The following is a 113,627-nucleotide window of genomic DNA, read 5'->3' on the forward strand; positions in this document are numbered from 1 at the left end:
GTTAATGCGTACGGGTGGCCAAGTTGATGCGTATCTACATCGTTTTTACGGCATTTTTGAAATCTCTATCCATTAAGTAATATTCATAAAGTGTAATATAGGGATCAAAAAAGAATTTATCTTCTTTAATCATAGCTTTGAGTACTTGAATGCTTTTTTTGATGTCGTTTTGGATGGGTGATTCTAAAAAATCAAAATAGATCTCACTGACTTCAAATCTATCTCTGTCAATAAACTCATAAGGCTCATTTTTCTTTTCATATCTTGCCATTCCATAGAGCCTATTTTCAACGTCAAATGCTTTTTGAGATATAGCAGATGCCTTTACTTTAAAATACTCTCCTACACTTTTTGCAGTTATGCCGCCTCTACCATTTAGGTTGTTATGTTTAAGATAGATATAGACTATAGCAGCAGCTAAAAGATGTGGTTTTTGAGCTTCTTCAATCATTTTAGGATTATTCTTGTTTAGCTTTTCTAGCATTTGCAGTGGTTCAGGGCTTACTTTTAAAAATTCAAAGCTATATTTGCGGAGTTGGTGCTCTATGATTTGATAATTATCGTGAAACAAGTGCTAACCTTTATAGAGTATTTTTAAAATTATATACTCTTTGGGACAATTTTATAAATTATCAAATATCATCTTTGTGCTGTGATGCCTCTCATCAGGTATAAGATGACTGTATCTCATGGTCATTTCAAGTTTTTTATGTCCAAGTTGCTCTTTTATATGCATAATGCTTACACCTGCAATTGCCATCCATGAAGCATGGGTGTGTCTTAGGCTATGTATAGTTATTCTGTATTTGCCAGCCTTGTCATTGTTTGGAAGCATCTCATCTACTATCTCTTGCCATTGACGAGGCATTTGAATGAGTTGCTTGCCATTGGATGCAGGGATAACAAGGTTATTTATTTTCTCATTAAAAAGCTCAACTAACACATTCAGTGCCAAATCTGAAATATATATTTTTCTATCATTACCATTTTTATTTGATTTGAAATATATAAGTCTGTTGTTAAAATCTATATCATCCCAAGTAAGTGAAGCAACCTCACTAAATCTGGCACCAGTATACAAAAGAAGAACTGTTAAGCGGTAAGTTAGCGGTGTTTTTTAGACTTTAATCTCTCTAAAAGCTCTTTTGCTTGATCTTTAGTTAAAAATCCTATCTGTTTATTATCAAATTTTGGCATTTTGACTTTGCCTTTAGAGATGGGGTTTGTATAGTTTAGTATCAGTTCATTATTTATGGCATAGTTGATGATTTGTCTTGCAAGCCCCAGTATCAGTTGTACTGTTCTTGGTTTATATCCATCTGTTAGTTTTTTCTGTTTTAGCTTTTCAAACATCTCTGATTTTAATTGTCTCAAATCATAGTTTTTAAACTCACTTAAATGAAATTCAAAACTATTTGCATCTTGTTTCCAAGTCTTTTTGTTATGTTCAGCCCATTGTATATATTTTTTGAACACCTCATAAAAAGTAACTTTAGACTGTTTACTTACAAACTCACCATGTCTGATTTTATTTAAAATATCTATCCGTTTGGCTTTGCAAAACTCTAGTCGTATTCCTTCACTAAATTTACCAACAGTCATCTGCTTGTCGGTATAGTTTTCTCTATATCGAATGAGAAATATTTTATCAACAACTTTGTTGTTTTCATTGACTATCTCTTTGTAAAAGACACCTTCATATTTGGTTGATATTTTTTTATTTAATGTTTTTAGAGTTGCCATCACTTTTTCCATTTAGAATGAAATCTATAAGTGATAGTAAAATAAAAATGCTGTTGCTTCCCTTATGCTGGGAAATAGAGGAGATTTGATAAAAGATGAAGAAGTTTGATAATCTCAAAAAATAGCTAAATGTGCTATAATTATAAAAAAGAGGGGGAGTGTGTGATGCAAACTAAATTTCAACCAATGTTACTTTTAACTGTAAACAACTCCATAGATAATAAAAAGAAGCATTTTACTATAGATAAATTGTGTCGACTTTTTAATAAAGAACAAAATTTTACTAATGTAGAAAAATATGCACTCGACACTATAAAAACGGAAGCATTACCTGAAGAATTATCTTGGTTTAGTAAAGATTATCATATTCCTCTTTCGAAAATAAAACATGTTTTATCAATAAGTTTATATAATTAGACTATATGAAGACAAAACAAAAGCTTGAAAAAACAGCAATCAAATATTTAAAAGAAAATAGAAAAGATTTCTTTAACCATTATATTTCCGATAAATTTCCCATAGATGAAAAAATTGCATATTTTACAGCTGGTCCCAGTGGTGCTGGTAAAACAGAATTTATTCAAAAATTTATTGAATTTGAGAGTAATCTTTTACATCTGGATATAGATATAATACGGGATTTTTTTAAACCAGTTGGATATGATGGCAAAAATAGTGATATATTTCAAAAGCCTGCAAGCTGGGGTGTACAGTTTTTATTTGATGAAGCTGTAAAGTATAGAGGACTATCTTTGGTTGTTGATTCAAATTTTTCCCATTTACAAACAGCTAAAGAAAATATGTTAAAATTATTAAAACAAGATTACAAAATAGAAATATTTTATATCTATAATGACTTAGAAAAATGCTTTTTATATACAAAAAAACGAGAATCAGTAACAAATCGGCTTGTTCCTGAAGATGTTTTTTTAAATAGTGTTGTAAAGTCAAGAAGTGTAACAGCTGAAATAAAAAAGTTATTTGGGGAAAATATAGCTTTACATGTAATTGATAAAAGAGATAATAGCTATTACAAAGATGTTAGTTATACTCAATTTAACGACATAATTCCAGAATATAAGGCTCAAATATGACGAAACAAATGAACCCGATGTTAAGAGAAGAAAATAGACAAAAACTTATAGAAGAAGCTATGCAGGCTATATCAGACAAGCAAGCTCAAGTGATAAAACAAGCTGATAAAATCATTGGAAATGTTGCAATGTTTGAAGCTAATGTTCACAAAAAATTTATGTCAAGTTTTGCAAAGCAATAATATTATTTAGAGTGTATTAAGTCCTTGATAAGTCCGTACGAGATTATTTATTTTGAAATATTTTGATAAAATCTGAGGAAGATGAAACTTGATTCAATCCCTTAAAGTAGGCTATTATATGGGGTGTGATAAGATTTAAGAAAATATGACAATTCGGTTTTAACCGACTGTTAATCACTTGGTCACTGGTTCGAATCCAGTATCCGGAGCCACAACTTTAACAAACCCCTAAAATATGAACTTTTAAGAACTTTATAATTTATTCTGGCAACCTATTGGCAACCATAGCTACTCATATAAATCAACTCCATTATGATAATGAAATAACATCTCATCATCTAATTGCTTCTCTCGAAGATACTCTTGATACTCCTCTTCAACATCACTAAGCTCTTCATTCCCGCTAGAGTTGAAAAATTTTCTTTTTACCATCTGCTCAATATATCTATCCATCTGCTGATACTCTTCTTCAAATACTGCATATGAGATATGTCTTACAAGCGGTTCTTGTTTGTAACGATGGGTAACGATTTTCATTTGCCCTCCCTCTGGAATAAACTCATCATAGCTTGCAACTATCTCAAACCCATACTTTAATAGCTCTTTATTATAGAGTGTCTCAATAGTTTCTATATAATCTCTATTTTTGAGTTTTATGAAACCTTTGGCAATAAGCTTATCGATAGATGATGGAAGTACCTCTAAAGCTCTCATCCCATAATCAAATGCTTTTAGTTTTGACAGATTACAAACTTCTTCAGGTACTTGGTGCAAAGAATTACATGCTAAAACCTCTAAGTTTTGCAAGTTTATTATCTCTGGTGGGAGTGTTCTTACTTCTGTAAAGTGCATCATTATACTTTTTAAACTTTTTATCTCTAGCAATGCTCTAGGAAAATCAAACAATGGCACATGGCAGAACTCAAGCTCTTCTAAATTTGGGAACTGTTTGATAAAGTGCAATATGAAGAGGTTTTCATTATGATGTATCACTAATTTTTTTAAATTGTACAGAGGCTTTGGCAATGCAGGTAAACGAATGTGAAAACCACACTCAACTATAATCAATTCCTCTAAAGTTGGTAAATATAAATCAGAGTCCAGTATATACGGTAACCGCAAGCGTATAAGTCGTAAGATTTTTAATTTTTTAAACCTTGGAATTGCAACTGGTAACTCTTCTAAACCAAATACAGAATCTAAAATTAGAGTTTCAAGGTTTTGTAGATGTTCTATCTCTTGCGGTATAAACCCATCGCTCTTTCCAGATTTTTTAAAACTAATTTCTAAAAACTCAAGTGAAAGCAGTTCTTCTTTACTCTTGCCTATCAGCTCATCTATTTTATACTCGTCTGCCCATGTTAACAGCTTTTCTACCCATATCTCTTCTACCTGCATTATTTACAAATTGCCTCTTTGATTACATCATAGCTCTCAAGCGCAGCATCTCTACCCACTTCCGGATTCATCCCTGCACCTTTTCCACCAGTGATTTTCTCTCCAATTTGTACTTTGTGAGGTACTTTAGAATTATCAAGAGCTTGTTTGTCTGTATTGATGGCTACTAATTTTACTTTGTCAGCTATATCACTTAGAGCGAGGTTGTCAACCATATTGCCTCCACCTCCGCCAACACCGACAACGACTATTTTTATGCTTGTCGTGTTATCTACTTCTGTAACTGTGAAATTTTCTTTTTGCATCGCTCTATCCTCACTCTTTTCATAATGGTATCATCTTTATTATTTATAGACAATTAATAACAAAGATGTCCCATCTCCAAGGGCAATGGCAGTGCCGATGCTACAAAGTAGCGAGGTTCTGGGTGGGTGGGTTCAGAGAGTAACGATTGAAACCATCTCACACAGAAATGCCATAGCCCGATTATCTACGTATCTGCTTCCATGTGAAAAAATAAAAAAAAAAGAGTAGCACTCACGCTACTCTTCCAACTACCCCATGCTCAAACTCTACATAATCATAGCTCAAATCTCTACCGATAGCACCATAATCTATATAGTTCTCTAAATATGTGGGAACATCACCAAATAAACCCTCTTGCACCATATCGTACGCCAGCAGCTCATAAATATCGGTAAAACTCGTATCGTTGCTATAATCATAAATATCGACATCATAGTTATCTATGCCTTGCGTGAGCACTTCTCGTTCGTTGTAGCCCTCATGTGAGAGTAGTTTTAGTTTCAGTAACTCATCCTCACGCAGTGTATCAATAATTTCTGCCAACTCATTTAGCTTGTAAATATCATCATACTCATCTATAGCTATATCTGCCTCGTAATCTGTAATGAACAGCTCTTCGTGGTTATCTGTACCACTTACTACTTCGCCCTCATTAAGCACCTCTGAGAGAGCCTGTGTGAGTTCAAATTTACTCACTGGTAGTTCTAGCCATCTGCCGACTAAATGCCCTTCATTGTACGCTTGTAGGTCTGTTATATAAACTCGCATTTTTAATCCTTTTATCAAATGTTTTTGTAAAATATTTGTCGCTCTAAAGCGAAACTAGCGACTGCGTAAGCAAGTCAAGACTTCCATGTTTCTTTTGGCTCAAAAGCCTTTTAAACTCTGACTGCTTGCACTGCTACTCTTATAAATAAACTGGATAGCTATTCATTTTAATTTCATGGTAGTGGTGTATGCTCTAAGAATTTAAAAGGATGTTGTGTCAAAAGAATCAACTAATAAATATAAATCTCACACAAGTGAGTACCCTTATAGGTAAAAGCCAAGTGGCGTTTGAACGATAGAACATAGATATAAGAGCTGTTCCGTAGGATGGTTAACATCAACACGACATTCTTTTAAACGCAGTAATTAACTTATGACTGCTTGCAGGCATCAGTTATAAAAGAATGTGTGTTATGTCTAAAGCTAACTTAATTCATCCGCTGTGAATGTAAGGAGGTAAGGATAGCTTCATACTCGTTTGGAGATATACTTAGCTCTCTCATTCACGGCTGTAGGTGCATTCAGTTTGCGTCCAAAGCTATACCGCTTTATAAAGACCAAGTGTCGTTTGAACGGCAGGCTTCATAGGCGTATAATAATAGTGAAGTGAGGAACGAACGGAGCTTACATGTAAAGAAGAAAAAAGAGACTAAACGCAGTAATCTAAACACGCAGAACTAAAGAGAAAAAAACAATAAAAAAGATATAAGCCGTACCGTGTAGGCTTCTAACGAAAGCAGACCTTGGCTGCTGTAGTAACGAAGTGAGACCTTGGCTCACGGAGTGGTGTATTGTGTAACGTGTAAGAGTGTGTAGTGGGAACAAGTGAGCTACCTCTCGGTAACATATAAGGGATTCACTATGTTCCCAAATTAGTAGTTCATTTATGTAAGTTCATCATAGTTTTTTTAATAGGCGGGGGATGCTTACATGTGAGCGTGTGGGTTATTTACTATGTGCTTCCTCACGCAGAATATTTTTAGCATTAAAGTAATTTTTAGTTTGAAGTTAGTTTGAAGTGTATATTAAATTTAAAAGTAGAGTGATTTGAAGTATTGGCACTACATGTATTCTTGAGTTGTGGTATCTTCTGTATCTGCAAACAAGTCACAAAGTTTGCATTCGAGTATATAGGCTATTTTATACAGATGTTCAATATTGAAGTGTTGTTTTTTAAGGTATATCTCTGCCTGTGAAACTAAACCTACAGATTTGTGCCCAAGTGCTTGAGCCAGTTGAAGCTGTGTATATCCTTTTAGTTTTCGTTGTTTTTTAACATTGTTGCCAATTTGTTTATAGAAGTTATCTATTGTTTCAGATGGTAACTCTTCAGCATTTCTCAACTAGCTATACCTATTTTTCAGATTAGTTGAATAATAGGATGTTATTATTTTTCTATCAACTAGTGTTTACTAGTTTTAATATATAAGAGGATTTAAATATGAAAGCGAAATATATAATTGCACTGACAATTACCATTCTTTTTATATTTGCAGGTTGTGGAGGAGGTAGTGGAAGTGGTGGAAGTTCATCTTCAGCGGCTACTACACAAACAGGTACATTTATAGACGCTCCAGTAAAAGGGCTGAGATATGAAACAGCTACATTTTCAGGATTCACGGATTATCAAGGTAGCTTTCAATACAAAAGTGGCGAAAAAGTAAAATTTTTTCTTGCCAACTTAGAGCTTGGAACTGTTACAGGTGCCAAATGGATAACACCTTTAACACTAAATGGAGAAAGCGATTTAAATAATATAAGCAACAAAGCAATTGGTTTAGCAAGAATATTACAAACTATAGATAATAATTCATCTAATGGTGCCTTATTGATTGTGCCAGATTCATTAAAAGATTTAAATATTACAGGGTTAAATTTAGACTCTGATGCAGATTTAAATACAATTTTAGCAAAAGCACAAATAAAAACAGGAATTAACTATATGTTGAAAAATGCAATGGATGCTCAACTAGAAATGAAAAAACAAATTCAAGCGACTACTACCTATCCATTGATAAATACATTAGAAAATTCAGGTATGGGAGTTACTTATTATCTATTGAGATTAACAGAAGAGAGTAATGTATTGATGCATATATATGGTAGAAATTCATATGAAGTAGGTTTAACATTAGGAAGTGGTAATGGTATTAGTATCTATGATTTAGATTTAAATCAAGTAACTGAACATAATGGTAAACTTTATGCTGGAACGTATATTATTAAAGTTCTTCATGATGATGTAGTAAATAGTGTTTTTTTAATCAACTATCCTGCTCTTATAGACCAAACTGCTCACACAAAGCTGCAAAATGGAATTTTTAATTTTAATGGTGAAAAATTTTATAGTTTACATATGCAAGCAAGTGGTCAAGTAGATTTTACATATGATTCAGGATTGGCAGGGAATAGTTATCCAGCATATATTTATGATACGAATCTTAGTTTAATAAGTCATATTAATGGTACAATCTCTCTTGATGCTGGAGACTATGTTGTATTTTTCGACCATGGAGCAATAGATAAATCTTCTAACCCATTAACAGTTTCTTTTTTACCATAAGAGGATAAAATGATGCGAATGGTAAAATATGTTTTCTTTTTAATAGTCGTATTGTTCATTAGTGGATGTACAACACACCAAGGTAATGCTCAAATACCTTTAACTCCAATTTCATACATCTCAGATGAAGATAACAATATGTCAACGATAATGTATTATCGTGCGGTAGACTTTTCGGGAGCATTGAGGTTTGGCAATTATACATGTTTCATTGATTTTGATTTTCATCATGATGATAAATATGAAGTCCAAGATATTATCATGTATGCTGATAGGAATCAATATACAGTTAAAAAAGTAACACCCGGTGTACATAAATTTTCTTTGGTAAATTTATTTAATGGTGAGCTTTCTTCTATTACAGCTAATATTGAATCAAACAAAACTTATTTTTTGGCTGTTACTTATAATCCTTTCAATCCTATTCCAACATTACAATTTAGAACAAAAAAAGACTTTGAGGATAATGCGAAAGACGATAAGCAGGTCATTGTTGATGGAAAATGTTTTCCTAAACTTGATGGTTGCCATTTTAAAGAGGTAACAAGTAAATAATTCCTCCTCTTTTAAATATTAATATTCTTGGCTACCAAGAAAGATATAGCATTAAAGCAAAAAAAATAAAAATTTTATATTGTTTAAACCTGAAGATAGTTGAGGCTAGACCCAATATCTTACTCTTGCACATTGAAAAACTACAAGCATTATATTGGGTTGGCTTATGTTTTTCTTTGCGTGAGAGGCTTCTTAAAGGTTGTATTTACAATGTCTTGACGACAGTCTAAGCTACAGTTTACAAACTGAGTACGAGCCTTAACAGGCTCTACTATTTCGATAATGAAATATTGCTTTAGCTTGGTACTCAGTCGGATGAACCTATCAATGCTTTGCATTCGTCACTTCGTTCCTCACCCTAACGGGTTGATAGAACCAATCCTCCCTCGACCAGCTACGCATATTTCATATCTCAGTAGAGATGTGAGGAGTAGTAGTTGTAAGTGTTTTTAGTGCATCTATTAACTATATATGGATACACTTGAGCTGGATGCACTTCTAAGCCCCTATTTTACGAGGTTTAAGTGTATCCTAAGAGGAAGTGTAAATTTTAGGTCTGGATACACTTGGCAATCTTTTTTTTACCTACAAGATCTACTTCAATTAACTCGTTTTTGTGCCGAGCAAATGTATTTCGGGCTTCCGATGATAGTTTATTTGTCAGCTCTCTTACAGTAAGTTCCCCATTATCATTTAAAATTTTATCTATAGCTTTTTTGACTTGCTTAATGGAATAAAGCCTGAAATCTGATAGATGCTCATTGGAGACTCTTGTTTTCTGTAGTTTTAAATTTCGATATGATTCTGATGAATTATCTAAAAAATAGACAATATCACTTTTAGAGATGATAGTTTCAGCATTACCTTTAATCTTAGTTTCTTTACCTCCAAGCTTTTTGTTGTATTGTGTTGCGTGAGCAATAACTATGACGGTATAACCTGCTTTTGTAAACTCTCTAATAAACTCCATAGTTTTTTGAGCACCTGCATTTGTATCTAAATCTTCTCCATCTGCAAAGTCTTTTAAGCTATCAAAGACAACTATTTTACCATCGCCATCTACATCCAACAAAGCATCAAGAGCTATCTGCATATTTGTATTGAGGTGGATAAAATTACTAAGATAATTTAGCAGTTCATCATTGATATTATAGTCGGCATCAAGCCAAATAACATCCTCTTGAGTCATTCCAGCATCTACTAATATCTGAGCTATAGAATAACTTTTACCACTCTTTGATAACCCATAGATAAGATGTAGGCAGTTATTGTAAAAAGGTGTGCCTTTAATGTTTTCAACCTTTTTAGGTTTGCTATAGCATTTAGTACGCAAATCTGACAATATATCGGATAATGTCTCTTCCTCTTCATGAGTAGCCGGTTCTTTAACCGGCATAGCACTCATGAGGCTTCCTTTATCATAGTTATTGACAAATCTTTATAGTTTGCAGTTATCTGTGCTACATGTAGAGCTTTATCATTTAAAACTTCATGTAATTTTTGACAGAAAATGCTAAAATTATCACAATTTTCTGCTAAAATACCGGTAGAAATGTTCTGGTTAGTTCTTTCTGCTGATGATACTGAGCTATTGGTCGTAGCTCGTATCTCATCTACGGTTTTTGTTTGTTTCTTTCTAACGGTCCTCACTTTTGTTCCTTTATCTTTTGTAAAATACTCTATACCGTCGATAGTTTTTACACCGTAACCAAGCTTTTGAGCTTGTCTTTTTAGAGCCCAGTGAGTTCTGCCTGGTAAAAGCTTTAAAACATCATTTACTTTCGCATCGTGCTTTACATTATCTTTTATTATCTGCTTTTCAGCATTAGTGTATCTTACTGCCATTATGCCACCTCCACTGTTTGAGCTAAAAATTTAGCTACTTCGTCTATTGGAAATAGAACTCTAGAGTTCTTACTGTTTCCAACTTTGATATAGTTTGGAAGACCATAGCCTTCAGCCATCAGTTTAGAGACTGTTGAGAGTCCCATGCCTAGTTCCTGTGCCAGCTCTTGTTTTGAGAGGGCAACTTTGCCATACTTCTCGTAAAGAGAATTATAAATTTGATGTGTCATCAAAAATCCTTTTTATTGTCAGATAACTTTAGAACTGCTTAGTTCTATCTGATCAACGATGGCATATTACCTTAGATTTTTTTTTAACATGGTGGTAGTAAGTAGATAGTTACTTACTACCAGCAGTATTTAAATATTCCAGAATAAAGTAGGTTTGTTTTGTAGTTTTGATGCTAATGGTTCATAATCAGAGGTTAATACTGCATCTTGAGGACATAGATTAATATCTATTAGTTCGAAGTAATTATCTATATAAGCTTCACCAATTAACTTCCATTGTTTATAGTTATCAGTGTTCATATTGAGTTGTTTATCCGTTTTTTTACCATCTATAATAGCTAAGATTTTTTGAACCTTTTTCCATGTATTGATTTCTATATAATTATACTTAAAATGATATAGTCTGGCAGGATAAGATGTGTGTGAAGTATATAAGACATTATGTTCTGGTTGAGCTGTAAATCCATAAGGATGTAGCTTTAGTGTTAAGTATTTTTCTTGTTCTGAATATCCTAAAGTATCATAAAAATCCACTTGTTTACTTAAAGTTGATGCATTTTTTTTAATTTGTTTAACATCTTCATTTCTAATAGCAAATTCATAGGCTAATCTTCCAAGCCAATATTTTTGAACTACCGCAGGTTGTTCATTGATTTTAGCAGTTTGTTTTAACCTTTTTGCATCACTAAAATCAATATCTTCAATCTGTCTATTTGTTTGTAAAATAATATCTGCTTCTGTTTGAGCATCAAGTAATATACTTTTTAAATCATTCATCCCACAACTCCATAACCTCTTCCATCCCTGCATCGGGAGCTAAGTGAGCATATCTAGCAGTAGTTTCTAATTCACTGTGATTTAAAAGCTTCTGCACCGTCTGTAATGAAGTACCCTTCATAACTAAGTTACTTGCAAATGTATGTCTGAGCGTATGTACAACTACTCTGTTAACTCTATCATCACTCTCAAGCCCCTCATTGAAAAGTTTGTTCAGCACCCTTTGCAAGCGTTTTTGTAGTGATAGTTTGGATAGAGTAAAGATGTTGTCATTAGGTCTCAGTTCTTTTAATAGAGGTTCTAAAACTTGTAACACATCTTTATTCAGATAGCCTGTATATCGTTCATTACCGTCCTTTTCATCTACAAGGGTAACTTTGTTACCGGAGAAGTCTTTAGCTTTGAGTTGCATGATTGCACCCAGTCTAGCACCAGTAGAGAGTGCTAACTCTACAAATAGTTTTAACTCATGGTGTAAGTCTGCTACGGCTTCTTTGAGCTCTGCAACTTCGTCTGTAGTTAAAAATCTGTCTCTTTTGACTTTACGGGCTTTTTTTTGTTTTTTAGTTATGTGGTCTCTGTCGTAGGTTCTGAGGTCTGTTACTGCATCATGGACTTTTAAAGTGTTTTGTGGTTGTGCATTGTAGTAACGAATAGCTGAACCAATCATCCCTATCATCATATCTATACTGCGTGCTGAAAGTGGCTTTTGCATGTTTTCAAGTCTTTCTCTAAAAGCTAACAATTTCTTTAGCGTAACCTCTTCACTAAAATCTTGCTTCATGTGTTTTTCCCATCGTCCTTGATAATCTTTGCGAATAGCATCACTTAAAGCTTTGTTATTTACATAATTATTCCACACATCTGCAAATCTAAATTTCTTTTTCTTTTTACTAGCTATTGGGTCTTCTCCATGACGAACCATATTGATAGCTTCAGCACGCTTTATGTTGGCATAGTTTTCTGTAATACCCTCACTCTTCTTTCCAACCGTTACTCTTTGTGTTTTATTGTTAGCATCTTTGTATGTGTAGCTGTAGCTAATATCTCCATTGGCAAGATGATTTTTGTATACACCGACATACTTCTTCGATTTTTCTCTACCCATCTCTGGCAACCTTTATGTAAAATGGCAACTTTTTGGCAACCATTTATTAGATTTATGTAGATAATTATAGTGAAATAGAGATAAGAGAAAGCTTTTAAATATCGTTAAATAGCCGTAAAATAGGTGATAGAAGATTTGTGAATTGGTTTTTAAAATTTTATAGTTTCAGCTCCAGTATCCGGAGCCACTTTTTTATGTTATAATTCCTCCACTTTATCCGAGGAATAGAACTTGACAGAAACTTCACAAGAAACAAAATTAACACTTTTTTATATCTCCATAGCTTTTACTTTTTCAGTTCTGATGCGTCTTATTTGGGTTTATCATTTTGCGGATTATGAACCTTTTTATTTTAATGGGCAGTTTATGATAAATACTAATGATGGTTATATTTGGGCTGAAGGTGCTAGAGATCTGCTCTTGGGAACGACTACAAATCCAAATGCAAAAGAGTACTTTGACAAATTCCATCAGCTTTATGACCTCTCTCCTGTAACTTCTGCAGCATCACAGCTGACAGCTTTATTCGCAAAAATCTTACCATTTTCTTTTGAATCAGTCATCTTTTATATGCCGGTATTTTTAAGCTCTTTAGTGGTTATTCCAATCATTTTAATTGCACGAGTGATGAAAAACTTGGAGATGGGGCTTATCGCTGCACTGCTCGCATCTATCGCTTGGAGTTACTATAACCGTACGATGGCAGGGTATTATGATACCGATATGCTCAACATTGTACTTCCAATGTTCTTACTTTGGTCTATTATCTGGGCAGTAGAGACAAACAGAAATATCTACTTAATTATAACAGCGATAGATATTCTGATCTATCGCTGGTGGTATCCGCAATCTTACTCTTTGGAGTTCTCATTTTTTGGCCTTATATTAGCATATGCGTTGATTTTTGATCGTAAAAATCTTTTTAATTATAAACTGCTTGCAATTATGATGCTTGCTATGATGAATGGCGATGGCTTCTTACGTCTTGGTCTTGTAGTTGTAGTATATATTCTTTTTAGAGATAAAAAATATGACAAATATGTTTTTTATATTTTAGGTCTTGCCGTTGCTGCATTCTTAGTCTCCGGTGGGCTCTCTCCTATCTGGGCACAGTTAAAGGGCTATGTATTTAGAGACAGTGTCAGTGCTACTGATAAAGGACTTGGACTCCACTTTTTTACTGTTATGCAAACCGTACGTGAGGCAGGGCATATCCCATTTGAGACATTTGCAAATCGCATAAGTGGGCATACTGTTACATTTTTAATCTCACTGGCAGGGTATCTCTACCTACTCTATAAACACCGCATTATGCTCTTTTCTCTTCCACTGGTCGGGCTTGGCTTTTTAGCTTATGTTGGCGGGCTTCGTTTTACTATCTATGCTGTGCCTGTTTTGGCTTTTGGTATTGCATATCTCATCATAGAAATAGCGCGTATAATGCCTACTGCAAAGTTAAAATATCTCAGTATGATAGCATTTACGCTTGCCATTATATTCCCAAACTACAAACATATAGAAGCTTATAACGTACCAACTGTTTTTAATGCCAATGAGGTCCAAGTACTTCAAGATTTAGGCAAAAAAGCAGACAGAGAAGATTATGTCATCTCTTGGTGGGACTATGGTTATCCGATTCGTTACTATGCAGATGTAAAGACTTTGAGTGACGGAGGAAAGCACAGTGGGTCTGTGAATTTTCCGGTAAGTTTTATGCTCACGCATACACAAGAAGAAGCCGCAAAGATGGCACGCCTTGATGTTGAGTATACGGAAAAGACATATGCTTTTAGAGATACACATAAAGAAGAGATATCTGATAAAAACTTGACAATTTTCTCAAATATTGAGCAGATGACAAAAGATTATGGTTTTAAAAATACAAATGATTTTCTTGCAACACTCAAGTCTGATATAAAACTACCGAAAAAGACAAGAGACATCTACTTTTATCTACCGTTTCGTATGACGAGTATCTATCCTACGGTTACACTTTTTTCAAATATTGACTTGATGAATGGGCGACAAGGAAGACAGCCATTCTTTTATGTTGCTAGAAGTTTTAAAGATCTAGGATCAAAGATTCAGCTTGGAGCCAATATATTTTTAGATAAAAGAACACTGAATCTGACAATTGGCAATAAAACAATGCCAATTCGCAGATTTGTAAAAACACAATATACAAAAGATATGAAACTCCAAAAAAATGTGCAGCTTGTAAATTTTAGCTCGGACATTAGTGTGATATATATGGTTAATTATAATACTATGCTTCTTGTTGATGAAAAAACATATAACTCTATGTATATACAACTGATGGTACTTGAAGATTATGATCCAAAACTTTTTGAACCGGTTATTTTAACGCCGAGTGCAAAAGTCTATAAATTAAAAATATGAAAACCTAAAGGGCAGGGTTAAAACCCTGCTTCCAAAAGAGTTGCCAACTGTCTTTGGAATCCGGGATTTATCCCGGGAAAAAAACTGATACAAAGGATACCAATGAAACCGATCAAAAAATGTCTTTTCCCTGCAGCAGGTTATGGAACACGATTTTTACCGGCTACCAAAGCCATTCCAAAAGAGATGTTGCCTGTTCTTACAAAACCACTTTTACAGTATGGTGTTGAAGAGGCCATTGAAGCAGGGCTGAGTACGATGGCCATAGTTACCGGTCGTGGAAAACGGGCAATCGAAGATCATTTTGATATCTCTTACGAGCTTGAGCATCAGATAAAAGGAACTACAAAAGAAGAGTACCTCACGCAGATTCGTAATGTTATCAATGCTTGTACATTCTCTTACACGAGACAGATTGAGATGAAAGGTTTGGGGCATGCTATTTTAACAGGTGAGACTTTGATAGGGCAGGAGCCTTTTGCCGTTATACTAGCAGATGATTTGTGTGACAATGACTCAGATGGGGTTTTAACACAGATGGTAAAACTATATGAAGAGCATAAGTGCTCCATTGTTGCCGTTGAAGAGGTTCCACAGGCAGACACAAATAAATACGGTGTCATAGCAGGAGATTTTATTGCGGATGATTTAGTCCGTGTAAAAGATATGGTGGAAAAGCCGGATCCAAAAGATGCCCCTTCAAATCTGGCGATTATAGGTCGATATATCTTAACACCAGATATCTTTGATATCTTGCGTGAGACAAAACCTGGAAAAGGCGGAGAGATTCAGATAACGGATGCACTTCTAGAACAGGCAAAAGAGGGAAGAGTTTTGGCTTACAAGTTTCAAGGAAAACGTTTTGACTGTGGAAGTGTAGATGGTTTTGTGGAGGCAACAAACTATTTTTATGCAAAGAGTAATAAATAATGCAATATAAGCACAACTTCAATCCAACTATCTCTGATGAAATTGTTTTTGCAGAGATTCTCAAAGAAAAAGAGCTGATTGGGTATTATGAACTTCCATTTATTGATACAAATCCTTTTAAAGAGTATGCCCATAGTGTAAAACAGAGTAATATCGTCGTAATTGGAATCGGTGGAAGTACACTCGGTACATATGCGATTTACAAGTTTTTAAAACACTCACGCAACTTAGAAAAAAAACTCTTCTTTTTAGAAACAACAGACCCCATAGATATCAAATCAAAGATAGAAGCAATAGATTTAGAAGATACTCTCTTTATTGTCATCTCTAAATCAGGTACAACCATAGAGACAGTCTCAATCTTCAAGTACATTAATTCTCTTGTAAAATGCGATAAAAACAACACTATAGTCGTCACAGAGAGTGATTCGAAACTACAAGCCTTTGCAAATGCCAATGAGATGGTGAGTTTTGAGATACCCAAAAATGTAGGTGGGCGTTTCTCTGTATTTTCAGCTGTTGGACTGCTGCCTCTTGCTATTGTAGGTATAGATATAGATGAGCTCTTATGTGGTGCTAAAAAAATACATGATGATTTTTTTGCAAAACGAGAGTTTTATACACGCATCTTGAAAAAGGCACGTTTTTTAGTAGAGTATAAGTACAGCTTTAACATTAACGTTGTCTTTTCATACTCTTCAAGACTCGAGGGATTTAATAAATGGTATATTCAGCTCTGGGGAGAGAGTTTAGGTAAAGTGGATATTAATGATACAAGGCAGGGACTTACCCCTATTGGTATCATAGGTCCAATTGATCAGCACTCTTTTTTACAACTTATAGTAGAAGGAAGACGTGACAAGACCGTTACAGTCATTAAAGTAGAGAACTTTGATAATGATTTGAAGATTCCAGACATTCAGCTTGAAGGCTTGGAAGACTTGGATTATCTCAATGGTATAGCTTTTTCTGATCTGATTAACAAACAGGCTGATGCAACTATTGAGTCTATCAATAACCTCAATGATATTCCCTGTGATGTCATTACAATAGATGGAGTATGTGAGAGTGCTATAGCTGCTTTAATGTATGAATATGAACTTCTCACATCCCTCTGTGCAAAGTTTATGTATATAGATGCATATAATCAGCCAGGTGTTGAAGCTGGAAAAATTATTTTAAACAAAAAACTTCAATAATCCGGCAAATTGTAACGCCATTTTTATAGTCTAATCGACTATAACATGCCCTACAAATTTACTCATATTATCTAAAATCTCTCCACCTTTTCGAAATCCGAGTCCACAGGCTTCATAGGCAAAGAAAACACCTGCTTGGTATTTTGCCCTTTGTTTATCGTTTGGAAACTCTACATATTGTTGGTAAACTTTGTTGTAATTATCATAAGGACCATCTGTCTGAGTGAGTATCTTTCCATCGGCATCTATGATTTTTGTATTTGCCCCTTCTCTACCAAAAAGGGATTTTTCAACCTGTTTTATTCCTTGAAAAGGTTCAAAAGATGTTTTTAGCAGGTATGGAGAGTCTGGAAAGAGTTTTGACAAGATCGCCAGCATTCCTTTTGATTGAAAAAGGAGGGTATAGGCTGGGTTTAAAATAATGGCTTTTTGATTCTCCATGATATGTGTCAGTGTTGTAGCAAGCTCTGGTTCATCCGTAGCGATATCCTCCCAAGGATAGAGCTTGAACCAGTACTCATAAGGGTTTTTCTCTTTATCATAGATGCCCTCATCATCAAAACCGACATTCTGTAAAAATTCAAATCCTGTAACAAATCCGGCATCACTTGCCATCTGCTGCAGCAGTTTGACTGTAGCTTCTTCTTCATCATTACCTGCAACAGAAGAAAAAAGTATCTTCCATCCACCATAGAGTTCATTAAACTTTTCTGTATCATCAAAAAGTGTAATGAGCCGTTTGAAATTATCAGAAATAGCTTCATAGACATTGTTAAATTGTTTTGCCTCATCCATCTCATTATGTTTTAATATTGCCCACTGTAGAAGTGCTGTTTCAAAGAGTGCTGTTGGTGTATCAGCATTGAATTCTATGAGTTTAATAGGCTCTCCATTAATGCCACCTGCAAAATCAAAACGTCCGTAAATATGCCAGTGAACATCATTTTCCCATGATTTTTTTATTATATCTATCAGATTAAAGGGAATGCCAAGTTCAAAAAAGAGATTGTTCTCTATGACATACTCAGCAGCTTCAACATACATGTCATATATCGTATTTGCAGCTTCGTAGTAGGCTTCTGCCTCATCTTGTGCGATGACTACAAGTTCATCACTTACATATTTACTGCCATCACTGTCTGTATGCCATGTAAAACCTATCTCATCAAGCGTTGTATCATCAATGGGTTTGACTTTAAGTGTTTGTATCATATATTAACCACCAAAAAAACCACCACTGCTTTTTTTATAAGAGGAGCTTTTTGAACTTCCAAAAAAACTTTTTTTAGAAGATGCACGAGCTGTTTTTTTCTTATATGCTGAAGCTGTGTAGGCACTTCGGGTGTTTCGAGAGAAGGCTTTGTTGTTCATAAGTGAGTTTGCTATCATATTTCCAAGCAGACTCCCCGCTGCAACGGCGAGGATGGTTCCTGCTAGTCCCATTCCTGCACTGCTGCTGTTTTCTTGAATGGTCTCACTTGTACCGTTTTGTACTTTTTCATACTCTTGTGCAGCGAGTGCTTTCATCTCTTCTTCATTCATAAAACGCTCACGAATATTGCCAAATTTATCACGTTCACGGATAATTGCACGAGTTGGACCTTCTGTAGGCATCTCTTCTACCACTTTATATTTTCCGTTTGGAAGTTGCTCAATGACCAAAAACTTGTTTTGTGCCTCTTGCTGTCTCTGCTCACATCCCGTGAGTGTACTCATCATCATGATACCGGCAGTGCCAAGAACGACACCGCTTGCAATCGAAGATATATGTTTCATTACTAATAACTACCTTGAAGTTTATTTTTTGGAAGAATTATAACTTTTTTTAGTTCATAATCGTAAAATGTAATCTCTTTTCTTCCATTATAAAGTATATCTCCATGATAGCTAAATCTATCTGTTTGTAAAACAGTGTTTTTTTGCATCAATAACAACTCGCCCACAGCAGCTCCAACAGGAGGAATTAGCGTAGATGCAGAAAGCAAGAAAAGTGTTCCAATAACGATTATGGCAAGTTTGTTACTGAGATACATAACAATGTAACCGGTAATGAGAGTAAAGAACAGGTAGATAATAAGGGATTGATGGTCTGCAAATAAAATATTGTAATAGACTTGAATATTATGTGCATCAATATAGTTCTCTTTTATTCCCAAAAAGAGAAAAAAATCACAAAAAAAGGTAAAAAACATTCCACTGAGTATCATCTGTATAACTTTGCTCATCGTAACCTCTTTATTTTCGTATTGTTTATTTTATAGAGTCTTGAAGCTCTTCCTTCAAAGAGTCCCTGTTTATCTTCTACTATTATATCAGCTTTTTGCTCACAAAAACTTCTCTCATAGTTTCTACCGCTCTCATTTGCTGATGTCGAATAACTCCACTCTAGTTTTCTTAACACTTCAGAGTCTAAAGAGTATGGCGCAATCCGAAAGGCTTGATTTTTTACTATAAAGGTGGTTTTTTTTGCTCGTCTGAGCATCTTTTTTCTACTTTTTGGTATGCGAATATTTGTTTTTTGCAATGTTTTAAAATTTTGAAATACTTTGATAAAGGGTTTGTTTGATTGACGTGATTTTATCTCACGCAGCTTGGCTGCATCTTGAGATAAAAAACCGACAGTTGTGTCGGTTTGCGCGAGGATGATACTCTTTTTTATACGAGAAAGTCTTGAAGTGCTGTTGCTTTGGACCATTTGTCATCTTTCATCTCATCAAGTGCCAAGATGAGTGCACGTGCAGCACTGAGTGTAGTAAAGTATGGGATGCTGCGTTTGAGTACCTCTTGACGAATGACAACCGCATCTTTTTTACTTGTATTGTTATCTGAAGTATTGATTGCCATTGCAATCTCATCATTTTTCATACTGTCTTCAATATTTGGACGACCCTCTGAAATTTTAAGCACTCTTTCACACTCTATACCTGCAGCTACGATTGCCTCTTGTGTTCCTTTTGTCGCAACGAGTTTGAATCCATGTTTAACAAGTCCTGCTGCGATCTCAGCAGCGTGCTGTTTATCAGAATCTACAAAAGAGAGGAAACATGTGCCACCCGTTGGAATCTTGTTACCGGCACTCAGTTGTGATTTTGCAAAAGATACACCGAAGTTTTTACTGATTCCCATAACTTCACCAGTTGATTTCATCTCAGGGCTGAGAACCAAGTCTGCACCATAGAGTTTATGGAAAGGAAATACTGCCTCTTTTACTGAAACATGCCCTTTAAGACGAGGACGAAGCAGACCGTTTGTCTCTTCAACGATATCATACTTGTCATAGTATGCAAGAGAGTCACGAAGATTCTCTCCCATCATAACACGTGTTGCCACTTTTGCCAAAGGCATACCTGTTGCTTTGCTTACAAACGGTACAGTACGGCTTGCACGAGGATTTACTTCTATAAGATAAATTTCACCCTCATAGATAGCATACTGAACATTCATAAGTCCTCGAACACCAAGACCAAGTGCGATCGTTTTAGTTTGGAGTTCTACTTTTTCTATCATCTCTTGGCTTAGATTTACCGGAGGCAGTGAACACGCAGAGTCACCTGAGTGAATTCCAGCCTCTTCGATATGCTGCATAACACTTCCGATGTAGACATCTTCTCCATCAGAGATACAATCCACATCAAGCTCAATGGCCTGGTCAAGGAACTTGTCAATTAGTACCGGTGCTTCATTACTTACAGAGATTGCAAGGTCCATATACTCTTTAAGCTCTGCCTCTGAGTAAACGATACGCATGCCACGTCCACCAAGAACAAATGAAGGACGAACAAGTACAGGATATCCGAGTTTTTCAGCGATTACGTACGACTCCTCTTTTGTACGAGCCAGACCATTTGCAGGTTGTTTGAGTCTATGACGGTTTACAAAGTCAGAGAACTGCTCTCTGTCTTCTGCAAGATCAATGACCGCTGATGGAGTTCCAGATATCTTTGCACCGATTTTTGTCAGACCATCTGCGAGTTTGAGTGGTGTTTGTCCACCAAAATGAACGATGATACCGTCTGGATTTTCCGCTTCGATTACCTCACGCACATGTTCAAAATCAATCGGCTCAAAATAAAGTACATCAGAAGTATCGTAGTCCGTTGAGACTGTTTCAGGGTTACAGTTGTACATAATAGTCTCTATACCCATCTCTTTAAGTGCAAATGCAGCATGAACACAACAGTAATCAAACTCGATTCCCTGACCGATTCTATTTGGTCCACCACCAAGGATGAGTACTTTTTTCTTGTCACTTTGACGTGGTGCAGTTTTAGGAAGTTTTGTAATGTTTGTTGTGGAATAAAGATACGGTGTAAGCGCTTCAAACTCTGCCGCACATGTATCTACTTCATTGTACTCTAGGCTGATTCCAAGTTTTTTTCTTGCTTCATAGACAAGCTCTTCACTGACACTCTCCCCCGAGTTTTTCTTGATAAGTTGTGCAATGCGTTTATCAGAGAATCCATCAACTTTTACTTCTCTCATCAAATCAGCATCAAAGAGGATTTTATCTGTGATTGTCTTCTCTTTTTCCATTAACTCTTGAAGCTGGTATAAAAACCATGGATCGATCTGGCATGTATCAAACATCTCTTTGATGCTCATACTACGTCTAAAACCTTCTGCAACATATAAAATTCTGTCTGCATTAGGGCGACGGATCTCATGACGAACAAACTCATCATCCGCATCGATTTCATCAAATCCACATAGACCTGTCTCTAAAGAACAGAGTGCTTTTTGAACAGACTCTTTAAAAGTACGACCGATTGCCATAACTTCACCGACTGACTTCATAGAAGTAGAGAGTGTGCTTACTGCTTCTGGGAATTTTTCAAATGTAAAACGCGGTACTTTTGTAACAATATAGTCAATGACAGGTTCAAATGCCGCAGGAGTACCTGTGATGTCGTTCGTAATCTCATCAAGTGTAAATCCAACTGCTAAAAGAGTTGCTACTTTTGCGATAGGGTATCCAGTTGCTTTAGATGCCAGTGCAGATGAACGAGATACACGAGGATTCATCTCGATAACAATCATACGTCCGGTTTTTGGATCTATCGAGAACTGAACGTTAGAGCCACCAGTATCGACACCAATCTCACGCAGGATTGCAAAAGATGCATCACGCATTCTTTGGTACTCTTTGTCTGTTAGTGTAAGAGCAGGTGCTACTGTGATACTATCACCTGTGTGAACACCCATAGGGTCAAAGTTTTCAATAGAACAGACGATGATACAGTTGTCCGCTTTATCACGGATAACTTCCATCTCATACTCTTTCCAACCAAGCATAGACTCCATTATCTCTATCTCATTGATAGGAGATGCACTGATACCTTCTGCTGCGAGTTTTTCAAACTCCTCCATATTGTAGGCTACTCCACTACCACCACCGGCAAGTGTAAAAGAAGCACGAGAAATTACCGGAAAACCAATCTCTTTTGCTACTTCTATAGCCTCTTCAACGCTGTATGCATTTTTACTCTTTGGCAGGTCCATACCGATTTTAATCATCGCTTCATTAAAAAGGTGTCTATCTTCCCCTTTTTTGATAGCTTGTGGGTCTGCACCTAGAAACTCTACACCCTCAAGCATTCCTTTTTCATACATGCTCATTGCAACATTAAGTGCAGTTTGTCCACCCATTGTAGGCAAGATGGCATCTACATTTTCATCTTTGATGATTTTTTCAATGATATCTTCTTTGATTGGTTCAATGTAGGTTCTGTCTGCAAATTCAGGGTCTGTCATAATCGTAGCAGGATTTGAGTTGATAAGAACAACACGGTATCCAAGCTCTTTTAGTGTCTTTACTGCTTGTGTTCCTGAGTAGTCAAATTCACATGCCTGACCGATTACAATCGGACCAGAACCTATAAGTAAAATAGTTTTAATGTCGGTGCGTTTTGGCATTTGTTACCTCTTAAATAATCTCTATAAAATTTAGAGATTATAGCTAAGAAGCACTTAATATTTGATGAGGATTAATACTCAAATGTGTAAATCAGAGAAAAAAGTCCTGAATAAATGTAGTTTTTATTGGTAAGTGGAGAGTTTTTTGCACTTTTTGGAATTATGTCATAACGAAGATTGATAAGTGCAGAAAGTTCTTTTGTAAAAGGGTATTTAATGTACGTCTGTGCTCCATATTCTAAACCATTACCAGGTGAGTAAGCAGGTCGGTCTGTTCTTACTTCTGTTGTTTTAACACCATAATAATAATCTATAAATTTTCTTGATTGATAGAGCAAAATAATACTTGGATAAAAAGTGAATTTTCCAGCTTCATATTTGTTGCCAATTTCCATTCTTGTGACCCATGAATTATAGGTCTTGAGCATATCAGCTAAGAGCATAATCTCAATATAGGTCGATTTTTGATAACTTGCAGAAAATGCCAAACCACCTTCCAAGGTTGACTTTCTCTCATCCATACCTTCTAAATAAGTAGAGTCGGATGCTTTATATCCAAGTGTACGAGGCTGGGCAGTAAGTGAAAACCCCCATGCATAATCTTCTTCTCTCTCACCTAGAAAATAGAGCCCAAAACGACTCCATCGTGCATAAACGATGCCATTGTCAAAGAAGATGACAGGTGATGGAAGAATCAAGTCATCTGCACCTTTATATGGTTCAGACTGGATGTAAGGACCAAATCCAAGAGTAAGTTTTTGCTTCTCATCTGCAAAAAGATGTGTGCTAAAAAAGAGTAAGAGAACTAAGAGAAATTTCATCGAACACTCCTGATAATATGAAAATAACTTGGCTCATTTGAGTTGTAATACTGTTCAATAATGGCATTTTGATAGCCTTGCGATTTTGAAATGGAGATAACACGTCCAACTTTAAGACCCTTAAAAAAGATATTGTCAAGTCCGGAAGTTGTCACTTCATCACCTACTTTTATATCAAACCATGCAGGTATAAAGTTTACGACAAGATTTTTATCATTGTTCCCGTGAGCAATGCCGGGTGCTTTGACATCACCGATGTAGACGGCATAGGTACTTTTTATATCTGAGTTGAGTAGTGCAAGAGCTTTTGCATCTTTTGGGATAACAATGCCGGCTACCATTTCTTTATAAATAAGGCCATAAATTTTTGAAGCATTGTAGTCGGGAATTTCAAGCCAAACTCGGTTGAGATTTCCAAACTTTTCATAAGAGATGGCACGTACAAGTTCCGTTCTTGGATCTGTAGCTAATGAAGAGTTGTTCTCTTTATACATATCATCGATTTCGGAAGCAAGTTGTTGCATAACAAGATGATTGTTCTCATATTTTTGGAGTTTTTCTTTTAAGTCTGTAATTTTTTGTACTTGGAAAAAGTGCTTGTTAATTGTGTTCTCAATACTCCGAGTAGTGTTGTGATATGAGATTTTAATACTGTTTAAAAAGGAGAGCAGGGGAGATTGTATTGTATTTGTATAGTAAAGAGCACCCATAAAGAGTGCTAGTAAGATAAGTAAGTATGTAAATAACTTCTTATTCATTCTCAAAAAGTTCTTGTAAGAGGTCTATCTCTTCAAGTGCACGACCAGTTCCGCGTGCAACAGCAAGCAGTGGCTCATCAGCTACAAAAACAGGAATTTTTACAATATCTGAGAGATATTTGTCAAGCTGGCGAATAAGTGCTCCACCACCTGTTAAGATAATACCGTGATTGACAATATCTCCTGCCAAGTCAGGTGGCATCTGCTCTAGCACATCACGAAGTGCTTCTGCGATCTCTTTGAGAGGCTCACGCATAGCATCTTTGGCATCATCTGAAGTCAGTTCTACTGAACTTAAAAGTCCTTCGACCTGATCACGTCCGTTGATAACCATAGAGAGTTCCTGGTCAAGACTCACAGCTGTACCGATGTTGATTTTAATCTCTTCTGCAACACGTTCACCGATAAGAAGATTGTATTTTTTTCTTACGTAGTTCACAATCCCTTGATCAATCTTATCACCCGCTGTACGGATTGACTTTGAAAGTACAAGTCCACCAAGAGAAACTACACCGATTTCTGTTGTACCGCCACCGATATCAACAACAAGATTTCCCTGTGGTTCGCGGATGTCTACACCAGCACCGATTGCTGCTGCCATTGGCTCTTCGATAAGAAATACCTCACGTGCACCGGCACTAAGAGCTGACTCCCGAACAGCTTTACGCTCAACTTGCGTGAGACCGTAAGGAACACAGATAATGATACGAGGAGAGATTAAAGAGCTTCTTCCATGTGCTTTTTCTATGAACTTTCGAATCATCTTCTCTGTCATATCAAAGTCAGCAATGACACCGTCACGCATAGGACGAATAGCTTTGATATTTCCTGGAGTTTTACCTACCATCTCTTTTGCTTCATGTCCGACAGCCAAAACTCTTGTCTGCCCGTATTTTTCTGTTTTTACTGCAACTACAGATGGTTCGTTGATTATAATACCGCGACCTTTGGCAATTACAATCGTATTTGCAGTACCAAGGTCAATTGACAAGTCGTTTGAAAAAAGTCCTACTATTTTGTTAAATATCATCTATCTCGCCTTATGCTGTTTTTTGTGTTGATTTTTTAATATATACCGGCTTTTCACCATCTTCGATAACCTCTTTCGTAATAAGAAGCTCATATCCTGCATACTCTGGAAGTTCATACATGATCTCTATCATACTCTCTTCCATAATTGCACGAAGACCACGTGCTCCGGTTTTACGTTTGATTGCTTTTTGTGCAATGGCACGAAGTGCATCTTCTTCAAAGTTGAGCTCTACATCATCGATTGCAAAAAGTTTTTTGTACTGTTTTACAAGAGAGTTTTTAGGCTCTGTGAGGATGCGCACCATATCATCTTCTGTGATTTCATTGAGAGATGCGATGATTGGGAGACGACCGACAAGTTCAGGAATAAGTCCATAATGTACTAAATCATCAGGCTCTACCATATCAAAAGTAGGTTTTGCTTCATCTTTTGTCTTCTTCTCATGCCCAAAACCAAGAACATTTTCACCCTGTTTACGCTTGAGAATCTCTTCTAAACCATCAAATGCTCCGCCACAGATAAAGAGGATATTTGTTGTGTCAATTGCAGTGAACTCCTGGTTTGGATGCTTTCTTCCACCTTTTGGCGGGATATTTACAGATGAGCCTTCAATAATTTTAAGCAGTGCCTGTTGCACTCCCTCACCACTTACATCACGAGTGATAGAACGGTTTTCGCTCATACGTGAGACTTTGTCTATCTCATCGAGAAAGATGATCCCTTTTTGTGCACGCTCTACATCACCGTCTGCTGCCTGGATGAGTTTTGTCAAGATATTTTCAACATCTTCACCAACGTATCCGGCTTCTGTCAGACTTGTCGCATCAGCAATGGCAATAGGAACATTCAGCACTCGTGCAATCGTCTGTGCCATCAATGTTTTACCAGATCCTGTCGGACCAATGAGAAGAACATTTGATTTTGCAATCTCTGTATCATCGTCAACTGCATTATGCATTTTAAAGATTCTTTTGTAATGGTTATAAACAGCTACACTGATAAGTTTTCTAGCTCTCTCTTGACCAATGACATAATCTCCTAAAAATTTGTCAAGTTCTTTAGGCGTCATCAGTTTTTCTACATGTTCCGTGAGTTTAGCATTATTTTGGCTTGCTAGCTCTTTTTCATCACCAAACATGATTTTATAAGCAGAGAAAACACAATTTTTACAGATGTAAACACCATTTCCAGCGATGAGTGGATTCTCTTCACTCTCGCTTGCATCACAAAAACTACAATGTCTGTGTATCATTTTTCTAACCCTTTTCTCTCAAATGGAATTCCGCGTTTTGTTTTAATAACGAAATTACATAAATCAATCACATAGTGATTTTTCGTATTTTCCAGTAGCTCACTTGCTGTATCTTTGAGCGGTTTTCCAGACTCAAAAAGCTCACGGTAAGCAGATTTGAGCGCGTTGATGTCTTCTCTTTCAATATTACGGCGAAGTCCCGTGAGGTTCAGTCCACGAAGCGTTGCACGGTTACCTTCAGCCATACAAAATGGAGGAATGTCTTGCGCGAGTGCTGAAGCACCGCCAACCATCGCATAATCTCCAATGTGCACAAACTGATGTACCGGTGTCATTCCACCGATAACAACATAGTCACCAAGTTCTACATGACCGGCTAAGGTTGCGGCATTCGCCAAAATACAGTGGTTACCAATAATAACATCATGTCCCAAGTGCACATAACCCATAAAAAGATTATGATTTCCGATGATAGTTTTTCCACCACCGCCTTTTGTTCCGGGATTAAAGAGTGTAAACTCCCGGATAGTATTGTCATCACCGATAATAAGTTCTACATCTTCACCGTTGTATTTCAAATCTTGAGGGATGGAACCAATGACTGCGTGAGAGAAGATACGGTTGTTCTTTCCAATCGTTGTCTTTCCATAGATACATGTGTTTTGCGCAATCGTTGTACCATCACCAATCGTCGCATCTTTAGAGATAAAACAAAAGGGAGCTATTTCAACATTTTCTCCAATGACTGCACCATCTTCAATAATGGCTAATTCAGATATCTTACGACTCGGCATTTAGTGCCTCCCTGCATTGAACTTTAGTTCTGATACTCAAAACTTTGCCTATTTGTCCACTATCATAGCTTTAAGTTCAGCTTCACTTGTTAATTTTCCATCAACATAAGCTTCCCCTTTAAGCAGCCAGATAGCACCTTTGTTCTTAATAACAGAAATCTTGTACTCAAGTTTGTCACCTGGTTTTACAGGAGAACGAAACTTAGCCTTGTCAATGCTCATAAAATAAACAACTTTGTTTTGAATCTCTTCTTCTGTAACATCGTCCATGCTTTTAAAAGCAAGGATTCCACCGGCTTGTGCCATACCTTCAAGTATCATAACACCCGGGTAGATTGGGTGACCTGGGAAGTGCCCTTCAAAAACAGGCTCAGAGATTGAGACGTTTTTATAAGCGATGATAGACTCTTTTGGGTTGAGTTCTGTAACGCGGTCTACGAGTAAGAAAGGGTAACGGTGCGGAAGAATTTTTTGTATGTCCATAACATCCATAAGCATATTGAAAAACCTTATAATAATAATTTTGGATATTTTAGCAAAATTTTTATTATAAAACGATTAGCTTTTCTCTAGTGTCTTCGTAGGTTTTTGTATCGAGTGTAAGTGTGAGCTTGGTATTAGGAATTTTTGAAACAACGATAATTGGGCTTAGATCATAAGCAAATCCGGAGATTTTTTCTCTTAAGTCTAACTCTTCATCTATACTTGGAGGATTATAGATAAGCTCTTTTATATCTTTGTAAGAAGTTGAAAAAAAGTCATTACAAAACGCAAGTGTGATAAATTTTACCTCTTGGCGGTTCATATAATGCACATTGTCTATGGCAAATTCTATACGCCCTTGCGCACGTTTCCTTGGCAGTGTCGAGTAGGAGAGAGCATAGGCATCAATGAGCTCTTTTTTCCCAGAAATCAGCTTACAAAAAAACTGTCGGTAGTTTAAGAACTTTTGTCTGATGATTTTGTACTCTTTTTTCTCATCTTCAAGTTTGTTGCGTGAGCTGTAAAGTGCGAGTCTCTCTTCAATGGAAGCGGGCATAATCTGTCCTGAAATTGGTGAGAACATCTCATCCATCAGTTTGTCCTGCTGTTCACGCTGCATGGTAAGCCCATAGATACAGCCACAATAATCTTGGCGATAAAGTTGTTCTTCTTTTGTCACTCTGCTTTGGTCTTGTGTCCCGCCACCGCTTCGATAGTCTACGGCAATAAACTCAACACCATGTTTTGCATGAAAATCATCACCGACACGTTTGAGCTGCTCTTGGGACTTTAAAGGAGAAACCAAAAGTGTTGTAGTGATTTTATCTTCACCAAGTTCAAGGGCTTTTTGTGCGCTTGTTAAAAAACGCTTGTCAAAACAGACTTCACAGCGTGCACCTTTTTCAGGCTCTTGTTCAAGACCTCGTACAGCATTGAGCCATGACTCATAATCATATTCGCCTTCAATCAGTTCAATACCAAGTTTTTTACAACTTCTCTCAACATCCAAAAGTCGGAGTTTATACTCGGAATAGGGATGGATGTTGGGGTCATAAAAAAAGCCCGTGAGCTTTTCATCAGGAAAATCCTCTTTGAGCTTCTCTAGAAAAAAATGTGAATCAACACTGCAACAGATATGGACTAAAATAAGATGTCCTTACGCTTTTGTTTCGTGAATCTCGATAGTTTTGATGTCATCTTGTCCCTCAATTGAATCAAGTACCGCAAAACTCTCTGTATCATCTTCTTCGATTCCGCCAAAAACAGTGTGAACACCGTCAAGGTGAGGACATGGAACAAAACAGATAAAGAACTGGCTTCCACCAGTGTTAGGACCTGCGTGAGCCATTGAAAGTGTACCTTTTACGTGTCTGTGTGTGTTTTTATCCGTCTCACATGCGATCGCCCAATCCGGACCACCAGTACCAGTTCCATGCGGACAACCACCTTGAGCCATAAAGCCCGGGATTACGCGATGAAAGTTAAGGTTGTCATAAAAACCGCTTTGTGCCAGGTGAGCAAAGTTTGCTACCGTGTTTGGTGTTTCTTCTGGATAGAGCTTGATCCAGATATCACCCTTGTTTGTTACGATTTTTGCATATTGGAGTTTTGCCAACTCATCTTCGCTTAAATTATACTCTTTTAATTGTGTGCTTCTTCCAAACATTTTTTGAAACCTTTTATTTTTTAAATTTGTGAAATTATAGTTAAATTTTTTAAATCTTAGTATAATCACCCTATGAAAACGCACTCACTCTTTGGAAATATGACGATAAAAAAAGCCAATATCTTAACGATTATTGTTATATTTATTTTTAGTCTGATTTTTGTCTCTTTGCTTGTCAATGAGATGTATAAAGATTATGAATTGGCACTACACCAGAGTGTCATGATGCAGGTTGATGGAAAAGTAAATACCGAGCTTATAAAAGAAAATAAACAAAAGCTCAAAACTCTTCTCATAAAAACAGTTCTTGCCATCGTAACACTCTCTTTTATCATCTTTGCCATAGCTCTTGGGTTTTACAAAATTTTAAATATGATTTTACAGAGTGATATAGAGAAGTTTTTAGAGTTCTTTGAAAAAGCTGCTCATGAAGAGAAACTGATAGACCCCAAAGAGATATTTTTTCAAGATTTTAAATATATGGTTACGTATGCAAATGAGATGGTAAGAACGATAGCCGAGCAAAAGCATTCCCTGCGTGAGCTTAATCTACACCTAGAAGATAGAGTAAAAGAAAAAACTCGTTCTTTAGAAATCATTAACGAGAATTTAGGAAAAGAAAAACAGTTTTCAGAAGAGATTTTAAAAGCACAAAAAGAGTTTTTACGTTACACAGTTCATGAAACAAACACGCCTCTAAGTGTAATCTTGACAAATATTGAGCTCCATACGATGAAGCATGGTAGAGATAAACATCTCTCAAAGATAGAAGCTGCTGTAAAGAATATATTTAGTATTTATGATGATTTGAGCTATCTTGTTAAAAAAGATCAGCTTGAGTATCCAAAAAGCGTAATAAATTTAGAAAAATACATACAGAGTCGAATAGAGTTCTTTAGTGAGGTTGCAGAACAATCTTTGCTACATTTTGATTATACAACAAAGGTTTTGGATGCGCATATCTATTTTAATGAAACCAAACTACAAAGAGTAGTGGACAATACGCTTACAAATGCGATTAAATATACATTGCCAAAAGAGACGATTTTTGTAACACTTAAACGTGTCGGTTCAAATGTGGAGTTTGCGGTCGGTAGTAAATCAAAAGCCATTGAAAATCAAGAGAAGATATTTGAACCTTTTTATAGAGAGGGAAATGTTATCAAAGAGCGAGATGGTTTTGGACTTGGGCTCAAGTTGGTGCAAAAAATATGTGAAGAAGAAGATATAGATATACTTTTAGACTCCAATGAAGAGAGAACAACATTTGCATACAGATTTAAAATGATGGGTGAATAATGAAGATACTTTTACTAGAAGATGAGGTTATGCTCAATGAATCGATCAGAGAATATCTAGAATCTGATGGTCATATTGTAGATGCATTTTTTGACGGTATGCAGGCTTTTGATGTGATACAAAAAAATGCCTATGATTTGCTTGTCTTAGATATCAATGTACCTGGGATTGATGGGCTGAGTGTATTAGAGAAGATTCACACGCTTAAAATTCATATACCGACAATTTATATCAGTGCATTAGTAGATATTGAAGATATCTCACGTGCCTATGATTTAGGCTGTAATGATTACCTGAAAAAACCTTTTCATCTAAAAGAGCTCTCTTTAAAGATAGATAGAATAAAACTTGCAGATGACACACCACAACTGCATTTGCGTCTTTCAAAAAATTATTCATATGACCAAGAGCACAACAGACTACTTTTTAAGCAAGAGCCACAGACTTTGACAAAACGTCAATCACAAATCATAGATATTTTGGCTCGAAATAGAGGCATGGTTGTCAACTTTGAACAATTCAGTGAATATGTTTGGGATGATTATCTTGTTGATAATGCCACAATTCGTGCAGAGGTCAACCGGCTCAAAAAAATCCTTCATGAAGATATCATAGTTAATGTACGTGGTATGGGATATATGATAGAGAAATACTCGTAAAGTTGTTGCAACTCTGCACAACTGCTGTATAAAAGATATGATTTATCATCGAAAATAGTCAATTGCTATATTCATGCTATATTTATATCTTATTATTGCTCCATCACTATAAGGAGTTTATAAATGAGAAAGATAGCATTTAGTGTAGTGTCATTAATGGCAGTGACAGCTTTAAGTGCAGGTACCGATGGTGTAAACACCAAGTTGCAACATGGGAAAGATGCAGCAAAAGTATCTGCAAGTTCAGAGTCTGTAGATGATTTGAGTTCAATGTTTAGTGAAGGTACAGTTAGTGGACAAATCCGTATGTTCTATGTTGATAGAAAATATCAAGGTAGTTTGGGAGTTAATACTCATAGAGCTACAACAGCGCTTGGGGGACATTTGAAATTTGAAACTGCTAAATTCAATGGTTTTAATATGGCAGCTGCTTTTTATACAACACAAGATACAGGATTAAATCCATATGATGTACAAGATCCATCACTGTTAGGTACAGGACTTGAATCATATTCTATTTTAGGAGAAGGTTATATAGGGTACAGTTTTGCGGATTTAGGTTATAAAACAGATGCAAAACTTGGGTACCAACGTTATGATGTACCTATGATGGGTTCTGATGATGCACGTATGCTTCCAAATACATTTAGAGCATATAAACTTGTAAGTCATGATATAACAAATACAACATTACAAATTGCACATGTTGATAGAATTGCTTATGGTACATTTAGAAACGTATATAGTTTTACAGGAACAAATGCAGCAAAAGCTATGTTGGCTACAACATCAGGTTATCCAGCAAATGGAGAAATAGAAGCTGGAAAATACTATAATTTAGGAATGGCTACAGTTGGTAAAAAAACCGATGGGGTAACAAATGTTCTTGTTAAATATACTACAAAACATTTTCATGTAAAGGTATCTAATGATTATGCATGGGATATGTATAATACACTTTATGCAGATGCTGGAACTTCATGGGATTGTTTATTAAATAGTGATATTCATCCATTTTTACAGGCACAAATAATTAAACAAAATAGTGTTGGTGCTAAATATATGAAAAATTTAGCAGAGAGTGATAATGGGGAGATAGATTCTCTATATTGGGCTGCTAAGTTTGGAGCAAAATATGCAGGATTTGCTGCTTATATAGCCTATTCACAAACAAGTGAGAATAGTGATACAGATATAGTAAATAATCAATATAAAAATGCAATCATTTCTCAATTTGGTGGTATGCCAGCATATACACAAGGTATGGTGACACGTCATCAATTTTTAGCGGGAACAAAAGCAACAAAAGTTGCTGCAGTTTACTCATTTAAAAATCTTGGTGTAAATCTTTCAGCAGCAGCATATTATACATCATTTGATATGGATAAAAATAGTGGTTATGGTATAGCTAGAACAGCGACTGAACCAGGTTTTGATATCAAGTACTATCCTAAAGCACTAAAAAACAAACTGCAGCTTCGTTTTCGTGGAAACTTTCCTAGAAAGTTTTATGAAAGTACAAGCGGAGATTTAGGCTGGAATGAGTACAGATTTATCGCAAATTATAACTTCTAAAAGGAGAAGAAAATGGAAAAAGATATTGTTGAAAAAATTAAGGCCAATCCTGATTATCAGGAGTTGGTTTCTAAAAGAACAAGTTTTTCTATAAAACTTACAATTGCAATGCTGGTAGTTTATTTTGCATTCATATTAACTATCGCATTTAACCCGTCTGCATTGGCTGTTCCACTCTCTGAGGGTTCGGTTACTACTATTGGTATTCCAATTGGTATGGCTGTTATAGCATTTGCTTTTATTTTAACAGGCATCTATACAAAAAGAGCAAACGGTGAGTTTGACGACTTGGCAAACAAAATTAAAGAATCGATAAAGGATAATTAGATGTTTAACAGAGTATTTTTATTTTTAATACTGGGTTCTATTGCTGTTTTTGCATCTGGAACGATCGAAGGTGAGATACAAAAACAAGCGCTTAACATTCCTGCAATTGTAATGTTCATTATCTTTGTAGGGGCGACTTTAGGTATTACATACTGGGCAGCAAAACGTACAAAGAGTGCTAAGGACTTCTACACAGCAGGTGGAGGAATTACAGGTTTTCAAAATGGTATGGCAATCGCGGGTGACTATATGTCTGCGGCGTCATTCTTGGGTATTTCCGGACTTGTATATTTAAAAGGATATGATGGGCTTATCTACTCTATTGGTTTCTTGGTTGGTTGGCCAATTATTCTTTTCATTATCGCTGAGCCTTTAAGAAATTTAGGAAAATATACGTTTGCTGATGTTGCTTCATATCGACTGCGTCAAACGCCTATTCGTACTTTAGCGGCATCTGGTTCTATTGCTACTGTAATTTTATATCTTATCGCACAGATGGTTGGGTCTGGTAAACTTATTCAACTTCTCTTTGGTCTACAGTATGAAGTAGCGGTCATCTTAGTTGGTGTGTTGATGATTTTATATGTAACATTTGGTGGTATGCTAGCTACTACATGGGTACAGATTATCAAGGCGTTTTTACTCCTTTCAGGTGCGACATTTATGGCGATAGCTGTTATGGCACATTATGACTTTAGTTTTGGTTCACTCTTTGCTCACGCAACAGAACTTAAAGGTGTAGAGATCATGAATCCTGGTGGATTGGTAAGTGATCCGGTTTCAGCTATTTCACTGGCAGTTGCACTGATGTTTGGTACAGCTGGTCTGCCACATATTTTGATGAGATTTTTTACTGTAAGTGATGCAAAAGAGGCTCGTAAATCAGTATTTTTTGCAACTGGATTTATCGGGTATTTTTATATTTTGACATTTATCATCGGTTTTGGTGCTATCGTTATGGTTTATAAAAATCCACACTATTTAGATCTTGCAAAGCAAGCAGTTAGTGGAGGTTTTCCAATCTTAGGTGGAAACAATATGGCAGCGATTCACCTCTCTCACGCAGTTGGTGGTGACTTCTTCTTAGGATTTATTTCAGCAGTTGCATTTGCTACAATTTTAGCAGTTGTATCTGGTCTGACACTTGCAGGTGCTTCTGCAATCAGTCATGACCTTTATGCTTCAGTATTTAAAAAAGGTCAAGTTGATGGTCTTAAAGAGATGCGAGTAAGTAAAATAGCTACAGTTGGTCTTGGAATCGTTGCTATCATTATGGGTATTGCATTTGAGAAACAAAATATTGCTTTCGTTGTTGGTCTTGCTTTTGCTATTGCAGCATCTGCAAACTTCCCAGTACTGCTTCTTTCAATGTACTGGAAAAAACTTACAACGCGTGGTGCTGTAATTGGTGGAAGTCTTGGACTTGCAACAGCTGTTATCCTTGTTATATTAGGTCCTATTGTATGGGTTCAAATCTTAGGAAATGCAGAAGCAATTTTCCCATATAAATATCCGGCACTTTTCTCTGTAACGGTATCATTTATAGCGATTTACTTCTTGAGTATTACAGATAACTCTGAGAATGCAAAAGAGGAGAGAGAAAAATTTGAGGCACAATACATTAGAAGTCAAACAGGTATTGGTGCTGAGGGTGCAAGTGAGCATTAAGAACTTATAAAAAGATGGAGTAGGAAATGAGTATTTTAGACCAAAGAGAGCTGATAGCTTCTATTCATCCATTTGGGCAGTTAAGCTCACGTGAGCTTGATGCTTTGATGAAGAAGATAGATATTGCTTACTATACAAAAGATACTCTTTTGATCTCCAAAGATATTGAATCGATTGCCTTTTATATTGTTATAAAAGGTACGGTTCATGAATACATCGATGAACAGCTGCATAATGTCTATTCCCATGGTGATAGTTTTGATGCAGATGCTCTTATCTACGGTAAAACTGAAAGTAGATTTGTTGTTGATGAAGATTTGATTTGTTATGAGATTAAGAAAGAAGATTTTCTTGATTTGATGCAGAACAAAAAGATTCAAAGTTATTTTCTACAAGACTTCATCTCACGTCATAAACATCTCAAAGAGTTTGATAGTCAGAGTGACTTAACACCGTTTCTTATGGCAAAGGTTTCAGAAATTTTTCTTCATAAAGCCTGCATTGTAGATGCTGATGTCTCTATATATGAAGCCCTGCAAGAACAAACAAAACTGCAAGCAAAAGTTATAATTGTCCAAGAAGAAGACGAGTACTACATAGTAACAGATACAGATCTGCGTGAGAAAGTTCTTCTTGAGAGTTTGTCTACGGACGAGAAAATCATAAAAATTGCAAGCAATAAAATCATCACGATTGAGAGTAGTGACTTTTTATTTAATGCACTTTTGATTATGACACACAAAGGGATCAAACGTCTTGTTGTGACAGAAGATGAAAAAATCATAGGTGTTTTAGAACAACTTGACCTGCTTAGCTACTTTGCAAGTCATTCTCATCTAGTAGCTGTACAAATCCAAAAAGCAAAATCCATAGATGAGTTGAAATCTGTTAGTGAGGATATCAAAAATCTTATAGTGATGCTCCGTGCAAAAGGTGTTAAAGTTCGCTACATAACAAAACTTGTCTCAGCACTCAATGAAAAGATATATAAAAAAGTCTTTGAGATGAGTGTATCAAAAGAGTTGCTAGAGAAATGTTCATTGATAGTTATGGGAAGTGAAGGCAGGGCAGAACAAACCATAAAAACTGACCAAGACAATGCACTTGTTATTGATGATAATGTGAATGAAGAGCTTTTTGTTGCACCGATGGAACAGTTAAATGCTTATCTTTTAGAGTTAGGCTTTCCGACGTGTAAGGGTAATGTCATGGTTAGCAATCCGTTTTGGAGAAAAAGCCTTCATGATTTTAAAGGCCAGATTGAAGAGTGGTCTAACTCTTTGGACGAAAAAGAGCTGCAAAACCTGAGCATTTTCTTAGATGCAAAATCAGTTGCCGGAGATGAAACGTATCTGCAAACATTACGAAATTATCTTTATGAGAATTTTTCTCAGCGTGAGGATGTATTGGCCCATTTAGCAAAGGCCGTTTTAAACTTTGAGACACCGCTTTCACTCTTTAGTGGTTTTGTTTTAGAAAAAGAGCATAACAATAAACTTGATCTAAAAAAAGGAGGTCTTTTTGCCATAGTTCATGGTGTAAGAGTGCTTGCATTACAGTATGAAATAGATGAGACAAATACAGTAGAGCGTATCAAAGCACTCAACAACAAAGGCATTATAGATAAAAATTTTGCAGAAGAGTTGATTGAGAGCTTTGATACGATATCTTCCATACGTCTTATTACTCTTTTAGAGGCAAAAGAGTTGGAAGAAGAGAACTACATCAACCCGAAAAATCTCTCAAAAAATCAAAGAGATCTGCTCAAAGACAGTTTTAAAGTGGTCAATAAGTTTAAAAAGTTTATGAACTTTCATTTTCATCTCAATATGGTTGTCTAATGTTTAAAAAGCTTTTTTCAAACTTTGTAAAAAAACGAAACCTTGCAAAACTAAAAGATGAGCGATTTCGATTTTTATTTGAGGAGGACACAAGTGGAGAGTATGTTGTCTTTGATACAGAAACAACAGGACTGGATCCAAAAAAAGATGAGATACTCTCAATAGGGGCTGTAAAGATTAAGGATAATAAGATTTTAACGTCACAGACTTTTGAAATTTATCTCAAAAATTCAGCAGAGATAAGTTCTAAGAGTATCGAGATACATCATATAAGGCCATGTGATTTAGAAAATGCAATTAATGCGAAGGAGGGAATTGAAAAATTTTTACACTTTATAGGTTCACGAACATTGGTAGGGTACTATTTAGAGTTTGATGTAGCGATGGTAAACAAATATATAAAAGAGAGTTTGGGCATACAATTACCAAATGAGATTATAGAAGTTTCTGAAATTTACTTTGATAAAATGATGCCACTAATTCCTCAAGGAAATATTGATTTACGATTCGATACAATCTTAAAAAAATGTGGGATTCCAAACATAGGAGCACATAATGCTGTTAATGATGCAATAATGACAGCAATGATATATCTGAAATTAACACAGGAGAGATAGTAATGTCAAAACCGGTATATAAACCAAACAAAGAGTTTGCAAAAAATGCAAGAATAAAAAATATGTGTGAGTATAATGACCTTCAAGAGTGGGCTTCAGAGGACTATGAAGGTTTTTGGGGACACTATGCTAATGAAAAATTAGATTGGATTGAGCCATTTACAAATGTAATGGATGAGTCTAATTTCCCGTTTGTAAAATGGTTTGAAGGTGGAAAACTCAATGTTGCTGCGCAGTGTATCGACCGTCATTTAGATACGCGTAAAAATAAAGCAGCGATTATCTTTGAGGGTGACAGAGGTGATAAGCAAATCATTACATATTTAGAGCTTTACTACAATGTAAACAGATTTGCAAACCTTTTAAAGAAAAAATTTGGTGTAAAAAAAGGTGACAGAGTTGTTATCTATATGCCGATGATTCCTGAAGCTGCGTATGCAATGCTTGCGTGTGCAAGAATCGGTGCTATCCACTCTATCGTATTTGGTGGATTCTCAGCGGAGGCACTTCGTGATAGAATCGAAGATGCGGAGGCAAAAGTAGTTCTTACGGCAGATGGTGCATATAGAAAAGACAAACCATATATGCTAAAACCTGTTGTTGATACTGCACTAGAAGGTGATACAACGGTTGAAAAAGTACTTGTTGTTGAGAGAAACGGTGAAGATATTGAGTGGGTTGCAGGACGTGACTACTCTTATAATGAACTCATTGAGACTCAGGATGTTCATTGTGAGTCAGAAGTGATGGATAGTGAAGATCCACTTTTCTTACTCTATACATCAGGTTCAACAGGGAAACCAAAAGGTGTTCAGCATAACTCTGCAGGATATATCCTTTGGGCACAGATGACTATGGAGTGGGTATTTGATGTAAAAGAGAATGACACTTACTGGTGTACAGCTGATATTGGTTGGATTACGGGACATACATACATCGTTTATGGTCCACTTGCAATGGGTGCTACAACGGTAATGTTTGAAGGGGTTCCAACATACCCAGATGCCGGACGTCCTTGGAAAATGGTTGAAGAGTATAAGATCAATCAGTTCTATACAGCGCCTACTGCCATCAGAGTTCTGCATAAAATGGGTGAAGATGAGCCGAAGAAGTATGACCTTAGCAGCTTGAAAGTCCTTGGAACTGTTGGTGAGCCGATCGATCCACCGGCATGGAAATGGTACTATGAGGAAGTTGGTGCAAGTAAATGTGCTATCGTTGATACATATTGGCAGACTGAAACTGGCGGGCATATAGTATCACCACTGCCAGGTGCTACTCCAATTAAACCTGCATGTGCAACATTCCCACTTCCGGGAATTATGGCTGAGATCTTGGACCCTGCAACAGGTGAGAGAGTAGAAGCAGGTGAGACTGGTTATATGTGTGTAACACGTCCTTGGCCATCAATGATTCGTGGTGTTTGGGGCGACGCGGAGCGTTTTGTAAAATCATACTTCGGTGATGTGAAAAAAGATGGCAAACCGGTTTACTTTACAGGTGACGGCGCTGTTTATGATGAAGATGGTTACATCACAATCACGGGACGTACAGATGATGTTATCAATGTAAGTGGACATAGAATGGGTACTGCTGAAATTGAAGCGGCCATCAAAAAACATCCAAATGTAGCTGAGGTTGCCGTAGTTGGTAAACCACATGATATCAAAGGTGAGGGTATTTTTGCTTACATCGTTTTAAAATCTGATGATGGTATAGCTGATGAGGTAGAAGAGGTAAAAGCTATCAACAATGTTATCAAAAAAGAGATAGGAAATATTGCACTTTGTGATGATATTGTATTTGCTCCGGGACTTCCAAAAACACGTTCAGGAAAAATTATGCGTCGTATCTTGCGTTCAATTGCAAAAGGTGAGGCAATCACGCAAGACATCTCAACACTTGAGGACCCATCAGTAGTTGAGAAAATCGAAAATATGGTTAAGTCAAAATAAGGCTTAACCAAAACAAAAATGCTATAATTCCATAAATAAACAACAAAGAGTATTTATGGAATTATGTGTAGCCCTTGACCTCCCAACACAAGAAGAGAATCTCGCTTTAATCGAAAAAATCAAAAACTATAATGTTTGGCTAAAAGTCGGACTTCGTTCTTACATTCGTGACGGTGAAGCGTTTTTAAAAGCCATCAAAGCAATCAATCCTGATTTTAAAATCTTTTTAGACCTCAAACTTTATGATATCCCAAATACTATGGCTGATGCTGCAGAGTCGATAATGGGACTCGGTGTTGATATGTTCAATGTTCATGCAAGTGCAGGGCGTCGTGCTATGAGTACGGTCATGCAGCGACTGCAGAAGTATGAAAACCGTCCTATCGTTTTAGCGGTAACGGCACTTACTTCATTTAGCGAAGATGAGTTTCGTGCTGTCTATGAAAAGGACATTGCAAGTAAAGCAGATCAGTTTGCAAAAGATGCACAAGAGAGTGGACTTGACGGTGTTGTTTGTTCTGCTTTTGAATCACTCTCAATCAAAAACATCACAGATGAGCGTTTTATGACACTCACTCCAGGAATTCGTCCTTTTGGTGAAGATGCAGGGGATCAAAAACGTGTTGCTGATGTTGCATTTGCAAAAGAGCAGAGAGTTGATTTTATCGTAGTTGGGCGTCCAATCTATCAGGCTCATAATCCTGCAGAAGTAGTAGAGAAAATACTCCAAGAACTTTAAGCGATATATCAGAATTATATCAATATAATTCTGACCTGCAAATGGAGAAGTGGGTGAGTGGCTGAAACCACATCCCTGCTAAGGATGCGTATGGGTAACTGTACCGAGGGTTCGAATCCCTCCTTCTCCACCAGACATAAAATTTCTCCCTTTAGATATATTATAAAAAGCAGATATTTGCCGACATAGCTCAGTTGGCTAGAGCAGCTGATTTGTAATCAGCAGGCCCGGGGTTCAAATCCTCGTGTCGGCACCACTTCTACAAGAAACTTTTCGTACCACTTTTATCATACAGATCTTTATAGCGAAAGGTGATAAGGTTTTGCATAATCGCAAACAAAATCATAAAGTTTAAAAAACTACTTCCTCCATAGCTAAACATCGGTAGAGGGACTCCTACAACGGGTGCGTAGCCTATGGTCATTGAGATATTGACTCCCATATATATGAAAATCATAAAAGAGATAGATACCGTTACTACCTTGATGTAGTAGTCTTTGTTAAAGACTGCAAGACTTAAAAGATGTAAGATAAGCATCACATAGATAAGAATCAGCCCAAGTGCCCCTAAAAATCCTGTACGCTCAACTACAAAGGCAAAGATAAAGTCACTTGTCGCAATTGGAAGGAATTTCATTTGTGTCTGCGTGGCATTTTCTTTGTCTTTTCCAGTCCATCCTCCTGAGCCGATAGCGATGATGGATTGCTGAACGTGGTAAGAGGGTTTTTCACTTAAAAAGTCTTTGATACGTGTCTTTTGATAATCATGTAGGCCGTATTTGTAAACAAGTGGAGAGATGAGCAAAATGGAAGCGACAATAGTTGCTACTATTTTCCAGTAGATGCCGACAAAAAACAAAACACCGTAACCGATAAGTAAGAGTACAAGAGCAGTTCCCAAATCAGGCTCTTTTGCGATGAGAATAAAAGGCAGTAAAATATAAAAACTGATCTTTAAAAAGTCTTTGATCCTATAGCCGCCAATTGGTGGAGGATTTTTGTTGATGAGGTATGCCAGCATCAAGATAAGTGCCGGTTTTACGAACTCTGAAGGCTGAATCGTTGCATTGATAAAAGGGATGTCTATCCAGCGCTGTGCTCCAAGACGTGAGTGTCCAAAAAACTCAACTGCCAAAAGTAGCAGGATGTTTCCCCAGTAGATAAAAGGAATAAGCCAGCTCATACGTCGAATAGGGAGAAAAAACACGGCTATAAAGGCTAAAAACGCTACACCGACATAGGCTATCTGTTTCTCTGCCAGAGCAGGGACCGCTTCTCCTATGAGCCAATTGGACATAATGATGAGAGGAATGATAAGAATGATGGAAAGAAAGTCAAATTGTGATAAAATACTCTTATCAAATCTCCACAAGTTTGTAACTCCAAAATAAAATTACATGATTGTATCATAAAGGGAATAACAGTGAGAAACACACAAGAGTACAGATGTGATGTGCCGCAGCGTTTAGACACATTTTTAGCTCAAGAAATAGGCCAAACTCGCTCACAGGTAGCACAGCTTATCAAGCAAGAAGCGGTTTATATTGATGGGAAAAAAGTTTCTCGTCCCGGTATTAAACTCAAAAGCGGACAAAATATAAAAGTAGAGTTTCCAGAAGTTACAGAGTCTCAGCCGCAAGAGGTTGATTTTCTCAAAGAGGTTGCTTGGGCAACAGATGTAGAGATTTTATATGAAGATGAGGATGTGTTGGTCATTAATAAACCAAGTGGTGTGACAGTCCACCCAGCACCAAGTGTAAAAGAGCCGACTTTGGTTGACTGGCTAAAGCACAAAGGCATCAGACTCTCTACAATCAGTGGAGAAGAACGTCACGGTATTGTGCACCGTCTCGATAAGGGAACAAGTGGTGCAATGGTCGTGGCAAAGAACAATGAAGCACATGAATTTCTCTCCAAACAGCTCCAAGATAAGAGCATGGGACGATATTATTTAGCTCTTGTTACCCCTCCTTTAAAAGATGATGTTACAATAATAGAATCAAACATAGGAAGAAGTCCTCATAACCGTCTCAAGATGGCTTGCGGACTCGAACACGGTAAATATGCCAAGACTATGTTTAAACATTTGGCTTTAAGCGATGATGAAAAGACAGAGCTTCTTGCATGTAAACTCTTTACAGGAAGAACGCATCAGATACGTGTACATTTGGAGAGTTTGAACCGTCATATTTTGGGAGACCATATCTATGGATTGAGCCCTAAAATAGAGAAGGCGGAACGAATTTTGCTGCATGCATATCTGATATATTTTATTCATCCAAAGACAAAAGAGAAACTATTTTTCACAGCAGGATTTGATACTGTTATGGAAGAGACAATAAATAAAAAATTTGAGAGGGAGATTTTAAATGAAGTTATCACTTCTGACTACATTATGCGCAGCTTCACTGCTGCTTCTTAGCGGTTGTGCTGAGATAACACCGAAACCAAAAGAGAAGGTTGTCGTTGATTCTACACTGCCTACTATATCACTGACGAAAAACGGCATTATCACAGATATGAAAACAGTGGCTTTTGAGTGGAAGAGTATAACAGACCCACGTGTAGAAGGGATTTATGTATATAAAAAATCTCCTCAAGACAAAGCAGCGAATGAACTTGAATATTATGACACGATAGATACACGATACTCTACACATTATGTCGATAGAACGGTTGAACCTGATACAAAATACTCATATGCTTTTCGAGTCTTTACAAAAGAGTCTCAAGGTGTAAATTCTAAAGTATTTGTAGTCAATACACTTCCTGTTCTGCAGTCTGTTTCATGGATTCACTCTATCACAGGACTTCCAAGAATTGCTAAGATAATCTGGAGACCTCACGTGAGTGAAAGAGTTTCTACTTATATTATCGAGAGAAAGACTTTTGAAGATAAAGAGTGGCATCAAATCGATGAGTTAAGTGGAAGACTCAATGCAGAGTATATTGATACAGGACTTGAAGATAATCATGTCTATATGTATAGAATCAGAGTAAAAACGTATGATGGCATCATCTCTACACCATCTCAAATCGTAAAATCTATTACAAAACCATTGCCTGTAAGTGTAACAAAAATAGAAGCGAGTAAAAATCTTCCAAAAGCGATAAAAATCACATGGAGTCCTTCAAAACAGAAAGATTTTGAGAGATACTATCTCTATAGAGCAGATGATATTGATGGCTCATATGAACTTATAGCAAAACTTTACAACAACCATTTCACTGATAAAATCGATGAAGATGGTAAAACTTACTTTTATAAAGTCAGTGTTCTTGATAAAGACGGTCTTGAGAGTGAGCATGATAAAAACAAAGTTATGGGTATGACCTTGACAAAACCAAATGCACCAGCAATTGTTGAAGCAAAACTACAAGGCAATAAAATAGAACTGAAATGGGGGAAAAGTGACCCAAGAACAGTCTCATATATCGTTGTCAAAAAATCTAAAAAAGGATGGTTTGATAAGATCTCAAAAGAGTATAAAGGGCTTACAAAGAGTCTCTTTATCGATGCAGCCATAGAACCTGATACACTCTATACATACACAGTTTACAGTGTTGATAAAAATGGTATAGTTTCTGAGCCAAGTATTGAGGTACAAATCAAAACACCGGAATCACAAGAGATTATCTCTGCATCTAAAGCAAAAGCTACACAAGAAGAGTCAGTGAAAGCTGTGAGTACAAAAAGTAGTAGCAGTGAGACAACAGTCGCACCTGCTGAAGAACTTGACTTGAATGGACTTTAATGCCACATCTTCATATAAAAGAGTTTAAAGATATTTCACTTCCCGCGTCTGTTGATGGGGTTGCATTTGATTTTATAGCATCAAATGTACACCATCCGGATGAAAAGCTCATTGCTGTAAAATATGAAGGAGAAGATTTCTTTTTGCTTCTCAAAGAGGATGAAAAAAGAACGCTTTTAAAAACAGATAAGCTGACACGTCCTGCTTCTATCTATAATGTTCACCGTGCACTGCTTGCCTATGCGAAAGCCGCAGGTCTTGAAGTGTTGGCTTCTAATGTACCAGATACACAAAAAAATGTGCATCTCCAAGAAGCAACAGCACTCAAAAAGATAGAGTACTTTGCAGAGAATTTTCCAAAAGAGAAAGAGGTACGTATAGAGGTCGGATTTGGCTCCGGGCGTCATCTACTGCACCAGGCCGCACAAAATCCGGATGTGCTTTTCATAGGCATCGAGATTCATCGTCCGTCAATCGAGCAGGTTTTAAAGCAGATAGTTATCCAAAAACTGGACAATGTTATGGTGCTTGACTATGATGCCAGACTCTTTATGGAACTGGTACCTTCCAATCTTGTTGGGGCAATTTATGTGCATTTTCCGGTTCCTTGGGACAAAAAACCACACCGCCGTGTAATCTCGACAAACTTCATCAAAGAGGCTCGTCGTATCTTAAAGGTAGGTGGTACTTTGGAGCTTCGTACAGATAGTGAGAATTATTATGCCTACTCCTATGAGACTTTTATAGCATTTCCTAAAATCTCTTTGCAGATACATAAAAACAGAGATATTGCAGTGAGTTCCAAATATGAAGAGAGATGGAAAAGGATGGAAAAGAACATCTATGATGTCATTATGACAAATGATGAAGAGTCTCCTGCATTGGAGATTGAAGGTGATTTCTCATTTCCAAAAAAAATAAATTTATCCAATGAAGAGCTCATTGGACTGCATAATAAAACGATTCGCTTTGAGGGTGGATTTATCCATTTTGAAAGAGTTTACAAGCTTGATAATGGTGTGATGTTACGCATATCTATGGGGAGTTTTGACAGACCGGAACATCTTTATCTTATCATAACAGATAATAGACTATCATTCTATCCAGAATTGCCTCTTCGTTCACCAAGCAACTTAGAAGCGCACAAACATTTACTGAAGGCTTTAGATGGATAAAGTAATCATTGCTGAGAATTTATCGCTTGCATATTCTAATGATGAAACAATTATAAATAAAGCAAACTTCTCTATAGATTCTGGTAGTTTTGTATTTATTACCGGAGCGAGCGGTAGTGGAAAATCAACACTCTTAAAGTCACTCTACGGAGCACTCAAACCCATTGAGGGAAGTCTCGTTGTCGGTGGTGTTGAGCTGCGTGGGGTATCAAGTTCCAAACTGAACTTCTTACGGAAACATTTAGGTATTGTTTTTCAGGATTATAAGCTGGTAAAAGAGTGGACAATAGAAAAAAACATAATGCTTCCTCTTATCATAAATGGCTATGAAAAAACTGTAACGCAAAATCAGGTTGATTCTCTTCTTAAGCATGTAAAACTACGTCATCAGGCAGGAAAATATCCACTAGAACTCAGTGGTGGTGAGCAGCAGCGTGTTGCAATGGCACGTGCACTTGCACATAATCCTATCTTGATTTTAGCCGATGAGCCCACGGGTAACCTTGATGATTACTCTTCGCAACTGATTTGGAACCTTTTAGAGGGTGCAAACGAGCAGCTAAAGACTACAATTATCGTTGTTACACACCATATTCCAGAGACGATGAAGGTTGACTATAAGCATTACCATATAGAGTTTGGAGATATTCGTGAAGTCATTTAAAAATCATCTCTCTTTGGTTATTGCACTTTTAAGCATACTCTTTTCTCTACAGGTTTTTACCATTGTGGAGAGAGCAATTGATGCTTATAAAGAGAATTTGGCAAAAAACTATGCTTTGGTTGTTGTCGCACAAAAAAGAGTAGATGTTGATAAACTCCTAGAGAAGAGCGAACTGATAGCAAGTATCAATGAAATCTCTCCAGATAGTATCATTACAAAACTCAACAGTGGTATCAGCAAGCAAAATATAGCACTTCTAAAAGTGACACTGCCAAAGTTTTATAAAGTAAAACTCAAACGTTATCCATCACCAAATGAGCTTGAAAAACTGACAAAACTACTGCTTCGTTCACAGTCTATAGAAAAAGTAGAAGCCTTTAGTAAAACACATGATACAACATATAAACTGCTCCTGCTTTTTAAAACAGTTATCTCTGTTTTTGCTTTTACAGTCATCATCGTTACAATCTTGCTTATCTTTAAAGAGCTTCGTATCTGGCAGTTCAAACATAATGAGCGAATGAGTATCATGGGACTCTTTGGTGCTCCTGTTTGGCTGCGTTCGGCTGTACTGTTTCGACTAGCGATTGTTGATGCAGTAATCGCATCGATTCTCTCATTTGTGATATTTTCCTATCTTTCATCACTCTCATGGATAGAAGAACAGTTCAGTAACATTGGCATTTCCATAGTGCTGTTTGATAAAATATACGATTTTTTAATTATGCTTGGAGTATCAATAGTGGTTTCAATGCTACTTGCGACTTTTATTGTTCTAGGACATAAAGAAGAGGTATGATGTATCATCGCTTAGTAGTTCTCTTTTTTCTTTTTGCTTCGCTTTTATATGCTCAAGGAGAGATAGACAAGAAGATAAAAAAGACCAGTTCGAAACTCTCTTCTTACAGTAAGAACTACTCTAATCTCAACAGAAAAATGGCGCGTACTGCAAAAGCCATTTTACGACAGAAACAAGAGATACTTAAGCAGGATGCCTACTTAAAGAAACTTCAAGAAGAACTCAAGGAAAAAGAGAGCAGTTACAAGCTTAATTCACAAGAGCTGTCACTCTTAAAACAGAGACAACTGCAGCTGAAAAAAAGACAAAACAGAATCGAAGAAGAGCTTGTTTTTGTTATAGCGCAAAGTGTTTCACTCTCTGTCATACTTGATGAGGAGTATCCGACGAATGAGAATGCTTTGATAGAGTTAGAAGTACTCAAATCAATGCTCAAAGACTCTAAAGAAAAAGCAAATCGTTTAAGTAGACTCTTTTTTGAGAATGCAAAAGTTATCAAGCTTTTAAATAACAAAACAGATGCACTTGAGAAGTCCATCGCAAGTATAGATGCCAAAAGAAAAGAGCTACTGAAGAAAAAAGCAGAAAACAAAAGAGCACTCAAAAAACTAAAAATCGCAAAAGCCTCTTATAAAAAAGAGCTCAAAAAACTCCTCAAAAGGCAAAATGCACTTAAAAAGACACTCTCACAATTAAACCTCATTAAAATAGATAAGATAAAAAAAGCAAAAGAGGAACAAGCAAGAAAAGAGGCCTTTCAAAGACAGAAGATTGCACTTAATGAAAATCTTCCAAAGGTTAAAAAACATGGAAGCTCTTACCAGAGTGTCAAGACAATTCGTTACCGTGGACCAAAAACGATAGCTCCGCTTACTTCTTATTCAATTACGAAGAAGTATGGAACATATACAGATCCGATTTACGGAATCAAAATTTTCAATGAGTCGATTTCACTCAAACCAAGAGAGCAAGATGCCAAAGTAAAGACTGTATTTAACGGGAAAGTGATTTATGCTGATAAAACGGCAGTGTTGAACAATATAGTTATCGTTGAACACAGAAATGGTCTGCATACCATCTATGCAAACCTTTCACAAATCGCTCCTGGTATAAAAAAGGGTAAAAAAGTAAAAAGAGGTGCTGTTGTAGGGCGTGTCAAAGAGGAACTGGTCTTTGAAGTGACACAAAAAAGTGCACACATCAATCCTATACGATTGTTTAGGTAAGAACTATATATTAGCTCTTACTTAGATAGTTTTAGATATAATTGCGCAAAAATTTAAGAGTAGAGATAAAAGAATGAAATTTATTCAAACACGTGGTGTAGATAGCACAAAGCCAGAGACAGTGACATTTTCAGAAGCGATTCTTAGTCCTATTGCTTCTTTTGGCGGTCTGTATGTTCCCCAAAAACTACCTGATTTAGGAGAAGAGTTTTTACAAAAGCATAGAGATTCTTCTTATAAAGAACTTGCAAAGGATATGCTTGATGCTTTTGCAATTGACATCGATGGAGATGTTATCGATGAGGCATTATCTTTGTATGACAAATTTGATGATGCAAAAAATCCTGTACCGGTAGTAAAAGTAAAAGAAAATCTCTACGTCAGTGAGCTTTATCACGGACCAACACGTGCATTTAAAGATATGGCACTGCAGCCTTTTGGTGTTGTACTTTCATCAATTGCACAAAGACTCAATGAAAATTATCTTATTTTAGCAGCTACGAGCGGAGATACCGGTCCGGCAGCATTAGAGACATTTAAAAATCGTGCAAATGTAAAAGTGGCATGTTTGTATCCTGATGGCGGAACAAGTGATGTTCAGCGCCTGCAAATGGTTACAGAAGATGCTGCTAACTTAAAAGTGATTGGCATTCATGGTGTGTTTGATGATGCGCAGAGCGCTTTGAAACGTCTTTTGGCAAGTGAGAACTTTAAAGAGGCACTTCAAGAAAAAGAGACAAAACTCTCAGCTGCAAACTCTGTGAACTTTGGTCGTATCATCTTTCAGATTATCTATCATATTCACTCTTATTTAGAGCTAGTCCGTCAGAATGCCATTACTATGGGTGAGAAAGTTTACCTCAATGTTCCATCAGGAAATTTTGGAAATGCTCTTGGTGGATACTATGCTTGGAAAATGGGTCTTCCAGTCGAGAAGATCATCATCTCTTCTAATGAGAACAATGTTCTAACGCGTCTTATTCGTGATGGTAAATATGATCTGCGTGAATGTGAGGTTGTAAGTACGACGTCTCCTGCAATGGATATCTTAAAATCTTCCAATGTTGAGAGAGTTCTGTTTGACCTGTTGGGTGAAGTACGTACAAAAGAGTTGATGATGGACCTTGAAGCCAAAAACTTCTATGAGCTGCGTGAGGATGAGCTTGCAAAACTGCGAGAGTGTTTTGATGCTGACTGGTGTAGTGGTGATGAAGGGAAAAAGTACATCAAAGAGACTTTTGAGCAATACAACTATCTGATGGACCCACATACTGCTACATGTATGAAGTCATATGAGAGTGTCTCAAAACCTGAGATTACAAGTATTATCTATTCAACTGCAGAGTGGACGAAATTTTCACCTGTCATAGCTAATGCACTCACCGGTGAAGTTGATATGAAAGACATTGATGCTCTTGAATCGATTTCAAAAGTAGCAAACCTTGAAATTCCTGCAATGATACAAGAGCTTTTTACAAAAGAGATAGCTCAAAAAACTGTTATTGAGAAAGAGGAGATCGAGGCGGAGATACTGAAGTTTTTATAAACTTTAGTAGTTAACGTATACGCTCCTCTTTAGGGGCCTCTTTTGGCATAAGACCATACTTGGCAAGATCTACAAAAATCTCTTTTCGTTTATCTTCGAGTATTTTTTGGATAACGGGATTTCTATCCATTTTATAGTGCTCGGTTTTAATTACCTGACCATTTTTATCAAAATATTTTTTGACACCGACTTTGTAGTTGTTCTTATAAAAAACTTCTGAACTTTTATAACCAGTGAAATCCCACTCTGTTAAAACACCCTCTCGCTTACCATTGACATAATTGACTTGTGAACCTAACTGTCCGTTGTCATAATATATTTTTTGTATACCTACTTTTTGACCATTTTTATAATGCACTACCAACTTTTCTTGACCGTTTGCATAGTAGGAAGTATAGAGACCATTCTCTTTGTCATTGCTAAAGTTGACTTTTGATTTTATATCTCCATTGTCGTTATACCAATATGTCATACCATTTCGTTTACACTCTTTATATGTTGAAGATTGTGCCTTGTCCCGTACTACATAGGTCTGTGGATTACGACAGAGTAACTCGGCATTTAAAGAGTTTACTTCAAGAATAAGATAAATTAATGATAAAGATATAATTTTTTGTTGCATAATATAGCTCCTTATATAAAAAAATATGATAACATATTTTTATTACATTTGACTGTTTAATCATAGAAAATAACATATTAAGGCATAGTTAATTTATTTGATTGTAGAATTAGAGTATAGGATATGTTATGAATGAAACAATAGAAGACGAATTAACTAAAAAAAGAAATATGCTCTATTATAACCAGCTTGTGATGAATGAAAGAAAAGCGAAAGCTGGTCATCATAAACATAAAAAAAAGAAAAAATCGGCAAGTTTTGGGTCTCAAGAGGTAAACTTTAAAGATTTCCTTTATATTCCAGAGAACTGGGAGGCTGCATTTTATGTATTGTATGGAGTAGGGGTTCCATATCTTGCAGGTGCAATATTTCTCTTTTTCTTTGTAGCTGGTGGAAGCTATGAGAACTTCAAACTGCTCAATATGAATGCATTTTTGATCATTTGGTTGATTGGATATGAGATTGTTGCAATTTTTTCACTTATTTGGATACTCATCCTTTACTTACAGTATGATGCAGAAGAGGAGTACTAATAAACTGAGCTTTTTTTTATAGCTCAGTTGCTTTTTTATAGGCTTTCTCAATCGCATTGATACAAGCACTTCGTACATTTCCATCTTCAAGCGCACCATAACCTGCAGCAGTTGTACCGCCTGGACTCATGACACCATCTTTTAAGAGAGCTGGATGTATATCTTGAATCAGTTTTGAAAAACCATCAAAAAGACCGCGCATAATAATTAATGCATCATCACGTTTGAGTCCCTGTTTTACTGCACCATCTGCCAAAGATTCGGCAACAAGTGCCAAATATGCCGGACCGCTTCCTGCAAGTGCAGTTGCGATATCTATCTCTTTTTCACTAGAGAGCCATTGTGATGAACCAATAGCATTGAAGAGTTTTTCTGCTTCTTCTTTGTAGGCTTTTTCACCAGTTAATGTTGTCATGGATGCACCCACAGAAGCTGCAAGATTTGGCATAGCTCTGACAACTGCTTTTGCTTGAAAATTAGTAGAGAGCTTTTCTAAACTTGTCCCTGCTAAAACAGAGTAGAGTACTGCTGCTTCACCCTTTAGTTTTTGACCGACCTCTTCGACATTTGCAGGTTTTATACAGAGCATCACAGTTTTGTTAGATATATCAAAATTATCAAGAAGATGTTTGTCTATTTGTATACCAAGACTCTTTTCAAATTGTTTGAGTTTCTGGATATCTCTTCCCACTACCTCTATCTTATACTCTTCTTTGAGACCTTTGGCAATGCTAAGCGCCATATTGCCATTTCCAATAAATGTTAACGTTTTCATAAAAGTCCTAAATATTTTATGGTAGTATTATACCATTTAATTAATTTAATAAATTTAGGTGAAGAACAATGAAAAAATTTTTACAAGAGGCAAAAGCTGCAAGCAGAGTTTTTAATACACTCAGTGGTGCAGAGATAAACAGAATATTAAAAGAGATGGCAGAAGCACTGCGTGCCAATACAATGGAGCTTCTTGAAGCCAATGCAAAAGATATGGCTGATGGTGAGAAAAATCAGCTCTCATCAGCACTTATGGATAGACTTTTTTTAGATGAAAGTCGTATAGATGCCATGGCTGTGGCTATCGAAGAGATAGCAGGATTAAAAGATCCTGTTGGAAGAATTTTAGATGGTTGGGTAACAGAAGATGGGCTAAAAATTGAGAAAGTCTCCATTCCTATCGGTGTGATTGGTATTATCTATGAATCACGTCCAAATGTAACAAGTGATACAGCAGCACTCTGCTTTAAAAGCTCAAATGTCTGTGTACTTAAAGGTGGAAAAGAGGCAGAGAACTCAAATAAGACGATTGCTAAAGTATTGCAGGCTACTTTAGAGAAAAACGGTTTGCCAAAAGAGCTTATCTCTTTAATCCCAGACTCCTCACGTGAGGGTGTGGCGCAACTAATCAAGATGGATAAATATGTTGATTTAATTATTCCTCGTGGTGGGGAAGGGCTTATCAAGTATGTAAGTCAAAATGCTACTGTAAGTGTTGTTAAGCATGACAAAGGACAGTGTCATACTTACATAGATAGAGATGCAAATATGGAAGATGCCATTAAAATTGCCATCAATGCAAAAGTACAGCGTCCAGGTGTTTGTAATGCTATGGAAACACTGCTTGTTGACAGAGCAATCGCAAAAGAGGCACTACCAAAACTCAAAGAGGCGTTTGATGAGGCTCATACTGAGTTAAAAGGGTGTGCTTCTACACAGGAAATTATTACAGTAGCTCACGCAACAGATGCTGATTTTGATACTGAATATTTGGCAAATATCTTAAATATAAAAGTAGTGGAGGGTGTTGAAGGGGCAATTGAGCATATTGTACGCTTTGGATCAGGACACTCTGAGTCTATCATTACGGAGAACATCAAAGCAGCAGAGACATTTTTAAATGCCATAGATGCCGCAGCAGTTTATGTAAATGCTTCAACACGTTTTACTGATGGGGGTGCTTTTGGTTTTGGTGCAGAAGTTGGTATATCAACAAATAAGCTGCATGCGAGAGGTCCAATGGGGATTGAAGGACTGACAACATATAAGTATAAAATTTATGGAAATGGACAGATTAGATAATGCAAAGTGTAAATGAATTAAGGGATATTAAGTTTTTTGAAAATCTTTCTCAAGAGGAGTTAGACCAGCTTGCGACTATCTCACGTAAAAGAAGATTTTCCAAAGGAGAGGTGCTTTTTTATGAGAAGGATGAACCTCGTTTTTTGACACTTTTAACTGATGGTATTTTAAAAGTCTATAAAACAGACCCAAAAAACAATGAGATAGTCCTGCATCGTTTTAATCCTAAGTCATTGATAGCTGAGATGGCAGTTTTTGAAGGAGTTCCCTATCCTGCATCTGCTGCCTTTGAGACAGACGGTACAGTTATAGAGATAGATTTTATAAAGTTTAAAGAGAATTTTTTATGTTCTCCTGATATCGCTTTTGCCTTTTTTAAATCTCTCACACAGAAGATCAAATATCTTGAGGATGTCATAGCACTCAACATTGTTCTCGATTCAACTGCAAGAGTAGCAAAATATATCTGTGAAAATGAAGATGCACTGCAGATGAAACACAATCAACTTGCGCAATATCTTCATATGACACCTGAAACACTCTCACGAGTGTTTAAAAAGTTTGCTAAGCTAGGCTTTATTGAGAAAGAGGGCAGCAGCTATACTATTAAAAATCATGAAGCATTAACGATACTTTTTGAATAATTTAGTTATTTGTTGATATATATCAACGCATACTTTATCTTATTAAATTACAATCTTATATATATTTAATAGATAAAGGATTTTTGATGTCACATATTCCCCAAGACGCACAAAAGATAACTGTAGAAGGTGCAACTGTAGATTTTTATAAACTCGAAAAAGATGGGCAGAGCACATACTATTTTGACACATCAAAGGAGGGCCCTCCACATCCAATGGTCAATGCAATGAGTGGGCTTGGACTGATTAAAGGAACAAATGACACACTTGTAATGATTAACCACAAAACTCCAGGAGGACTTTTTGGAAAACTTGAAGATGATGTCCGTTATGTTGTCCAAGATTTGCCTGATGGGCTTGTAAAGGTGGTTTTTTCCTATAATCCTGATGCTGCTTCAGAATCAGACCTCACGCAGACCAGCTGTGGAGGGTGATAAAAACTAATGGTTAAAATATCGCAAGATTTTGCCCCGCCTTTTAAACTAATAGCTCCCTTTTTTATTGTGGGGAGTCTTTTTTACTTTTTTTCATCATTTTATCTTTTTTTCTTTGATGCTACAATGCTTAGTTTTGCAGAGCCAAAAATGCTTGCTTTTGTGCATCTTTTTCTGCTTGGTTTTGTAATGATGATTATTTTTGGTGCGATGGCACAACTTGTTCCTGTTGTATTGGAAGTTGGACATTTTGGAGTAGAACTTTTTTATGCCATATGGCCACTACTGTTAATTGGTAGTCTGTTAATGGTATTTGGCTTTTTGTACTCTCCTGCACTGCTTCCCTATGGGGGAGTTGTTGTTCTAATCTCAATGATGATATTTGTGGGTGAAATTTTTCTGACAATGTTTAAAGTAGAGAAGCTGACACTGGTTATGAGCAGTGTTCTGATATCCAATACTTTTTTATTTTTTGGGATTATCTTTGGTCTTTTAATGGCTCTTGCATATGCAGGGACACTCTCTTTTGATATCAATGTACTTTTAAAGGCACATGTCTACTCTGTCATTGGTGGATATATTGTTATTACGATTATGGGACTCTCAATTGTACTGGTCCCTATGTTTACACTTTCACACAGTTTCTCTTTAAAGCCCTTGGAGATAGGTATGACACTGATGAGTGTAGCTGTTGTCTTTGTGATAATTTCTTCATTGTTTAATATTTCATGGCTTGCATATTTGGCGTATGCTATGGCATTTGTTGCAATGATTTCCTATTTTTATCTGATTTATGTCATCTATAAAACAAGGCCAAGAAAAGAGAATGATGTTTATGCACTTTCACTGATGTTTTCATACAGTGCGATGCTTTTTGTTTTAGTGATTGGAGCACTCTATTTTTTAGTTGGCAAGGAGAGTTATCTGCTTGCTGCTGCATGGCTGCTCTTTTTTGGATTTTTTGCTTTTCTCATTACTGGGCATATCTATAAAATCATTCCTTTTTTAGTATGGTTTGAAAAGTTCTCTCCACTTGTAGGAAAGCAAAAAGTTCCAATGCTCGCAGATATGGTGCCTTATAAAAGCTCTCAGGCTCAGCTTATCTATTCTGCGACTGGAGTCTTGCTTGTAACTGCTGCAATACTACTAGGCTCCAATCTACTTATGGGTGCAGGCGCTTCATTTTTAGTCATTGGTTCACTAGCCTTTGTACGAAGTGTTTTTTATATGATAAATTTTAAATAAAAGGATATATTTATGGCAATGTATACTAAAGAGGAACTCTTTAAAGCAATATCAACAGTGATTGACCCAGAGGTGGGATTTAACCTTGTTGAGATGGGACTTATCTATGATGCAAGCAGTGATGATGAAGGAAATGTCAAAGTAACTATGACACTCTCAACAAAAGCGTGTCCCCTTCATCAGATGATACTGCAGTGGGTAAAAGAGGCCGTAGAAAAACTGCCAAATGTCAAAGATGTAGATGTTGAAGTGGTTTGGGAGCCTGAGTGGAATATCTCAATGGCTGATGATAATGTCAAAAAAGCATTGGGAGCTTTATAAAAAGTAAAGGAGTACTTTACTTTTTATTTTTATGTTCTAAATAGCTATTTTTAATTTTGATAAGCTCATAGAGTGATACTTCAGGCATTGCCTCTTCTATGAGTTTATCTGTCTCTTCATATTTTCCCTGCATCTTTTTGATCTCATCGTATGCTTTTGGTTTTACCTCACTTGTAGCAACTGAGATAACTCCTGCCCAGATGAGTATAATAGCTGTCCATACAATCTTTTTCGCACCTGCATAGACACCAATAAAGTGAAAAATTACAGTGATTACAATTCCAATACCAAGTAGTAGTGCAAGACTCATAACGCTATCCTTTCTCCTTCAGGTTTGATTGTAATGTTTGCATCTTTAAAGAGATGGTCACCAAAACTTTTGACACCAAGTGTGCCTGCAAGCATTAAAATAATGACCAAGAGCAAAAAAAGAAGCGCCATAGAGTATCTTTTGAATATTTGCATCATTGTTTGTTGTCTTCTTTTGCTTTTGCAGCTATGGGTGCATAATCAACACAGCGAGCTGTATGAAAATCTCTTACATAGTCAGGATTTTTAAAATAATCCCCATCAATATGCCATCCAAGCTCTTTTGAAATAAGTACCGACTGCGATATTGTTCTTCTCATTTTATTTTCACAGATGATGGTCTCACCTTTGTTGAAAATCTCTTTGACACCTTCCATTCGTGCACTTGTAACATAGTAGTGAATACCGATCATTATGGCAAAGATGCCAAAAACACCTAGCATACCACGTTTAAAAGCAACACGAGGCATAAAGTCTCTTGTTGTAACAAAAGCAGTGACTGCCAAGAAAAATAGCATTATCACTATGTATGGAATTTCCAGTTCAAAAAATCTATCCATTGTTTTCCTCCCATTCTTTAAATGCTGGTGTGAAGTACTCTATACGAACTTTTTTAAACTCACGTGAAGAGTAGAGCGGCATATGAGACTTGGACTCTATCTCACTTGCCATCTCTTCGATAATAGCATTTGTCTCTTCTGTAGTTTTTCCATGGACCATTGTAAAAAGATTGTATGGCCAGTTTGGATATTTTGGACGCAGATAACAGTGTGATACTGCAGAAAATGCAGCAGCTTTTTCTCCGATACTCTCTCCATTTTCTTCATCAACATCCCAGACAACCATCGCATTTGCATTGAAACCGGCTTTACGATGATTGAGAATCGATGCAAAACGTCGCATGATTCCTGCATCTTGCAATTCCTGTAAAATAGAGAAGAATGTATCATAGTCAATATTTAGCTCATCTACAATCTTTTTAAAAGGCTCACTGATAAATTCGATGTCATATTGAGCCTTCATGATAATATTATGATGCAGTGGTGTGAGCTCTATCTCTTTGTGAACGACTTTTTTGACCGTCTCCTTTTTCTCATCTTTTCCTGTAGTGTTGAGCTTTACATTGATTTTAAAGAGTTTGAGTGTTGGAAGCATGATATAATCTTCAGCCTCTGTCAATTTCGCTAGAATCTCTATGGTTCTCTCAAGTCCTAAAGCAGAGTCAGGTGCAACAGCCATTGTAAACCAGATGTTAAAATCATGGTTTCTTTCATAATTGTGTGAAACGCCAGGGTGGGCATTAATAACTTTTACAGCAGCAATTATCTTCTCTTTTGGAATTTTAAAAGCTACGAGCGATGATTTATAGCCTAATCTCTTTGTATCAAAGATAGCAGAAGTTTGACGAATAATATTTGCTTTTTTCTCTTCTTGCAAAATTTTTAAAACTTCATCCTCACTGATACCAAGTTCATCTGCTATAACAGCAAAAGGTTTTGGTACTAAAGGAAACTTCTTTTGTATTCTTGATAATATCTCTTGTTTCATCTATTGTTTTCTTTATTATTTATTTGTATTTGATGATTGTATCTATCTTTATATAAATTTAAATTGATGTTTGTCAATAAAGTATTGTAATAATATGATATGATTTTACAATTAGCTAAAAAGAAAGGTATAAATGAGCTATTTTCCAGCTTTTTTAAAACTAGATGATAAAAAGATTTTAATTGTAGGCGGTGGTAATATTGCCTATGAGAAGTTAGTGCATCTTTTAGACTTTACAGATGATATCGATCTGATAGCACAGGAGTTTTCAGATGAGATGTTAGAAAAGGTAAAAGAAAATAATCTACACTTTGAAAAAAGAGCATATAAGGAAGGTGATATCGCAGCATATGCCGTTGTTATCATCGCAGTAGATGATATTCCTCTACAAGCTGCAATTTTTGAGGAGTCAAAAAAATATAAATGCTTGTGTAATGCAGTGGATTCAGTAGATTATTGTGATTTTATCTTTCCATCTTACATAAAAAAAGATGATTTGACCATTGCCGTTTCCACTTCAGGTGCTTCACCTGCAATGGCAAAACATCTAAGACGATATCTGCAGAATTTGATTCCTGAGAATATCGGTACATTTTTACGTGAGATGCGAAGTCTGCGTGAGAGCTTGCCAAAAGGCAAAGAGAGAATGAAGATGCTTGATGAAAAAGCAAAAAAATATATACAAAATTGGAGTAAATAATGAATGTTAAAAAAGGTATTTTTCTAGGTGTTATGTTCGCATTTTTCATACTTGGATTTATTGCTATACAAAAAGCGACACCAAATGAGAAAGAGGCAAGAATTTATAAAGAAATCAAAGTATACAGTCCCTATAAGTTTGAAAAAAGAATGGGAGGACTTACAATTTTAAATGTAAAGACAGGTGAAAAAGAGAAGCCAAATGCTGCAGATGCTCTTTATAGAATGGATGATCTGGACCAACAATGGGGTAAAAAGCATTTAAGAGTCGAAGGGAACGAAGTAGTTGTAATAGGAGATAACAATCAAACGATTACGAAAATCTTTATTCAAACACAAAAAGAGAGAGAATGGTTACATAACTTTTTTGGTATATAGCTCTTAAAAAAGAGGGAAGGGAGTTTTATGATGAGAGGAATAGGTTTGTTACTTGCCTTTGTAATGGTAGTAAGTGGATATGATGACTTACGTCAAAAAGCATTGGATAAAGGTTTAAAGCCTATTCCTAAAGATTATGAGACTTTAAAAAGTGAAGTTGATGACAAGTACAATCCTCTTCGTAAAGAGAAAATCATCTTGGGTAAAAAGCTCTTTTTCGATAAAAATCTCTCACGTGACAGAACGATTGCCTGTGCAACATGTCATGACCTTAAAAAGGGTGGTGTTGATGGAAAACCAACTGCCATAGGTTACAAACAGCGTCCAAATCCCTCTCATCTTAACTCTCCAACAGTACTCAATACCGCATATTCAAAACATCTTTTTTGGGATGGTAGAGCTAAGTCTCTGCGTGAGCAGGCAAAAGGCCCGTCTCAGGCAACATTCGAGATGGCATCTACTCCAGAACTAATAGAGCAGAGAGTCAAAGAAAATCCAGAGTATGTCAATGCTTTTGAAGATATTGACGGCGAAGATGAGATTACATTTGACAATATTACAAAAGCAATCGCTGCATATGAGAAAACTTTAGTTACACGAAGCCGTTATGATGATTTTTTAGAGGGAAATGAAAAGGTCCTTACGCAAAAAGAGCAGTATGGACTCAATCTTTTTATAGACATGGGGTGTAAGGCTTGCCATTTTGGTCCGGCTGTCGGTGGTCAGAAAATTCAAAAGTTTCCACTGCGAGACTATAACAGCATCATAGATTTGACAACGACTTTTGATGACAAAACACATAAGCGACATTTTTCACAGATGAGTTTTAATTTTAAAAAGTACCATCCATACCCATTTGAAAACATTGGTGATTTTTTAGGAAAAGACCAGACTCGTTATTTTCGTGTGCCAATACTACGAAATGTTTCCAAAACTGCTCCATACTTTCATAACGGTGTAGTTAAAACACTTCCCGAAGCAATAAAAATCATGGCAAAGTATCAACTTGGAATTGATCTGACGAAAAAGCAGCTAGATGGACTTGAAGCTTTTTTAAAGTCTCTTGATGGTGAGATAGTCGATTATGGAATTACAAAGTAAAAAGTGCTTCTCTCTTCATCTAATAGTAGTTTTTTTACTTTGCAGTGTACTTTCTCACGCAAGTCATGTTGCTTGGCAGAGTGATTATGAATCTGTAAGGAAACAAGCAAATCAAGAGTATAAAAATATCTTAGTGTTTTTGATAGAAGAGGACACAAAAGAAAGTAATGCGATTATCAAAGAGAGCTTTTTAAATCAAAAATATATAAAAGATATCAATAAAGATTTTATAGCTGTTATTGTACGTAGTCATGCTAAAAAGAGTTATCCGATAGAGTTACTTTACACGACAACATATCCGGCACTCTTTTTTTTAAGCTCTGAGGAGCTTTTTTTATGTGACCCTCTTGAAGGTATCATAACTCCTAGAAAAATAGTAGAGAAACTCTCAGAGTGCCATTAAGAGAGCATATCATACGCATCCTCAATAGTTGGCGCATTTTGTGTTACAAAAAGATAAACAGCAGCATTTAAGCGTGCTAGTTTTAAGAACTCATCGGATGGACTGTGTAACTGCTGGGATGACTCTTCTAGAGATATTTTATCCCATGATTTTTTATAGTGTATACCAAAATATTCAGGGTCAATAATGTACTCTTGAACATCTTCATTCTCTACCATCCATAGACGACCTTTTGAAAAGAGTTCAGGTGTTCCCTCATTCCCTTGGATGAGTGCAAATTTTTTATATCTGTCAGAAAAAATCTGTGCATATTTTTTTACATAAGGTTTATGAAAAACTCCTATAATTGCATATTCACTTTTTGCAACTCCGGGGAGCTTCTCAATTGTGTTAAATCCACTTCGTAGACCAAGCCTGTTCCTTATCTCTGTAAGTTTATGAAGTTTGTTAAAAAACTCTTTTCTGTCAAAATAGTGTATATTAGGATGTAATTTGATTTGTGAGACTATCTCTTTAATCGTTATACCATCTTTAGCAGGTTGTTTTTCATCGCCGATAATGACAAGCTTTAGATTTTGTTTCTCAAGTGCTTTGGCCACTAGTGGAAAAATATAAGGATTTTTGGCTTTCCCGTCAAAAGGATAACCAAGTTCAAGAGAGTTTTTTATTTCAGATTTTGTAATATGTTCATCGCAAGCAGCAATCGCACCACGAAACTCTTCTGTCGTTTCCGGTTTGAGTCTCCATCCAAGTAAAAAAGCCGCAATTTGCTCACTTGGAACACTTTGGTTTAGAACCTGTTGCATCATATCTTTTGCTTCATCGAAACTAAGATCTCGATTCCCTTTTAGACCTGTGCCGACAGCGTGTATATATTTGAAAAAATCCATGATTTTACTACCCTTATCTATTGATAGATAAAGTGTAGCAAAATTATATAAATAGGAGTTTATAATCCAAGTTTATCTTCGATTGCATCCTCTAAATCACCATTATGTGGTGTCACATGAAAATAATCTTTTGAAAACTCAACTGTTACAGCTTTTGTTTCACCATTTTCTGTTTTTTCTGCTATAAGTTCATTTTCTTTAAATTCTGTCATTCTCCAACCATCATCTTCACCCGCTTCTACAATGAGCTTATGAACTTTTTGCAATGGCATCTCTTTAAAGTATGTATAATCTGCAGTTTTTGCATCAACATGAGCTCCTGTTGTGGCACTACATGATACAAAAAGTAATGAAGAGAGTAGAACAGTTACGCTTAAGATAATAATTTTTTTCATTTTGTTTTCCTTTTATATTTTTCAACCCATAAACAAGTTAGGTATCCTTAATATGATATAATAATAATTATAAAAAAACTTTGAATTGAATGGATTTTAATGGGTTCACAAGACATAGTCATTATTTTAGTTATGACATTTCCAATGTTGTTATTTAGTATCTATCCGGGAATAAAAGCAAGTGAATATTTGGAAAAAAAATATAATATCGAAGAGTCGAAAAAAAGAGCTGTAATGGTTTCAGTGACGTTTCTGTTTGCTTTGACACTGTCACTGCTGCTTTATTATGTTTAGGAGTTTGTATATGAAAATTCTATTAGTGTTTTTAATGGTAGTTTCTCTTTATGCTTCAACACAAGAAGCATTGCAGGCATATAAAAATCAAGAATATAAAAAAGCATTTAGACTTTATAAAGAGGCTGCTGAGAAAGGTGATATAACTGCACAAAATGCAGTGAGTTACCTTTACTTTAATGGTATCGGCATACAAAAAAGTCAGCAAAAAGGACTCAAATGGTTACAAACGGCTGCTGATAGTAGTGATAAAAGAGCCTGCTTTGATTTGGGAATGATGTATCTCTCAGGTATAAATGTCGAAAAAGATTTACAAAAAGCGGCAAAATATCTGCAAATCGCTTCTGAGAAAGGTAATAGTGACGCTACATACAATCTGGCACTCATGTACTATAACGGTGATGGAGTAAAACAGGACCTAAATTATGCAGCATCACTTTTAGAAAAAGCGGCCGAATCAGGACATATCGCTGCACAACATAATGTTGGAAGAGTTTATATGCAAGCATTAAATTTTAAAAAGGCAAAACAGTGGCTGAGTGAAAATGTAAAAGATGGAGATATTCAGGCAGCTGATCTCTTAAAAGAGATAGAGGCTGCTAAAAAAGAGTAGTTTAGTTTTTCTCAAACCATTTCAGTTGCTCACGCAACTCAACAACATGTCCGACAATAATAAGTGCAGGAGTAGGGACACCTTTTGCTTTTTGGACAATATTCTCCAATGTCCCAATCACAACACTCTGGTCTTTTGTAGTACCACGTGAGATAACGGCACACGGATAATCTTTCGGTTTTCCTACTTCTTGGAGTTTTGAAGAGATTTTTTCTAGATTATGAAGTCCCATTAAAAAGACAATCGTATCATCTGTTTTAAAGTTTTCCCATGGGATCTGTGACTCTTTTTTATTTGGGGATTCATGTCCTGTTACTACGCGAAAACTAACAGCTACTCCACGATGAGTTACAGGAATGCCTGCATAGGCAGGCACACTTACAGCTGAGGTGATACCTGGAATAATCTCGAACTTTATATCTCGCTCATGAAGATATGCTCCTTCTTCACCACCACGACCAAAGACAAAAGGGTCACCACCTTTGAGACGTACTACAACATTGTGCTTGAGAGCATTTTGATAGATAACTTCATTTATCTCATCTTGTGGTAATGTGTGTTTCCCATCCTCTTTTCCGACATAAACAAACTCACATCCATCTTTTGCCATATCTAAAATCTCAGGATTGGCAAGACGGTCATAAATGATAACATCGGCTTGGGTAATAACTCTGTGTGCTTTGATCGTTAAAAGCTCAACATCTCCTGGACCAGCGCCTGTTAAATATACTTTGCCCATTATCTCTTCTCCTCATAGATGAAAATCCCTGATGGTTTTTTAATTGTAAATATCTCTTTTTGTAACCACCAGCCTTTTGTATTGATTATCGCTAATTTATTTGTATCGTTTACAGAAACATAGAGTTTCGGTGCTTCATTCGACCATCTGACATGAAGTATCTTACCATCAAATGCAAATCTTTTGATGACTTTTAGCGTTTTTGTGTCAATAATTTGAATGACCGGAAATTTGTTCCCGGAAAAGGTAACAGCTAAATATTTTTTATCAGGAGATAGCGCAGTAAATACTGGTAAACCTTCTGTTTTTATCGCTTTTAAAAATTTAAAATCAGGTGTATAAACAAAGACTTTGTTATCTCCAACTGCAGGAATGAAAACTTTTGAATCGCTGATGGACCAAAAACCAAAATGAGGGACTTTCAGTACCGGTTTTCTATCATCGAGTTTAAGTTGAATCTTTTCAAATTGCATGCTGTCTAAATCAACAACACCAAACCAAGGACTTTGGAAAAAACCATTGATATATTTATCCCCTTTTATCATTGCATCAAAAGGCATAACACCGACATCTTTGAACTCTTTATAGAGTTTGAACTTTGGTTGTCCCTTTTTTTCATTTTCATCTTTATAGATAGCAATGGCATCATTGTCCATCTCTGAAAAAATCAGATAGTTTTTATAGATTTTTATACCCACGTTACGAGAGCCGGTTTTGATCTTTTGTAGTGGCTTTAAATCACGTGAGAGAATATCTACACTCTTGTCATCATAGTTTGCAACCGCTACATAGTTTTTTGCTATGACAAAACCGATAGCACTTTTACTTGTTTTGTACTCATCAAGTTTTTTCTCACTGCGAGGATCAAATCGCACAACATAACCATCACGAGAGATAAGATAGCCATCATTCCCATAAAATTTGATAACTCCATGGTTCATATTGTGCATACCTGTCATATGTGATTTTGGCAGGTCATTGATAACAACAGCAACAGAATTGCTTTCTCGCTCTACAACAAAGATTTTCTCTTTTGCATTCAGATAGTTATTAGCTAAGAGCAATAATAGGATTGTGGTAAAAAGTTTTTGTATCATTTTAAATAGTCTCTCTTTCTTCTTTTGTTAAATAGCATGACGGGTCTTCAGCCCATAGGTCTCCACTGATTGCATATGCACGCGCACGACTGCCTCCGTTACAGATATCGATCTGTTTACAAGTTGCACAGATTCCACTTATCTGTTTTCTAGGGTGGACTCTTAACTGGTCTAAAAGTTCTCCTCCCTGCCAGATATCACCAAAGTCTTGGTTGATGATATTACCGACAATAAGCGGGAAGAACGGGTCGGGACGAACATCACCTTCAGAGTTTATGTTAAGAAGTTTACGTCCTGCAGAGTTTCCACTCCATTTAACAAGTCTGTCTCTCATTTTCTCTTTCAGTTCTGGATATTTTTTGCCAAATTTCTCTAAAAGTAAAATGGCATCCATCTCCATATTCCCGGTAACTATTTCAATATCGCGACCTGTCTCATAATACTCAAAGGCTTTATCTAAAATGAACTCTACAGCCCTGCGGCGTTGTTCTTTTGTCAAATCCATTTTCAAGTTATCAAGACCTCGTCCTGAATAAACAAGATGCGAGACATAGATTTTAGGAATATTGTGTTTTTCTGCCAAATCAAAAATATACTCTAAGGAGTCAATAGTATCTTTTGTCATAGTAAAGCGGATACCTACTTTTGAACCTGTATCATTCGCAAGCAGAACTGCTTTGAGTGTCTCTTTAAAGGCTCCTTTGAGTCCCCGAAAATAGTCATGTGTTGCTTCATCACCATCGATACTGACACCGACATAGTTAAATGTTTCGGTGATCTTTTTGATATTGCTTTTTGTAAAGTAAAGACCGTTACTTGAGAGATAGGTGATGATACCGTTTTGTCTACAAAACTCGGCAATTTCAAACAGGTCTTTTCTTGTAAGCGGCTCACCACCGGAGAAGATAATGAACTTGACACCGTTTTCTTTCATCTCTAGAATGGTTTTTTTAATCTGCTGAGTTGTCAGTGTATCAACTTCATCCAAGGTTGATTTTGAGTAACAGTGCAAGCATGAAAGGTTACAACGGTTTGTAAAGTTCCAAATAGCGATACTTCCGTCTAGTATTCTCTCTTTTTTATCTTCTACAACAGAAGCTATGAGGTTGGAGAGTCGAAACATTATTTTTTTCCTTTAAAAGAGAGTATGTAGTCACTGATGAGATCTAACTCTTTTGCACTGAGATGCAGTTGTGTCATAACAGTTCTTTTATATCCAAATGCTTTATACATAGACTTTGGAGAAGCGATGTAAGCTTCTATCTCTGCTTTTGTTCTTTTGGTTGCTATCTCACTAAAAGGAGGTCCAAAAGCCATGGCTGTTTGATGATGGCATCCCCAACAGTAAGTTTGGAAAACTTTTTTTCCTGTTAGCGAATCAGCAAAGAGTAAATTTGAAAAAAGCAGTAGTGAAATTAAAATAGTTTTCATCGTTTTTCTTTCTTTGATATAAGTAATATTCTAGCAAAACTAAGCTTGAAATATGCCTTAAATAGGCTCTAAAATAGGAATTTTGTAAATTATACAAATTTGAATATTTTATAAAAAAAAATTATAAAATGAAATGTTTTTGATAGACAGAATAAAGGAGTGAAGAATTCTCCCCAAAAAGGGGAGAAGAGGGTGCTTATGCACCTGGAATAGTTTGTCTATGCTCGATAGAGTAAGTAAATGTTGGAGTTGTTAAACCTTTAATATATTTAACAAATTTTCCAGTTTTTGCTTCATAGATACCGATACGACCAGCATTCCATTCAGAAATCATAGTCCAGTGACCATGGTTTGCAGGTTCAGCATGTAAGATTCTAGGAATTACAACTTTACCTTTTTTATCTTTAACAGTTGGTACTTTCCAGCTGTAAAGTACTTTATGAGTAACCGGATCGGTTACAGTACCACGTTTTGTACCTACTGTAATGATTCTATCAACTTCTAAAGTTTGTTTGTTGATTAAGTGTACTTTATTCCAATTAGCAGGTCCACCAAGAACATTATCTGCCCAGATAAATGGAGTATGCTCACTTGTACCGACAAAAAGACCACCACCAGCAGTTCTTACGTTCTTAACAACATTCCAGTTTTTATCCCAGATAACTACATTACCAACATTCATACTGTCTGTAGCAAAAAGTTGACCGTATTTGTCGTTATACCAAGATGAACCTTGACCTGGGTGTGGCTTAGAACCAGGACCAGTGTATACTTTAGCAACTAAAGATTTCGTTTTAAAGTCAACAACACCCATTACATCAGAACCTTGTGATGCAATAAAGAGATAGCGACCAAACTCATCACCTTCATTTAAAAGACCATCATGGAGGATTTTACCAATGTTTGGAATATCACCTACGATTGGGAAACCTTCTTTTGAATAGTCAACAATGTAAACATGCCCTGCATCTTTAAGTGCAAATGCAATGTATGGACCATATGGAGTGTCAAAAATACCAGCAACACGAGATGAACCAATGTTACCTTCCGTATCGATTACACTTGATGTTGGATATACTTTAAGTGGTTCTAATGTCATAGCATCCATAAGTACAGCACCACCTGGAACGTAGTTACCAGCCATTAGGTATTTACCATCTGGTGAAACTGCAAGACCACGTGATTCAGAACCAACTTGACATTCAGCAATTTTTTGTTGACCCGGAGTGTTAAGATCGAACATTGTTACTAAACCTGAACGAGAGATTGAATATGCATAACGAGGTTGACGCTTGTTCGTTACTGTTACGTGAACAGCAAACCCTGCAGGGTGTTTCGATAATACTTTACCACTTGTACCGTCTATAAAAACAACACGAGCAGCATCACGCTCTGTTACGAAACAAATATCTGTATTTTTCTTAACATCTGCTGCGTGAGGATATTTTTTGAGGAATTTCATTCTGTCGTTAAGTTTTTTCCATCCTTTTTTTACATTCTCTAAAGTAAGAACTTCAATTTTCTTACCTTTAAAATGTTGTAGATAGTCAACCATCTTATCTGCATCAGCTTTTGAAAACTTCTCTTTAAATTGAGGCATAGCTGTACCCGGACGTCCGTTAAGGATAGTCTCTGCTAACATATAAGAGTTTTTCTTAGAGATAACTTTTGGACGTAAGTCAGAACCAACACCACCTTCATGGTTTGGACCGTGACATCCCTGACACTCTTTTTCAAATACTTTTTCCACATTCATATGTGATGTACCCGCAAAAAGACCTGAACTTACAACTGCTAAAGCCGCAACTGACATAACTAATTTATTTAATCTCATTTTATTTCTCCTTCTAAAATTGAAGATTAAGCATGGCCCCAAAGGAGCCAGGGCAACCTAATTTTCGTTTTCTAAACGTTTTTTCTCTTGGAAGTAGATCCAAATCATTGGAAGTACAATCACAGTGTGAAGAAAAATTGTTAGTGTTAAAGGACCTTGGTTGAGCCAACCGAAAAAGCTTGGCACAACGTCTGTAAATGGTTCAAACATTTTATCTCCTTATCTTTCGTGAACTGGGTTTTTCCCAGTTGTAAGTAAATCTTTTGCTAAGAATAAGAAACCTAAGAATGTAACAGTACCCATAATAAGTCTCCAATCCATTGCCTGTGCAAACCATAAACCACTTTGACCATCAAAGTATGCAGCCCACGTAGCACCCATTTGTGCACGAGATACCAATACTTGAACATAACCAGCGATTGTAAGTGCTACAGTCATACCTACAACACCACCAGTAATTAAACTAACACCCCATAGAGAAGCTTTTGTATGTTTCATTACTTTGATGCCGTTTGTACCTTGAACTGCAATGTACATCATACCAACAAGAATAGTCGCATATGCACCAAAGAATGCCAAGTGACCGTGTGCTGATGTAAACTGTGTACCGTGAGTATATAGGTTTACTTGAGGTAATGTATGGAAGAATCCCCAGATACCTGCACCTAAGAAGTTACCAAATGCATTAAGTACGAACCATGTAAATGCCGGTTTGTTTGTAATAACAGATTTAACATGAGCTTCATCTGTATGCTCATCTGCCATCTCTGCACCTTGCGTTTTACCCCAATCATAAAGAACGTGGATAAACATTGCAACAAGTGGTAATGGTTCTAGTGCTGAGAATAATGCACCGATTTCCCACCAGTACTCAGGTGTACCAATCCAGAAATAGTGGTGACCTAGACCTAAAATACCTGAACCAAAGAGCATTGCAACTTCAATCCATAACCACATCTCAACAACTTTACGGTGTGCACCGATCATAGTGATAAGACCATAAGCAGCAATTGCACCAACAAATACTTCCCAAGTAGCTTCAACCCATAAGTGGATTACCCACCACCACCAGTATTGATCAATTGTAATGTTGTCAGTAAAGAACATACCAGCTAAATAAAGACCAGCAAATGCAATCATGTCAGCCATTAAAACTGTTACGATTCCAGATTGTCTTCCTTTAATACCAGTAAGGAATAAGTTTGCAACAAATCCAAGAGCAACAACTACGATTCCCCAGTCAGCCCAACGTGGAGCTTCAATATATTCACGACCTTCAGTAATAAACCAAATAGTAGTTGCATCTGCAGGACCGACTTGAATAAAAAGATATACAAGAACAACAACAACGATTGCAGCTGCAAAAATCCAGAAAAGGAGTTTACCGATCTTGATACCTACTGTCTCAATACCAGTCTCATCCGGTAACAACCAGTAAACTGAACCAAACATTGCAAAGACCATCCATACAACGAGTGCATTAATGTGTAAGATTCTTGCAATAGAGAAGTCTAGAATTCCATAAAGAAAACCAGGCATTACATATTGAATCGCTGCTACTAAACCAAAAAGTAATTGAGCACCAAAAAGAATAGCAGCAAAAGTAAAATACCATGTTGCTAACTGTTTTGACTCTGATGTTAAATGATTATTTGCCATTGATTGCTCCTTGCATACGTCCAAAGTTTCTTGGGAAACCATTTGTATCTATAGACGACATATGTTTTAAAAATGCAACCAAACCTTTTGCTTCCTCAGCTGTGATTCCTAAATCAGGCATCATACGAGCATGAGTTGGGAATTGGTCTGGATGTTGTAAGAATTCAGCCATTGCCTCTTCTTTTGTATTTTTTCCAGTTAATGCTTGCATAGCTCCATCTGGTCCCCATGCCGGATCTAACCATGCTTTTGTTAAATCTGGTGCATAATAAGCTCCATTTCCAAGAAGTGTATGACAATCCATACAGTTTTTAGCCTGTGAACCTAGTTTACCTAAGTGAAGCAGAGCTCTCGCTTCTTCTTCTGACCAGTCATCACGACCAAAAAACTTCTCTTTTCCCCCAATTACTGGAACTTCATGACCACGTTTTGCGTCCATTTCATATGTAATCTTATAGTTAATAACTGTAGGTCCTGGAACCCTTTTTGTTACACCGTTTTTAAGGTCTTCATCATTACCCATTGCAATTTGAGCTGACGTATCAAACGTTAGCCAAATAAGTAGTATTGATGCAAAACCTGTAACCCACGTTGCTGAACGTTGCCAGAAACGATTGTCACTCCATACAGATTTATTAGCCACTGTATCCTCCTATAAATTATTGCCAAAATATATAGTTATCAATGTTCATTCTCTTCATGAACTTGATTTTGCATATAATAAACTGCGTATGGAAGTAATAACAATCCAATAGCAGCGACAACTAAAGCTTTTGCAGTAAAATCACCTACATGCATCAAACTTCCCATTAAATACAAACAATAGGCAGTTAGCATCCAAAAACTATAGGCTATAGTCATAGTCCATGGTTTAAGCAGTTTAACTTTTACTGCAGTATATATACCAACATAAATTCCTCCAAAAACTAACACAAGTGCAGATGAAATAAAGATAGGTAAGAAATCATCCAATGCTATCTCCGGTCTAACAATTGATGGATCAATCATTTTGTTTCCTTAAACTTAGGTTAGATTTTAGAATCATATGTAGTGTATAAAGTTTTAGATGAAATAGGGTTGATTTAAGTCAATTATTATGGTTAAGTAATAAAATTTAGTTAAATTTTATTTTAAGTGTTACTTTATAGATGATTTCTATAGAAGTTTTTTCCTCAATTTTAGCATTAAGGAAATAGCGCTACAAACAACAAGAAAGGTTCTAGTTGTTTGTAAGAAGATAGCTTTTGATCTCTTTGACTAAATTTTCAAAATCTTCTTTGAATTTAAAAAGAAGTCTTGATTTTTCATTGTCATCACTATTTAAGGATGTTTTGAATTCTCGTGCAGTTGCAGTGAGTTTTTGCGCTCCAATGTTTGCCGATACTCCGATAATATCCAACAGTAGTCTATCCGCATTTTCTGTGTTGTTCTGTTTGATAAGGGACTCAATAACTTCATGGGCATTATTATAACTGTTTATAAATTCATTTAAAATTTCATGATAGAAAGCAGTATCATTTCCTGAAATTTCCATTCCCTCTTCTATATCAAGTTCAGTATAGTTTAGACTACTACTTGCATTTTCATCTGGAGTATATGCATATATAACATCATAGAGTGCATCCATTTTCAATGGTTTCTCCAAATGCTCACTCATTCCCGCTTCTGTCATTTTTCTAATATCATCAGCTGCAGTATCTCCACTGAGAGCCACAACTACAATATGGTTAAGTGCCGGATTTTTTCTTATTTTACGTGTAGCTTCAAAACCATCCATACGAGGCATATGCGCATCCATAAGAATAAGAATAAAGTTGTCATCTTTTTCTAAAATCTCTAAAGCTTCAACTCCATCATTTGCTACAACAACATCAATACCACTCTCAGCCAAAAGCCCTAAAATAACTTTCTGGTTAATGATGTTGTCTTCAGCAAGCAAGATACGCTGACCGGAAAACTCTTTAAAGTCATCTTTTGTAATTTTTGCATGCGGTGGTACTTCTCTTTTTTTGATGACCTTTTGTTTTACTTGAACTTTCTCAGCATCTTTTTCTTCAACTACTCCAAAATCCCCTTCTTCTTTTCCATCAAGAAGAGTAGCTGATGTATCTTCTGTTTCTACTGCTTTCTCGTGAGCTTCTACTTCTTCCTCTTGTTGTGCAACTACCTCTTCAACTACTGGTTTTGTTGTCTCTACTGTAACAATTTCTTCAGTACGTTTTTGAGTTGACGAACTTGTTGTTTTTCTCTTTATTATAAGATAGATAAAAATTACAACTAAGATGGCTACAAGAGCTAAAAGCTCGTTTTGATAGGCAACTATAAGGTCCATATTCCCTCTTTTTATAAAATATTGCTCAATCATACAGTATAAAAAATTAAACCTAAATCAATTTTGCTGTATAATCACTTTAAATTTTATGTTTAGGGTGACTTTTGCAAAATATTCCACATATTCCGGTTTTATACAGAGAAGTAGTTGAAACTTTTAAAGATATAAATGAGGGAATAGTCATTGATTGCACAATGGGATATGGCGGTCACTCTTCAATGATTCTTGATGCAAACCCAAATATCAAGCTCATTGCAATCGATCAGGACCAGACAGCCATAGAGTTCTCACGCAAGCGTTTAGAGAAGTATGGTGACAGAGTCGCGATACGCAAAGGACGATTTTCGAATGTCATCAAAGATATTCTGCGTGAGGTTGATGCAGGAGAGATAAAAGGTCTGTTAGCAGATATAGGTGTTTCATCTCTGCAGCTTGATCAAAAAGATCGAGGATTTTCTTATGAGAGTGAGAATCTTGATATGCGTATGGATAAAGAAGCAGCTTTAAGTGCTGCAGATGTTGTCAATAGATATGCAAAATCAGAGTTGGAGAGAATACTTTTAGAGTATGGAGAGCTGCGTAACTTTAAAAAGATTGCATCTGAGATAGTTAATAACCGTCCTTTTAACTCTGCAAAAGAGCTCAGTGAAAAACTCAAACCTTTTATGCCTCGAGGTAAAAAGATTCATCCTGCAACACTTTTGATGCAGGCTATTCGCATCGAAGTCAATGATGAACTAGGAGAGCTAAAATCACTTCTGCAAAGCATAGAAGAGGCAAAGTTGCCAAATGCAAAGATTGCAATTATCTCTTTTCACTCTTTAGAGGATAGAATTGTTAAAAAAGAGTTTTCGAAGTGGGCAAAGTCTTGTATATGTCCACCGGAAGCTATTCGATGTACCTGTGGAAGCAACCATCAGTTAGGACGTATTCTTACAAAGAAGCCGATTATGGCGCAAGATGATGAACTCAAAGCAAATGCACGAAGCAGAAGTGCAAAAATGCGAGTATTTGAGACAAATTTATAAAGGAGGAGCAGGTGAGTGAGAAGCATGAACTTTTAGATGAAGTAGATTCAGTAATAACAAATAAAAAAAGCCTTGATTTTAACTACTTTTTGTACATTGTCTTTTCACTTTTGTTTGTTGCAATGTTCGCTTTTCCAAAGATATATATCACACAGCAGATATACTATAAAAGTAGAGAGATAGCGAAACTAAAAATCGAGTATGAAACACTCAAAGAAGAAAACAGGCTGATTAGTGCTTCTGTAGAGTCCATCAAGTTCAAAAATCAGATACTAGATACACTTTTTTAAATTTTAAGGAAAAATATTGATTCGTAAGTTTATAGAGTTTGCCATTGAAAAACCACTTTTAAACCACATACTTTTGATCTTCATTTTTATGCTTTCCATATTTGCATATATCAATATTCCAAAAGAGATCTTTCCGCCGATGAATATGGATAAAATCACTATTAAAGGTGGTTATGCGGGAACATCTGCAGATATTTTGGATAAGATGGTAGTGCAGAGCATTGAAGATGATCTGCAAAACATTGATGAACTTGAAGAGATAAAAAGTAGCATTAAAAATGGTTCATTTATCATCAGTGCGGAGATCAAAAACGGCTCAGACAATATACTTGTACTCAATGATGTAAAAGATGTTGTAAGCAGTGTAAAAAAAGATCTACCGGCAGATATGAATGAACCGGTTGCCAAGATAAAGACACATGCTTTTCCTTTGGTTCTCATAGCACTCTCAGGAGATGTTTCAAAAGAGGAACTCTTAGAACGTGCAGATGAGCTAAAGAGTGAGCTTGCAAAATTTAAAGATTTGAGTGATATAACGATTCGTGGTGATGCGGATGAAGAGCTTGATATCTCACTAAATTATCAAAAGATGCAGGCTTATGGACTCAGTACTACACAAGTGGTTTCAGCTATCAGCAATATCAGCTCAATTTTTCCAATAGGGACAATCAAACAAAAAGCACACCATCTCTATATTTCAACCTATAACGGTGAAAAGACCAAAGAGAAGATTGCAGATACTATCATTCATGTAGGCAATATTAAACTGCGAATAGGCGATATCGCAGATGTAGCCTTTAAACTGAGCGATGAGGTAGAGCTTTCTCACTATAATGGTGTAAGAAATGTTTCCATCAATGTTACAAAAAGTAAAAACGGGAATGCAATCGCACTGGTAAAAGAGATACGTGAACTTTTAAAAGAACAAAAACAGAAGCATCCAAAATTAAATTTTAATATCTATACAGATACATCTGTATGGATTAAAAATCGTTTGAATGTGGTCTTTTCAAACATCGCTTTTGGATTGATGCTTGTCTTTTTGGCGATGTTGATTTTTATCAACCGTGGGATTGCTTTTGTTGTAGCTCTTGGAATTCCTGTGAGTTTTATGATAGGACTCATCGTAACAGAGATTTTGGGAGATTCTCTTAATATGCTCTCACTTTTAGGCGCACTTATTGCACTTGGAATGCTCGTGGATGAAGCCATCGTTGTTGCAGAAAATATCTACAGGCACTTAGAAGAGGGTATGGAGAGAAAAGAGGCTGTTATTAACGGTGCGGCAGAGATGTTTCCTGCAGTGCTCACTGCAACACTGACAACTGTTTTTGCCTTCTTGCCGATGCTTTTAATGACTGGAGAGATGGGAATGTTCATTAAAATTATTCCCATTATGATTACGGTTTTACTGCTCTCATCTCTTTTTGAAGCGTTTTACTTTTTACCGCTGCACGCACATGACTTTTTAAAGGTTTCCAAAAAAGGGAGTTTTACAAAAGTTTTCTGGGATAAAATGTATGTATGGTACAGTAAGGGGCTCCATTTTTTCTTTAAAAGAAAACTTGTCTCACTACTGCTGATAAGCTTTTTTATACTTGGATTTGAGTTTATCATGATAAAACATGCGAAGTTTCAACTTTTTCCTGATTTTGATAATACCCAGGTCTATGTCTATGGAAAAGTCAATATCAACAATGAGTTAAAAGATACCGAAAAAGTTGTTACAAAATTAGAAAATATCATTATGAAGCAGATTGATAATGAAAATGTTTCATCCGTTACCTCTGTTATTGGCTTTAAAATGGATGCTAAAAACAGAGCGGAGTTGGGTGAAAATATGTTTCATATCTTTGTTGATCTACATGAAAGAGCACCGGAGAACTTTTTTGACAAATATATCAGTCCCTATCTCTCCATTGAATATGATGCAAAGATAAAAACAAGAACAGTTGATGCAAAAGAGATAGCCAAAGGAATAAAAAAAGCACTTGTCAGTCTGCGTGCGGCCAAGGATGAAAAAGGAGAGAAACTTTTTGAAGAGCTAGTTGTTAAAGTTCCTGGTGCCGGTGTAATTGCACATGATGTGGAGATAGGTCTCAGTTCCAAAGATGGAAAAAATGTAGTTGGGTATCTGAAGTCTTTAGAAGAGAAACTAGGTTCAATCGAGGGTGTATTTAACATTTCAGATGATGCAACCCTTGGGGAAAAAGAGTTGAAACTGCGTGTAAACAGATATGGTCAGGAGCTAGGATTTAATGAGGGAGTCGTATCAAATATACTGCGTGCTTATTATCTTAAAGGAGAGTATGGAAAACTCTTTAACAACTCCGGACTTATTCGTATTCGTATTGAGAGTGATTTAGACAATAATATCCATTCACTCAATGCTTTGGAGTTGCAAGTACCATCATCAAAGCAGTATGTCCGACTGAAAGATATATGTGATTTTGAGTATAAGCAGAGTTATGTAACACTGAAAAAAGAGGATGGAAAACGCATTCGAAGTCTTTATGCTTCGATTGATAAAAAAATTATTACATCTTCAGAGCTTATGCAAAAAATAGAGCCAATGCTTCAGGAATTTAAAAAAGAGGGGCTTTTAGTTGAGATAAAAGGAGAAGAGAAGGAGAATAATAAAAATAAAAAAGAGATGATGCAATCAGCAATTATTGCCATTTTTTTAATTTTTATTACACTTGTGTGGTTGTTTGATTCTATCAAGAAATCTTTAATTGTAATCAGTACAATACCACTTGTTCTTCTTGGTGTATTTGTTGGTCATTGGGTTATGGGACTGAACCTTACAATGCCGGGACTTATCGGAATAGTAGGACTTGCCGGAGTTGTTGTCAATGATGGACTTATTATGGTTGACTTTATAAAAAGAGCAAAAGATACAGAAGAGTTGATGCGTCGTGCACAAACAAGACTCAGACCGATTTTGTTAACATCACTTACAACAGTGCTTGGACTCTTGACACTTATCTTTTTTGCTTCAGGTCAGGCAAAGATACTTCAACCGATGGCAGTATCTCTAGGATACGGAATTGCGTGGGCAACAGTGTTGAATCTTTTATATGTACCACTGCTTTATGCAGTTGTCTATAAAATAAAAGCACCAAAATAAAATTTTAGGAATAGATATGAAGTTAGAGATAAGTTATGCAGCTTTTGGTGTAAGACCTCCTGTTGTAAAACCAATACCGGAATTTTTACTTGAAGTGGGTGAAGATGGATTGAGGCAACTGATTTCAAAACATTATGATGCAATTAAAAAGAGTGATATCTATCATCTATTTCCACAGGATGATGCGGAGTTTGAACAGGCAAAAGTAAATTCTGCAGACTTTTTTATTCAGATTTGTGGAGGTCCGGCATATTTTAATACCAATAGAGGTGCTCCACGAATGGTTGGTCGTCATGCGCCTTTTGCTATTGATGCAAAAGCAAGAGAGATATGGCTTGCACTCTATAAACCTCTTTTAATAGAGTTACAGAACGAGGGTGTTACAGAGACCTCTTTGCAATCATTTTGGGGATATTTGGATATCTTTTCTCTATGGATGGTAAATACCAAATAAAGCCCAGAAATAAAGCAACTTCTAAGCAACTGATATGTATAATTTCGACCTATTCTTAGAAGTGGGTTCGTAGCTCAGTTGGTTAGAGCCCTCCGCTCATAACGGAGTGGTCCCGTGTTCGAGTCACGGCGAACCCACCACTTCAAAATCCTTTAATTATTTTACAAATCAGTCAGCTTTTGGAAGTCCAAATTTTTGTGTAATTAGCTCACCTTCATCATTGAAAAAGAGATAGTAAAGCAGGTCTTTTTTGACACTAAGTCCAGCAAGATAGCGAAGTGCCAAATTTGCTTGTAGTGAAGCAATATGCATAACAATTGGAGCGGCAATTCCTGCTGGTGTTTTTTGGATGATTTTAAAAGAGTCTGAGAATGAAGACTCCTCGATAAAAGCTACTTGGCCATGAAAAGCTTCAACACTGCCATAGACCCAAGGGAGATGTCTCTTTTTTGCATAAGCATTTATCTCTGCACGTGTTGGTAGATTATCTGTCGCATCAATGATGAGGTCGACTTCTATATTTTTTTTGCTCCACTCTTCAAAGTTCATTTCATGAGCAATAGCTTTTGCATAGGGACAGCGTTCTTCAATGATTTTTGCGTTTATTTGGGCTTTGTTTTTTCCTTCATCACCACTTTTAAAAGCGATCTGTCTGTGGATGTTATGCAGGCTGACTTCATCAAAATCAACCATATGAATTTCACCGATTCCTGTTGCTCCAAGTGCAAAGGCAAGGGAAGAACCAAGTCCCCCTGAACCAATGATAGCTATTTTTTTATCTTGCAGTGATTGTTGTGTCTCTTCTCCCCAGAGCTGGACTTGACGGTGAAAATATTGCATCATGATGAAGCCTTTAATCGAGTTTTATCAAATTTTAGTGATTATAACACTCTTTTATTAATCGCTTCTTTAAATCCCCATGTTCTGCGTGAGGCTATAACATCGGAGTGGTTCATATCGACAATCATAAGCTCTTCTTTGTTTCCTAAGTGTGTGAGAAGTTCTCCGTTTGGAGAGACCAAAATAGAGTCTCCATAAAAGTTCCATGTCAACTCTTTATCTTGATACTCGCCAATTCTATTAGCTCTTAAAATATAGTAGTTTTGCGTAAAAGCTCGTGTTGAGACAAGTGCTTTCCAGCGTTCGTATGATTCAAAAGTAGAGACACTTGGAACTAATAGACAGTCAATATTCTTGTTCTTTAGTTTTTGGAAGATTTCATCGAAGTGGAGTTCAAATCCACTGATAACGCCAAATTTGAAACCATCAATCTTAAAGACAAGAGGTGTCTGTAAGGATTTTATCTCATTGGCAAAGAACTTTTCTTCATTCCAGTGAGAGTAGTTGATAAGAATCTGTTGTTCATAATAAGAGGTAGAAGCAGGTGCAAACTTTGCAATGGTTTTATAGACTTTTTTCTTCTTAACTATGACAATAGGAGCTACTATTGTCATACTGTAGTTTGCTGAGAGTTCTTTGAGGATTTTTATCTGATGCGAGGCTTGTTCTTTAATCATACTTAAAGACATATTTTGCAACTCTTTAAAAAAAGGATTGAGAATATATTCTCCAAGAAGTAGGAGTTTGACACCTTTTTTATTTGCAATTCGGATATAGTTGTAGAGCTTTGTTGAACTCATACCTTGAGAGCTAAGTTGTAAGACAGCTGCACGCATTTTAAGAGGCTTTTATCTCTTGGATTTTGATAACTGCATCTTCAAGCATTTTTTGCGCTTCATTTAACTCTTTCATACCTTGTTCATATGCTTTTACACTCTCTTGGAGTGTAATCTCCGGTTTCATCAAAGTCTCTAGAATTTTTTTGGCATTTTCCAGTTTTTTTTCAAAGTTCTCTTTAGCCATCGAGTGCTTCCTTTACATAGTTTTCAAACTTATCGAGTTCAACAAGAAAGGCATCATGTCCGTAGTCACTCTCAATATCGATGTAGTCATAGTTCGCATTTCCGATTGCTTGGAGCTCATCTGCTATCTCTTGCATCTCAAAATTTTTAAAAAGTATATCATTTTTAAAACTAATGAGGTGCAGTTTTGCTGTGATGCGTTTGAGTGCCTCATGTAAAGAATCAAATCCGCGTGAAAGATCATAGATATTAATGGCTTTTGTAATGTAGAGATAGGTAAGCGGATCAAACCATTTTGTAAAGTTGTAGCCATTATACTCTAAGTATGACTCTACTTGAAACTTACCAAAAAGTTCATACAATCCATCTGTCAGTTTATAATCTCTTCCAAACTTCTCACGCATAGATTCAGGAGATAAAAAACTGATATGTCCTGCCATACGTCCAATTGCCATACCGGCAAGTCCCTGTTCTTTTATAATGTCAGGGTCATAGTAGCCTTGCTTGAAATCAGGATCTTTTAAAATAGCCTCTTGAGCTACTTTATTAAAGGCGATAGCCCAAGGTTGTGTTGCGTGTGTTGCTGCCATTGCAATGATTTTATTTGAAAAGTTCGGATAGTGGATGGCAAATTGGAGTGCTTGCATACCGCCCATACTTCCACCAATAATTGCGTGAACTCTGTGAATGTCAAGTCTGTCAAATAAAATTCGTTGTGCTTTTACCATATCTTTGATACTGACAACAGGAAATCTGTAACGATATGGTTCATGGTGTGGATACTGAGGGCTCATAGGTCCGGTTGAACCAAAACAGCTTCCAATGACATTGGAACATATGACAAAATATTTGTCTGTATCTATCGCTTTACCTGGACCGATAAGCCCATCCCACCAGCCAGGTTTATTTTCACCTTCATAAAAACCTGCAGCATGATGACTTCCTGTGAGAGCGTGACAAACGACTACTACATTACTTTTATCTTCATTGAGCTCTCCATATGTTTCATAGCTAATATCATAAGGCTCTAAGATACGTCCACTCTCTAAATAGAGAGGATTGGTAAAATGTTCAGTATATGTTTGCAGGTTTAATGACAAATTGGTTGCTCTCTTAAAATAATTAGTGACATTTTAGCAAAAATGGCTTAAGCCCACCTCTATATTAGGCGTCAAGTGCCTGAGCAATGTCATCTATCAAATCTTTGGCACTCTCTAAGCCAACAGAAAGACGGATAAGCCCTTCAGGAACACCACACGCAACTAGCTCTTCATGAGATAGTTGCTGATGTGTTGTTGATGCTGGGTGTGTGATGATTGATTTTGAATCACCAATGTTTACAACAAGAGAGTAAAGTTTTGTAGCATTGACAATTTTTTCTGCTTCTTCTAAACTTTCCACTTCAAAACTCAGTAACCCACTACAGAGTCCATCTGTAAAATATTTTTGGGCATTTTCGAAGTTTGCATTACTTTTAAGACCAGGATAGTTGACTTTTTTAACTTTTGGATGTGATTCTAAAAACTCTGCAAGCATCAAAGCGTTACGTGAGTGTTCTCTCATTCTTAGGGAAAGATGCTCCATACCTTGGATAAAGAGCCATGCATTAAATGGAGAGACCACTGCTCCTAAATCACGCAGGAGTGAGAGTCTTGCTCGAAGTGTAAATGCAGGTAGTCCTGTCTCTGTATAGATAAGACCATGGTAGGAAGCATCTGGCTCATTGAAATGTGCATAGCGTGGATTGTTTTTGAGTTTCTCATTTAAACCTTTTTTCTCAACCAAAATACCACCGAGAGCAAGACCTTGACCTGTTGTGTATTTTGATGTGCTATGCACAGTGATGTCCGCACCATATTCAAAAGGACGGCAAAGTACAGGTGTTGCTACTGTGTTGTCCACTACTGTTAAGATATTATGTTTGTTGGCAATGGCAGTAAGTGCTTCAATGTCTGCAACATCGATACTAGGGTTTGTCAAACTTTCAAAGAAAATAACTTTAGATTTTTCATCAATGAGCTCTTCAATTTCCTCAGGATTATGAACATCAAAAAAACGTGCTTCTATGCCAAAACGTTTCAGTGTATGGGCTACTTGCGTAAGGCTTCCTCCATAGAGTTGTTTTGCACAGATGATATTATCACCGGTTTGGGCAGCATTAACGAAGGCATAAAATATTGCACTCATTCCAGATGAAGTTGCAAGTGCTGCTTCTCCACCTTCTAGTGAGGCAAAACGTTTTTCAAAAACATCAGTTGTCGGATTGTTCAGACGTGTATATATATTGCCAAGCTCTTTGATTGCAAAGAGATTTGCAGCGTGTTCTACATCCCGAAACTCATAAGCTGTGGTTTGGTAAATTGGAACTGCCATAGTCCCTTGCGTATCTTTTTCATAACCTGCGTGAAGTGCCAGTGTTTGTAAATCCATTCATTTATTCCTTCGTTATTGATTTATTGCTGTGAAGTGTCTCTTCTTTTAATTTTTCTAGAAACTCTAAGATATTTTTTTGGTATGCAAGTGTATCCTCATCATTACTGTAGAGTAAAAAATTTTTAAGAGATTCAATATCTATCTTTTTTGCATATCGTGGGACAATCTTTAACTCTTTTTGTATAGTAGCAACGAGTAGGTCCAAATCTAAAGCGTTCTGTTTTTTTACTTTTTCAACAAGCTCTTTTGTCGTTAAGAGTAGCAGATTTGCTCTGTCCTCATCCCCCTCATAAATTTTTGTAGCGAGCTCTTTTACAAGAATAAAATTTTCAACTTTTGGTTTTTCATTTGCAGCAATTACAAGTGCAAATATTTTGGCACGAAACTCTAATGAGCCATGATGATGAACAAATATTTCACGAAATGCACTGAAAAAATGGTGTTTGATTCTAAAAGAGAGTTTCATCTGTATTCCTCATGCTGTATTATACACTTATAGTTTTGAAAATGGTATAATTGCAAAAAAATTAACTAGGAATTTTTATGGGTAGAGCGTTTGAATATAGAAAAGCATCAAAATTAAAAAGATGGGGAGCAATGTCTAAACTGTTTCCTAAACTTGGAAAAGTCATTACAATGGCGGCAAAAGAGGGTGGAATGGACCCTGATCTAAACCCTAAACTCCGTACGGCGATTTTAAATGCAAAAGCGGAAAATATGCCAAAAGACAATATTGATGCTGCGATAAAAAGAGCTGCTGCAAAAGATAGTGCAGATATGAAAGAGGTGAATTTTGAAGGCAAAGCTCCTCACGGAGTGCTTCTTTTTATCGAATGTGCGACAGATAACAACACACGTACCGTTGCAAATGTAAAAAGTATTTTAAATAAAAATGGTGGTGAGATGCTGACAAATGGCTCACTCGAGTTTATGTTCTCACGCAAGGCTATTTTTGAGTTTAATTTAAAAGATGATATGGATTTAGAAGAGTTAGAGCTTGAACTCATTGATGCCGGTCTGGAAGAGATTGAGGAAGAAGAGGGCCTTGTTCTTGCAACTGCTGATTATACTGCATTTGGTACAATGAATGAAGCTTTAGAGAACTTGGGTGTTGAGATCACAAAAGCAACACTGGAGAGAATTGCAAATACTCCAATAGAGATCAGTGAAGAGGATCAAGCCGATGTAGATAAGATTTTAGAGCGACTTGAAGATGATGAGGATGTGCAAAAAGTTTATACAAACTTGGCATAATGCAAACACTCAAAGGACATTTTACCACTACTTTAGAGGTGAAGCAATCGAAGTTTATTGCTCACCTTATTCCCTACGAAATATATGAAACAACGCTTGAACAACTAAAAATACAACATCCAAAAGCAAGACATTTTGTAACTGCTTACAGATATTTGAATGAATATTCTCAAATCGTAGAACACTCTAGTGATGATGGAGAGCCAAAGGGAACTTCGGGTAAACCATCTTTAATGGTGCTGCAAGGGCAGGAGTTAATTAATGTAGCTGTAATAATTGTACGCTATTTCGGTGGTACAAAACTCGGTACCGGTGGATTAGTTCGAGCCTATAGTGATGCAGTGAATCTTGTTGTAAGTGAAGCGGACCTGATTGAGTATAGAGAAGAAAATACTCAAATTATAGAGATTAAGTATGGAGACGTCCGCTTAGTAGATTATGAGATTGAAGCAAATAATATTACTGTAGTTGAAAAAAAGTTTGATACAAACGTAGTGTATACCATTAAAGGGGTGAAGGAGTCTCTAGAGACTTTCCTTGCAAAAGTTGCAAGGATCGTAACTCTTAGATAAGCTTTTTGCTTTATCTTCTTCCTTGAACAGCATTCCCCATATCCCACATTGGTAAGAAGATACCAAGAGCAAGTAAGATAACCATCGATGCAATGATAAGAAGCATAATTGGTTCAATCGCTTCACTAAGACCATCGATGATGGCATCAAAACGCATTTTATAATATTCAGCCACTTTTTTTATCATTGTATCTAGCGTACCACTATCTTCACCGGCACGCACCATTTGAATAATCATATTTTCAAAAAGTCCAGTCTCTTCAAGCCCTTTGTTAAGTGCGCCACCTTTTTCAACTGTAATGATTACAGATTGGAGTTTTTTCTTTAAAGGAAGAGAGTCGATCATATCAATAGCAGTATCTAATGCTTCTGCAATTGGAATACCGGCACGAATCAACTCGGAAAATACAAGTGTAAAACGGCTCAGTGTTGAGAACTTGATAATGTTTTTAATCAAATAGGTTCGTAAAAGGAACTGATGCCATTTATATCGGATATCTTCATAGTTGGTAATGAGATAATTAAATACAACATAAAAGACCGCAAGTCCAGCTAAGAGATACGGTCCAAAGTTATTAAAGAGATATTCTAGTTTTAGAAGGATAATAGTTGGCAGTGGTAGTTCAGCATGGAGCTCTTCAAAGATTGATTTAAACTGTGGTACAACATAAGAGATAAGAATTGTAAATGCGATAGCCATTGCTATCATAACATTTCTTGGATATGCCATCGCTTTTTTGAACTTGATAACATTGGCACGAATCTCTTCGAGCATATCTGCAAGAGAATAGAGAGCTTCATCAAGGTTACCGGTTTTTTCTCCAAGTTGAATCATAGCAATTGTTAAGTTTCCAACTTCAAATCGGAAATTTTCCATTGCTGATGAAAAGGAGTGTCCGGAGTTGATATCATCTGCGATTTTGGAAAAAACAGTCTTTAAAGCATCATCAGTTGTGGCATTGGCTATTTCATTGAGTGAATCATGGATGGATATACCGGCATTTGTCATAACGGCTAACTGTCGTATGGCAGCAATGAGTGCATCTGGTTTGATCTTTCTTTTTTTGACATTCTTTAAAAGATCTGCTTTAATTCTTCGAAATTTGTCTTCAAGTGGTTCAGCTGCTTCTTCTACTTTAATGATAATTCCAGAAAGTTTGAGTTTTGCATAACCATTAGCTTCTTTTTTATCTTCAGCATATAAGCCAATTTTCTCTTTTTTCCCTTTTGTTAAAACCGTTACTAAAAAATACTTCATCCTTTTGCCACCTTTAATATTTCTTCAATACTTGTAATACCATCAATGGCTTTTTGTAAACCATTTTGGAAAATAGGTATAAAGCCTTCTTTCATAGCTTGAACAAGCATAGCTTCTTTTGATGCACCTTTTGCTATCAAAGATGAAAGCTCTTCTGAGATATTTAAAACCTCACAAATCATTTCACGTCCCATATAACCTGTTCCACCACACTCTTTACAGCCTTTTCCTTTGTAAAAGGTTGTACCTTCTGGTACAACACCCTCTATCTCTTCCAAAACAGAAGCTGAAAGGGCATCTTCTACTTTACAGTGAACACAAATTTTTCTTACAAGTCTCTGTGCCTGTATAGCAACAAGCGCACCACTAATTAAATAATGTTCTATACCCATATCGGCCATACGAGGAATAGCTGATATTGAGTCATTTGTATGCAGTGTTGAAATAACCAAGTGACCCGTTAGTGCTGCTTTGATCGCAATCTCTAAAGTTTCCTGGTCACGAATCTCCCCGATCATGATCTTATCAGGGTCTTGACGTAAAATAGAGCGAAGTGCATCAGCAAAAGAGAGACCTACTTTTGCATTTACCTGAACCTGCTGGATAAGATTCATTCTATACTCAACAGGGTCTTCAACTGTAATGACTTTATCTTCTACATTTCTCAGCTCATTGAGAGCACCATAGAGCGTTGTTGTTTTACCAGAACCGGTAGGTCCTGTTACCAGTATGATACCATAAGGAGCTTGCAGGCCTTTGAGCAGTTTATGATAACTGACACTATCCATACCGGCATCTTCAAGTCTTACAAGTGCTTTTTGTTTATCGAGCACACGCATAACAATTGATTCACCATAAAGAATTGGCAGCGTTGAGATACGAAAATCATATTCACGTGATCCTACTGTAGTAGAGAAACGTCCATCCTGTGGTTTTCTTTTTTCTGCGATATCAAGATTTGCTAAAAGTTTCAATCGTGATGCCAGAGGAGGGTAGATATCTTTTTCAAAGATAAACATCTCCGTTAACTTTCCATCAACACGTCCACGAACTACACAGTTTTTTTCAGTCGGTTCGATGTGGATATCACTTGCACGCCCGTTAATACAGGTTTTGAGTACTACATCAATTAGTAATAAAATAGAGGAAGCTTCCTGTTGCTCTTCGAGTGTTGAGATAGAATTTAACTCTTCACGAATTTTACGAACCAAATCTTTTACACTGTCTTTAAGACTTATTTTATAAAGATAGGTCTCAATCTGTTTTCTTGTAGCAAGAGCAATTTTAAGAATTTTTCTTGGAAAGAGTCTTTGAATCGCTTCTTGTGCATCAATATCAAGCGGGTCATTAAATGCAACAGTGATACTCATTTCATCTTGCGAGATTGGGATAGCATGATGTTTCTGAAACTGTGCAAAAGGGACATTTGCTGTAAGATTGTAGTCCATATCAATGGAGTCTAGGTCTACAAACATCAAATCTAGCTCTTGTGCTAGTTTTTGCAGAACTGCACTTTCTGGTATGTAGTCATAATCATCTATGATAGAGAGTTTATAGACACCATTACGTACCTGTTGGACAATATAACGGATGAGTCTGTCCATTGTCATAAAACCAGAGAGGGTTATATCACGTAAGATAAGATTTTCGCTGATTCCTTTTGCAAGTAGTCTGTCTACTTGTCCTTTCATTATAGAACCATTGGCAAGTAAATCTGTCGTAATCCTATCCACTTTTTTCCCTTACCAGTATATATGTCTCTTTAAAAGCATTGTATCATAAAACTCTTCAATAACCATTTTTGAAATTTTATAATCTTTTGCCAGATAAAGCTTGTATGAAAGCTTTTTATCATTGGGATCTTCAAAAAGATAAAATGTACGTTTTTCATGTTTACCTAGTTTTGCGTAAAGATCAAACACTTTTGAAAGAACATAGTCTGTTGTTGGTAACTTTAACTTTGAGAGCTCATAACCATCAACTAAAGAGTGGTAGAGTAGTTTTTTTTGCATCAAAATTACTGAAAAGTAAGCTGAGTTTGCACGTGCTTCTTCTGAAAATTTTAAAACTGCTGTTGGTACGGCAAGTCTGTCAATATAGTCCGAATGTAAACATGCAAAAGCATAGAGTGAGACAAACTCTTCATCACGTTTATATTTTCCAAAGTTGTCAAATCCCATGCTACAGACTTGTGCATATTTTTTATTTTGATAGAGTCCAAACATCTCCTGTTTAACATCACCTGCATAGCTATTTGCTAAAAAAAGTAAAATTATAAAAAGTCTCATTTGAATTTTCCTGATTGTATATCATTAAGTAAGATTTTTGCATTACCGGAGTGGGAATATTTAATATATTCTTTTAATGTTTTAATAGCCATATCTCTTTTATTGAGTTTGACTAAAGATTTTGCGAAAATAAGCCAACTGTCTTCTATATCATTATTGATTGCATTTGTTATAAGTGCATAATTATAAGCTTGTTCATAATTACCAAGCTCATAATATTTTTTTGCAACAAAAAGACTTAAAGCAGGGTTATTGTTCTTCTTAAATCTCGTAATGATTTCTTTGATGTCGTTTTGTGAATCTCTTCTCTCAATCGTGATGATTTGTTTTTTATAAGGTTTTGAAGTTGGTTCTTTTTTTACTATTGTAATAGGTGCTTTGTTTGTTGTTTTCTTCTTTACTTGACTTTTCTGTTCTATATCCATATACTCTTCTTCTACAGTAGCTTGTTGAACAACTTTTTTTCTTTTTTTAGTACTCTTTTTTACAGAAGATGTGACTTTATAGTACGGTTGCTGTTCTTCATTTTGTATACGTCTCATAAAGTTCATTGATGGTGAGAGGGTTAATTTTGTATCTTCTGTTAAAGTCGTTGTTTGTACTTGAGTATTTTGTTGTATGTTTGTTTGGACTGGAGCTGTGACGATCTCTTTTTGCGTAGAAACATTTTGTTCTTTTTGAAGACTTTGTATTGCTACAATCTTTCTCTTTTCATGCTTTTCTGTTTTTGTCGCTATCACTGGAGTTTTTTCTGTATTGGAGGTGGCAAAGATTGATATAATCGTCATAATAACAATGATACTGACAAAAATAATGGCATGTGGAATATATGTTTTAATTTTATATTTTAGCCAACGTTTTTCTAACTCTCGTGTATTAAGCATCTATCAAACCTGTATGTATAGCTGCCATCTCTATAAGTTTTGTTGAAATTTGATTTGTCTTTATAGAATAGAGCTGATTGTTTTTTTCATAAGTACTATAGATTTCAAAAAGCCCGTATAGGAGTTTATTTGTATCTCTATAGTTTCCATGAGTTAATTTATAAATTTTGTTTACAGCTTTTGAATTAAACATGCTGGCTGTATCAAAACAGTTTGCTTTCATCAGTTTTTTTTGTATATATATCTTTAGTTCTGTCGGCAAAGAGTTTTCAAGCTCAATAGTTTCCCAAATTCTTGTTTGGAAATGTTCTTTTGCAATAAGATCTTCTTTCTCTGTCTTATGCAAAGCGATAACAAATTTAAGTGTTCTTGTATCTGATAAAAGTCGAATTTTCTCCATCAGTTCTTCAGAGTAGAGTTGTGCTTCATCAAGTAAAATAACAGGAACTTGATTCAGGTTTTTATCTTTTACAATTTTCATAAATTGTGTAAAGTTCAACTCTCCTGCATATTTGGTTTCAAATACATCTTGTGCAAGTGTCTTATAAAACTCACTTTCATCCAAAATAGGGGTATCATATAGAAAAACATTTTGTGTATCTGCTAAGTCAAGAGAGAGCTTTGTTAAAAACATGCTCTTTCCTGTCCCTGGTTTTCCATAAAGAAGTATCATCTTCAAAGGTTTTTTAATAGAGTCTTTCAATGATTGGTAGATTGTTGAGACTCTGTCTAGCTGGACATAATCTTTGGGATTTACAGTATCTAAGAAAACATTTTTAGAATTTACAAAGATACTGTTCATATATTATGCCTCCTATTTTTCATTATTTGTAGTGTTTGCTTCGCTTGTTTCAGCTTTTTTAGCATTTTTTGAAGCACGTTCAAGGTCAATTAAGTCATTACTTAAACCTTCATAACCTAAATCAGAAAGTGAAACACTGTTTTTTGATTTATGTATAATATGTGGTTCAATAATAATTACCAACTCTTGCGTCTCTTTTATCATTTCTTCATATTTAAATAGATAGCTTATAATAGGAATATCACCTAAGATTGGAACTTTACTTGTATTATTTGTATTTTTGGTATTGATAAGACCACCAAGAATAATTCTGTTACCATCTTTTACTGTTACAACAGATGAGAGTTGACGACGAGCTAAATCGGGTGGCATATCTCTACCTGTATTTGGTACGTCTGCCATATTTGTCGTTGTCTCAGAGAGTGACGGATTGATTCTCAGTGTAATTGTTTTATCATCAGAGATCTCAGGTGTAATTGTTAAAAGAACACCTGCAAAGACTGATTGGACATTTTCATTTTGTGTTGTTGCAGCAACGCCACCACCGGTACCTTGTTGGTTCGTTTCTGATTTGATTTTATAAAAGTACTCTGTACCCGCAGTAATAAGTGCTGGTTGATTATTAAGTGTTAGAACTTTTGGATTTGAAATAGAATTAACATCACCTTGCGTTTTTAGAAACTTAATAACTTCATTGAGTGAAGCACCACCTTTAAGTGTTACGATTTTTGCCATTCCAGCCGCACCATTTAGAGCTGCTGTAGTAATATTTGGAGAAGTTGCATCTGTAGTATCAAATGTATCAACATTTTTAAGTTCGAGTGTGTTAATACCAACTTGGAAGTTCTGAAGTGCATAAAGCTGTTTCCAGTCAATCCCTGTCGTTTTACCTTCACTCATTGTTACTGCTAAAAGCTGTACATCTATAAGTACCTGTAGTTGTACTTTGTCTTGAAGCTTTTTAAGATACTTTTCAAATCTTTTCAACTGTTTTGTTGTTGCTGTGACAGTAATAAGCCCGGCATTTTTGTTAATAAGCGGAGCTGGTGCATGGTATGCATCATGTGGACGGTTGAGCACACTTTGAAATTCAGTATCGAGTTGTTCCCAGAATTTTACTTCATCACTGCTTTCTATCTTTATACCACTATCAGCTGTAGAAGTACTTCCTCCAGTAGTTCCACCTGTGCCTCCTCCGACACCACCACCCATGCCTCCAGGTATTGAAGTGCCTCCTTGACCTCCATTAGATGAAGAACTAAGTGTGACATCAGTGCTTCCGGTACTTTTTCTTTGTGAAAGAATATAGTCAATATTGAAGACTTTTGTTTGTAAGTAAGAGATTTTAAGTAGGTTGTTCTCTAAAGTGTATGAGAGATTGTTCTCTGATAAAATAATATTAAGTACTTCATCTATTGTTAGGTTCTTCAAGTTCGTTTTGTTTAACTTTGTCTGAAGAAACTCTTCTGCATTAGGATCAGTAATGATGATACTAAAACCACACTCATCACTGAGCTGTTCTATAAAGTCCATTATCTTCGTGTTTTTTGATGAACTTATGCTAAAGAGTTCATATGAACAATCTGCAAAACTACTTGTTGATACCATTGCTGTTAGTATTGCTGCACATAGCGATGTTTTAATAAATTTCATTTTTCGTTCCTACTTATTATTAAATTTAAGGTTTTTACTTTTACTCACAGTGGAGAGAAGTAATTGTTTCTTACCCTTTGTTAAGAGTACTGTTTTAAGATTCACTTTTTCAAGTTTGTATTCATAGATTTTTTCACCTTCTCTATACCATTTTCCATTAATAAGGGCAGATTTGTTTAAGATCGCTTCTAATGAAATTTTTGAAGAGTAAGTACGAACTTTTTTAGAACCTGATGTTGAGGATTTTCTACTTCTATATGTACTTTTCTTCCTTTTTTTACCTTTTTTGGTTTTTAAATAGATAAATGGATCTTTCAATTTTGAAATTTTTTTATTATCTATACCTTTTCTCGGTGGTTTGATAGCTTCTATCTGCTCATCTACCCAAGCAAGTTCATTTGAAAAAAGCTGTGTAGATAGGAGTAATAGTAAGATTATAGTTAGTTTTTTCATTAGTATTTAATCCCCCATACTGAGATTCTAAAATCCGAATTTAAAATATTTTCGGCTGTGATATTAAAATCATGTATATCTACAACAAGATCACTTTGCTCCATAGAATTGATGAACTTAACAGTATTTCTAAAGTTTCCTTCAGAAGATACAGTGATATTTAAAATATGTCCAAATGAACTTCCTGTATCAGCATACTTGTTTGTTATATAATTTATTTTCACATGGTATTTTTGAGCATTGGTTGTAATAGAGTCAAGGTATTCACCCCATGCACTTTCATCATAGATAAGAGATGAGATAGCTTCAATTTTATGCTTAATATAAGCATTGTTATTTTTATGCATCATCATTTCATCATTGATTTTTTTAATCTCTCTATCAAGCTGAGTGATTTTTGTTTCTGGATTTCTCTGCAGATACTGTTTGTCATTTGCAATCTGTTTCTCAAATCGTTTAACATTTTCTCTTGTCTGCTCAAAACTCTCAAAAGAACTATCCCAAAAGAAAAGGTAAGCAAAAGCAAATATACCGGCAACTATCATGACGTATGTCATATATATCTCTTTTTGTTCTTTCCCTTGAAATGCCCTATCTATCTTATGTAAGTAATCTTCTATATTTATTTTCATAATAACTTCACTTTCAACTCACTGGTATATAAGTCTGACTTGTCATTGATTTTAATCTCTTCTAAGTCAAAATCATATTTCGTTTCATAAGTTTTTGTAAGATATTCAACAAGTTTTGTAATCTCTCTATCTTTCAAAGAAACAAGATTCAATGTTAGAACTTTACCTACTTTTTCATCTTCGCTGTATCCTATTGATGAAACCTTAACTTTAAATTTATTGATGTCATTTGCAAACTCTGATATAAGTTTCGCTTTCATTGGATAATCGACTTTTACTTCATGAATCTTGATAAGTGTATTTTTCTTATCGTTATACTCTTTTTTCTCTTGTTCTAATAGTGTTAATGCTTTTTCTTTATCTGCCAATCTATTTTTAATAGTGGCTTCTCTTGTGATTTTTATATTGTGCACTTCTTTATAGTCCTCTTTTAAAAGGTCTTCTTGAAGTTCCTGTGCATATGTTAAAATCCAGTATGTAATAGGATAGGCAAAAGCAAGTGCAAAAGCGGCTGCTGTAAGTATTATAAGCTTACCACTCTCTCTTCGAATAAATTTTGGTGGACGTCTATAAGTTGTAAAGTTACATTCATATCTATCCATTGGAGGAACAAGAGTGTAGAGCTGCATAAGTGAGTGCATTTGATCAAGATAAACTTCATCACTTGTCTCAAAACCGTAGTCAAAATCAAATTCACTTGCATAAATATTGAGCTCAACTTCTAGCATCTCATGAAGTTTTGTCTCAGTTTTAACTTGTGTACCTATATATACATGTTCAAACTTATCAATCTCAAAAGCCCGTTTTGCATACGTTAAAATATCATTGATATTTGCAATGAGCTCTTTATAGAGTCGAATGAAATACTCTTTATATTCACTCTCTGTATCTTTAAGATTTGCTTCTGTCAAGAATTCCATAAAGTCATCATATGGAATTCTTTCACCGTACAGTTCACAAAACCTTTCATGCATATCTAAAAAAGAGTATTTGATAGATTTTGTGTAAATAAACTCTTTGTTGCTGTAAATTGTTAGAGACGCATCATTTTCCTGAAAATAGATAAAACAGTGTGTATTACTACTGTCAATAATCTCTTTTGCATAGAGTGATTTAATAAGTAAAGGAGCAGGGATGATAACATCAATATATTTTACTTTTTCAACCACTCTTTCAAATGTTGTTGTTAAATCAAGCGGATCAACTATAAAGAGATGAAAATGCCTGTTCTCTTCATCTAAATTGTGAAAATTTTCTATATATTGAATTTGATATTCAACTGCTTGGTCAAGTGCTAATTCATCGTATGCTTTACTATTAATAGCGTCATAGAGATCTTCTTCGGGAATATTCTTACTGATTTCAATCTGTGCTGTTATAAACTCTTTTGTATTTAAATACGAGATAACAAATTGTTCTTTTGAAAATTCAGGAGTTTTTGATTCACTAATAAAACTAGAAACACTACTAAAGTAGGCATCTTTGTAGGGATTAACAGATAGTACACTTGAAAAAGAGTGTTGTGCTGACGTACTCATTAATTATAATCCTATTTAAATTTAACCATTAACATGGAACAAAATCCATCGTTACTGTAAAACTCGATTCTGTAAGTTTTATTGGCTCTATCAACAGCATACCTTTTACTGAGATCTTTTAAAGAGATCGTGATAGCACTCTCATCTTTGCTGTTTTTTGAGTGGTAACCAATAACGTTTACACGAAAGTTTTTACCTTTAATAATCTTAAAATCGTCACTTATATAAAAGTTTGAAGCTTTTGGCAAAGAAATCAACTTTCCATCCGCCTCAATTTTATAAATTCGTGGACAATTTTTTGACATTTTAAAATATTGAGGCCTTAGCGAGGTAATTTTTTTATTACCTATAAATACATCGTATGCGCCATACTTATTCTTTTTAACCGCTCCCAACGGATTGGAACAGTTAAAGTCGTTACCCTTTGATTTTAGCGGAATAAAGCTTAAAGATTTTTTGATATTACATAAATCTAACAAAATATTGTGATTTATTTCCAAAGTTCCATAATTTTTTATTATCTGTTCGACATTTTTTTCGCTTAATTCAAAGTCTCTAGCGTATTTTATATGCATTATTTTCATAAATTCTTCAATTGCAAGGAGCTGATAGAAGACTTTTTGAGAAATGGAAGAGAGGCTTTTACTGGTCTCAATTGCAAAGGCCGGTTTGTTGTTTTTTACTGCAAAATATGTTAAAGATAAACGCATTTGTTCATCTTTAAATTTTGTTTTTGTATTTTTGACATTAAAAATATGATGTTTTTGTAAGAGTTGTTTATTGATATTTTCTTTGACATTACGTGCTATGTCATTTAAGTTACTAAAAGGTTGACTCTTATTGAGTGAACACTGGTCAATGACACAGGTCTGTCCCCAGGCATTTGGATTGAAAATACTGCTTTGTTCTTTTTCTCTGTAAAAACCGTGTCCATCATGTAAATTAAGAACAAGAGAGACTTTTTTTTCAAGTATGATTTTTTTAATGGCATCAACAGTTGGTTTGTCTTTGTCATTTTCATTAATTGTTGCAAATTTTCTGTTCATATCTCCATGTATACCGCGTCTGTTTGCAATAATACTTTTTTGGTTGAGATTTGGAATGATCCAGAGATTTTTTGAGAGAATTTTATAGTGTGTAGCAAGGACTGCAGCTGAAAAATAGCCTCCTGGTTCATTACCGTGGATACCACCGATAACCAAAAGTGTTGTGTTAGAATCAGAATTTTCTTTTTTGATAAGATTTATCTTTGCAGATAAGTGTGTAAAGAAAAACAGAGAGATAATTACGAAAAGTTTCATAATTACCTTTCTGTAATAATATTGAACTTATTTTCTGTAAGTTTTACTATAAGAACTTTGTTCCCTGTAAAGGAGAAGCTGTTTGATTTATATTTTTCTAAAAAAGCAATTTTGAAGATATCTTTTGTATCAGGGTAGGGGATAACATTGATCTGTCTGAATATAATGGTCTTTTTTTCGTTTTTATTGAAAATTCTAGTTTTATACTTTTTAAACTGTTCAAAATTCATACCGTCAAAACGTTTAAATTCCGGAGTATAAAAACTGAGATAGGTATCTATATCATTATATATCCAAGAGTATCTCCATGCAAAGAGACTTGCAAGGACTTTTGAGAGTCGCTCTTTTGATGCCTCTTTTTTCACACTCTCTTCATCAATAATCAAAATAGTCTTTGATATATCTATATTTCTATCGAGACACTCTATACTTTGATTGTTGATAGCGATGCATCCTTTTGTAAACTCATCCCTCTCTTGTTTAATAGGAAGACCGTGAATCCAGATGCCTTGTCCTGTTTTACCTTGATACTTATCATATATATTAGGATAAGAGGTGACAAATGCCATCGGCCCGTAAAAAGAGTCAACTTTTGTTATCTTTTTGACAATATTGTAAACACCGACAGGTGTGCGAAGATCTCCCTCTTTATGCTTGTCACCTTTCATCTTTCCTGTATAAGCACTATACTCTTTTTTTAATTGATAGGTGTTGTTGTCATCTTTTTTGTAGATAGAGAGTCGAGATTTTGATTTATCACATGTAAGAATATTTGTATAGGATTCAAAGTAACCAAAAGAGGTATCAATATTTTTAAGATAATCATTCCAATAGGACTCTTGTGCAAGTTTTTTATCAAGTTCTTTTTCTATATCATTGATGCCATTGTTTCTATAGTGGGTTAAAAGATGGAGGTCAACTCCGAAGAGTGAAGATGAAAGAAAAAGTATTGAAAAAACTGTTTTATAAAAATTATTGTGCATTGTCATATCCTATCTCTTTTAAAAAGTGTTTATCTTTTGTCCAGCCTTTTTTTACTACGACTTGCAGGTTAAGGTAGGCTTTTTTCCCGCTGAGCTCTTCTATCTTCTGACGTGCTGCTTTTCCGATTCTTTTAATCGCTTCACCTTTTTTCCCAATGATAATACCTTTTTGGGATTCTTTTTCAATGATGATAGTTGCATAGATTCTATCAATGCCATGATCTTCTTCAATTGAGTCGATGATAACATCTGATTCATAAGGGACTTCATCACTGATATTCTCAAAGATAGCCTCTCGGATAAAACCAGCATAGATATCACGTACAAGTTCACTTGTTAAATCTTCAGGGTCATAAAGAAATGGAGACTCTAGAAGTAGTTTTGCAATGGTGTCAAGCAGGTCTTTATGACCGACTTTTCTAGGGATTGCTACTGGAATGAGCGCTTCAAAATTATCTGCGTATTGATTATATGAGGCAATTTTTTTAAAGAGCTTCTCTTGTGATACCTGATCGATTTTAGAGAGTACTATAATATGTGGAATATTTTTTTTATTAAGTTTTAAAAATTTTTCATAGTGTTCGGTTGAGTCTGTAACTGGTGCTAAGTAAACGATTAAGTCACAGTCCCCCATTGCTTTGAGTGCTTCATCAAGCATAAACTTGTTAAGAACTTTCTCTTTTTCATGCAAACCGGGTGTGTCTACAAAGATGATTTGAGCATTGTCATGCATAACAATAGCATTGGAACGTTTCCTTGTAGCATTTGCTTTTTGGCTTACCATCGCTATCTTCTCACCTAAAAGTGAGTTCATTAGTGTACTTTTTCCAGCATTAGGGCGTCCAATCAAAGAGACGAAACCAGCTTTTGTCATAGTTTACCTTTATAAAATGTAGCGAGCGAGGTCATCATCTTCGACAACTTCATCAAGTTTTTCATGTACAAGCTCTTTTGTTACTACAAACTCTTGGTCTTTGTACTCATCAGCATTAAAACTGATATCTTCTAGTATGCGTTCTAACACAGTATGCAGACGTCTTGCACCGATATCTTCTGCCGTTTCATTCGCACGGTGTGAGAGTTTTGCGATAGCACGAACAGCATCGTCTTCAAAAGTAAGCTTCATACCTTCAACACCAAGGAGTGCCTCATACTGTTTAAGCAGTGAGTTTTCAGTCTGCGTGAGAATGGCATAGAGTGTCTCCTCTGTCAGTGCTTCAAGTTCAACTCTGAGTGGAAAACGACCTTGCAGTTCAGGAATTAAGTCACTTGGCTTACTTACATGAAAAGCTCCAGCTGCAATAAAGAGGATATGGTCCGTATTAATCGTTCCATATTTTGTAGAGACGCTTGAACCCTCCACTATAGGAAGCAGATCACGTTGTACTCCCTCTTTGGAAGGGTCATTTCTAGCTTGTGATTTTTCACTGAGTGCAATTTTGTCTATTTCATCAAGGAAAATTATACCACCATTCTCAGCACGGCGAAGTGCTTCGGCAGTAACGGAGTTCATATCTAAAAGTTTGGCACTTGCTTCTTGGCGAAGTAATATTTTTGCATCTTTGACTGTCACCTCTTTTTTATTCTCTTCTTTATTTAGAGTAGAGAAAACTTTTGAAAAACTCTCCTGAACTTTAGCCATCTCTGGAGGAAGATTTGTATCATTGAACTCTATGGTCATATTTGACTCTAGTTCAATTTCAATGATCTTATCATCCATTTCACCTGATTCTACACGTCTTTCTGTTGCTTCAAGGAGTCTTTGATAATCATCTTTTTTACTCTCACTAGCCCCAGCAGGAAGAGGGGGAACAAGTTTTTCCGTGATACGATTGATGATGTAGTCTTCTATCTTTTCGCGGTTTTTTTCCTCTTGTTCTGCTTTAACAATAGAGATAGAGTTAACGACCAAATCACGAATCATAGATTCGACATCCCGTCCTACAAAACCGACCTCTGTATATTTAGATGCTTCTACTTTAATAAAAGGGACTTTCATCATCTTCGCAAGTCTGCGTGAGATCTCTGTTTTACCAACACCTGTTGAGCCTATCATAAGGATGTTTTTCGGTTTTATCTCTTGACGCATCTCATCATCTAACTGCATACGTCTGTAACGTGTACGAAGTGCCAGAGCTATTGTTTTTTTAGCATTTTTTTGGCTGATAACATATTTATCAAGATAAGAAACTATCTCTTTGGGCGTCATATTCATTAGTTTTTATCCTCTAAAATGAGAGTTTTGATATTATGGTTTGTATAGATACACAGATCTGCAGCGATATGGAGGGATTCTTTTACAAGCTCTTCTTCATCTAAAGATGCATGTTTTTTCAGTGCACGTGCAGCTGAGATAGCAAAGTTACCTCCGCTACCAATGGAAGCAACCTCTCCATCTTCAGGCTCTACAACATCGCCGTTTCCTGTAAGTATAAAAATATGCTCTTGATTGAGTACTATCATCATAGCTTCTAAGCGACGGAGTACCTTGTCTTTTCTCCAAGCCTTAGAGAACTCAACAACGGACTTTAAAAGATCCCCTTTTTTATTCTCTAAAAACTCTTCAAACATATCAAATAGATTAAAGGCATCCGCAGTACTTCCGGCAAAACCTGCTAAGATTTTACCGTGGTAGAGTGTACGTATTTTTGTTGCATTGCCTTTTAAAACACTGTCGCCAAAAGTAACTTGACCATCACCACCGATGACGGCTTTGTCTTTTCCTTTGTAGGCTAATATCGTTGTAGCATCAAACATCTAAAATTACTCGCCTTGTACGTCTACGTGAAGTGTTGCATGAATTCCATGACCGAGTTTCAAGTCAACATCATGCTCACCTACAGTTTTAATCGCAGTTTTTTCTGTAATATGTTTTTTATCTATCTCAATCTTATGCTGCTCTTGGAGTGCATGTGCAATCTCATCTTTTGTAACAGCACCAAAAAGATGACCGTTTTGGCCAAGTTTTTTTGTGATGATAATCTCTAGTTTGTCAAGTTTTTGTGCTAGTTCGTTTAGTCTTGCAATCTCTGCTGCTTCCTCTTCGGCTTTTCTTTTAAGTTCCGCTTCATGCTCTGCAATGATTTCAGGAGTTGCTGGTTTTGCAAATCCTTTTTTGATTAAAAAGTTTTGGCCATATCCTGGTTTTACTTCTTTGACTTCACCAGCTTTTCCTAAACTTTTTACATCTTGTATTAAAAGTACTTTCATTTTTGTATCCTAAATTTTTTATCTTTCTATTTCACCTGGATATGCAACGATTCCGTTTGTCAGGTTTCCAATTTTACTATATCCGTTATCCATTAAGATTCTTGCAACATGTGCCGAACGGCTTCCTACATGACAATAAACAATGATATTTTCATCTTTTGCTAAGTTTGCTTCTTCCCAAGTTTGGAAAAATGAGCTTGTTGGTACTAATTTGTCTGCACCTTTAATATGACCCATTTGCCACTCCATATACTCACGTACATCAACAAGTGTGAATTTAACCATACCAATCTCACGTGCTTCGAGAAGTGAAACAAGCTCATCACCATCAAGTTCATCTTTGTTCACAAGCATCTCACACTCTTCTTTTGTAAGACCGCGTGAGTGTGTATGTGCCGCTTCTTCCATTCCAAGTTCTACTCTTTTGTTCGCAGCAAATTCTGGTGTACAGAAGATTCCACAATGGCAAACTCCGTTTTGGGGAATTTCTCTCTCGATAGCCGGTTTACAAGGACAGATTCTATCATCTGCTGATTTTGGTTTACCATCTTCTTCGATAACCATAAAACAAGGGCAGAAACGTTTTTTGTACATCATCTTGTTACGAGCAAGACCCATCTGTACGCCTTCGTTTACTTCCTCTTGCGGGTTGTATACCCAACCAAACTGAGCATTTACTTTATCTGTAAACTTGATAGTCTTTTCTAACTCTGCCTGAAATTCAGGTGAGTTCATATCTATTTTAATTATACTCATATTTTGTCCTTTTATTTTTTTTCTCTTCTTGCTTTACCTTCAATGATAAAACGTAATGCATTGAGTTTGATGAAACCTTCAGCATCTTTTTGGTTATAAACTTCATCTTCTTCAAAAGTTGAGTATTCCGCATTAAAGAGAGATACGTCTGAACTTCTTCCAACTACAGTTACATTGCCTTTGTAAAGTTTTAGTCTTACAGCTCCTTCTACCCACTCCTGTGTTTTGTCAATAGCAGCTTGAAGCATTTCGCGCTCCGGAGAGAACCAGAAACCATTATAGATGAGTTTTGCATATCTTGGCATCATTTCATCTTTTAAGTGTGCAGCCTCACGGTCAAGTGTGATAGACTCGATAGCACGGTGTGCTTTTAACATAATAGTTCCACCCGGCGTCTCGTAACAACCACGTGCTTTCATTCCAACAAAGCGGTTTTCAACAATATCTACACGTCCGATTCCATGCTTTCCGCCAAGCTCATTGAGTGTTTTTAGCATTGTAGCAGGAGTTAACTCCTCACCATTAAGTGTTACAGGATCCCCTTTCTTGTAGCCAATCTCAATATACTCTGGAGTATCAGGAGCATTCTCTGGAGAGTTTGACCATAACCACATAGACTCTTCAGGTTCAGCTGCAGGGTCTTCTAAGATTCCACCTTCATAAGAGATGTGTAGGAGGTTTGCATCCATAGAGTAAGGAGATTTCTTTCCTTTTTTCTCGATAGCAATGCCATGATCTGCCGCATACGCTAAAAGCTTCTCACGTGAGTTTAGATCCCACTCACGCCACGGAGCAATGATAGTAAGTGTTGAGTCTTGAGAAAGATAACCCATCTCAAAACGTACTTGGTCGTTTCCTTTACCAGTTGCACCGTGGCTTACACCATCAGCTCCGGTAATCTTTGCAATCTCAGCTTGACGTTTTGCAATAAGTGGACGAGCAATAGAAGTACCTAGAAGATACTCCCCTTCATAGATTGCGTTTGCACGAAACATAGGGTAAACAAAATCTTTTACAAACTCTTCACGCAAATCATCAATAAAAATATTTTCAGGTTTAATACCAAGTTCAAGTGCTTTTTTTCGAGCAGGTTCCAACTCTTCACCTTGCCCTAAATCTGCTGTAAAAGTTACAACTTCACATTTGTATTCATCTTGGAGCCATTTTAAGATAACACTAGTATCTAGCCCTCCAGAATAGGCTAATACTACTTTTTTAACACTTTTTTTCATGTAAAAAACCTTTTGATTGTAAAATAATTACCGCGATTATATCGAAAAATAGGTGAGATTTTACTTATAGTAAAGTAGTTAAAAAGAGTAAATAAGAAAATTTCAAGTAAATGAGAGAAGGTTAGGAGTAGGTATATGCTCATTTGAGCATAGATTTACCCCTTTGAATCAAACAATATCCCTGTCACTTCTTGCATCTTTGGTAAGAAGTCCTGTGCCTGTTCTGCCGGAAATCTTCGAATCATTTTATGCGTTTTCGCATCAATTGCTGCTACATAAAAGATGTCATTTTGATCGACACCAAATTTGATATCAGGATTAAGCGGTGTCATCGCTTCATTTAGTTTTTTTACTAAATCCTCTACATCTCTCTTTGAATTGATTTTTTCATTTGAAGTTGAAGAAGCTTCTTGCATCTCTTTGACAACATTATCTTCTTTCATTCTGCTTTGTGCAACTTGTTGTGTTGTCTGCATTTGCTCAGCAACTCTTCCTTGAGCTTCTTGCGGACTTACTTGGGATTGTTGCTGTCTTGCAACATTTGCTATGCCATCCATGACCTACTCCTCTATTACAGAATATAATTATTAATGACAATATCGACAAGCTAATAAATAACTTTAGAAAAAAAAATAAAAAATTTCAAATTTCTTTTTTTTCCTCTATTTTATGCTACTCTTGCATCTATGAAAATATATATAGATTTATTACGTTTTGAGATTGTTTTACGAAGACTTTCCATTATTCAACTTATATCTTATTTTGGTGCCTGGTTCTCTAATGTTGCCATTTATACTCTTTTGATTCAACTGCAGGTTTCAGCTGAAGTAGTGGCATTTGTAGCAATGCTAAACTTTTTAGCAGGTGTTATTCAAGCACCGTTTTCTGGACCGATTATTGATAGGATTCGAGCACGTGAACTGATGCTTTTTCTGATATTTGTCGAGATTATAGCAACGGCCGCTTTGGTCTTTGTAACTGAGCTTTCAGACTTACATCTGCTCTATTTTTTAATCTTTGTAAAGATGGCAGCGGCTTCATTCTATTTTACAACAGAGATGTCTCTGTTACCAAAAATTTTGCATGGAGATAAGCTGCAAAAAGCGAATGAACTGCACTCTATAATCTGGTCACTTTCGTACACTTTAGGTATGGCAATTAGTGGCTTTGTAGTTTACTGGCTTGGCATAAAGACCGCTTTTTTACTGGATGCTTTTATGTTTGTTCTTGCTTTTTTTCTTTTGTATAATTTAGATTTTAAAGATGAGATATTGCATATTAAAGAGAATCTCTTTGCTATGATGAAAGATACATTTTCTTATCTTAAAGTAAATCCTAAAGCACTACATCTAATGTTGATTCACTCTTTTGTAGGGCTTACTGCCTTTGATGCACTTGTAGCTTTAATGGTAGACAAATACTATGCTTCCATAATTGCCACATCTTTGGCTTTGGGACTACTACACTCTGCACGGGCTGTTGGTTTAGTGATCGGTCCTGTAGTGTTAGGAAAGTGGATAAATAATAGACGGCTTATCTATGTTTTTATAGGACAGGGTTTAGCTATCTGGATTTGGGCATATGTAATGCACAGTTTTTATCTCTCACTACTTGCAAGCATAATAGTCGGTTTTTTTACAACAACACTTTGGTCTTACAGCTATACACTTCTACAGAAAAATATAGAACAAAAATACTATGGACGTATCGTTGCCTATAACGATATGCTCTTTTTAAGTGCAGCTGCCTTTACCTCTTATATGATTGGATATCTGACAACGGTTGATTATAGTTTGGAAAATATAGCTTTTTTCATGGGCCTTGGCTTTATTATAGGTGCAGTGTATTATAATTTCATACTAAAAAAAGAGAAAATCGATGAGATTTGAAAATGAAAGATGGGCTAATGAGTAAAAGTTTGAGTGAGGATGAAAAAGAGTGAATTACAAATATAACGGTGAAGTAATCAGTTTAGAAAAATTAACACGCCTCTATGGGGCGGTTGTTATTGATATGCAGGGTGAAGTAGCAGAGATGAGCCTGGAGTGGTATGAGCTTTACGGTGATAAAGTAAAGCTTTTAAATTATGTTCTTGTTTTTGATTATACACCACCGGGTGAAAATGTGCGAGATAAGAAAGTTTTAGAATTCGCAACACAAGAAGAACTTATAGCAACAATGCAAGAGGTAGCACAATTTTTTCAAAAATGATCTCACGTGATACAAAAAAAGTTCTCTCTTTAGCTTTTCCGGCAGCACTAAAACATCTTGTAGATATTCTGCAGGTCCTTATCGATATGTTGATGGTAGGAACTGTCAGTGTTGCAGCCTTAGCTGCTGTTGGTATGAGTATGCAGTTTATGATGATAGTCAATGTCCTGATGACACTTTTTGTTGTTGGTGGAAATGCACTCATTTCGCGTTTTATCGGGCAAAGACGAAAAAAGAGAGCTTCAGCATTGCTTTTCTCACTTGTTTTGCTTGCTATATCTTTGGGTATAGTTGTCACTGTCAGTGGTTATTTTGGAGCCTATCATTTTTATGCATGGATGGGCGCAACTCCTGAAGTTGTCCAAGAGGGTGGGAGTTATTTTCGTATCATCTCTTTGGGTATTATTGTTATCTTTTTAGATACACTCCTCTATAATGCACTCTCAGCAGCAGGCGATACAAAAAGTTCGCTCTATATCAAGCTGGTTTCATCGGGAATCAATGCCTTTTTAAATTATGTTTTTATCTTTGGACACTTTGGATTTGAAGCAATGGGTATTGAAGGTGCTGCAATTGCAACAGTGATTGCCTACAGTTTTAATAATCTTGCCTATTATCTGCTGATTAAAAAGCAAGCAAATTCCAAACTTGATTTCCTGCCACTCATTCGTTTTAAAGACATAAAGCGAGTATTGAAAGTCGGTTATGCTGCAGCCATTGACAGAGGAGTCTCAAGCCTTAGTTTTCTTTTCTTTGTCTCTATCATTACTGCCTATGGAACGGCTGAACTTGCCGGTTATCAAGTAGGACTTCGAGTAGAGGGCATTGCTTTTATGCCGGGCTTTGGTTTTGCCATAGCGGCAATGGCACTAGTCGGTCAAAATATAGGGGCTAAAGATTTAGATAAAGCCTATAATATGGGAATTATTAGTGGGCGTATTGCTTATATATTTATGGGAAGTGTCGGATTTATTATGATACTTTTTCCAGAATATCTGGTACACTTCTTTACAAAAGATGAACTTACAATTGCAGTAGCTTCTAAGTATCTCATCTTGGTAGGTCTTGCACAAATTCCACTTGCCATTATGTTTGTCTACTCTGCATCTCTGCGTGGAGCAGGAGCGACAAAAACAACACTCAAAGTCAACCTTGTATCACTCTGGATATTTCGACTTATTCCATCCTATATAGCATATAAAATGGGATATGGAATTATCGTAATCTTTGCAATAATGAATTTGGAGACTTTGATAAAAGGAATCATCTACTGGTATATCTATTCCAAACGAAATTGGTTGCATACAAAAGTTTAAAAAAGGTAAAATATATTTATGAATTTTAATGAGTATAAAGAAGCAGTAGAAAAACTTAATCTCTGGGCATATCACTACTATGTCTTGGATGATCCGATTATGACAGACGAAGGATATGACAAGCTTTATCATGAGGTAGTAGCGTATGAAGAGGCACATCCGGATGCAATTTTAAAGGACTCTCCAACACAAAGAATCGGGGACGAGGTGAGTGATGGGTTTGTAAAAGCCAAACATCTCTCACGTATGTGGTCATTAGAAGATATTTTTGATGCTGAAGGACTGAAGAAGTGGCTTGAGAAGACTTACAGATTAGACTCTAATGTAACATTCTACTGTGAACCAAAGTATGATGGAGCAAGTCTGAACCTTATCTATGAAAATGGAGAGCTGCGTGAGGGAATTACTCGTGGTGATGGAGTAGAGGGTGAACTTATTACGCAAAATGTTAAAACCATTCGCTCTATTCCACTTACAATTGAGTATCAGGGATTAATTGAGATACGTGGTGAGGTTGTTATCTTTAAAAATGAGTTTGAAAAGATAAATCAAGAGCGTCTCAAACAGGGTGAGCCACCTTTTGCAAATCCTCGTAATGCAGCAGCAGGAAGTCTTCGACAGCTGGATCCAAAGATAACAGCCTCACGCAACTTGGTTTTTCTTCCTTACGGCATTGGTGTAAATGACCTAAAACAAAAACTGCTAAGTGAGCGTATGGAATATATCTATAATCTTGGGTTTCGTAGACCGCCACTTCGTGCTCTCGCGCAAGGGTATGATGAGATAGAGGCTATCTATGAGCAGATGAAAGAGGAGCGTGAGAGCTATTCTATGATGCTTGATGGTATGGTCGTAAAAGTCAATGAAATTGCAGCGCAAATCGATATGGGTTACACAGTAAAGGTACCTCGCTGGGCAGTTGCCTATAAATTTCCGGCTGTTGAGAAGATAACGACACTTAAAGATATTATACTCCAAGTTGGTCGAACAGGAGTTGTTACACCTGTAGCTATTGTAGAACCTACGGACATTGACGGCGTGGTCGTTGAACGTGCAACCTTGCATAACTTTGATGAGATAGAGCGTATGGATATTCGCATCGGCGATAAGGTCATCATTTTACGAAGTGGGGATGTGATTCCAAAAATTGTCAAAGTCCTCACGCAGGAGCGTAATGGTGATGAGGTGAAAGTTGAGAGACCAAAAGAGTGCCCTGTATGTGGCAGTGAATTGCTGCAAGAAGAGGTGCTTATAAAGTGTCAAAATTTAGAGTGTGAGGCACGTGTAGTGAACTCCATCATCTATTTTGCTTCCAAGCAGTGTCTTAATATTGACGGACTTGGAATTAAAATTGTTGAACAGCTTTTTAATGCTGGACTTGTACAAAGTGTAGTAGATCTCTTTAGCTTGACAATGGAACAGCTCTTAACATTAGAAGGGTTCAAAGAGAAAAAAGCACAAAACCTTTTAAAGGCCATAGAAGGTGTAAAGGGTGCTGAGTTGTGGCGATTTATCAATGCTTTAGGTATTGAGCATATCGGTGAAGTGGCTTCAAAGATGATAGCAGAGACTTTTGGACTTGAGTATAAAGAGGCAAGTAAAGAAGCTCTTATAGCTATTGATGGCATTGGTGATGAGATGGCGGAGAGCTACTTGGAGTTTATGCGGGTAAATCTACAAACCGTTACAAAACTTGAAGCTATCCTGCAACCTGTTGCACCAGAGCAAAGAGAAGAAGCAGATGAGAACCCTTTTAAAGGTAAAAGGGTTGTGCTCACAGGAACGATGAACGAGCCACGACCAAAGATAAAAGAGATGTTAGAGTCTTTGGGTGCAAAAGTAAGTGGGAGTGTCAGTAAAAAGACAGACTACGTAATTTATGGTGAAGATGCAGGAAGTAAGTATGACAAGGCAGTAAGTCTTGGGATTGCAACACTTACAGAAGATGAGATGCGTGGGATGCTTGCGTGAGAGAAAATGCATTGAAAATATATATTGACGGAGATGCATTTCCAAATCTCTTAAAAGCAATCATTTTACGTCAAATTGAAAAACTGCAAATCCCTACCTGTGTAGTTGCAAATAAAAAGATAAATATCGGAAAATCTGATTGTATAACATATATGATTGTAGATGCTGGAGCAGATGAAGCGGATCATAAAATCGTAGAGATGGTAGAAGAAGGTGATCTGGTCATTACGGCAGATATTCCACTCGCTGATAGAGTCATCAGTGAAAATGCGCATGCGATTGATCACCGTGGTGAGCTCTATAGTAAAGACAATATAAAACAGTATCTTGCGATGCGTAACTTGATGGAGAACATACGTGAGATGGGGGAAGTAACAAAAGGACCAAAGCCTTTTGGAGTAAAAGATGCAGAGCATTTTGCAAATCAGTTCAATAAGTTTTTACAAAAATTTGGAGTTAAATGATGCGTCTTGATAACTACCTTGTAGAAAAAGGAGTGTGTGAGAGCCGCAACAAAGCACAGCAAATTATTAAAGAAGCTCTTGTAAGTGTTGATGGTAAAGTAGTGAAGAAGCCATCATTTAAAGTAGAAGAAGAGAGTAAAGTAGAAATTGCAGAGCATAAAAGCTATGTCTCACGTGCGGCCTATAAACTACTCTATTTTTTAGATGAGATTGAACTTGATGTCACAAATAAGAGAGCTTTGGACATCGGCTCCTCTACAGGTGGATTTACACAGGTGCTTTTGGAACGTGGAGTGGGTGAGGTGAGTTGTGTTGATGTCGGGCATGATCAACTGCATCACTCTTTGCGTGAGGATAGTCGTGTGAGGGTCTATGAGGGGTGTGATATTCGCAAGTTTGAGAGTGATAAGCCATATGAGCTGATAGTAAGTGATGTGGCCTTTATCTCATTGCTGCATATTTTAGATGATGTCCAAAGGCTTGCAAGCCAAGATATTATTTTACTCTTTAAACCACAGTTTGAAGTAGGACGTGAGGCAAAACGTGATAAGAATGGTGTGGTCTTAGATAAAAAAGCTGTAAGTAATGCTATGATACGTTTTGAAGATGCATGTAAGTTAAAATCATGGGAGCTTGTAAAAAAAGCTCCAGCAAAACTTGCTGGAAAGGACGGAAATCTTGAGTACTGCTATTACTTTAGAAAATAGTAGATCTATTGCAATCGGTGGATTTGACGGTATGCATATTGGTCATCAGGCACTTTTTAATGAACTGGATGCTGATGGTGTTATCGTTGTAATCGAGACAGGTTATGCGAATTTAACACCCCAGAGGTATAGAGAGCATTACAATGACCATAAGATAGAGTATCTCAAACTTGAGGATATCCGCCATTTAGATGGAGAGGGTTTTATCAAACTGCTTCAAGAGAAATTTCCAAAACTTCAAAAAATAGTGGTGGGGTATGATTTTCATTTTGGAAAAGATAGAAAATACTCTTTTAATGATTTAAAAAAACTTTTTGATGGAGAAGTGGTCGTGGTTGATGAAGTAAAACATAATAATGACTCGGTACATTCGCATAAGATTCGTGCAAAACTGCAAATTGGTGATATAAAAGGTGCCAATGAGTTTTTGGGACATAACTATAGTATTATAGGTGAGCGAATTGAGGGGCAGGGTATAGGCTCACGTGAGCTTGTGGCAACCATCAATCTCAAAGTAGAGGATTTTTTACTGCCAAAAGAGGGAGTTTATGCAACATTGACACGTATTGATGATGAAGAACATTTTCATCCCTCTGTGAGTTTTATAGGACACCGAGTGAGCACTGACGGAAGCTTTGCAGTTGAGAGTCATATATTGGATAGTGAAGTAATATGCGAGAAAAAAGCAGAGATAAGTTTTGTGGACTTTATACGAAACAATGAGAAATTTGACTCTATTGAGAAACTCAAAGAGGCAATCAAAAAAGATATAGCACAGGCAAACAAAGTGCTACATCGTTTAGCACTATAAGGAAAAAATTGCAAAGAGAATATTTAGAAGACAGAGAGAAGATAAACTTCAAGTTTGAACAGACAAAAGAGGATTTTATCGTTGATGAAAATCCGAGAAAGTTCAGTGAAAAAGGGAATTATATAATTCTACGTGTGCAAAAGATTGAGATGACAACATGGGATATGATAGCGGCTTTTGCACAGTTTTTGAATCTACCGGCTGAGAAGATTGGCTATGCAGGACTTAAAGACAAGCATGCAACAACAACGCAGTACATAAGTATAGAAGCCAAGTATGAAAAAGCGCTCAAGAAGTTCAAACATCCCGGTATTAAGATTTTAAAGACTACACGGGACAAGTACTCCATTCGTATGGGTGATTTGGTTGGGAACCGTTTTAGTATTAACCTTTTTGGCGTTTCACCCATAGAAGCAGGGCAGATTGAAAAAAGAGCGAGAAAACTTGCAAAGGATGGACTGCCAAATTACTTCGGCTATCAGCGTTTTGGACGTGATGAAGACTCCATCAATCAAGCACGTGAGATGATAGCCGGAGAGTTGCACATAGAAGATGCGAAGCTCAAAAAGTTTCTTATCTCTGTCTATCAATCTTTTTACTTTAACCAATGGTTGCGTGAGCGTGTACTACTCTCACGTGAGAAAAACAGTGGGAAGTTTCTGCTTTTAGAGGGTGATGTCTATCTGTCAGATGAAGGGAAACTCTTTACGCCTAAAAAGATGCCTCAGCGTGATTTTGAAGCACATAAGGTTGTCCCAACTGGGCTTCTTTGTGGTCGTGATGTCTACCGTGCAAGAGATGCGGCACGTGAGATAGAAGAAAAATATGATGATGAGTTTTTATATGACAAGGGCTCACGCAGAGAAGCATTGATATTTCCAACTGATATCAAACTTGACTATAAAAATAATTTTGATATCTTAAATATTAGCTTTACTCTGCCAAAAGGCTCTTATGCAACTGTTTTTTTAGAAGCAATAGCAAATAAAAACTTTAGTGCACAGATGGGAAAACATCCGGCTAAAAAAAGAAAAGTTTAGAGTCCTTTTTCCAAGACTCTTGTAGCTTCTTCTTGTGTGAGAGGTTTTGAGTAAAAGTATCCTTGAATTGTAGTGAGGTTAAGCTTTTTGAAAAACTCTTTTTGTTCTTCATTTTCTACACCCTCTACAATACAGCTGAGTTTGAATGTATCTGCAATTGACTTGATGATTTTTACCAGGTCTTCATCTTTTGATGAACCTGGAATTCTATCGACAAAGGCTTTATCGATTTTTAGTTCATCGAGTGGCAGTTTGTGGATGTACTGCAGTGATGAGTATCCAGTACCAAAGTCATCCAAAGAGAGCTTCACTCCAAGTTTTTTGAGTTCATTAAGATGTTGTAAATCCTCATCACTGAGATTCATCAGTTCACTCTCTGTTACTTCTATCGTTAGATATTCAAGATGCTCTTGATACTCCTGAAGTACTTTATAGATTGCAATACTGTTAAAGTCATCGTTTGTAAAGTTTACAGAGATAGAGATTTTATGCCCATTCTCATGCCAAATTTTTAGTTGTGCCAAAGATTTTTTGAGCATGATAAGATCGATTTCGTTTATAAGGTTGTTTTCCCTTGCAAGATGCAGAAAAAAACTTGGTGGAATGACTTTTCCGTGACTCTCCCATCGTACTAAAGATTCGAAACTGACGACCTCTTTTGTAAGTGAGTTTACTTTTGGCTGATAGTAAGGGAGAAAAAGCTCTTCTTTGATGGAGTCTTTGAGCGCTTCTAAAAGAAGATGCTGTTTTGATATCTCATCGCTCATATAGCTTTCATAAAAGAGTATCTGCTCCTTTCCTTGTGTTTTTGCAAGTAAAAGTGCTGTATTTGCATCTTTTATAAGCTCTTGAATATCTGTGGAATTTTTCGGATAGGATGATATACCTATACAAAAACCGATGCGTAAAAGATTACCTGAAATGGAGACCGGTTTTGAAAATGTCATTTTTATATTTTTAAGAGTTTTTTGAAGGTCACATTCACTGTTTACGATAATGACAAACTCATCAGCACTGTATCTGTAGCAGTGGTTATTACAGGTTGTATTTTGAAGCATATGACCCACTTTTTGCAGTACGATATCGCCAAAAAGATGTCCATAGGTGTTGTTGATAATTCTAAAATTATCTATATCTAAAAAGAGGATAGAAAATCTTTCACTCTCACTACTCATCGCCTCTAAATTTTTTAAGAGTGAGTTCTTGTTTAGCAGTGATGTCAGCTGGTCATGTGATTTGAGAAATGATGTATGCTCTTGCGATATTTTTAATTTTTCAAGTGTAAGAATCTTGTCGGTAATGTCATAAACGATACCTATCATGCGTAGAGGCTGACCTTCATCAGAGTAGATGACAAAGGCTTTTTCATGTACCCATGCAACTTTACCGTTTTTGAGCTTGATTTTATGTTGAAGGTCATAATATTTTTTCTTTTGATTCAAAACATCATCAATTTCTTTGAGGACTCTCTCTTTTGTCTCATCATCAATAACAGTTAAAAACTTTTCAAATGCCGGTTTAAAAGTTTCAGAGTCTTCGCCATATATTTCTATTTTTTGTCTACTCCAAAGGACATCATTTGTCTGAATGTCCCATTCCCAGTAACCAACATGTGCAACATCTGTTGCCATGTCAAACAATGTTCTAAATTCATCAATGTTTATATCTTGTATAGCCATAAGGAAATTATAGCAAAATTATGTTACATCAATATTACCATTTATAATGTATCTTTACCACTCTTCCTCTTCTTCATTTATCTCTGCATCATCATAAGGGTCCATATGTACTAATATATGTACTTTTTTATCGTCATCAAAAAGCTGTTTGATTTTTGCTTCTACTTTATCTGCGATAGTGTGAGCATTATAGAGCGATATCTCGTTATTGAAAACTGCATGAAATGAGATAAAGATGTGACTTCCTGAAACACGTGTTCGAAGATAGTGATAGTTTGTAATTTCAGGCTCTTCTTTTAAAGCTTGTATGATTTTGTCAACATCTTCTTTATCAAGAGCAACATCAAGCAGCATCAGCACACCCTCTTTGATGATAGGAAGGGTAGAATAGATCATATAGATGGCAATTCCAATACCTAAAATGGGGTCAATCAGCTCTTGGCCTGTGTAGTGAATGATAAGCAGGGCTAGGAGTACGGCACCGTTTGAGAAGAGGTCAGTTTTGTAGTGTAGGGCATCTGCCTTGATAACCATGTTCTTTGTTTTTTCAGCAACATAGTTTAAAAAAAGAACAAGCAGAGCTGTTATAACAAAGGAAGCTATCATGACCATAATACCTTCACTCATATGGCGCATAGTAACAGGGTGCAGGATTTTAGAGGTCGCCTCATAGAGGATAAAGAGTGCTGAAAGGGAGATAATCGTTCCCTCTATTACTGCTGCAAGGGGCTCAAGCTTACTGCGACCAAAATGAAACTTTTCATCAGGGTTTTTCTCTGCATTGTGCAGGGCAAAATAGTTAAAGAGAGAAACGATCAAATCAAGTAAACTGTCTATAGCAGAGGCAAGTATGGCAATAGAACCACTCAATATTCCAACTGCAAGTTTTAAAAAAACCAGAAGTGCTGCAACACTGCTCGATGCAACGGTCGCTTTTTTCTCTAATCTCAAAAAGTATCCTTTTTGGGTACAATTATAATAAAATTTAGATATAACAGTGATTAAAATGGATATAAAGAGTTTAAGAGAAGAACGAAAAAAATGGATGACTTGGAAAAATATTGCACCCTTGCGTGAGGCTTTGGAGAATTTAGAAGATGTGCAATGTGAAGTGAGTTATGATGATGTTGTAAAAATCAGTGGTGAATTTGATGATAAGAAGATTTATGATACTGCAAAACTGTTGATGCCATGGCGAAAAGGACCGTTCTTAATCGGTGAGACATATATAGACAGCGAATGGAAAAGCAATATAAAATATAATCTGCTACGCAAGCATTTTGATTTAAAAAACAAGCGTGTTGCCGATATAGGGTGTAACAATGGTTACTATATGTTTCGTATGCAGGAAGATGAGCCGAAACTTCTTGTCGGATTTGACCCTTCGCCACTGTATAAGACACAGTTTGATTTTATCAATCATTTTGTAAAAAGTGACATTGTATATGAGCTCTTAGGTGTAGAGCATTTGGAATTTTATGAAGAGAAGTTTGATACTATCTTCTGCTTGGGAGTACTTTATCACAGAAGTGACCCTGTAGCAATGTTAAAGTCTCTCTACAGAGGACTTGACAAAGAGGGTGAAGTTATCTTAGATACTTTCTATATTGATGGTGATGAAGAGATGGCATTATGTCCGGAGTCGAGTTATTCAAAAATTCCAAATATCTACTTTGTCCCGACGATAAAGGCATTAGAGAATTGGTGTAAGCGTGCTGGTTTTAGTGCGTTTGAGGTTTTAGAAACTTCTAAGACGGATGCAAATGAACAGCGAAAGACAGAGTGGATAGAAGGACAATCCTTAGAAGATTTTTTAGACACCAATGACAGCTCAAAAACTGTTGAGGGTTACCCCGCACCACAAAGAGTATATGTACGACTGATTAAGGATAAGAAATAATGGCAGAGAATGAAGTAAATGAAGAAGAGTTAGAGCTCGAAGATTATCGAGAAGATGAAGAGCAGATTATTATTCAAACGCATGAGAGAATAAATCAAGATCTGTGTGGAGAAGTTATTAAATTTGAACAGGGCTATGTAGAGTTGCGACTAACAACTTTATCTGAGATGGTTGCTGATGATATAGGACTTATTCACGGAGGGTTTATCTTCTCCGCGGCTGATTATGCAGCAATGCTCGCCGTAAATGAACGAAATGTCGTTCTTGTTGCTTCTGATTGCCAATTTCTTTCACCTGTAAAGTTTCATGATGAGGTTCATTTTGTAGCACGTGTTCGTCATAAAGAGGGACGCAAGCGTAATGTTCATGTGGAAGCATTTGTTTTAGATATTAAAGTCTTTGAAGGTGAGTTTAAAACGGTTATTACTGAGAGACACGTCCTCAAGTTGAAACTTCTAGATAAAGAAGAGAGTGAAAGTGGTACACCAGTACCAGTAGAAGAGGAGTCCTAAGAGAGCTATTTTTTAGCTGTCAGTAAAAAGACTCCAAAATCACGATGTGGTTTGTTTATCGTATTGATATTCTCTATCACAACATCTATAAAACCGCTTTTCTCTACTATCTCACGCAACTCTTTTTCATTGAAGCCAAAGTGGTGTACTCCGGTATTGTCCGAATGAAATGTGCCATCTTCACTCTCTAGGTCAGCGATGGCTATAAACCCGTCTTCTTTGAGATTATTGTGTATGGTTTTAAAAAAAGCCTCTAGATTTTCTACATGATGCAGTGTCATAGAGCTCACCAGTCCATCGAACTTTTGTTTGAGCGGTTGTTTTATGATATCTTGCTGTATTGGAATGATATGCAGCGTATCACAGTTTTTCTCTTTGAGCTTCTCAAGCATTCCTATTGATGTATCGACACCGTAAACCTGCTTAACTTTCTTTGCTATCTCAAATCCAAGCAGACCGGTACCTACACCAAAGTCCATTATCTCCATATCCTGCGTGAGATGAACTCTTTTTTGGATTGCATCTGCTATAACTTTTGCATTATTGACACGAATGTCACCTTGATCCCAGTTTTTTGCTTTTTCTTTAAAATTATCTTGCATAGTCTCTCCTTTAGAGCTGTTTTATCCAGTATGGAGCATATTGCTGCTCCTGTTTTATTGTTGTTGTGCCACCGTGACCGGGGTAGATTGTTTTGTCAAAGTCTAGTTTTTGGAATTTCTCTAATGATTTTTTCATATCTTCTGGATTGGAGTAGGGAAAATCAGTTCGTCCAATGCTTCGTTCAAAGATAAAATCACCGCTAAACATCGCATCATCTATCTCTATTGTTGAGCTTCCCGGAGTATGTCCCGGAAAATGACGAAATTTGACTTTGATGCCATCAATGTCTAACTCTGCATCATCTTCAACCAAAATATCCGGCGTAGAAGGTGGAAGATCCGGCATCCAACTGCTTTGACGCAGGAGCATATCATCCTCTTTTGGTGTGTAGAGTTTGACACCAAGCTCACGCTGTAACTCTGCATTGCTCCAGACATGGTCAAAGTGTCCGTGTGTGTTTAAAATGGCTATGGGATTGGTGACATTTGCTGTTACCCATGAAGTGGCATCAACACCCGGGTCGATGATGATATCTTTGCCATCTTTTGTAACGATGTAGCAGTTTGTCTGATAGGGCCCCATCGGCTGGACTTTTATCGTCATATTCATCTCTTTTTTAGTGAAATTATAGCATGATAACAGTATGAGTTTTTATAAAGAATTAGAGTTAATTTTACAATCCAAAAATCCACAAGAGAAGTTTAGACTTTTTGAGGATTTTTATAAGAAATTTCAAGCAAATGAATGTCACTTTGAAGAAGATTTCATTCCAAAAAAATTTGATGCTCCATCCTATGCAGAGATATGTACGACAGTTCCTCCACAACAGGTGCCAAAACGCTCGAATCTCACAACTGAAGAGGGACAGGTTAAGCTTCTTCATGCTGTAGCACACATAGAGTACTCGGCAATTGATTTAGCCCTTGATGCAGCTTACAGGTTTGGTGGACTTCCACGTGAGTATTATGCAGATTGGTTGGCTGTTGCAGAGGATGAGATACGCCACTTTGTCATGCTTGAATCTCTGCTGCATGAGCTTGGCAGTCAGTATGGTGCTGTTGCTGTCCATGATGCACTCTTTGAAGCGAGCCAAAAGACACAGACACTTTTGGAGAGAATGGTGGTAGTTCCACGTTACTT

125 protein-coding genes, 3 tRNA genes and 1 pseudogene (1 of these 129 running past the window's edge) are annotated in these 113,627 nt (G+C 36.2%); 57 read left to right on the forward strand and 72 right to left on the reverse strand.

The genetic code is table 11. The features are described from left to right. Positions 1-34 precede the first annotated feature (34 nt). From ES948_RS02860 to ES948_RS02870, 3 genes and pseudogenes are all read right to left on the reverse strand, one after another. Positions 35-484, reverse strand: a complete 450-nt coding sequence (locus ES948_RS02860) for a hypothetical protein (RefSeq protein WP_425505068.1) — start codon at positions 482-484, stop codon at positions 35-37. Between the two features lie 138 nt (positions 485-622). Then, a pseudogene (locus tag ES948_RS02865) lies at positions 623-1,084 on the reverse strand (site-specific integrase); the annotation flags it as partial. 20 nt (positions 1,085-1,104) lie between these two features. Beyond that, positions 1,105-1,743 carry a hypothetical protein gene (locus ES948_RS02870; RefSeq protein WP_152183436.1) on the reverse strand — a complete coding sequence of 213 codons (639 nt, stop codon included), beginning with the start codon at positions 1,741-1,743 and terminating at the stop codon, positions 1,105-1,107. A 165-nt stretch (positions 1,744-1,908) separates the two neighbouring features. On the opposite strand from ES948_RS02870, the gene ES948_RS02875 reads away from it, so the two are divergent. From ES948_RS02875 to ES948_RS02885, 3 genes are read left to right on the forward strand one after another with little or no spacing between them, the layout of a single operon-like run. Continuing rightward, the gene (locus tag ES948_RS02875) at positions 1,909-2,160 is read left to right on the forward strand and encodes a hypothetical protein (protein ID WP_188109430.1); all 252 of its coding nucleotides are present in this window, start codon (positions 1,909-1,911) and stop codon (positions 2,158-2,160) included. A gap of 5 nt (positions 2,161-2,165) precedes the next feature. After that, positions 2,166-2,837 carry a zeta toxin family protein gene (locus ES948_RS02880; protein WP_152183437.1) on the forward strand — a complete coding sequence of 224 codons (672 nt, stop codon included), beginning with the start codon at positions 2,166-2,168 and terminating at the stop codon, positions 2,835-2,837. Next, positions 2,834-3,019 carry a hypothetical protein gene (locus ES948_RS02885; RefSeq protein WP_152183438.1) on the forward strand — a complete coding sequence of 62 codons (186 nt, stop codon included), beginning with the start codon at positions 2,834-2,836 and terminating at the stop codon, positions 3,017-3,019. The genes ES948_RS02880 and ES948_RS02885 overlap by 4 nt, the downstream gene beginning before the upstream one ends. Before the next feature lie 288 nt (positions 3,020-3,307). Here ES948_RS02885 and ES948_RS02890 read toward each other — a convergent pair whose 3' ends face one another. Next, positions 3,308-4,417 (reverse strand): leucine-rich repeat domain-containing protein, encoded by a 1,110-nt coding sequence (locus tag ES948_RS02890; protein ID WP_152183439.1) that lies wholly within the window; start codon positions 4,415-4,417, stop codon positions 3,308-3,310. Beyond that, on the reverse strand, positions 4,417-4,722 hold the full coding sequence (locus ES948_RS02895; RefSeq protein ID WP_152183440.1) for a cell division protein FtsZ: 306 nt from the start codon (positions 4,720-4,722) through the stop codon (positions 4,417-4,419). Before ES948_RS02895 ends, ES948_RS02890 begins: the two co-directional genes overlap by 1 nt. 97 nt (positions 4,723-4,819) lie before the next feature. On the opposite strand from ES948_RS02895, the gene ES948_RS11130 reads away from it, so the two are divergent. Next, positions 4,820-4,951 (forward strand): hypothetical protein, encoded by a 132-nt coding sequence (locus tag ES948_RS11130; protein WP_281346795.1) that lies wholly within the window; start codon positions 4,820-4,822, stop codon positions 4,949-4,951. A gap of 3 nt (positions 4,952-4,954) precedes the next feature. On the opposite strand, the gene ES948_RS02900 is transcribed toward ES948_RS11130, so the two are convergent. Continuing rightward, entirely contained in the window at positions 4,955-5,491 is a 537-nt protein-coding gene (locus ES948_RS02900) for an antirestriction protein ArdA (protein ID WP_152183441.1), read from the reverse strand. A gap of 1,061 nt (positions 5,492-6,552) precedes the next feature. Beyond that, positions 6,553-6,834: a helix-turn-helix domain-containing protein gene (locus ES948_RS02905; protein ID WP_188109431.1), complete on the reverse strand. Its 282-nt coding sequence runs from the start codon at positions 6,832-6,834 to the stop codon at positions 6,553-6,555. Between the two features lie 98 nt (positions 6,835-6,932). On the opposite strand from ES948_RS02905, the gene ES948_RS02910 reads away from it, so the two are divergent. Together ES948_RS02910 and ES948_RS02915 are read left to right on the forward strand one after the other, a co-directional pair. After that, positions 6,933-8,054: a hypothetical protein gene (locus ES948_RS02910; RefSeq protein WP_152183442.1), complete on the forward strand. Its 1,122-nt coding sequence runs from the start codon at positions 6,933-6,935 to the stop codon at positions 8,052-8,054. Positions 8,055-8,063: 9 nt separating this feature from the next. Beyond that, positions 8,064-8,609, forward strand: a complete 546-nt coding sequence (locus ES948_RS02915; RefSeq protein ID WP_152183443.1) for a hypothetical protein — start codon at positions 8,064-8,066, stop codon at positions 8,607-8,609. 550 nt (positions 8,610-9,159) lie between these two features. On the opposite strand, the gene ES948_RS02920 is transcribed toward ES948_RS02915, so the two are convergent. The 5 genes from ES948_RS02920 to ES948_RS02940 all read right to left on the reverse strand — a co-directional run bounded on the left by ES948_RS02920 (position 9,160) and on the right by ES948_RS02940 (position 12,569). Beyond that, positions 9,160-10,014, reverse strand: coding sequence for a DEAD/DEAH box helicase family protein (locus ES948_RS02920; protein WP_152183444.1), 855 nt, complete (start codon positions 10,012-10,014; stop codon positions 9,160-9,162). Next, positions 10,011-10,454, reverse strand: a complete 444-nt coding sequence (locus ES948_RS02925) for a hypothetical protein (protein WP_152183445.1) — start codon at positions 10,452-10,454, stop codon at positions 10,011-10,013. The genes ES948_RS02920 and ES948_RS02925 overlap by 4 nt, the downstream gene beginning before the upstream one ends. Continuing rightward, positions 10,454-10,684, reverse strand: coding sequence for a helix-turn-helix transcriptional regulator (locus ES948_RS02930; protein ID WP_152183446.1), 231 nt, complete (start codon positions 10,682-10,684; stop codon positions 10,454-10,456). The genes ES948_RS02925 and ES948_RS02930 overlap by 1 nt, the downstream gene beginning before the upstream one ends. Positions 10,685-10,813: 129 nt before the next feature. Continuing rightward, a complete protein-coding gene (locus ES948_RS02935) occupies positions 10,814-11,461 on the reverse strand; it encodes a hypothetical protein (RefSeq protein ID WP_152183447.1) in 648 nt (215 codons plus the stop codon). Continuing rightward, complete coding sequence (locus ES948_RS02940) at positions 11,454-12,569, reverse strand: tyrosine-type recombinase/integrase (RefSeq protein WP_152183448.1); 1,116 nt, start codon at positions 12,567-12,569, stop codon at positions 11,454-11,456. Before ES948_RS02940 ends, ES948_RS02935 begins: the two co-directional genes overlap by 8 nt. A 231-nt stretch (positions 12,570-12,800) precedes the next feature. Here ES948_RS02940 and ES948_RS02945 point away from each other — a divergent pair, with 231 nt between their 5' ends. The 3 genes from ES948_RS02945 to ES948_RS02955 all read left to right on the forward strand — a co-directional run bounded on the left by ES948_RS02945 (position 12,801) and on the right by ES948_RS02955 (position 17,098). Further along, entirely contained in the window at positions 12,801-14,969 is a 2,169-nt protein-coding gene (locus tag ES948_RS02945) for an STT3 domain-containing protein (RefSeq protein ID WP_152183449.1), read from the forward strand. Between the two features lie 102 nt (positions 14,970-15,071). Next, positions 15,072-15,899 carry a UTP--glucose-1-phosphate uridylyltransferase GalU gene (gene galU, locus ES948_RS02950; RefSeq protein ID WP_152183450.1) on the forward strand — a complete coding sequence of 276 codons (828 nt, stop codon included), beginning with the start codon at positions 15,072-15,074 and terminating at the stop codon, positions 15,897-15,899. Further along, entirely contained in the window at positions 15,899-17,098 is a 1,200-nt protein-coding gene (locus ES948_RS02955; protein WP_152183451.1) for a glucose-6-phosphate isomerase, read from the forward strand. The genes galU and ES948_RS02955 overlap by 1 nt, the downstream gene beginning before the upstream one ends. A 30-nt stretch (positions 17,099-17,128) precedes the next feature. Here ES948_RS02955 and ES948_RS02960 read toward each other — a convergent pair whose 3' ends face one another. From ES948_RS02960 to ES948_RS03020, 13 genes are all read right to left on the reverse strand, one after another. After that, positions 17,129-18,310: a glutathionylspermidine synthase family protein gene (locus tag ES948_RS02960; protein WP_152183452.1), complete on the reverse strand. Its 1,182-nt coding sequence runs from the start codon at positions 18,308-18,310 to the stop codon at positions 17,129-17,131. A 3-nt stretch (positions 18,311-18,313) separates the two neighbouring features. Next, on the reverse strand, positions 18,314-18,874 hold the full coding sequence (locus ES948_RS02965) for a Cj0371 family chemotaxis-regulating polar lipoprotein (protein ID WP_152183453.1): 561 nt from the start codon (positions 18,872-18,874) through the stop codon (positions 18,314-18,316). Between the two features lie 2 nt (positions 18,875-18,876). Then, positions 18,877-19,323, reverse strand: coding sequence for a hypothetical protein (locus ES948_RS02970; RefSeq protein ID WP_152183454.1), 447 nt, complete (start codon positions 19,321-19,323; stop codon positions 18,877-18,879). Continuing rightward, entirely contained in the window at positions 19,320-19,793 is a 474-nt protein-coding gene (locus tag ES948_RS02975) for a Sua5/YciO/YrdC/YwlC family protein (RefSeq protein WP_152183455.1), read from the reverse strand. The genes ES948_RS02970 and ES948_RS02975 overlap by 4 nt, the downstream gene beginning before the upstream one ends. Then, the gene (gene carB, locus ES948_RS02980; protein WP_152183456.1) at positions 19,754-23,011 is read right to left on the reverse strand and encodes a carbamoyl-phosphate synthase large subunit; all 3,258 of its coding nucleotides are present in this window, start codon (positions 23,009-23,011) and stop codon (positions 19,754-19,756) included. The genes ES948_RS02975 and carB overlap by 40 nt, the downstream gene beginning before the upstream one ends. A gap of 71 nt (positions 23,012-23,082) precedes the next feature. Then, positions 23,083-23,832, reverse strand: coding sequence for a MipA/OmpV family protein (locus tag ES948_RS02985; RefSeq protein ID WP_152183457.1), 750 nt, complete (start codon positions 23,830-23,832; stop codon positions 23,083-23,085). Then, complete coding sequence (gene mreC, locus ES948_RS02990) at positions 23,829-24,590, reverse strand: rod shape-determining protein MreC (protein ID WP_152183458.1); 762 nt, start codon at positions 24,588-24,590, stop codon at positions 23,829-23,831. The genes ES948_RS02985 and mreC overlap by 4 nt, the downstream gene beginning before the upstream one ends. Then, positions 24,583-25,620 (reverse strand): rod shape-determining protein, encoded by a 1,038-nt coding sequence (locus ES948_RS02995; protein ID WP_152183459.1) that lies wholly within the window; start codon positions 25,618-25,620, stop codon positions 24,583-24,585. Before ES948_RS02995 ends, mreC begins: the two co-directional genes overlap by 8 nt. Before the next feature lie 10 nt (positions 25,621-25,630). Continuing rightward, positions 25,631-26,875: an ATP-dependent Clp protease ATP-binding subunit ClpX gene (gene clpX, locus ES948_RS03000; protein WP_152183460.1), complete on the reverse strand. Its 1,245-nt coding sequence runs from the start codon at positions 26,873-26,875 to the stop codon at positions 25,631-25,633. Then, a complete protein-coding gene (gene lpxA, locus ES948_RS03005) occupies positions 26,872-27,669 on the reverse strand; it encodes an acyl-ACP--UDP-N-acetylglucosamine O-acyltransferase (RefSeq protein WP_152183461.1) in 798 nt (265 codons plus the stop codon). Before lpxA ends, clpX begins: the two co-directional genes overlap by 4 nt. Before the next feature lie 48 nt (positions 27,670-27,717). Then, positions 27,718-28,167, reverse strand: coding sequence for a 3-hydroxyacyl-ACP dehydratase FabZ (gene fabZ / locus ES948_RS03010; RefSeq protein ID WP_152183462.1), 450 nt, complete (start codon positions 28,165-28,167; stop codon positions 27,718-27,720). A gap of 49 nt (positions 28,168-28,216) precedes the next feature. Continuing rightward, positions 28,217-29,299, reverse strand: a complete 1,083-nt coding sequence (locus ES948_RS03015) for an epoxyqueuosine reductase QueH (protein WP_152183463.1) — start codon at positions 29,297-29,299, stop codon at positions 28,217-28,219. A 9-nt stretch (positions 29,300-29,308) separates the two neighbouring features. Then, the gene (locus tag ES948_RS03020; protein WP_152183464.1) at positions 29,309-29,818 is read right to left on the reverse strand and encodes a peptidylprolyl isomerase; all 510 of its coding nucleotides are present in this window, start codon (positions 29,816-29,818) and stop codon (positions 29,309-29,311) included. A 72-nt stretch (positions 29,819-29,890) separates the two neighbouring features. On the opposite strand from ES948_RS03020, the gene ES948_RS03025 reads away from it, so the two are divergent. The 11 genes from ES948_RS03025 to ES948_RS03075 all read left to right on the forward strand — a co-directional run bounded on the left by ES948_RS03025 (position 29,891) and on the right by ES948_RS03075 (position 40,754). Continuing rightward, entirely contained in the window at positions 29,891-31,117 is a 1,227-nt protein-coding gene (locus ES948_RS03025) for a sensor histidine kinase (protein ID WP_152183465.1), read from the forward strand. Beyond that, the gene (locus tag ES948_RS03030) at positions 31,117-31,776 is read left to right on the forward strand and encodes a response regulator transcription factor (RefSeq protein WP_152183466.1); all 660 of its coding nucleotides are present in this window, start codon (positions 31,117-31,119) and stop codon (positions 31,774-31,776) included. The genes ES948_RS03025 and ES948_RS03030 overlap by 1 nt, the downstream gene beginning before the upstream one ends. 123 nt (positions 31,777-31,899) lie before the next feature. Then, positions 31,900-33,351 carry an OprD family outer membrane porin gene (locus tag ES948_RS03035; RefSeq protein WP_246153810.1) on the forward strand — a complete coding sequence of 484 codons (1,452 nt, stop codon included), beginning with the start codon at positions 31,900-31,902 and terminating at the stop codon, positions 33,349-33,351. Positions 33,352-33,363: 12 nt separating this feature from the next. After that, positions 33,364-33,678: a DUF485 domain-containing protein gene (locus ES948_RS03040; RefSeq protein WP_152183467.1), complete on the forward strand. Its 315-nt coding sequence runs from the start codon at positions 33,364-33,366 to the stop codon at positions 33,676-33,678. Next, a complete protein-coding gene (locus ES948_RS03045; RefSeq protein ID WP_152183468.1) occupies positions 33,679-35,346 on the forward strand; it encodes a cation acetate symporter in 1,668 nt (555 codons plus the stop codon). It abuts the gene before it with no gap. 26 nt (positions 35,347-35,372) lie between these two features. Further along, a complete protein-coding gene (locus ES948_RS03050; RefSeq protein WP_152183469.1) occupies positions 35,373-37,187 on the forward strand; it encodes a putative nucleotidyltransferase substrate binding domain-containing protein in 1,815 nt (604 codons plus the stop codon). Further along, positions 37,187-37,804: a 3'-5' exonuclease gene (locus ES948_RS03055; RefSeq protein ID WP_152183470.1), complete on the forward strand. Its 618-nt coding sequence runs from the start codon at positions 37,187-37,189 to the stop codon at positions 37,802-37,804. Before ES948_RS03050 ends, ES948_RS03055 begins: the two co-directional genes overlap by 1 nt. A 2-nt stretch (positions 37,805-37,806) precedes the next feature. Continuing rightward, positions 37,807-39,759, forward strand: coding sequence for an acetate--CoA ligase (gene acs, locus ES948_RS03060; RefSeq protein WP_152183471.1), 1,953 nt, complete (start codon positions 37,807-37,809; stop codon positions 39,757-39,759). Positions 39,760-39,814: 55 nt separating this feature from the next. After that, positions 39,815-40,498: an orotidine-5'-phosphate decarboxylase gene (pyrF, locus tag ES948_RS03065; RefSeq protein ID WP_152183472.1), complete on the forward strand. Its 684-nt coding sequence runs from the start codon at positions 39,815-39,817 to the stop codon at positions 40,496-40,498. A gap of 43 nt (positions 40,499-40,541) precedes the next feature. Then, positions 40,542-40,631 (forward strand) — tRNA-Ser (locus tag ES948_RS03070). A gap of 46 nt (positions 40,632-40,677) precedes the next feature. Next, positions 40,678-40,754 (forward strand) — tRNA-Thr (locus tag ES948_RS03075). Between the two features lie 3 nt (positions 40,755-40,757). Here ES948_RS03075 and ES948_RS03080 read toward each other — a convergent pair. Then, positions 40,758-41,870: an FtsW/RodA/SpoVE family cell cycle protein gene (locus tag ES948_RS03080; protein WP_152183473.1), complete on the reverse strand. Its 1,113-nt coding sequence runs from the start codon at positions 41,868-41,870 to the stop codon at positions 40,758-40,760. 51 nt (positions 41,871-41,921) lie between these two features. Between ES948_RS03080 and ES948_RS03085 the strand changes: the two genes are divergently transcribed. From ES948_RS03085 to thrC, 7 genes are all read left to right on the forward strand, one after another. Next, the gene (locus ES948_RS03085) at positions 41,922-42,920 is read left to right on the forward strand and encodes an RluA family pseudouridine synthase (RefSeq protein ID WP_152183474.1); all 999 of its coding nucleotides are present in this window, start codon (positions 41,922-41,924) and stop codon (positions 42,918-42,920) included. After that, complete coding sequence (locus ES948_RS03090; protein WP_188109432.1) at positions 42,868-44,253, forward strand: fibronectin type III domain-containing protein; 1,386 nt, start codon at positions 42,868-42,870, stop codon at positions 44,251-44,253. The genes ES948_RS03085 and ES948_RS03090 overlap by 53 nt, the downstream gene beginning before the upstream one ends. Further along, positions 44,253-45,428: a tRNA (guanosine(46)-N7)-methyltransferase TrmB gene (gene trmB, locus ES948_RS03095; RefSeq protein ID WP_152183475.1), complete on the forward strand. Its 1,176-nt coding sequence runs from the start codon at positions 44,253-44,255 to the stop codon at positions 45,426-45,428. Before ES948_RS03090 ends, trmB begins: the two co-directional genes overlap by 1 nt. Further along, positions 45,421-46,092, forward strand: a complete 672-nt coding sequence (locus ES948_RS03100; protein WP_152183476.1) for a cell division ATP-binding protein FtsE — start codon at positions 45,421-45,423, stop codon at positions 46,090-46,092. The genes trmB and ES948_RS03100 overlap by 8 nt, the downstream gene beginning before the upstream one ends. Next, a complete protein-coding gene (locus ES948_RS03105) occupies positions 46,079-46,891 on the forward strand; it encodes an FtsX-like permease family protein (protein ID WP_152183477.1) in 813 nt (270 codons plus the stop codon). The genes ES948_RS03100 and ES948_RS03105 overlap by 14 nt, the downstream gene beginning before the upstream one ends. Next, entirely contained in the window at positions 46,888-48,117 is a 1,230-nt protein-coding gene (locus tag ES948_RS03110) for a murein hydrolase activator EnvC family protein (protein ID WP_246153811.1), read from the forward strand. The genes ES948_RS03105 and ES948_RS03110 overlap by 4 nt, the downstream gene beginning before the upstream one ends. Positions 48,118-48,190: 73 nt before the next feature. Continuing rightward, positions 48,191-49,663 (forward strand): threonine synthase, encoded by a 1,473-nt coding sequence (gene thrC, locus ES948_RS03115; protein WP_152183478.1) that lies wholly within the window; start codon positions 48,191-48,193, stop codon positions 49,661-49,663. Positions 49,664-49,673: 10 nt separating this feature from the next. Here the strand turns inward: thrC and ES948_RS03120 are convergent, their stop codons facing one another. Next, the gene (locus tag ES948_RS03120) at positions 49,674-50,285 is read right to left on the reverse strand and encodes a toxin-antitoxin system YwqK family antitoxin (protein WP_152183479.1); all 612 of its coding nucleotides are present in this window, start codon (positions 50,283-50,285) and stop codon (positions 49,674-49,676) included. A gap of 128 nt (positions 50,286-50,413) precedes the next feature. Between ES948_RS03120 and ES948_RS03125 the strand changes: the two genes are divergently transcribed. Further along, complete coding sequence (locus ES948_RS03125) at positions 50,414-50,818, forward strand: hypothetical protein (RefSeq protein ID WP_152183480.1); 405 nt, start codon at positions 50,414-50,416, stop codon at positions 50,816-50,818. A 16-nt stretch (positions 50,819-50,834) separates the two neighbouring features. On the opposite strand, the gene ES948_RS03130 is transcribed toward ES948_RS03125, so the two are convergent. Then, positions 50,835-51,593 carry a pyrroline-5-carboxylate reductase gene (locus tag ES948_RS03130; protein WP_152183481.1) on the reverse strand — a complete coding sequence of 253 codons (759 nt, stop codon included), beginning with the start codon at positions 51,591-51,593 and terminating at the stop codon, positions 50,835-50,837. A gap of 68 nt (positions 51,594-51,661) precedes the next feature. Between ES948_RS03130 and ES948_RS03135 the strand changes: the two genes are divergently transcribed. From ES948_RS03135 to ES948_RS03155, 5 genes are all read left to right on the forward strand, one after another. Further along, positions 51,662-52,894: a glutamate-5-semialdehyde dehydrogenase gene (locus ES948_RS03135; RefSeq protein ID WP_152183482.1), complete on the forward strand. Its 1,233-nt coding sequence runs from the start codon at positions 51,662-51,664 to the stop codon at positions 52,892-52,894. Beyond that, complete coding sequence (locus tag ES948_RS03140) at positions 52,894-53,538, forward strand: Crp/Fnr family transcriptional regulator (RefSeq protein WP_152183483.1); 645 nt, start codon at positions 52,894-52,896, stop codon at positions 53,536-53,538. Before ES948_RS03135 ends, ES948_RS03140 begins: the two co-directional genes overlap by 1 nt. 86 nt (positions 53,539-53,624) lie before the next feature. Continuing rightward, positions 53,625-53,972 (forward strand): hypothetical protein, encoded by a 348-nt coding sequence (locus ES948_RS03145; protein ID WP_152183484.1) that lies wholly within the window; start codon positions 53,625-53,627, stop codon positions 53,970-53,972. A gap of 9 nt (positions 53,973-53,981) precedes the next feature. Continuing rightward, the gene (locus ES948_RS03150) at positions 53,982-55,217 is read left to right on the forward strand and encodes a hypothetical protein (RefSeq protein ID WP_152183485.1); all 1,236 of its coding nucleotides are present in this window, start codon (positions 53,982-53,984) and stop codon (positions 55,215-55,217) included. Between the two features lie 12 nt (positions 55,218-55,229). Beyond that, a complete protein-coding gene (locus ES948_RS03155) occupies positions 55,230-55,538 on the forward strand; it encodes a metal-sulfur cluster assembly factor (RefSeq protein WP_188109433.1) in 309 nt (102 codons plus the stop codon). A 16-nt stretch (positions 55,539-55,554) separates the two neighbouring features. Here the strand turns inward: ES948_RS03155 and ES948_RS03160 are convergent, their stop codons facing one another. The 4 genes from ES948_RS03160 to ahbA are packed head-to-tail and all read right to left on the reverse strand — an operon-like array spanning position 55,555 to position 57,395. Continuing rightward, positions 55,555-55,848 (reverse strand): hypothetical protein, encoded by a 294-nt coding sequence (locus ES948_RS03160; protein ID WP_152183486.1) that lies wholly within the window; start codon positions 55,846-55,848, stop codon positions 55,555-55,557. Next, positions 55,845-56,006 carry a hypothetical protein gene (locus ES948_RS10825; RefSeq protein WP_188109434.1) on the reverse strand — a complete coding sequence of 54 codons (162 nt, stop codon included), beginning with the start codon at positions 56,004-56,006 and terminating at the stop codon, positions 55,845-55,847. Before ES948_RS10825 ends, ES948_RS03160 begins: the two co-directional genes overlap by 4 nt. Further along, a complete protein-coding gene (locus ES948_RS03165) occupies positions 56,003-56,407 on the reverse strand; it encodes a hypothetical protein (RefSeq protein ID WP_152183487.1) in 405 nt (134 codons plus the stop codon). The genes ES948_RS10825 and ES948_RS03165 overlap by 4 nt, the downstream gene beginning before the upstream one ends. Beyond that, positions 56,400-57,395 carry a siroheme decarboxylase subunit alpha gene (gene ahbA, locus ES948_RS03170; RefSeq protein WP_152183488.1) on the reverse strand — a complete coding sequence of 332 codons (996 nt, stop codon included), beginning with the start codon at positions 57,393-57,395 and terminating at the stop codon, positions 56,400-56,402. The genes ES948_RS03165 and ahbA overlap by 8 nt, the downstream gene beginning before the upstream one ends. 133 nt (positions 57,396-57,528) lie before the next feature. Here ahbA and ES948_RS03175 point away from each other — a divergent pair, with 133 nt between their 5' ends. The 4 genes from ES948_RS03175 to ES948_RS03190 are packed head-to-tail and all read left to right on the forward strand — an operon-like array spanning position 57,529 to position 59,976. Beyond that, on the forward strand, positions 57,529-58,095 hold the full coding sequence (locus ES948_RS03175; RefSeq protein ID WP_152183489.1) for a precorrin-2 dehydrogenase/sirohydrochlorin ferrochelatase family protein: 567 nt from the start codon (positions 57,529-57,531) through the stop codon (positions 58,093-58,095). Then, complete coding sequence (locus ES948_RS03180; protein WP_152183490.1) at positions 58,095-58,472, forward strand: hypothetical protein; 378 nt, start codon at positions 58,095-58,097, stop codon at positions 58,470-58,472. Before ES948_RS03175 ends, ES948_RS03180 begins: the two co-directional genes overlap by 1 nt. 27 nt (positions 58,473-58,499) lie before the next feature. Next, entirely contained in the window at positions 58,500-59,573 is a 1,074-nt protein-coding gene (locus ES948_RS03185) for a cytochrome-c peroxidase (RefSeq protein ID WP_223176037.1), read from the forward strand. After that, entirely contained in the window at positions 59,557-59,976 is a 420-nt protein-coding gene (locus ES948_RS03190; protein WP_152183491.1) for a thioredoxin family protein, read from the forward strand. Before ES948_RS03185 ends, ES948_RS03190 begins: the two co-directional genes overlap by 17 nt. Here ES948_RS03190 and ES948_RS03195 read toward each other — a convergent pair. Both ES948_RS03195 and ES948_RS03200 read right to left on the reverse strand, forming a co-directional pair. Then, the gene (locus tag ES948_RS03195; RefSeq protein WP_152183492.1) at positions 59,973-60,866 is read right to left on the reverse strand and encodes a glycosyl transferase; all 894 of its coding nucleotides are present in this window, start codon (positions 60,864-60,866) and stop codon (positions 59,973-59,975) included. The genes ES948_RS03190 and ES948_RS03195 overlap by 4 nt on opposite strands. Before the next feature lie 59 nt (positions 60,867-60,925). Beyond that, positions 60,926-61,261: a hypothetical protein gene (locus ES948_RS03200; RefSeq protein WP_152183493.1), complete on the reverse strand. Its 336-nt coding sequence runs from the start codon at positions 61,259-61,261 to the stop codon at positions 60,926-60,928. Positions 61,262-61,360: 99 nt separating this feature from the next. On the opposite strand from ES948_RS03200, the gene ES948_RS03205 reads away from it, so the two are divergent. Both ES948_RS03205 and ES948_RS03210 read left to right on the forward strand, forming a co-directional pair. Beyond that, the gene (locus ES948_RS03205; RefSeq protein ID WP_152183494.1) at positions 61,361-61,555 is read left to right on the forward strand and encodes a hypothetical protein; all 195 of its coding nucleotides are present in this window, start codon (positions 61,361-61,363) and stop codon (positions 61,553-61,555) included. A gap of 10 nt (positions 61,556-61,565) precedes the next feature. Further along, a complete protein-coding gene (locus ES948_RS03210; protein ID WP_188109435.1) occupies positions 61,566-62,168 on the forward strand; it encodes a tetratricopeptide repeat protein in 603 nt (200 codons plus the stop codon). A 1-nt stretch (position 62,169) separates the two neighbouring features. Here the strand turns inward: ES948_RS03210 and cobA are convergent, their stop codons facing one another. From cobA to ES948_RS03255, 10 genes are all read right to left on the reverse strand, one after another. Continuing rightward, the gene (cobA, locus tag ES948_RS03215) at positions 62,170-62,907 is read right to left on the reverse strand and encodes a uroporphyrinogen-III C-methyltransferase (RefSeq protein WP_152183496.1); all 738 of its coding nucleotides are present in this window, start codon (positions 62,905-62,907) and stop codon (positions 62,170-62,172) included. Beyond that, entirely contained in the window at positions 62,907-64,004 is a 1,098-nt protein-coding gene (locus tag ES948_RS03220) for a cytochrome D1 domain-containing protein (protein WP_152183497.1), read from the reverse strand. The genes cobA and ES948_RS03220 overlap by 1 nt, the downstream gene beginning before the upstream one ends. A gap of 1 nt (position 64,005) precedes the next feature. Further along, on the reverse strand, positions 64,006-65,127 hold the full coding sequence (locus tag ES948_RS03225; protein ID WP_152183498.1) for a radical SAM/SPASM domain-containing protein: 1,122 nt from the start codon (positions 65,125-65,127) through the stop codon (positions 64,006-64,008). Beyond that, positions 65,127-65,435 carry a c-type cytochrome gene (locus ES948_RS03230; RefSeq protein ID WP_152183499.1) on the reverse strand — a complete coding sequence of 103 codons (309 nt, stop codon included), beginning with the start codon at positions 65,433-65,435 and terminating at the stop codon, positions 65,127-65,129. The genes ES948_RS03225 and ES948_RS03230 overlap by 1 nt, the downstream gene beginning before the upstream one ends. A 196-nt stretch (positions 65,436-65,631) precedes the next feature. Further along, positions 65,632-67,269 carry a nitrite reductase gene (locus tag ES948_RS03235; RefSeq protein ID WP_152183500.1) on the reverse strand — a complete coding sequence of 546 codons (1,638 nt, stop codon included), beginning with the start codon at positions 67,267-67,269 and terminating at the stop codon, positions 65,632-65,634. Positions 67,270-67,326: 57 nt separating this feature from the next. Beyond that, the gene (locus tag ES948_RS10830; RefSeq protein WP_188109436.1) at positions 67,327-67,479 is read right to left on the reverse strand and encodes a hypothetical protein; all 153 of its coding nucleotides are present in this window, start codon (positions 67,477-67,479) and stop codon (positions 67,327-67,329) included. Positions 67,480-67,488: 9 nt separating this feature from the next. Further along, positions 67,489-68,928 (reverse strand): cbb3-type cytochrome c oxidase subunit I, encoded by a 1,440-nt coding sequence (locus ES948_RS03240; RefSeq protein WP_152183501.1) that lies wholly within the window; start codon positions 68,926-68,928, stop codon positions 67,489-67,491. Next, positions 68,918-69,571 carry a c-type cytochrome gene (locus ES948_RS03245; protein WP_152183502.1) on the reverse strand — a complete coding sequence of 218 codons (654 nt, stop codon included), beginning with the start codon at positions 69,569-69,571 and terminating at the stop codon, positions 68,918-68,920. The genes ES948_RS03240 and ES948_RS03245 overlap by 11 nt, the downstream gene beginning before the upstream one ends. Before the next feature lie 38 nt (positions 69,572-69,609). Then, positions 69,610-69,936 (reverse strand): hypothetical protein, encoded by a 327-nt coding sequence (locus tag ES948_RS03250; protein WP_152183503.1) that lies wholly within the window; start codon positions 69,934-69,936, stop codon positions 69,610-69,612. 211 nt (positions 69,937-70,147) lie between these two features. Then, complete coding sequence (locus ES948_RS03255; RefSeq protein WP_188109437.1) at positions 70,148-71,260, reverse strand: response regulator; 1,113 nt, start codon at positions 71,258-71,260, stop codon at positions 70,148-70,150. Between the two features lie 104 nt (positions 71,261-71,364). On the opposite strand from ES948_RS03255, the gene rsmH reads away from it, so the two are divergent. From rsmH to ES948_RS03280, 5 genes are all read left to right on the forward strand, one after another. Beyond that, a complete protein-coding gene (gene rsmH / locus ES948_RS03260; protein WP_152183505.1) occupies positions 71,365-72,288 on the forward strand; it encodes a 16S rRNA (cytosine(1402)-N(4))-methyltransferase RsmH in 924 nt (307 codons plus the stop codon). Positions 72,289-72,299: 11 nt separating this feature from the next. Beyond that, positions 72,300-72,578 carry a hypothetical protein gene (locus ES948_RS03265; RefSeq protein ID WP_152183506.1) on the forward strand — a complete coding sequence of 93 codons (279 nt, stop codon included), beginning with the start codon at positions 72,300-72,302 and terminating at the stop codon, positions 72,576-72,578. A 16-nt stretch (positions 72,579-72,594) separates the two neighbouring features. Beyond that, a complete protein-coding gene (locus ES948_RS03270; RefSeq protein WP_152183507.1) occupies positions 72,595-75,708 on the forward strand; it encodes an efflux RND transporter permease subunit in 3,114 nt (1,037 codons plus the stop codon). A 16-nt stretch (positions 75,709-75,724) separates the two neighbouring features. Then, positions 75,725-76,162, forward strand: coding sequence for a globin domain-containing protein (locus ES948_RS03275; protein WP_152183508.1), 438 nt, complete (start codon positions 75,725-75,727; stop codon positions 76,160-76,162). A gap of 63 nt (positions 76,163-76,225) precedes the next feature. Next, positions 76,226-76,302: transfer RNA gene (locus ES948_RS03280), tRNA-Ile, on the forward strand. A gap of 28 nt (positions 76,303-76,330) precedes the next feature. On the opposite strand, the gene ES948_RS03285 is transcribed toward ES948_RS03280, so the two are convergent. The 6 genes from ES948_RS03285 to ES948_RS03310 form a co-directional block, all read right to left on the reverse strand. Further along, positions 76,331-77,005, reverse strand: coding sequence for a HesA/MoeB/ThiF family protein (locus tag ES948_RS03285; protein WP_152183509.1), 675 nt, complete (start codon positions 77,003-77,005; stop codon positions 76,331-76,333). Between the two features lie 38 nt (positions 77,006-77,043). Next, the gene (locus tag ES948_RS03290) at positions 77,044-77,838 is read right to left on the reverse strand and encodes a carbon-nitrogen hydrolase family protein (protein WP_152183510.1); all 795 of its coding nucleotides are present in this window, start codon (positions 77,836-77,838) and stop codon (positions 77,044-77,046) included. A 1-nt stretch (position 77,839) separates the two neighbouring features. After that, entirely contained in the window at positions 77,840-78,025 is a 186-nt protein-coding gene (xseB, locus tag ES948_RS03295) for an exodeoxyribonuclease VII small subunit (protein WP_152183511.1), read from the reverse strand. Next, positions 78,018-79,124 (reverse strand): homoserine O-acetyltransferase MetX, encoded by a 1,107-nt coding sequence (gene metX / locus ES948_RS03300; RefSeq protein WP_152183512.1) that lies wholly within the window; start codon positions 79,122-79,124, stop codon positions 78,018-78,020. Before metX ends, xseB begins: the two co-directional genes overlap by 8 nt. 64 nt (positions 79,125-79,188) lie before the next feature. Next, complete coding sequence (locus ES948_RS03305; protein ID WP_152183513.1) at positions 79,189-80,454, reverse strand: O-acetylhomoserine aminocarboxypropyltransferase/cysteine synthase family protein; 1,266 nt, start codon at positions 80,452-80,454, stop codon at positions 79,189-79,191. Positions 80,455-80,458: 4 nt separating this feature from the next. Continuing rightward, positions 80,459-80,923 carry a hypothetical protein gene (locus ES948_RS03310; protein ID WP_152183514.1) on the reverse strand — a complete coding sequence of 155 codons (465 nt, stop codon included), beginning with the start codon at positions 80,921-80,923 and terminating at the stop codon, positions 80,459-80,461. Positions 80,924-81,000: 77 nt separating this feature from the next. Between ES948_RS03310 and ES948_RS03315 the strand changes: the two genes are divergently transcribed. Further along, the gene (locus tag ES948_RS03315; protein WP_152183515.1) at positions 81,001-81,711 is read left to right on the forward strand and encodes a YebC/PmpR family DNA-binding transcriptional regulator; all 711 of its coding nucleotides are present in this window, start codon (positions 81,001-81,003) and stop codon (positions 81,709-81,711) included. After that, entirely contained in the window at positions 81,711-82,283 is a 573-nt protein-coding gene (locus ES948_RS03320) for an IMPACT family protein (protein WP_152183516.1), read from the forward strand. The genes ES948_RS03315 and ES948_RS03320 overlap by 1 nt, the downstream gene beginning before the upstream one ends. Before the next feature lie 10 nt (positions 82,284-82,293). Here ES948_RS03320 and ES948_RS03325 read toward each other — a convergent pair whose 3' ends face one another. The 18 genes from ES948_RS03325 to ES948_RS03410 form a co-directional block, all read right to left on the reverse strand. After that, positions 82,294-83,541: a type II secretion system F family protein gene (locus ES948_RS03325; protein ID WP_152183517.1), complete on the reverse strand. Its 1,248-nt coding sequence runs from the start codon at positions 83,539-83,541 to the stop codon at positions 82,294-82,296. Continuing rightward, entirely contained in the window at positions 83,538-85,232 is a 1,695-nt protein-coding gene (locus ES948_RS03330) for a GspE/PulE family protein (protein WP_246153812.1), read from the reverse strand. Before ES948_RS03330 ends, ES948_RS03325 begins: the two co-directional genes overlap by 4 nt. A 51-nt stretch (positions 85,233-85,283) precedes the next feature. After that, complete coding sequence (locus tag ES948_RS03335) at positions 85,284-85,829, reverse strand: hypothetical protein (RefSeq protein WP_152183519.1); 546 nt, start codon at positions 85,827-85,829, stop codon at positions 85,284-85,286. Then, positions 85,826-86,713 (reverse strand): tetratricopeptide repeat protein, encoded by an 888-nt coding sequence (locus tag ES948_RS03340; RefSeq protein ID WP_152183520.1) that lies wholly within the window; start codon positions 86,711-86,713, stop codon positions 85,826-85,828. Before ES948_RS03340 ends, ES948_RS03335 begins: the two co-directional genes overlap by 4 nt. After that, the gene (locus ES948_RS03345) at positions 86,706-87,515 is read right to left on the reverse strand and encodes an ATP-binding protein (protein WP_152183521.1); all 810 of its coding nucleotides are present in this window, start codon (positions 87,513-87,515) and stop codon (positions 86,706-86,708) included. The genes ES948_RS03340 and ES948_RS03345 overlap by 8 nt, the downstream gene beginning before the upstream one ends. 12 nt (positions 87,516-87,527) lie before the next feature. Then, complete coding sequence (gene mshL, locus ES948_RS03350; RefSeq protein WP_152183522.1) at positions 87,528-89,168, reverse strand: pilus (MSHA type) biogenesis protein MshL; 1,641 nt, start codon at positions 89,166-89,168, stop codon at positions 87,528-87,530. 9 nt (positions 89,169-89,177) lie between these two features. After that, a complete protein-coding gene (locus tag ES948_RS03355; RefSeq protein WP_152183523.1) occupies positions 89,178-89,621 on the reverse strand; it encodes a hypothetical protein in 444 nt (147 codons plus the stop codon). After that, complete coding sequence (locus ES948_RS03360; RefSeq protein WP_152183524.1) at positions 89,621-90,253, reverse strand: hypothetical protein; 633 nt, start codon at positions 90,251-90,253, stop codon at positions 89,621-89,623. Before ES948_RS03360 ends, ES948_RS03355 begins: the two co-directional genes overlap by 1 nt. Next, a complete protein-coding gene (locus ES948_RS03365; protein ID WP_152183525.1) occupies positions 90,250-91,791 on the reverse strand; it encodes a hypothetical protein in 1,542 nt (513 codons plus the stop codon). Before ES948_RS03365 ends, ES948_RS03360 begins: the two co-directional genes overlap by 4 nt. Positions 91,792-91,802: 11 nt before the next feature. Next, positions 91,803-93,092 (reverse strand): M99 family carboxypeptidase catalytic domain-containing protein, encoded by a 1,290-nt coding sequence (locus tag ES948_RS03370; RefSeq protein WP_152183526.1) that lies wholly within the window; start codon positions 93,090-93,092, stop codon positions 91,803-91,805. Positions 93,093-93,094: 2 nt separating this feature from the next. After that, positions 93,095-94,075, reverse strand: a complete 981-nt coding sequence (locus ES948_RS03375; RefSeq protein ID WP_152183527.1) for a L,D-transpeptidase family protein — start codon at positions 94,073-94,075, stop codon at positions 93,095-93,097. Next, on the reverse strand, positions 94,065-94,949 hold the full coding sequence (era, locus tag ES948_RS03380; protein ID WP_152183528.1) for a GTPase Era: 885 nt from the start codon (positions 94,947-94,949) through the stop codon (positions 94,065-94,067). The genes ES948_RS03375 and era overlap by 11 nt, the downstream gene beginning before the upstream one ends. Before the next feature lie 9 nt (positions 94,950-94,958). Then, complete coding sequence (gene hslU / locus ES948_RS03385) at positions 94,959-96,290, reverse strand: ATP-dependent protease ATPase subunit HslU (protein WP_152183529.1); 1,332 nt, start codon at positions 96,288-96,290, stop codon at positions 94,959-94,961. Next, complete coding sequence (hslV, locus tag ES948_RS03390; protein WP_152183530.1) at positions 96,290-96,832, reverse strand: ATP-dependent protease subunit HslV; 543 nt, start codon at positions 96,830-96,832, stop codon at positions 96,290-96,292. The genes hslU and hslV overlap by 1 nt, the downstream gene beginning before the upstream one ends. A gap of 6 nt (positions 96,833-96,838) precedes the next feature. After that, a complete protein-coding gene (gene rplI / locus ES948_RS03395; protein ID WP_152183531.1) occupies positions 96,839-97,285 on the reverse strand; it encodes a 50S ribosomal protein L9 in 447 nt (148 codons plus the stop codon). An 18-nt stretch (positions 97,286-97,303) separates the two neighbouring features. Next, on the reverse strand, positions 97,304-98,041 hold the full coding sequence (locus ES948_RS03400) for a ferredoxin-thioredoxin reductase catalytic domain-containing protein (RefSeq protein WP_152183532.1): 738 nt from the start codon (positions 98,039-98,041) through the stop codon (positions 97,304-97,306). An 11-nt stretch (positions 98,042-98,052) separates the two neighbouring features. Beyond that, entirely contained in the window at positions 98,053-99,273 is a 1,221-nt protein-coding gene (locus tag ES948_RS03405; protein WP_152183533.1) for an argininosuccinate synthase, read from the reverse strand. Positions 99,274-99,428: 155 nt separating this feature from the next. Then, positions 99,429-99,830 (reverse strand): flagellar protein FlaG, encoded by a 402-nt coding sequence (locus tag ES948_RS03410; protein ID WP_152183534.1) that lies wholly within the window; start codon positions 99,828-99,830, stop codon positions 99,429-99,431. 129 nt (positions 99,831-99,959) lie between these two features. On the opposite strand from ES948_RS03410, the gene ES948_RS03415 reads away from it, so the two are divergent. From ES948_RS03415 to ES948_RS03450, 8 genes are read left to right on the forward strand one after another with little or no spacing between them, the layout of a single operon-like run. Further along, positions 99,960-101,162, forward strand: a complete 1,203-nt coding sequence (locus ES948_RS03415) for an MFS transporter (protein ID WP_152183535.1) — start codon at positions 99,960-99,962, stop codon at positions 101,160-101,162. Positions 101,163-101,211: 49 nt separating this feature from the next. Further along, complete coding sequence (locus tag ES948_RS03420) at positions 101,212-101,484, forward strand: hypothetical protein (RefSeq protein ID WP_152183536.1); 273 nt, start codon at positions 101,212-101,214, stop codon at positions 101,482-101,484. Then, the gene (locus ES948_RS03425; RefSeq protein ID WP_152183537.1) at positions 101,481-102,800 is read left to right on the forward strand and encodes an MATE family efflux transporter; all 1,320 of its coding nucleotides are present in this window, start codon (positions 101,481-101,483) and stop codon (positions 102,798-102,800) included. Before ES948_RS03420 ends, ES948_RS03425 begins: the two co-directional genes overlap by 4 nt. Before the next feature lie 18 nt (positions 102,801-102,818). Then, positions 102,819-104,771 carry an NAD-dependent DNA ligase LigA gene (gene ligA, locus ES948_RS03430; protein WP_152183538.1) on the forward strand — a complete coding sequence of 651 codons (1,953 nt, stop codon included), beginning with the start codon at positions 102,819-102,821 and terminating at the stop codon, positions 104,769-104,771. Between the two features lie 11 nt (positions 104,772-104,782). Further along, positions 104,783-105,235, forward strand: a complete 453-nt coding sequence (locus tag ES948_RS03435; protein ID WP_152183604.1) for a YaiI/YqxD family protein — start codon at positions 104,783-104,785, stop codon at positions 105,233-105,235. Continuing rightward, positions 105,235-105,942: a 23S rRNA (cytidine-2'-O)-methyltransferase TlyA gene (gene tlyA / locus ES948_RS03440; RefSeq protein ID WP_152183605.1), complete on the forward strand. Its 708-nt coding sequence runs from the start codon at positions 105,235-105,237 to the stop codon at positions 105,940-105,942. The genes ES948_RS03435 and tlyA overlap by 1 nt, the downstream gene beginning before the upstream one ends. Continuing rightward, the gene (locus tag ES948_RS03445; protein WP_152183539.1) at positions 105,914-106,753 is read left to right on the forward strand and encodes a bifunctional riboflavin kinase/FAD synthetase; all 840 of its coding nucleotides are present in this window, start codon (positions 105,914-105,916) and stop codon (positions 106,751-106,753) included. Before tlyA ends, ES948_RS03445 begins: the two co-directional genes overlap by 29 nt. A gap of 8 nt (positions 106,754-106,761) precedes the next feature. Next, entirely contained in the window at positions 106,762-107,793 is a 1,032-nt protein-coding gene (locus ES948_RS03450) for a tRNA pseudouridine(13) synthase TruD (protein WP_152183540.1), read from the forward strand. Here the strand turns inward: ES948_RS03450 and ES948_RS03455 are convergent. Both ES948_RS03455 and ES948_RS03460 read right to left on the reverse strand, forming a co-directional pair. Next, positions 107,790-109,472, reverse strand: a complete 1,683-nt coding sequence (locus ES948_RS03455) for a bifunctional diguanylate cyclase/phosphodiesterase (RefSeq protein ID WP_152183541.1) — start codon at positions 109,470-109,472, stop codon at positions 107,790-107,792. The two genes, ES948_RS03450 and ES948_RS03455, sit on opposite strands and share 4 nt — an antisense overlap. Before the next feature lie 54 nt (positions 109,473-109,526). Next, the gene (locus ES948_RS03460; protein WP_152183542.1) at positions 109,527-110,423 is read right to left on the reverse strand and encodes a cation diffusion facilitator family transporter; all 897 of its coding nucleotides are present in this window, start codon (positions 110,421-110,423) and stop codon (positions 109,527-109,529) included. A gap of 55 nt (positions 110,424-110,478) precedes the next feature. Between ES948_RS03460 and cmoB the strand changes: the two genes are divergently transcribed. Both cmoB and ES948_RS03470 read left to right on the forward strand, forming a co-directional pair. Beyond that, complete coding sequence (cmoB, locus tag ES948_RS03465; protein WP_152183543.1) at positions 110,479-111,372, forward strand: tRNA 5-methoxyuridine(34)/uridine 5-oxyacetic acid(34) synthase CmoB; 894 nt, start codon at positions 110,479-110,481, stop codon at positions 111,370-111,372. Further along, positions 111,372-111,884 carry a PaaI family thioesterase gene (locus ES948_RS03470; protein WP_188109438.1) on the forward strand — a complete coding sequence of 171 codons (513 nt, stop codon included), beginning with the start codon at positions 111,372-111,374 and terminating at the stop codon, positions 111,882-111,884. Before cmoB ends, ES948_RS03470 begins: the two co-directional genes overlap by 1 nt. Positions 111,885-111,889: 5 nt before the next feature. Here the strand turns inward: ES948_RS03470 and ES948_RS03475 are convergent, their stop codons facing one another. Next, a complete protein-coding gene (locus tag ES948_RS03475) occupies positions 111,890-112,486 on the reverse strand; it encodes a class I SAM-dependent DNA methyltransferase (protein ID WP_152183545.1) in 597 nt (198 codons plus the stop codon). A gap of 10 nt (positions 112,487-112,496) precedes the next feature. Then, positions 112,497-113,090, reverse strand: coding sequence for an MBL fold metallo-hydrolase (locus ES948_RS03480; RefSeq protein WP_152183546.1), 594 nt, complete (start codon positions 113,088-113,090; stop codon positions 112,497-112,499). 40 nt (positions 113,091-113,130) lie between these two features. Between ES948_RS03480 and ES948_RS03485 the strand changes: the two genes are divergently transcribed. Continuing rightward, positions 113,131-113,627 carry the 5' portion of a ferritin-like domain-containing protein gene (locus tag ES948_RS03485; RefSeq protein ID WP_152183547.1) on the forward strand. 319 nt of this gene lie beyond the right edge of the window, so the window shows 497 of its 816 coding nt (coding positions 1-497); it begins with the start codon at positions 113,131-113,133; its stop codon lies beyond the right edge, outside the window.

The organism is Sulfurimonas indica (genome assembly GCF_009192995.1).
Classification (GTDB): Bacteria; Campylobacterota; Campylobacteria; order Campylobacterales; family Sulfurimonadaceae; genus Sulfurimonas; species Sulfurimonas indica.

What these genes read in the sequence shown, in the direction of transcription:
- ES948_RS02860 (WP_425505068.1), bottom strand. Translation starts at nt 484, where the DNA reads ATGCTAGAAAAGCTAAACAAGAATAATCCTAAAATGATTGAAGAAGCT.
- ES948_RS02870 (WP_152183436.1), bottom strand. Translation starts at nt 1,743, where the DNA reads ATGGCAACTCTAAAAACATTAAATAAAAAAATATCAACCAAATATGAA.
- ES948_RS02875 (WP_188109430.1), top strand. Translation starts at nt 1,909, where the DNA reads ATGCAAACTAAATTTCAACCAATGTTACTTTTAACTGTAAACAACTCC.
- ES948_RS02880 (WP_152183437.1), top strand. Translation starts at nt 2,166, where the DNA reads ATGAAGACAAAACAAAAGCTTGAAAAAACAGCAATCAAATATTTAAAA.
- ES948_RS02885 (WP_152183438.1), top strand. Translation starts at nt 2,834, where the DNA reads ATGACGAAACAAATGAACCCGATGTTAAGAGAAGAAAATAGACAAAAA.
- ES948_RS02890 (WP_152183439.1), bottom strand. Translation starts at nt 4,417, where the DNA reads ATGCAGGTAGAAGAGATATGGGTAGAAAAGCTGTTAACATGGGCAGAC.
- ES948_RS02895 (WP_152183440.1), bottom strand. Translation starts at nt 4,722, where the DNA reads ATGCAAAAAGAAAATTTCACAGTTACAGAAGTAGATAACACGACAAGC.
- ES948_RS11130 (WP_281346795.1), top strand. Translation starts at nt 4,820, where the DNA reads ATGCTACAAAGTAGCGAGGTTCTGGGTGGGTGGGTTCAGAGAGTAACG.
- ES948_RS02900 (WP_152183441.1), bottom strand. Translation starts at nt 5,491, where the DNA reads ATGCGAGTTTATATAACAGACCTACAAGCGTACAATGAAGGGCATTTA.
- ES948_RS02910 (WP_152183442.1), top strand. Translation starts at nt 6,933, where the DNA reads ATGAAAGCGAAATATATAATTGCACTGACAATTACCATTCTTTTTATA.
- ES948_RS02915 (WP_152183443.1), top strand. Translation starts at nt 8,064, where the DNA reads ATGATGCGAATGGTAAAATATGTTTTCTTTTTAATAGTCGTATTGTTC.
- ES948_RS02920 (WP_152183444.1), bottom strand. Translation starts at nt 10,014, where the DNA reads ATGAGTGCTATGCCGGTTAAAGAACCGGCTACTCATGAAGAGGAAGAG.
- ES948_RS02925 (WP_152183445.1), bottom strand. Translation starts at nt 10,454, where the DNA reads ATGGCAGTAAGATACACTAATGCTGAAAAGCAGATAATAAAAGATAAT.
- ES948_RS02930 (WP_152183446.1), bottom strand. Translation starts at nt 10,684, where the DNA reads ATGACACATCAAATTTATAATTCTCTTTACGAGAAGTATGGCAAAGTT.
- ES948_RS02935 (WP_152183447.1), bottom strand. Translation starts at nt 11,461, where the DNA reads ATGAATGATTTAAAAAGTATATTACTTGATGCTCAAACAGAAGCAGAT.
- ES948_RS02940 (WP_152183448.1), bottom strand. Translation starts at nt 12,569, where the DNA reads ATGGGTAGAGAAAAATCGAAGAAGTATGTCGGTGTATACAAAAATCAT.
- galU (WP_152183450.1), top strand. Translation starts at nt 15,072, where the DNA reads ATGAAACCGATCAAAAAATGTCTTTTCCCTGCAGCAGGTTATGGAACA.
- ES948_RS02955 (WP_152183451.1), top strand. Translation starts at nt 15,899, where the DNA reads ATGCAATATAAGCACAACTTCAATCCAACTATCTCTGATGAAATTGTT.
- ES948_RS02960 (WP_152183452.1), bottom strand. Translation starts at nt 18,310, where the DNA reads ATGATACAAACACTTAAAGTCAAACCCATTGATGATACAACGCTTGAT.
- ES948_RS02965 (WP_152183453.1), bottom strand. Translation starts at nt 18,874, where the DNA reads ATGAAACATATATCTTCGATTGCAAGCGGTGTCGTTCTTGGCACTGCC.
- ES948_RS02970 (WP_152183454.1), bottom strand. Translation starts at nt 19,323, where the DNA reads ATGAGCAAAGTTATACAGATGATACTCAGTGGAATGTTTTTTACCTTT.
- ES948_RS02975 (WP_152183455.1), bottom strand. Translation starts at nt 19,793, where the DNA reads ATGGTCCAAAGCAACAGCACTTCAAGACTTTCTCGTATAAAAAAGAGT.
- carB (WP_152183456.1), bottom strand. Translation starts at nt 23,011, where the DNA reads ATGCCAAAACGCACCGACATTAAAACTATTTTACTTATAGGTTCTGGT.
- ES948_RS02985 (WP_152183457.1), bottom strand. Translation starts at nt 23,832, where the DNA reads ATGAAATTTCTCTTAGTTCTCTTACTCTTTTTTAGCACACATCTTTTT.
- mreC (WP_152183458.1), bottom strand. Translation starts at nt 24,590, where the DNA reads ATGAATAAGAAGTTATTTACATACTTACTTATCTTACTAGCACTCTTT.
- ES948_RS02995 (WP_152183459.1), bottom strand. Translation starts at nt 25,620, where the DNA reads ATGATATTTAACAAAATAGTAGGACTTTTTTCAAACGACTTGTCAATT.
- clpX (WP_152183460.1), bottom strand. Translation starts at nt 26,875, where the DNA reads ATGATACACAGACATTGTAGTTTTTGTGATGCAAGCGAGAGTGAAGAG.
- lpxA (WP_152183461.1), bottom strand. Translation starts at nt 27,669, where the DNA reads ATGCCGAGTCGTAAGATATCTGAATTAGCCATTATTGAAGATGGTGCA.
- fabZ (WP_152183462.1), bottom strand. Translation starts at nt 28,167, where the DNA reads ATGCTTATGGATGTTATGGACATACAAAAAATTCTTCCGCACCGTTAC.
- ES948_RS03020 (WP_152183464.1), bottom strand. Translation starts at nt 29,818, where the DNA reads ATGTTTGGAAGAAGCACACAATTAAAAGAGTATAATTTAAGCGAAGAT.
- ES948_RS03025 (WP_152183465.1), top strand. Translation starts at nt 29,891, where the DNA reads ATGAAAACGCACTCACTCTTTGGAAATATGACGATAAAAAAAGCCAAT.
- ES948_RS03030 (WP_152183466.1), top strand. Translation starts at nt 31,117, where the DNA reads ATGAAGATACTTTTACTAGAAGATGAGGTTATGCTCAATGAATCGATC.
- ES948_RS03035 (WP_246153810.1), top strand. Translation starts at nt 31,900, where the DNA reads ATGAGAAAGATAGCATTTAGTGTAGTGTCATTAATGGCAGTGACAGCT.
- ES948_RS03040 (WP_152183467.1), top strand. Translation starts at nt 33,364, where the DNA reads ATGGAAAAAGATATTGTTGAAAAAATTAAGGCCAATCCTGATTATCAG.
- ES948_RS03045 (WP_152183468.1), top strand. Translation starts at nt 33,679, where the DNA reads ATGTTTAACAGAGTATTTTTATTTTTAATACTGGGTTCTATTGCTGTT.
- ES948_RS03050 (WP_152183469.1), top strand. Translation starts at nt 35,373, where the DNA reads ATGAGTATTTTAGACCAAAGAGAGCTGATAGCTTCTATTCATCCATTT.
- ES948_RS03055 (WP_152183470.1), top strand. Translation starts at nt 37,187, where the DNA reads ATGTTTAAAAAGCTTTTTTCAAACTTTGTAAAAAAACGAAACCTTGCA.
- acs (WP_152183471.1), top strand. Translation starts at nt 37,807, where the DNA reads ATGTCAAAACCGGTATATAAACCAAACAAAGAGTTTGCAAAAAATGCA.
- pyrF (WP_152183472.1), top strand. Translation starts at nt 39,815, where the DNA reads ATGGAATTATGTGTAGCCCTTGACCTCCCAACACAAGAAGAGAATCTC.
- ES948_RS03090 (WP_188109432.1), top strand. Translation starts at nt 42,868, where the DNA reads ATGAAGTTATCACTTCTGACTACATTATGCGCAGCTTCACTGCTGCTT.
- trmB (WP_152183475.1), top strand. Translation starts at nt 44,253, where the DNA reads ATGCCACATCTTCATATAAAAGAGTTTAAAGATATTTCACTTCCCGCG.
- ES948_RS03100 (WP_152183476.1), top strand. Translation starts at nt 45,421, where the DNA reads ATGGATAAAGTAATCATTGCTGAGAATTTATCGCTTGCATATTCTAAT.
- ES948_RS03110 (WP_246153811.1), top strand. Translation starts at nt 46,888, where the DNA reads ATGATGTATCATCGCTTAGTAGTTCTCTTTTTTCTTTTTGCTTCGCTT.
- thrC (WP_152183478.1), top strand. Translation starts at nt 48,191, where the DNA reads ATGAAATTTATTCAAACACGTGGTGTAGATAGCACAAAGCCAGAGACA.
- ES948_RS03120 (WP_152183479.1), bottom strand. Translation starts at nt 50,285, where the DNA reads ATGCAACAAAAAATTATATCTTTATCATTAATTTATCTTATTCTTGAA.
- ES948_RS03125 (WP_152183480.1), top strand. Translation starts at nt 50,414, where the DNA reads ATGAATGAAACAATAGAAGACGAATTAACTAAAAAAAGAAATATGCTC.
- ES948_RS03130 (WP_152183481.1), bottom strand. Translation starts at nt 51,593, where the DNA reads ATGAAAACGTTAACATTTATTGGAAATGGCAATATGGCGCTTAGCATT.
- ES948_RS03135 (WP_152183482.1), top strand. Translation starts at nt 51,662, where the DNA reads ATGAAAAAATTTTTACAAGAGGCAAAAGCTGCAAGCAGAGTTTTTAAT.
- ES948_RS03140 (WP_152183483.1), top strand. Translation starts at nt 52,894, where the DNA reads ATGCAAAGTGTAAATGAATTAAGGGATATTAAGTTTTTTGAAAATCTT.
- ES948_RS03145 (WP_152183484.1), top strand. Translation starts at nt 53,625, where the DNA reads ATGTCACATATTCCCCAAGACGCACAAAAGATAACTGTAGAAGGTGCA.
- ES948_RS03150 (WP_152183485.1), top strand. Translation starts at nt 53,982, where the DNA reads ATGGTTAAAATATCGCAAGATTTTGCCCCGCCTTTTAAACTAATAGCT.
- ES948_RS03155 (WP_188109433.1), top strand. Translation starts at nt 55,230, where the DNA reads ATGGCAATGTATACTAAAGAGGAACTCTTTAAAGCAATATCAACAGTG.
- ES948_RS03160 (WP_152183486.1), bottom strand. Translation starts at nt 55,848, where the DNA reads ATGAGTCTTGCACTACTACTTGGTATTGGAATTGTAATCACTGTAATT.
- ES948_RS10825 (WP_188109434.1), bottom strand. Translation starts at nt 56,006, where the DNA reads ATGATGCAAATATTCAAAAGATACTCTATGGCGCTTCTTTTTTTGCTC.
- ES948_RS03165 (WP_152183487.1), bottom strand. Translation starts at nt 56,407, where the DNA reads ATGGATAGATTTTTTGAACTGGAAATTCCATACATAGTGATAATGCTA.
- ahbA (WP_152183488.1), bottom strand. Translation starts at nt 57,395, where the DNA reads ATGAAACAAGAGATATTATCAAGAATACAAAAGAAGTTTCCTTTAGTA.
- ES948_RS03175 (WP_152183489.1), top strand. Translation starts at nt 57,529, where the DNA reads ATGAGCTATTTTCCAGCTTTTTTAAAACTAGATGATAAAAAGATTTTA.
- ES948_RS03180 (WP_152183490.1), top strand. Translation starts at nt 58,095, where the DNA reads ATGAATGTTAAAAAAGGTATTTTTCTAGGTGTTATGTTCGCATTTTTC.
- ES948_RS03185 (WP_223176037.1), top strand. Translation starts at nt 58,500, where the DNA reads ATGATGAGAGGAATAGGTTTGTTACTTGCCTTTGTAATGGTAGTAAGT.
- ES948_RS03190 (WP_152183491.1), top strand. Translation starts at nt 59,557, where the DNA reads ATGGAATTACAAAGTAAAAAGTGCTTCTCTCTTCATCTAATAGTAGTT.
- ES948_RS03195 (WP_152183492.1), bottom strand. Translation starts at nt 60,866, where the DNA reads ATGGATTTTTTCAAATATATACACGCTGTCGGCACAGGTCTAAAAGGG.
- ES948_RS03200 (WP_152183493.1), bottom strand. Translation starts at nt 61,261, where the DNA reads ATGAAAAAAATTATTATCTTAAGCGTAACTGTTCTACTCTCTTCATTA.
- ES948_RS03205 (WP_152183494.1), top strand. Translation starts at nt 61,361, where the DNA reads ATGGGTTCACAAGACATAGTCATTATTTTAGTTATGACATTTCCAATG.
- ES948_RS03210 (WP_188109435.1), top strand. Translation starts at nt 61,566, where the DNA reads ATGAAAATTCTATTAGTGTTTTTAATGGTAGTTTCTCTTTATGCTTCA.
- cobA (WP_152183496.1), bottom strand. Translation starts at nt 62,907, where the DNA reads ATGGGCAAAGTATATTTAACAGGCGCTGGTCCAGGAGATGTTGAGCTT.
- ES948_RS03220 (WP_152183497.1), bottom strand. Translation starts at nt 64,004, where the DNA reads ATGATACAAAAACTTTTTACCACAATCCTATTATTGCTCTTAGCTAAT.
- ES948_RS03225 (WP_152183498.1), bottom strand. Translation starts at nt 65,127, where the DNA reads ATGTTTCGACTCTCCAACCTCATAGCTTCTGTTGTAGAAGATAAAAAA.
- ES948_RS03230 (WP_152183499.1), bottom strand. Translation starts at nt 65,435, where the DNA reads ATGAAAACTATTTTAATTTCACTACTGCTTTTTTCAAATTTACTCTTT.
- ES948_RS03235 (WP_152183500.1), bottom strand. Translation starts at nt 67,269, where the DNA reads ATGAGATTAAATAAATTAGTTATGTCAGTTGCGGCTTTAGCAGTTGTA.
- ES948_RS10830 (WP_188109436.1), bottom strand. Translation starts at nt 67,479, where the DNA reads ATGTTTGAACCATTTACAGACGTTGTGCCAAGCTTTTTCGGTTGGCTC.
- ES948_RS03240 (WP_152183501.1), bottom strand. Translation starts at nt 68,928, where the DNA reads ATGGCAAATAATCATTTAACATCAGAGTCAAAACAGTTAGCAACATGG.
- ES948_RS03250 (WP_152183503.1), bottom strand. Translation starts at nt 69,936, where the DNA reads ATGATTGATCCATCAATTGTTAGACCGGAGATAGCATTGGATGATTTC.
- ES948_RS03255 (WP_188109437.1), bottom strand. Translation starts at nt 71,260, where the DNA reads ATGGACCTTATAGTTGCCTATCAAAACGAGCTTTTAGCTCTTGTAGCC.
- ES948_RS03275 (WP_152183508.1), top strand. Translation starts at nt 75,725, where the DNA reads ATGAAGTTAGAGATAAGTTATGCAGCTTTTGGTGTAAGACCTCCTGTT.
- ES948_RS03285 (WP_152183509.1), bottom strand. Translation starts at nt 77,005, where the DNA reads ATGATGCAATATTTTCACCGTCAAGTCCAGCTCTGGGGAGAAGAGACA.
- ES948_RS03290 (WP_152183510.1), bottom strand. Translation starts at nt 77,838, where the DNA reads ATGCGTGCAGCTGTCTTACAACTTAGCTCTCAAGGTATGAGTTCAACA.
- xseB (WP_152183511.1), bottom strand. Translation starts at nt 78,025, where the DNA reads ATGGCTAAAGAGAACTTTGAAAAAAAACTGGAAAATGCCAAAAAAATT.
- ES948_RS03305 (WP_152183513.1), bottom strand. Translation starts at nt 80,454, where the DNA reads ATGGATTTACAAACACTGGCACTTCACGCAGGTTATGAAAAAGATACG.
- ES948_RS03310 (WP_152183514.1), bottom strand. Translation starts at nt 80,923, where the DNA reads ATGAAACTCTCTTTTAGAATCAAACACCATTTTTTCAGTGCATTTCGT.
- ES948_RS03315 (WP_152183515.1), top strand. Translation starts at nt 81,001, where the DNA reads ATGGGTAGAGCGTTTGAATATAGAAAAGCATCAAAATTAAAAAGATGG.
- ES948_RS03320 (WP_152183516.1), top strand. Translation starts at nt 81,711, where the DNA reads ATGCAAACACTCAAAGGACATTTTACCACTACTTTAGAGGTGAAGCAA.
- ES948_RS03325 (WP_152183517.1), bottom strand. Translation starts at nt 83,541, where the DNA reads ATGAAGTATTTTTTAGTAACGGTTTTAACAAAAGGGAAAAAAGAGAAA.
- ES948_RS03330 (WP_246153812.1), bottom strand. Translation starts at nt 85,232, where the DNA reads ATGAAAGGACAAGTAGACAGACTACTTGCAAAAGGAATCAGCGAAAAT.
- ES948_RS03335 (WP_152183519.1), bottom strand. Translation starts at nt 85,829, where the DNA reads ATGAGACTTTTTATAATTTTACTTTTTTTAGCAAATAGCTATGCAGGT.
- ES948_RS03340 (WP_152183520.1), bottom strand. Translation starts at nt 86,713, where the DNA reads ATGCTTAATACACGAGAGTTAGAAAAACGTTGGCTAAAATATAAAATT.
- ES948_RS03345 (WP_152183521.1), bottom strand. Translation starts at nt 87,515, where the DNA reads ATGAACAGTATCTTTGTAAATTCTAAAAATGTTTTCTTAGATACTGTA.
- mshL (WP_152183522.1), bottom strand. Translation starts at nt 89,168, where the DNA reads ATGAAATTTATTAAAACATCGCTATGTGCAGCAATACTAACAGCAATG.
- ES948_RS03355 (WP_152183523.1), bottom strand. Translation starts at nt 89,621, where the DNA reads ATGAAAAAACTAACTATAATCTTACTATTACTCCTATCTACACAGCTT.
- ES948_RS03360 (WP_152183524.1), bottom strand. Translation starts at nt 90,253, where the DNA reads ATGAAAATAAATATAGAAGATTACTTACATAAGATAGATAGGGCATTT.
- ES948_RS03365 (WP_152183525.1), bottom strand. Translation starts at nt 91,791, where the DNA reads ATGAGTACGTCAGCACAACACTCTTTTTCAAGTGTACTATCTGTTAAT.
- ES948_RS03370 (WP_152183526.1), bottom strand. Translation starts at nt 93,092, where the DNA reads ATGAAACTTTTCGTAATTATCTCTCTGTTTTTCTTTACACACTTATCT.
- ES948_RS03375 (WP_152183527.1), bottom strand. Translation starts at nt 94,075, where the DNA reads ATGCACAATAATTTTTATAAAACAGTTTTTTCAATACTTTTTCTTTCA.
- era (WP_152183528.1), bottom strand. Translation starts at nt 94,949, where the DNA reads ATGACAAAAGCTGGTTTCGTCTCTTTGATTGGACGCCCTAATGCTGGA.
- hslU (WP_152183529.1), bottom strand. Translation starts at nt 96,290, where the DNA reads ATGAATATGACGCCCAAAGAGATAGTTTCTTATCTTGATAAATATGTT.
- hslV (WP_152183530.1), bottom strand. Translation starts at nt 96,832, where the DNA reads ATGTTTGATGCTACAACGATATTAGCCTACAAAGGAAAAGACAAAGCC.
- rplI (WP_152183531.1), bottom strand. Translation starts at nt 97,285, where the DNA reads ATGAAAGTACTTTTAATACAAGATGTAAAAAGTTTAGGAAAAGCTGGT.
- ES948_RS03400 (WP_152183532.1), bottom strand. Translation starts at nt 98,041, where the DNA reads ATGAGTATAATTAAAATAGATATGAACTCACCTGAATTTCAGGCAGAG.
- ES948_RS03405 (WP_152183533.1), bottom strand. Translation starts at nt 99,273, where the DNA reads ATGAAAAAAAGTGTTAAAAAAGTAGTATTAGCCTATTCTGGAGGGCTA.
- ES948_RS03410 (WP_152183534.1), bottom strand. Translation starts at nt 99,830, where the DNA reads ATGGATGGCATAGCAAATGTTGCAAGACAGCAACAATCCCAAGTAAGT.
- ES948_RS03415 (WP_152183535.1), top strand. Translation starts at nt 99,960, where the DNA reads ATGAAAATATATATAGATTTATTACGTTTTGAGATTGTTTTACGAAGA.
- ES948_RS03425 (WP_152183537.1), top strand. Translation starts at nt 101,481, where the DNA reads ATGATCTCACGTGATACAAAAAAAGTTCTCTCTTTAGCTTTTCCGGCA.
- ligA (WP_152183538.1), top strand. Translation starts at nt 102,819, where the DNA reads ATGAATTTTAATGAGTATAAAGAAGCAGTAGAAAAACTTAATCTCTGG.
- tlyA (WP_152183605.1), top strand. Translation starts at nt 105,235, where the DNA reads ATGCGTCTTGATAACTACCTTGTAGAAAAAGGAGTGTGTGAGAGCCGC.
- ES948_RS03455 (WP_152183541.1), bottom strand. Translation starts at nt 109,472, where the DNA reads ATGGCTATACAAGATATAAACATTGATGAATTTAGAACATTGTTTGAC.
- cmoB (WP_152183543.1), top strand. Translation starts at nt 110,479, where the DNA reads ATGGATATAAAGAGTTTAAGAGAAGAACGAAAAAAATGGATGACTTGG.
- ES948_RS03470 (WP_188109438.1), top strand. Translation starts at nt 111,372, where the DNA reads ATGGCAGAGAATGAAGTAAATGAAGAAGAGTTAGAGCTCGAAGATTAT.
- ES948_RS03475 (WP_152183545.1), bottom strand. Translation starts at nt 112,486, where the DNA reads ATGCAAGATAATTTTAAAGAAAAAGCAAAAAACTGGGATCAAGGTGAC.
- ES948_RS03480 (WP_152183546.1), bottom strand. Translation starts at nt 113,090, where the DNA reads ATGACGATAAAAGTCCAGCCGATGGGGCCCTATCAGACAAACTGCTAC.